This window comes from Chryseobacterium polytrichastri (assembly GCF_900142445.1).
In the GTDB taxonomy this organism is placed as follows: domain Bacteria; phylum Bacteroidota; class Bacteroidia; order Flavobacteriales; family Weeksellaceae; genus Chryseobacterium; species Chryseobacterium polytrichastri.
Map to the genome: position 1 here is coordinate 1 of NZ_FRAV01000002.1, position 115,343 is coordinate 115,343.

The window sequence follows — 115,343 nt, forward strand, 5'->3', positions numbered from 1 at the left end:
ATCCTTCACATCAACTACAAAATTTTTCTTTGTAAAGCTATGAGAAATTTCAAATTGGAGAGAAGAAATAATATCATTCACACTTTTTCTCCTCGATTTAACTGATTGATTCACTGTTAAATATACAAAAAAACAACCAGTAAAACAAACTAAATTAACTGAAAATCAATATATTAAAGCCTTAACTTAATGACATTGGGCTTTAGCCCGTTTTTTTATGACAAAAAATCAATTGGTTTTAACCAAAACCTAATCACATTAATTATATTTGTAAAACATCCATCAAAAATGAAAAAATTATCCTTTCTATTCATACTTTTCATCGGTTTAATTAATGCTCAGAAATTAACTTCCAACGAAATTTCCATTATTAATCAGGGTGATAAAAATTCGGCGTTACCGATTTATCAAACGACTGATGAAAATCAGCATAAAACTTTGTTAAGCCTTTCGACAGAAATTGATGCTAAAGATCCGAACACGGCAACTTTGGTTAAAAGAATGAAAGAATCTTTGCTTTCAACGGATGGTGGAGTAGGAATTGCAGCACCACAAGTTGGAATCAATAGAAAAATCATCTGGGTTCAGCGCTTTGATAAACAAAATGAACCTTTGGAGTATTTTATTAATCCTGTAATTGTTTGGAGATCAGAATTACAAAATCTGGGTCCGGAAGGAGATTTATCCATCCCTGAATTCAGAGACCAATTTTATAGAAGTAAAGTAATTCAATTAGAATATGTTGATTTAAAAGGTCAAAAATATTCAGAAATTGTAGAAGGATTTACGGCAGTTATTTTCCAGCATGAAATCGACCATCTTTTTGGAATTTTAATTTCAGATAAAAAAGAGAAAGAGAAAAATGATGCTTATAAATCAGTTGATGCTTTTAAAAAGAGTGATTCTAAGACGAGGTAATACCTATTTTTTTCTACAATCATTAACCTTTACTGTTGTTAACGAATCAAGCTTTGGATTGCTTCCAAAAAAATTATATTGAACAGAATTTCCATGATTAATATAAAGATCAATATATTTTGTATTGTTTTTTTCAATGAATCCAATCAATGAAACGCTAGGGGTCGGTTTTTTATTCTCAGTAATGTCAACTTGGGGAATTTCAACTTTTTCACCATTTTTATTCATGTAAAAATAATGATGATTAATTCCTCCGTCTTCTTTTGCAAAGAGAATTAAAATTCCATCCTGTGGAAATTGATACGTTTTATTTTTCTCATTGAATTTTTCGCCGCAGTTTTCTTCGTAAATAATTCTTAGCGGACCTGAGTAATTTGTAGGAACTATAAATTCTTTTCTTTTGAGGTATTTATAAATTTCTAATTGAAGAGAATTTACGGGTACATATAAAACTAACGGTAGTATTATACTCAATATCTTATATATAATTTTTATAGGAGAAATAATAACAAAAATACTTCCAATACAATACATTGGGATGGTAAAGAAAAATAAATAAAAATTATATGTACTGAGAATAAAACTTATTATAATTAAAATTATTCCAATGTAAAATTTATTGAATTTCATTCTTTGTTTATGATTTATAGTGTTTAGTTTAAAGTAAGAAATAAATTGAAGAGTTGAGTTTTTGTATTTTGGTTTAGCTTTAGTTTCGGATGATCTTCTTTATTTTAAATTTTTTGTAATCGGGAAATTTATTTTTATTCAATACAAAATCAACCATAATACCTGCTACTCCAAACCTTCTTTCACAATCAGGATCTTTTTTACTCAAACCAAAATTGAAGATAATCGTATCATTTACGATTTTAATATTCATTTTTTCAGCATTAGGAATGTCACATGCCGCACCTTTGAAATAAGTTGTATAAATTAATGTGTCATTTTTTAATTCCCGCCATTTACCGTTGACATCATTTAAACTTTTAAAGTTGTGATAAGATTACTTTCTCACAAAATAGTCAAAATGGTCTGTCTTAGTTTGTGAATATAGTTTATTATAACCTATTAGAATTATAGTATACATTAGTATTGATAAAATGGGTGTACTTCTCATTCTTTAAACATTAAATAAATTTTCAACTAATACTCTTTAATCTGTACACAAGAAACACTTTTAATGTTAATCTTTTTATCCACTTTTTTTAATAATCCGGTTTCAGGGTTTCTTTTAAATACAACCACATCGCCACTTCCTGCATTGGTGGCAATCAGAAATTTTCCTGTGGGATCAAGGCCAAATACTCTCGGGTGTTTTCCTTTGGTAGATTGATAACCAACGGTTTTTAGTTTTCCATCTTGTTGAATAGAAAATATAGCAATATTATTCTCAGATCCACGATTCGAAGCATATAAAAATTTTCCATCAGGGGAAATATGAACATCCGAACTTTCAAAATCATCTTTATATTTTTCAGAATGGGTATTGATTCTTTGCAGATTATTCAGTTTTCCATTTTCGTAAGAATAGGCACTTACTGCTCCGCCCATTTCTTCAATGCAATACGCAAATTTTCCGTTGGGATGAAAAGTAAAATGTCTTGGTCCGCTTCCTAATGTTGTTTTTGTAAAAGGAGTTTCAGCCTCTTGTAACGGTTGATTTTTTTCATTTTCAAATCGATACGTTCTGATTTTATCAGCACCTAAATCTGGTAAAAAGAGGTAATCAAAATTAGGTGAGAAAACGGTGGAGTGGATATGAGAACGATCTTGTCTTCCCTGATCTATACTCCCTTCTGTATATTGAAAGTTTTGAACATAGGGCTGTATCTTTCCGTTTTCTAAAATTGGGTATACGGAAACGCTTCCTTCGGTATAATTTCCATTAACCAGCCATTTGCTATTTTTATGAACGGCTAGATAAACCGGGTTTTCACCACCACTTTTTTGCTTGTTGATAAAGGTGAGTGATTTATTTTCAGGATTAAACTCAAAACTACTGACACTTCCTCCATTCGTGGTTTTACTTTCTGTACAGGCAAAAACATATTTCCCATCTGGCGATAATGTAAGGAAAGACGGATTTAAAATACCTGTAAAAGTGGTTACTTTTGATAAGTTTCCACTCATCATATCTAATTGATAAACATAGATTCCTTCGGTATTTTTATCTCGATTAAATGAACCAAAAAAGGCATAGGTGTTTTGTGAATATAAATGAATGAAAGTACAAATGGTAATAGTGAAAGCAATGAGTTTTTTCAATTTTTTAAGGTTTAGTAATTTTATATTGAGGTGATTAAGGTCTTATTTTTCAATTCTATTTTTTACAATTTCGATCAGTTCTTCTTTGGTGATAAATGTATTCAGGAAATCTTCAAGATTTCCTTCGTTGGTAACTTCTCTAAAATATTCTTCATGATCAGTTCCAAACAAAGTCGGATTTTCAGGATTTGGGTCAGATAAGCAGATATAGTAATGATCCGGGAAGCCATAACTGTAAAATATTTCAATAAAATCGGGTGTTTTATCATGAGTTACTTTTATAATTTCACTCAAATCAATATCTTCATCTATAAATTCTGAATTCCATTCTTCGAAATCTTCAGTTCCATCTTTAAACGGCGTGAAAAGTTTGGGTTGCCAAAATACTTGCCCATAACCTTCATCTTCCAATCGAAAATATGTATCGATTATTTTATCATAGAATGCTTGTTTATCGGTTTTGAAAAGCTCTTCGTTTTCGTTTAAAAATTCTCCAATTCCATAAATGGGTTCTGCATCTTCTGCTGTTTGCCAAGGCGTATCTTCTGTTCTTGGGTAAAGTACCGTATTAAAACGAATAGAAAGGATATCGTCTGATAATGAATTCCCTTTTACGTGGTCTATATTTCCTCCAAGTTGTTTAATTTTTTCTAAAATGTCCTTTTTCATATCATTTTGTAGTAGTAGTTTAATGAAAATATATGGTATTAATTTGAGTGAAAATTCTGTTGAAATCAACGATACATCATGTTTTTTACTGAATCCCAAATTACTGAAAAAAGTAGAATTGGAAAATAGCCATAGCAAAAAAAGTAGAGTAGAAGGAAACTTAAAATTCTCTGAAAAGCTCTTTATTAATGACTTTTATTTATTGATAATGATTTCCATATTTCCTCTATTTCGGGCCATACTTTATCTGAAAAATCGGTATCTGTGTTTGCCAATACTATTTTTCCAATTTTAGTGTGTGGGTTAAAATACATTGCTGTAAAAACTCCTGGATCAGAACCATTATGACCAATTAAATCTTCTTTACTGTTTAAAAATCCATCACGAAATTCAATGAAAATTCCATATTCTTCACTTTTTTTGTCATTTAAAAAGGTATTTTTTTCAAAAAGTTTCTGATAGCTTTCTTTGTTTAATAAGGTTCCATTTCCTCGATAACCTTTGATGAGCTCAGATAAAAATAACCCTAAATCATGGCTTGACGTTAGGAATCCACCATCTGCATAGGTTATGAGAGAATATTCAGCGATCATTTTTTCTTTGTTAGCAAACAATCTGGACCGTTTGGTAAAATCAATTTCTTTTAATGACCAACCGGAGCTATTCATCCGTAATGGTTTTATGATGTTTTCTTTAGTAAAAGAGCGATAATCTTGTCCGGTTGCAGACTCTATAACCAATGCACAGAGCGCAGCAGCTATATTTGAATATTCTCTTTTCTCTCCGGGTTTTACGTCTGAAAATGATTTTTTAGTGTACCATTTTCCATTTTGGGTAAGACTGTTTTGTATAAAATTAGCTAATGAAATATTGGTTTCAGGTTTATTGAAGTAATCATAAACACCTTCGTTATCGGCGTGTTCATTTTTTGTGAGAATATATGATTTTGCATAAATTTCATCAAGGTCAGTAATGGAAGACGTATGATACGCCAAATGTTTGATTAAGATGGGAGTGTTAGGGTAATTTGGATTAACGATTGTAAAAGGCAGATATTTATTGATAGGACCATCTAAATTTAATTTTCCCAATTCTTGAGCTTTAAGCAATGATATTCCTATTAAAGTCTTGGATATTGATGCTATATTCTGAACAGTATGTGAGGTGTAGGGTTGATGATGGTCAATGTCTGCAAATCCAAATCCTTTATCATAAATCAATCCATTTTCATTAACTACAGAAACTGAAAACCCAGTAATTGCATCTTTTTCGTAAGCTAATTTTAAGTTGTTAGTTAGCGTATCATTGATTGTAGTGTTTGTTTTTTTGTTTGTTGTATGAAGTTCTGTTTTCTGTTTGAAAGACAATAAAACTATTGAAAGGATAATAATGGGAAATAGATTTTTCATGTTTTTTTAGTTTGAAAAAAGGCAACTAATTTATTTTGTGGTGGTTGAGTTTAAAATTAAATGAGAAAAAGTTTTAAAAACTAAATGTTTTAAAAGTTTCTCCACGTAATTTTTTAATATTTTGAAATACTATGATTTGATGTTACGGTTTCTTGTTATTTTGTTCAACTTATCAGCTGTAATTATTCTGTTTGTGTTAGAATTAATGGTAAGTTTTATATTTCTTTCAAGGTTTGTTATGTAAATGTTTTTTCCTTTTTTTTCGTATCCGGTTTCGTTTGTTTCAGCTAAAATGGTTAAAATCATTTCTTCAATTTTGTCATTTGAAAGATCGATATTAAGTTTCTTATTTATTCGCCCATAAACGAGGTCAGTATAACAAATCTTATCTGAAATTTCTTTTTTATAATTATTCATATTCATTCATTTTCCGAATTGGATAAGATTTTCAGCTTAAATTTCTAGATTGTAACTCTTTTTGAATGGCCTTTTCCAGGAGTTTATTATTTGCTGAATTTCTAACGATGAAAAATGGTAATACCAAAGGAAAGAAAGTGAAAAATCCAAAACCATGTTTTATGGCACCATACACTACAGCTCCCAGAGTAAATCCAATAATTGTAGCATCAATTATTTTGTTGTTTTTTAATTTTTTTGCTTTCTGTAAAAGTTCTTGATCATTTAATTCTGTAAAGTTTTCAGGGTTCATAGGTTAGCTTTTTTATTAGTTTTCCAGATTTAAAATATTCTATCAACGTGAAAGATATTTCCCTTAAAAATAAATAATTTCATGTAAAAGAGAAAGGAAATACAATATAAATCTTCAACTTGTTTAAACTTTTATTTTAACCGCAAAAGTGACAAAAGATTAACAAATTAGTCACTTTAAGTTGAGCATTAGGCTACAAATAAGAGCACATAAGTTTTTAAAAATCTTTGCCTATTGAGCGGAGTCGAAATATTATTCTTTTGTAGACTTTTGCTTTCTCAATAACCAATCCTTAATAAATCAACGATAGCTTTTGATTCTTTTGCGGTTAAATTTTTAATTAGTTTAAACAGGTTCCTTATTTAAAATGAGTTAGAAAAATAAAAGATTGATTGAGCTTTAATGGATTTGTAGAATTTACGGGATAATTTTAAGATTTATTTAAAACAACCTTTAGATTTAAATAAATAGTTTTACAAACGCAAATATCAACATCAATGAATCATGGAAAATATTTCTGAAATAGTTGCTCATTTTAATTTCACTCAAACGAGAAAATCAAAGCAATATTTACTATCATTTTTCAACCAAAAATCCTTCAACAAGAATCAGACATTGTATGTTCAGCAAAAATTAAAACTATTCTTGGAGAATTTTCAGATTATTGATCCTTTCCAGATTAAAGAAAACAGAGTTTCTGCAATTCAAAGGTTTTTGGATGAAATTGATGTTAGCCAATATAATTACTTAACGAGCCTTACATATCGCGAATATTTTAAAGAAATCAATACTAATATTTCGCTGTTAATCGACTTCTTTTATCATTTTGAATTGCTGTTGAAAAATTTACAAAAGAAAGAGATCTGTTTAGAATATTCTTATGAAATTGAAAAGATGATTACATTCATCAACTCATTATCCATCATTGATTTTTATAATAAAGAACTTGATTTCAAGCAAAGAAAAAATATTCTTCTCAAGATTACACCCAAAATTGAGGCGGGAAGTTTTGACGTATTTTGGGATTTCTTTTACATGTTTGATGTATATTTTAGCATTGCAAAAGGAATTAAGCTGAACAATTTGGTATTTCCTCAATTTAATGTTGAAAATACTTTTACGATTGAGAACTTTTATCATTTAGACTTGAAGAATGCTGTTAAAAATACTTTAGATGTAAAGGATAAAAATACAATTGTTTTTACGGGAGCCAATATGTCGGGAAAATCTACGACTATGAAATCGATCAGTATCATTGTTTTGCTTGCTCATTTAGGAATTGCGGTTCCGGCTGATTACTGTAATATTCCTTTTTATGACAGTATTTTCCTTTATTTTTCTGTTAATGATAACCTGAAAGAAGGGTATAGCCATTTTGCTCAGGAAATCATGAATGTAAAAAGTGTTTTACTAGAATTAAAATCTAAAAATTGTTTCGTAGTATTTGATGAAATATTTAGTGGAACTAACATCAATGATGCAGCGCAAATTACCGTTACTACAGTGAATGGTTTATCTAAATTTAAAAACTCTCTTTTTATTTTTTCCACACATTTAAATCTCATCGAAAATCATTTGACTGAAAATAAAAATGTATTACTGCTGAATTTAGAATGCTTTTTAGAAAATAATGAACTCACATTTACGTATAAGCTGAAAGAAGGCTGGTCGAAACTTGAAATAGGAAAGTTATTATTCGATCAATATGGGCTCAATGAACTTTTAAATACATCAATCGATCCATTAGAATAATGAATTTTTTGTGAACTTTGCTGAGTAGAACGCCTTTGCGAGCTTAAAAATTATCAGAATTATTGGCAGAAAAACTTTGCAAGCCTTTGCGTTTAAAATAAAGATAAATCTTTAAGTAGGTATAACTAAACCTAGTTATAAGCTAAAACAAAGCTGATATAACAAACCATAACTCAATTTTTAATATAAGTTTTTATCAGAAAATTTGACATCCTGAATTTTTGGTAAAGGTTTAATGAAAACTGTTTTTTTTCTTTTATCTAAGGGTTTCTTTGAACCATATACTTCATCAGTTTCTATTTTCAGCCCTGTAATTAAGTTAAATTTAGTTTCTGTAAATACTGTATTTTCGTCAATATACCCTTTGGTTGCATTATTGATTAACTTATTGACATTAATTAATTCAAAATTTCCTTTGTTATATTTGAAATCATACGATATATTTCCTCCTTTAATTTCGGTCCACATGGTTAGAATTCCTTTTTCAATAAAGAAATTGGAAATTTGATATCCATTAAATTTCCCGTGGTTTTCAATAGGATATTGGGGTTCAATTATTTGGGTTGAAGAGACGACTAACGCTAATTTTCCATTGGGTTGAGATAAGAATATTTGTAAACGTAAGGGTCTTGTTTCGTTTATAGTATCCATTTCTACTATGATCTTGTCCATTTTACCATCATTATTTAAGTCGCCATGTTCTTCTCTTATTTGATAATTATAAGAGTCTTTATTTTTAACTTTTTGAGCAGATACATTCATTTGAAATAAGATCAAAATGAATGTAAAGTATAGATAACTATTTTTCATGATTTTAAGTTTTGCTATTTTAAACTAATAATTACTATTTGGAAGAATAGATTACATCAATTCCAATTCTATTTTCAATCCTGTTTAAACTAATTAAAGCATTAAACCACAAAAGGTACAAAAGCTATTATTGAATCATTTAAAGTTCGGTTATTTTTAAAACAAAGCTTGCAAAAGATTAATATTTCGACTCCGCTCAATAGGCAAAGATTTTTAAAAACTGATGTGTTCTTATTTCCAGTTTAATGATCAACTTTAAATATTAATGTATTAATCTTTTGCCTCTTTTGTGGTTAAAATAAAAAGTTTAAAAAAGTTCATCCTTAAAATTAGATAATTTCAATGAAAAGTGAGAAAAAGATAAATAAGTTTATACGAATGTGCAGTAAACAAAAAAATCTGCTTCCAAAGGAAACAGATTTTGAGATATGTGTAAAAGAAATGAATTTAGTTATTGGTAACTGAAAGTTTCACTTCAATATTATTTCTTGTTGCATTAGAATAAGGACAAATTTGATGAGCCTGATCCGTTAATGCCTGAGCTTCTTCAATAGATACTCCCGGAATATTCACATCCAATTCCACGGCTAATCCAAATCCTCCGTTTTCAATTTGTCCGATACTTACCTGAGCCGTTACCGTAGTTTCACCCGTTGTTGCTTTACTTAAACTGATCACTCTGTTCAATGCACTGTCAAAACACGCTGAATATCCGGCTGCAAAAAGCATTTCAGGATTGGCAAAATCATCATTGCCACCTCCTAAGGCTTTGGGCATTCTTACTTCAATATCCAAAACTCCATTTTCACTTTTTACTTGTCCGTTTCTTCCACCTTTAGCGGTAACGCTGGTTGTATATAATGTTTTCATATTTTATTTTTCTATTTTGTTTAATATTCTTTGGATGCTTTCTTTTAGCTGTATCAAATCTTCAGGTTGAACATCAATCTTGCGCTGAATTTTACCCGGGATTTCACATGCTTTTTGCTGCAGTTGTCTTCCAACATCTGTTAGAAAAGCTTCTACAACTCTTTCATCTTCTTTTTTTCTTTTTCTTGTGATAAAGCCTTTTCCTTCCAGTCTTTTAAGAAGTGGGGTAAGGGTACCGCTGTCAAGAAACAGTTTATCTCCGATGTGGCTTACAGTAAGTCCATCATTTTCCCAAAGTACCATCATCACTAGATATTGAGGATAGGTGATGTCGAGTTCATCAAGGAAAGGACGATACAATCCTGTAATCTCTTTTGCAATCACATAGAGCGGAAAGCAAATTTGATTTTCTAATATTGGCGTTTTTGGGGTTTCCATAATAAGATTGAATGAGAAAGCGTTATTAATAATTATTTTTTAATGATGAATTCCTCCATAGGAACACGTACTTTTTTCATGGTAGACAACCAGTCTTTTTCCGCATCTCGGTATCCAAGATATAAAAGGCTTACGCTTTTTAAACCTAATTCTTTAAGGTTAAGAATTTCATCCACTACATCATTACTGAAACCTTCTGCAGGTGTACTGTCGATTTTCAATTCAGCAGCCTGAGCCATTGCTAATCCTAAAGAAATATAAGTTTGGCGAGCGGTGTGTGCAAAATGCTCTGCAGGAGTCTGTGCACCGTAGATTTTTTTCAACATATCAGTGTAACTGTTGAAACGTCCTTGTGGTAAGTCTCTCACATCTGTATGATGATCGTATACTTTATCAATTTTTTCGTTAGAATAACTATCCCAAGCAGCAAATACCAAAACGTGTGAACTGTCTCTCATTACTTCAGGGTTTAATGCACCTTGCACCATTTTTTCTTTCAATTCCTGATTTTCTACGACAACGATACGGAAGGGTTGAAGTCCCGATGAAGTAGGAGCCAATCTAGCAGCTTCTAAAATGGTATATAAATCTTCTTGTGATACTTTTTTTGATGGATCATATGCTTTTACTGCATGTCTCCAGTTTAAATCTTCTATTAATGACATTCTTGTTGTTTTAAATTATGGGACAAATATACGGCAAAATTAAATTGTACGCAATTTAATTACGAGAAATAACATTGTTTAACTTTTTTAACATTTAATTTCATATAAAACAACTAAATTGTTGTTTTATTATTTCGTTTCTTATATCTTTGCCTACGTAAAATATGTTAAGTGTTGAATATGGAAAATAATTGGAGAAAAAAGTTCGCTATTTTATGGACAGGTCAATTTTTCTCATTGATAAGCAGTTCGGCAGTAGGATTCGCCATTATTATCTGGTTGAGTTTAGAAACAGGATCCGCAGAGGTTCTTGCGTATGCTGCGATTGCAGGATTATTGCCTCAAGCTTTGATCGGACCATTTGCCGGAGTATATGTTGATCGCTGGGATAAGAAAAAAACAATGATTGTAGCGGATGGTTTTGTTGCTGTATGTACATTGGTGATGTCTCTCGGTTTTTATTTTGGATATCAAAACTTAGAATTTATTTATATTATACTAGGTCTCCGGTCTGTAGGATCGGCTTTTCATATGCCGGCAATGCAGGCTACGGTTCCTTTATTGGCGCCAAGATCAGAATTGTTTCGGATTGCAGGTATCAACCAGATCATTAAATCTGTTTCTAATATTGCGGGACCGGCGCTAGGAGCATTGGCGATAGGAATGTTATCTATAGGAAATGTATTGCTTCTGGATATTGCAGGAGCGATAATGGCTATCGTTTCTTTGCTCTTTATTCATATTCCATCTCCCGTGAAAGAAACTAAAAACCAGACAAACTTAGTATTGGTTTGGGAAGATATGAAGAAAGGGCTGTATGAAGTGCTTAAAAATAAAGGATTGTCGTTTCTGTTTTTGTATTCTATAATCGCAGGATTTTGTTTGATGCCTATTGGCGTATTATTTCCTTTAATGACGATTGAGCATTTTAAAGGAGGAAAATTTGAAATGAGTATTATCGAAACCGTGTGGGGTGGTGGAATGCTAGTAGGCGGAGCCATATTAGGTATCTGGAAACCCAATATTCATAAGGTAATTATCATTAATATATCTCATGTATTAATTGGAATCGCTTTTGCGTGGGTAGGCTGGCTATCTGCTCAAAGTTTTATATTTTACACCTTACTCACGGGAATTGCAGGTATTGCAGCTTCTTTTTACAGTGCAGGATTTACAGCTTTGGTACAGGAGGAAATACACGAAAGCCTTTTGGGGCGTGTATTTGCCATGTACTTTAGCATAGAGGTATTGCCCACTGTTTTTGGACTCATCTGCACAGGATATTTGGCGGATGCAATAGGCGTAAATGTTACTTTTATCGTGTTAGGATTGGTTATTTTCCTTGTGGGAATTGCTTCTTTTTTAACGCCTTCTTTAATGAATTTAAGAAAAAAGGTTTAAAAAGATGGTGGGATTAAATAAAATTCTGTTTAAACTAATTAAAAATTTAACCGCAAAAGAATCAAAAGCTATCGTTGATTTATTAAGGATTGGTTATTGAGAAAGCAAAAGTGTACAAAAGAATACTATTTCGACTCCGCTCAATATGCAAAGATTTTTTAAAACTTATGTGTTCTTGTTTACAGTTCAAAATTAGCTTCAATAATGTGCAATTCTTTTGACTCTTTTGTGGTTAAAAATAAAAAGTTTAAACAAGTTTTAAGATAATGAGCAATACTAAGATGTAGCAGACTGCATTATTTGATCAATTTTATACATACAGCGTTTTCCGCCTTCAATAATATATTCTACTCTTTTTATATCAAAGTCTGACCCTATAAGTTGTTTGAAATTATTAAGCTCTGAACGACAAAATCCTTGGCATTCTGTTGCAGCAGCACATATAGGACAGTGGTTTTCAATAAGGAAATAAGAGTCGTTTTCTTTTTTCCATTCGGCCATATAACCTTCTTCCGTTCGCTTTTGTACAAGAATATCAAGCTTTTCTTCAAAGGTTGTGGCGAGGTCCATAACCTGTGCATATTTGGTATACAGCTCATTTTCCCGATCGTTAATTAAAAGATCCAATGCGTTTTCTCCCAAGAGTTTTTTTACTGATTTGATGAGTTGTACACTCACCTCCGCATGCGTATCTGGAAATTTAGAGAATCCCTTTTCTGTAAGAGCATAATAAGTGGATGGGCGGCCTACACCTTCACTTTTTACTTCTGCTTTTACCAATCCTTCTGAAGCGAAATTTAACAAACGTTTTCTAACACCTTCTTTAGTGATGCCCAATTCTTCAGCAATGAGTTGTGAGGTAACTTCACCTCTCATTTTTAATAACATTAATATTTTATCTGACGGATTTTTTTTCATTTAGCAACTACAAGTTGTTTTATATAAGTTGTAAAAGTACTAATTCTTTATCATATCTTAAAATCAACCTTTTTAGAATGTTTCATTACCATTCAATATGATGATTTTTACTTTTTATGAAGAGACTGTAAAACAATATTTTTAATTAAAGTTTCAAAATAATAGTATAAATTACTCTCTTCACTCATCTGATTTTCCAGAACAATAACGCTCATATCATAGGCTGGGATGTAAATGTTTAAAGAAGCAAAACCGTCTCCTAATCCTGTATGACCCAAATATTCAATTCCGTTGTCTTTTACAATTCTGATATTATACCCATAGCCCATTTTTTCTTTCCCGAAAACATCATGTTGTGACATGGCCGAAGCACTGGTCATTAATGCATAGGTTTTGGGGTTCAATATTTTACCATTATGAAGGAGGCTGTCCCAGATGGATAGATCTTTAGCAGTCGTAATAACGCCATCTGCAGGTAGGTTTTCATCATTTATGAAAGGATCCTGTACAACGGTAAGTACATTGTCTTTATTGATATGGCCAGATACAAGATTTCTTCTGTTGGTTTTTGAATAGCAAAATGTATTTTTCATTTTAAGTTGCTTGAATAATGCATTGGCCAACTGAGTGTAAGATTTCTTAGAGGTATTTTCGATGATTTTTCCTAGAAGAATATTAGATAAATTTCCATATTTAAAATCAGAACCGGGTTTGAAGAGTAAAGGTTTTTCAGTGTCTACAATTCCATGCGTATGATTCAACAACTGATGAACAGTAACCGAATCTGCCCAAGGCTGAGTTAAATTGGGAAGGTACTTTTTAATAGGTGAATGCAGATTTATCTTGCCTTTTTCAACTTCTTTTAAAACCAAAACGGATGTGATTTGCTTGGTGTTTGACATGATCTCAAATTGGTCATCCATTTGTAAAGGATGTCTCGTTTTTATATTTTCAAAACCATAAGCTTTAGAATATTTATCCTGACCATGTTGAGTGATTAATACAACACCATTGAACGGGCGAGGACTTTTATTTCTTATTAAACTATCTATTCTATTTGCATAGTCAGGTTTATTTTGCCCATAAAGAGCTGTGAAAGATAAAAATGAAAGTGCAAGACACAACAGGTTGATAAGCTTCATGGGGTTGAAAAGTTTTTGGTTTGAAAAATTGTTTTAAAAGAATAAGAGATTACCCAAAGATAAAATTAAAAATCATTTTGAGCTTTCAAAATCTAAGGTTTATTTGTAATTAGCCTAAAGTTTTAGAAATACGAATGTAAATTGATTGTTTGTTTCTGAAATGATAAAACAAGAAACCATCATAAAAAATGATGGTTTACTTTTTCTTTATAAATTTAATTTTTGTTTCTTTTCCAGAAAAATCATTAAATCCTATTGTTATGGTATCTAGATTTTTTCTTTTGGAAATATCATCATAAGTAATACTAAGTTGAGAATCGTGAATTCCACCTTGCTCAGAATAAAAATTAATATACTTAGGATAATCAATAAAATCTTCTGTTGAAAGTTCTTGCTTACCCGTTTTTATATTTTTTAGCTTAATAATAAAAGCGAAAAAATTCTTATTAATTCTTAAGTCATTTTTTGAATTGAACTTAAATGAAGTATAAGCATTTTCTAAATAATATTCAGTTTTGTTTATTTTCACTGTTCTTAAAGAAGGTTCGAATATGTTAATTAGTAAACCTTCCTTCTTTGCCTGATCTAGAGTATCAGGTAAAAAAGTTGTATCTGAACCTACACATGATTGCAGAAGTATGAGGAATAGGCATAAAAATAATTTCTGTAGATGCAATTTTGATTATTTAGAAATTAATTCCGCTTCAAAAACACCTGCAAAATGTTTTCTGATCTTCGCTTTAATATCAATCATTTCTTCTGGTGTTAATTCTCTTTCCAATTCTCTTTTTAAAGAAGTCACTTGTTTGTCTTTGATTCCACAAGGAACAATATATTCGAAATAGCGCATATCGGTATTAATATTCAGGGCAAAACCGTGTAGGGTAACCCAACGTGAAGCTTTTACACCCATTGCACAGATCTTTCTTGCGTAAGGCTTTCCAACATCTAGCCAAACACCGGTTTCGCCAGGAGAACGCTCACCTTTCAAACCATATTCATTGATGGTACGGATGATTACTTCTTCAAGATTTCGCATGTATTTATGAATATCCGTAAAGAAATTTTCAAGGTCTAAAATAGGGTAGCCAACAATTTGTCCGTACCCGTGATAGGTAATATCTCCGCCACGATTCACTTTCACGAAAGTAGCGTCAATTTCTTTTAATTGATCTATTCCCGCCAGCATATTTTCTTCATGTCCACTTTTTCCTAAAGTATACACGTGAGGATGTTCTACCAAAAGAAAATGGTTGGAAGTGGTCGTATGTTGCTCAGCAGGTAAATCGCGGTTTTTTATTTTGGTATCAATAATAGCTTTCATCAGCTTTTCCTGATAGTCCCAAGAAGGTTGATATTCTTTTACGCCAAGATCTTCAAATTCTACTACTTTATTTTGATTTGTATTCATGTGTGGATGTCGATTTTCTTGTAATGATATAGAATCACGATTTCATACCATTTTTATTGACATACAAATTTAGTGAATTTTAATTTTTTACGGAATTAATAAAATCTATGGCTTTTATCTTCCAATCTTTATTTTGTAAAAGAATATTTACAAAGGCAGTTCCGATAATTCCGCCATCAGCTTTTTCCGTAACGTTTTCAAAATCTTGCTTTGATTTTATTCCAAACCCAATCATAACAGGATTTTTCAATGGAAGAGAAGCTAATCTGGAAAGATAATCTTCATTTTTTAATACTGCATTTTCTTTTCCTGTTGTAGAAGACGAACTTACGGCGTATAAAAATCCTGAACTTAATGAATCCAGATATAATATTCTTTCGTCAGAAGTTTCCGGAGTTACCAAAAATGTGAAATTCAGATTGTATTTTTCTAAAATTTTCTGATAATTTTTTTCGAATTCAATAGGCGGAAGATCGGGAATAATTAATCCTGAAACCCCACTTTCTGAACATTCTTTACAGAAGTTTTCAAAACCAAAACTTAAAACCGGATTGATGTATCCCATTAAAATAATAGGAATTCTGATTTCATTTTTAATCGATTTTAACTGTGATAGAAGCTTTTCGATGGTCATTCCATTTTTCAAAGCCATCTCATGAGCTTGCTGAATAACGGGCCCGTCTGCAACAGGATCAGAATAAGGCATCCCGATTTCCATCATATCTGCTCCGGAATCCTGGATGAGTTGTATAATATCTGCAGTATCTTCCAATTGTGGAATTCCTGCGGTAAAGTATATGTTTAGTTTTTTCATATTTTTAAAATGTTTAATAATAATCCCACTCCCTCTTGTGCCAGCATCAATACAAATAAAAGGACAAGAATCAGGAGTATTCGTAAGACTATTTTTTTTCTCTGAAAACTGAAGTTGATTGAAGAACTTTTAATCATAGCAATCAGTTTTTCTTTATTCATAAAAAAGACTATGATGATAAGAATCTGATAGGTTATAGCATTGGCCATAGCTCCTCTGTGAACGTCATAAAAATAGTTTTGTAAAATGATATTGATCAAAATAGTTGATAATACCAGCCCACCAATAATTCTCGTTTTTGGAATCAAAAAAAGTAATGAACCGAGTATTTCAAATAGTCCTAAAATGACAGCATACGTTTTTGAATACGAATAAAATGCCCACATGATATCCATTCCCTGATAAGAAAAAAGAGGTCTTGAATATTCTGAAATTTCTCCAAATTGTGTAAATTTTGCGGCTCCGTAAGTAATCATATAAAATGATACGAAAATCACAAAAGACCATTGTAAAGTATTGAGGAAGTCCTTTTTGATCATTATTTTAAATTCTTCAGATAGGTTTCCATATCCTTATCACCACGACCGCTCAGGCAGATAACAACAATATCATTTTCATTGAATTTCTTTTTGTCTAAAACTGCTAAAGCGTGCGAACTTTCTAAAGCAGGAATGATGCCTTCTAATTTGGTCAGTTCAAAAGCACATTTTAAAGCTTCATCATCATTAATACTGAAAAATTCAGCACGTTTTTCTTTGAATAGATGTGCATGAAAAGGTCCGATTCCCGGATAATCTAATCCAGCAGAAATAGAGTGTGGTTCGATGACCTGTCCGTCTTCCGTTTGCATGACTAAACTTTTGCTTCCATGCAAAACGCCTAAAGTTCCAAGAAATGTTGTTGCTGCTGATTTTCCTGAATCAACTCCTAAACCTCCGGCCTCTGCGGCAATAATTTGTACGTCTTTTTCATTCACAAAGTGATAAAAAGTTCCTGCTGCATTGCTTCCACCACCAACACATGCAATGACGTAATCGGGATTTTGTCTTCCGATTTGTTCGTTAAGTTGCTCTCTGATTTCTTTTGAAATAATACTTTGAAATCTCGCTACCAAATCCGGGAAAGGATGCGGACCGACCACACTTCCAATAACATAATGAGTGGTTACTGAATTGTTGATCCAATCTCTTAATGCTTCGTTTACAGCATCTTTTAATGTTTTTGATCCTGAAGTGGCAGGAATAACTTCTGCACCCAGCATTTTCATTCTGGCAACATTGGGAGCCTGTCTTTGAATATCAACTTCACCCATGTAAACAATACATTCCAAGCCCAATAAAGCACAAGCGGTAGCGGTGGCAACACCATGTTGGCCGGCTCCTGTTTCCGCAATAATTCTGGTTTTACCCAAACGTTTTGCCAATAAAACCTGCCCCAAAGCATTGTTTATTTTATGCGCTCCTGTATGATTAAGATCTTCTCTTTTAAGATAGATCTTTGTATTGTATTTTTTACTTAAATTCTTGGCAAAATAAAGTGGAGTAGCCCGTCCAACATAGTTTTTTAACAGATCTTGATATTCAGTTTGAAAATCTTCTGATTCTATGATTTCGAGGTAATTTTTTTGTAATTCTTCTACATTTGGGTAGAGCATTTCCGGAATAAAAGCACCTCCAAATTCTCCATAATATCCGTGTTCATCGGGGTTTTTATAATTCATTTCTTTCTTCTTTTTTTATTGTAATAAATAAGCGTTGTTTTCAGAACTTAACTGATATAAAAGTTGCTTTTTCTCTTCTGATAGATTAAAAATTAAAATATCATCATCATCGGATGGTATCCATTCGGAGCCACTTTTCTCTTGAATAGATTTAGCTTTGTTATGTAAAATACTGATCTCACATTTATCATAGAAAGGTCTTAACTCTGTCGCACAAAAACCAATACTTTCAAGATTTCTTTCGGTAATATTATCGATACAATACTTGATCAATTTTTTACCATATCCTTTTTTCTTGTGTGCAGAAACCAATCCTACTACTTCTGCAAAATGATAGTGTTGGTTAGCAATTTCTAAAACGAAATCAAAATTAAGGCGCATAAGAGTTAATATTTCTCCTTCTGAATCAAAAAGAATATGAAATTCAGAGTCTTTAAAGAAAGAGCGGAAATAGGTAGAGTCCATAGAGTCCCATTCTGTAACCTCCCAAAGATTCAATATAATTTTTATTTCGTTTTCTGTTAGCTCATTCGGCTTTTTAATTTGATACTTCATCTTTTAAGCGATTAATAAAAGCAATGTTATAATTGTGTTGTTGCTTGGTTATTAGTTTTTTATGGTGTAGTAAATTTATTTTACTAATCAAATCAATTAAAGTGGTTAATTCTAATTTTGAGTTGTACATTGTAATGGCAATCTCCAGATTGTCAATTAAAAAGTAGGAATCAAAATTTTCATATGATAAAAAAATCTTTGCATAAATGTTTCCAAAATCATAAGTAACATTTGATTTTACTCTATTATCTAAAAATTTATCAGAAATAATAACAAGATAATAGCTGTTCCATAAATTGATTTTATCAAAAAAATCTTGTGTATCTTTTTCATCATAAATTTTAATGATGTTGATAAAATCAGTTAATAGTCCACCAAGCTCCCAATGCTCAAAATTATTGTCATTTTTAGATATAAAATTATACAAAGTTTGAACTCTTTTATTTCCAAATTTGGGTGGAAATAGTCTTTTATAGAAATTTTTTCTTATCAAATGTATGTTTATCATCCCGTTTTTTATCTATTTACTTTAAATGATTCTTTTGTGTTTTAATTTTAATATAAAGTTATTAATTTATTTTAAATGAGTCCCTTGGGGGTTTTATTGGTACAAAGCTTTAAATTTTTTAATTTTCTCAACATCTTTAATTCCGGCTTCTAATTCAAATTTTGAATTAATATCTAAAGCAAAGGGTTTTTGATTTAAAATCTCCATATTATGGATGTTCTCTTCTGAAATTCCGCCACTTAAAAAATAAGGAAGGGGGATTTTAAATTTATTCAACAGAGTCCAGTCAAATTGTTTTCCTGTTCCTCCAAATGCATTACTGTCTGTATCGAAAAGCAGATAATTGATTTTAGATTTTAGATTATCAATTTTAAATGCTAAATCTTCGTTTTGGTCTCCGATTCTGAATACTTTAATAATTCCAGTTTCAGGATCCAGTTTTTCTTTTAATTCTGAAATAAAATCTTCACTTTCATCACCGTGAAGCTGTATAAAATTCAGATTTGCTTTTTGGGTTATTTCTAGTATTGTATTAACCTCTTCATTCACAAAAACGCCTACTTTTCCTTGATGGTTAATTTTTGAAATATCTTCTAAACTCAAGTGATTCAGAACATATCTCGGTGATTTTTCATAAAATATAAAACCAAGAAAATCTGTGTTCATGGAAATTAATTCCTGAATTTGATCAAGCTTTGTTAATCCGCAGACTTTTAATAGGGGAGTGTTCATTATTTTATTTACTTGAAATTTTACTACTAAGCAGTTATATTCGATATAAATTCTTCAAACGTATTTGCAGGGTTTTTATTTTTCATAAAATATTCACCCATTAAAAATCCGTCAAATCCTTTTTCTTTTAAATAGTTAAAATCTTCAATACTATAAATTCCACTTTCTGCAACAGATAAAACGTCTCTTGGAAGTAGATTTTTTAAATTGACAGAATGCTGAAGATCCACTTTAAAATCTTTTAAATTTCTATTGTTGATGCCAACCAAATCAATTTTTGAGTTGAAATGATTCAATTCTTCTTCCGTATGAATTTCCAATAAAACTTCCAATCCTAATTCATGAGATAATTCGGTGAATTCCTGAACCTGATTGGGAGAAAGGCAAGAGGCTATCAATAAAATAACATCAGCACCCATGCTTTTTGCTTCATAAAACTGATATTCATCTACCATAAAATCTTTTCGTAAAATAGGAATGTTGATGTGATTTCTTACCTGTAAAATGTCTTCAAAACTTCCGCCAAAAAAATCTTTATCCGTCAAAATTGAAATTCCACTTGCTCCGAATTTTTCATACGCTGAAGTAACCTCTAAAGGGGAAGCCTGATCATTAATGATTCCTTTTGATGGAGATTGTCTTTTAAACTCGGCGATAATTCCGCTTTTATTTTTTACAGATTCTTTTAATGAAAAAGTTTTTCTTCCAAAAAATGGTGAATCTTTCAATTTTTCAATAGAATTTTTTGATTTTGAAACCTTAATCTCTTCTTTTTTTCTTTCTATGATTGTATCTAATATTGTCATTGTATGCATGTTAAAAATAGATTCTTCATTACGCCTTGCTTCGTTCTGAATGATACTGTTAAAAAACTATCCCAATAATAATTCCAAACTTTTCAATGCTTTTCCACTTTCTAAGCTTTCTTTTGCCAATAAAAGACAGTCGTCATAACTTCCGAATTTATGAGTATGATGTAAGGCAACCGAAGCATTAGCCAGAACTACAGAGTTTTGCTGCTTTGTACCTCTTCCTTCCAAAATATCTCTGAAAATTTTAGCAGATTCATGAGTCGTTTCTCCTGCTTTTATGCTTTCATGAGAAATGGAATCAAAGCCTAAGTCTTCAGCAGAATAAATTTCTTCACCTTTTTTGGTGATAATTTTACTGTCGTGAGTCAAACTTATTTCATCGTATCCGTCTAAACTATGAACCAAAATGAAATCTCGCTCATCTTTTTGTAGTAGATATTGATAAATTCTGGCAATTTCAAGATTATAAACGCCAATCATTGAAAATTTTGGCTTTGCAGGATTCACCAAAGGTCCTAAAAGATTAAAGAAGGTTCTTAATCCCAGTGATTTTCTTAGGAGTCCTACAGATTGAAGTGCAGGATGAAAATAAGGAGCATGTAAAAAACAGATGTTGGCTTTCTCCAGATCTTCATTCAATTTATCAGAATTATTTTTAAATTCATACCCTAATTCCTCTAATACATTGGAAGAACCGGTGGTGGTAGAAGCCCCATAGTTTCCATGTTTCGTTACTTTTTGTCCGGCTCCTGCAACTACAAAGCTGGTTAATGTTGATATATTGATGGTATTTTTTCCATCACCTCCTGTGCCTACGATATCTATAGCATCATCAGAATCTATATGTATAGGAACTGCCATTTGTAGAAGAGCTTCTCTAAAGCCTTCCAATTCTTTCAGGGTAATATTTCGCATAAGAAAAATAGTAATGAAAGCAGTAACTTCTGCAGCATTAAATTTATTCTGAGCAATCTCAATCATAATTGCCTTAGCTTCAGATTTGGATAAGGTGTGATGATTAAATAAGTATTCAAGGATTTCTTTCATTTGTGGAGTTTTTATCGTTGAGGGAGATTCTAGTGTTTTCAATGTAAAAGGAAATTTTTAATGATGGCTTCTCCATCGGGGGTTAAAATACTTTCTGGATGGAACTGAACACCGTGTACATCATACGTTTTATGCTGTAGTGCCATGATCATTCCGTCTTTGTCTACTGCGGTAATTTCAAGGTCTTGAGGGAAATTATCCGGATCTACAGCCCAACTGTGATATCTTCCCACTTCTAAACCACTTTCTATATTTCTAAAAAGTTTAGTATCAGTTTTTACTAATTCTGCCGAAGTTGCTACTCCGTGAAAGATTTCGGAAAGGTTAATTAAACTTCCTCCAAAAGCTTCGGCAATGGCTTGCTGACCAAGGCAAACCCCCAGAATACTTTTTGTAGGAGCATATTTTTTAATGACATCTAATAAAATACCTGCTTCCTCAGGAATTCCTGGTCCTGGCGAAAGAATTATTTTATCATATTTATTGATCTCTTCCAAAGTGATTTGGTCATTTCTCACTACATCAACTTCCTGATTCATTACTCTTTCGATGATTTGAACAAGATTGTAGGTAAAGCTATCGTAATTATCAAAAACTAGTATTTTAGTTTGTTCTTCTTTATTGTTATCCATTTTTGGTTTCTTGTGTTGGGGGTTAATTAGAAATTATCAACTAATTTTTCTGCTTTTTCAACTGCTTTTTTCAAGGCGTTCAACTTATTGTTGACCTCTTCCAATTCACTTTGAGGATTCGATTTTGCAACCAATCCGGCACCTGCCTGATAATATAAGGTGTTGTTTTTGCTTAAGAAAGTTCTGATCATAATGGCTTGATTACAATCTCCATTTAATCCGATCATTCCGATGCAACCTCCATAATAACCACGTGAATCTTTTTCATATTGATTGATTAATTGAAGCGCTCTGTGTTTGGGCGCCCCGCTTAATGTTCCTTGTGGGAAGGTGGTAGCCACCATTTCAAATGGATTTGTATTTTCACGCAAATCTGCAGTCACTTCACTTACCATATGGATAACATGAGAGAAAAGCTGAATTTCTTTTAATTTGGTAACCGTTACATTTTTTCCCAATTTTCCAAGATCATTTCTTGCTAAATCTACCAACATGGTATGTTCTGCATTTTCTTTGGCATCTGCTTTTAATTCTTCAATCGACTGAAGATCAGTTTCAAAATGCCCTGTTCTTTTAAATGTACCGGCAATTGGGTGAATGATGGCTTTGTTATTTTTGATAATTAATTGACTTTCAGGGCTTGATCCGAATAATTTATAATTTCCATAATCGAAGAAGAATAAATAAGGAGAAGGGTTGATGTTTCTCAACGCACGATATACATTGAATTCATCACCTTGAAATTTCTGTTCGAATCTTCTGCTCAACACCAATTGGAAAACATCTCCTCTCATGCAGTGTTTCTGCGCTGTGTTTACGAGATCAAGATATTCTTCATTTGTAATATTAGAGGTCTCCTGCCCGTTTTTCTTGAAAGGGTAGACTACCGAATTTTGATTTTTAAGAATGTTTTCTAGTAAATAAAGTTCAGATTTTAGTCCTTCAATTTGATTTTCAATAATGTGCATTTCATCATTATAATGATTAATAGCAATCACATATTGATACAATCTGTAACGAAGAATCGGGATCTCAACTTCTGGGCTTTGCGGCTTAAAACTTACATTTTCAAAAAACTGAACAGCTTCAAAACTTGTGTATCCAAAAAGACTTTGAGCAGTTTGCTCAATAGAATCATTTGTTTCTTCGCATTCAAAACTTTTAGTGAAATCTTCAAAAATATCGGCTACTTTATGATCTATAATAAATTGTTTTATAGGGTCTTCTCCCGGAAGTTTTATTTCAAACTCATTCAGGTTTTTAATTTCAATTCCTGCGACAGCGTTGATGGCTATAAAGGAGAAATTATTATCAATATTTTTAGAATCTGAACTTTCCAAAAGAATCGTATCTCTGAACTTATCACGGATCTGTAGGTAGATATTCATCGGAGTTTGTAGATCTCCCAATGTTTTTTTAGAAACGGTTTTTATTTTTATTTTTTTGCTAAACATTTGCAGTTTTATTTTTTTTTGAATTGATTGTAAATAAAAAAAGACTTCAACGAAAATCGTCAAAGTCTATATATTGTTGTATATTATTTCTGCTGTTGATCTAGCAACATGATAATAACTTCAGACCCGACGAAGAGTTTGAAAGCCACCACCAAATATTGTTGCTCATATTAAACATGTGACAAATTTAGATAATTTTTTTAATATAAAAATGAAAAAAAAGAGAAAATAAAAAAACTTAAAATTGTTAGAGTTATTTCAGCTGGTTTAATTATTTCTTTAATTCTTCCGTTTTGATTCTGTGATTTTTGCTATTATTAGGTTTTGTATGATTTTATGAAGATAAAATATATTCATTGATGAATTCTTTATTTGTTTTTATCTGCTTCATATTTAATCTTTGCTTTTAATTTTTCTGTGATATTTTCCATTTAAAGAAAGCTTCCTTAAGAAATATCTTTAAAGTAGAGATTTGTCATGAGTTTAAAAGTTTATTTTTTATATTTTTGCTTCAAATTAGAAAACAATGAAAAAAGTATTAGCAATTGCATTTATCGGAGGTTTATTGGTTGTAAACTGTTCAAAAAAAGCAGACCATTCTTTACAAGACAGTAACACGATGTTAGAAGAGCCAACAGCAACAACTGTAGCTGCTGATTCTACAGCGAAACCGGCTGCTGCACCAGCTGCAACTCCTACAGCAACACCTGCTCCTGAAGCTGCTAAAACAGATTCTACAGCGAAGAAATAATGAAGAAACTATTTTTAACAGGATGTGTAAGTTTACTTATTCTTTCCTGCTCTAAAAAAGAAACTCCAGTGGATGCCACGTCTTCTGAGACAACTGCTGTTTCGGAGCCTGCAAAAACTAATCTTTCTGGTGATCAAATCATAGAAACATTAGATTGCTCTGGGTGCCACAGTGTTAATGAAAGAATGATAGGACCTTCTTATAAGGAAATAGCAGATAAATATTCTGAAAAAGATATTGAGTTGCTTGCTTCAAAAATTATAGAAGGCGGAAGTGGAGTTTGGGGAGGCGTTCCAATGTCGCCCCATCCTCAGGTATCTAAAGAAGATGCCAAGAAAATGGTAGAATATATTTTAAGTCAGAAAAAATAAATATGACTACTGAAAAACTCAGTCTGCACGCAAGAAATCTACATCGTAATCCCTATGATTTTGATCAACTTATTTCTTGCGTGCCGGAACTGAAGCAGTATGTTTTCCTTAATGCTTATCAAACGGTAACCATTAATTTCAGCCTTCCAAAGGCGGTTAAACTACTCAATAAAGCTTTATTGTTGCATTTTTATAAGGTTCAGAATTGGGATATTCCTGATTCTAATCTTTGTCCGCCAATTCCTGGAAGGGCAGATTATGTACATTATATTGCCGATTTATTATCTGAAGAAAAAAAAGAGATCCCTACAGGAGTTTCTGTAAACGGTTTAGATATTGGGACTGGTGCCAATCTTGTATATCCTCTCATTGCCCACAGTTCTTATGGATGGAAAATGTTGGGAACGGATATCAACAAAGATTCTTTGGAAAATGCCCAGAGGGTTTTAAATAGTAATCCCGATTTATCATCTGTTATTCAATTAAAACAACAGCCTGACACACAATTTATCTTCAAAAATATTCTAGGTTCAAAAGATAAATTTATGTTTTCCATGTGCAATCCGCCATTTCATGATTCCGAGGAATCTGCAATGAAAGGAAATCTTAGGAAAACAAAAAACCTTAATAAATCGAAGGGTAAGAAACCTTTACTTAATTTTGGTGGGCAACAATCTGAATTATGGTGTGAAGGCGGTGAACTCGCTTTTATCTCAAAAATGATTGCGGAAAGTGCGTTGTATTCTCAACAAATTCTCTGGTTTACCTGCTTGGTTTCTAAAAAAGAAAATCTACATAAGCTAACGATGTTTTTAAAGAAGGCTAAAGTTGTAGATTTTAAAACCATTGATATGGCCCAAGGGCAAAAAATAAGCAGAATGCTGGCTTGGACATTTATTCCTAAGCAGAATCGGAAAGACTGGTTTTAAGGCTGGTAATTATTCAATTTTACTACGTAAGTAGATGATAGTCTTTGCTAATAATTTCGCTGCGCAGCAAATTCACAATTCATAATTGACCATTATGTTTATAATTTTCTAAAAAATTCATTGACCATCAATTCAAAAATCACTAATTTTGCACGTTATTTTAAATAGATACAATGCAATTATCAGAACAAGAAATCATTAGACGAGAAAAGCTTACGAAGCTTGGTGAAATGGGGATTAATGCTTTCCCTGCGGATGAATATACAATCACAGACACTACTGAGTCTATAAAACAGGATTTCTCTGAGAATAAACAGGTGAAGATTGCTGGTAGATTGATGTCCCGTAGGATTCAAGGGAAGGCTTCTTTTGCTGAATTGCAGGATTCTACAGGTAAAATTCAGGTATATTTCAACAGAGACGAAATCTGTACAGGAGAAGATAAAACTTTATATAACGAAGTCTACAAACACCTTTTAGATATCGGTGATATTATCGGTATTGAAGGAGATTTGTTTACGACACAAGTTGGAGAGAAGACAATTTTGGTGAAGAACTTTACCCTTCTTACCAAAGCGCTACGTCCACTTCCTCAGGCTAAAACTGATGAAAATGGAGTAGTGCACGATGCATTCAATGATGCTGAATTAAGATACAGACAACGTTATGTAGATTTAATAGTGAATCCTAGCGTAAAGGAAACTTTCGTGAAGAGAACCAAAATGTACACAGCAATGCGTCAGTTTTTCAATGATGCAGGTTATATGGAAGTTGAAACTCCGGTTTTACAAGCTATTCCCGGTGGTGCAGCGGCAAGACCTTTCATTACACATCACAATGCGTTAGATATTCCTTTATATATGAGAATTGCGAATGAATTATATCTGAAAAGATTAATCGTTGGTGGTTTTGATGGAGTGTATGAATTCTCTAAAAACTTCAGAAATGAAGGAATGGACAGAACACACAATCCAGAATTTACGGTAATGGAAATCTATGTAGCCTATAAAGACTATTATTGGATGATGGACTTCACCGAAAGAATGATAGAACATTGCGCAATAGCTGTGAATGGAACTACAAAAGCAAAATTTGGTGATCAGGAAATTGATTTCAAAGCACCTTATGCAAGAGTTTCAATGACGGAAGCTATTCAAAGATATACAGGTTTTGATATTACAGGAAAGACGGAGCAGGAATTGTTCGACTTTGCAAAATCTATCGGAATTGAGGTAAACGAGACAATGGGTAAAGGGAAATTAATTGATGAGATCTTTGGTGAGAAATGCGAAGGAAACTTCATTCAGCCAACTTTCATTACAGATTACCCTGTAGAGATGTCACCTTTAACCAAAAAACATAGAAGCCAGGAAGGATTAACCGAGCGTTTTGAATTAATGGTTTGTGGTAAAGAAATTGCCAACGCATATTCAGAATTAAATGACCCGATTGACCAAAGAGAGCGTTTTGAAGAGCAATTGAAATTGGCAGCAAAAGGAGATGATGAAGCAGGTCAGTTTATCGACGAAGACTTCTTAAGAGCGTTAGAATATGGTATGCCGCCAACTTCAGGAATGGGAATTGGAATGGATAGATTAATTATGTTCTTAACCAATAATGCATCTATTCAGGAAGTATTATTCTTCCCTCAAATGAAACCTGAAAAAGCAGTAGTTCAAATTGAATTAGGAGAAGATGAAAATGCTATCCTAGACATTTTAAAAACTCAGGAAGAGCCGTTTTCTTTAGCTGAAGTGAAAGAAAAAAGCAAGCTTTCCGGTAAAAAATGGGACAAAGCTTCAAAGACTTTAACTAAAAATAATTTGGTGAAAGTAGAAAAGATTGACGAAAATGTTTTCATGAAACTAGTTTAAGTTTTAAACTTATAAATACTAAAAAGCGAACTGTAAAAAGTTCGCTTTTGTTTTTTGAGAATATTTTATTTTATTGAAGAAAAGCAAGGAACAACATCGCGTATAAAATAAGGTTCCTGATTGACCCAAAACATATACTTAACTTTCAGAAAATCTTTTGCAAATGCACTAAGCATCGGGACAATATTTTTATTTTTCTGCACAATTTTAGTATTTCCAGTTTCCCCGATATAGTTTCCATCTTGAACAGCAATACCCAGCGGAACCGTAAATTTTCCTTCATGCATTAGCTTTAATGCATGATTCAGTTGCGCTTTTTTTTGAACCATTAAATCGGGACCGCCAAGCCCAACACCAATTTCTTGTCCGTATTTATAAATGGATCGAAGGTATCCTTTGTCTTCCCAAGGAAGCCACTCTCCTGAAATAAAATTGGCATATTGCATTGTGGTAGATTTTGGGAAAGCTTTTTTCATGGAAAGCATATTTGCTTTTATTGATTTTACATATACTTCTGGAGTAAGATTTTTAACAGTTCCTATTGCTGTTTCCTGAAGATTAATACCTTCAATTTTACCATCAAACTCTTTTCCTAATGCTTCAAGAAATGCAGCGTAACGTTCCTGAACTTTAGGGTTCCAACGTTTTGCTACCCATCCTACAGCTTTGCCTTCTTCGAAAAACTCTGCAGCCCCACCGTCATATTCATCAGTTAAAAGATATTTGGGGGTAGCATTGTAATTTGGATCAAATGTGGCATCTTGAAGTTGGATAAAAAGTTTTTTTCCCTTTGAACGGAGGTACTCGTAGTCTTCTTTCACTTCGGAAAAGTCGTATTTACCTTTTTCGGGCTCAAGTTGTCTCCATGAGTACATAATTTGGGCACCTTTGAATTGAGGCATTTTTAAAAAAGGATGATCTTTTATCAGCTCTCTATCTCTCGAAAAATAAACGAAATTTTGTATTCCGTTATCTTTTACAGGACAAGTCGCATTTTCGTATTTTTTATAAGCATTAGCATATTTTTTAGCTGGGTTTTCATATTGAGAATATAAATTTGAAGTCGAAAAAATGGTAATGACAATGAAATACAGCATACTTAAAGATTTGTTTAAAGCCTTAAGTCTTGAAAATTGGAGCAAATAATGTTTCATATAAATTTTAGTTTAGTTGTTAAAAAATTTAATAAAAATAAAAGTTTAGCTAGGGATTTAAAATAAAGAAACGGAACTAATGTAAATTTTATTTTTAAAGTAGAGGGTTTTAACGTCTGTTAACTTTATTTATATGTTATTAATAATAAACATAAGTTGAAATTACTTTAAATGAAAAACCTCATCAATATGGATGAGGTTTGCTTATGATATTTATTTTCTCAATTTACTGAATGAATACATCAGATAAAATAAAAACGGCAATATAAACAATGAGCCCAGCATCAATGCCCAGCCCAAGGCTGAGATGGTTTTAGGTGCAGCTACATGATATAATAAAGAAAGATGATGTCCGTTTCCTAATAGGATAATATTCGGATTATGCTGATAGGTTGCCGCAACCAAAATCATAATAATTTGAAACCCAGCTAACGCTCTTACAGGAAGTAGTTTTCTGCTGTTCATAGCACGTAAGATCAATCCTAAAGCAACGGTTGCAAAAAAGATGGCCATAATTCCTAAAGGTTTTGAGAAAACCCAAGTTACCAACGGAATGTCTGAAAGGTAGGCGGTTAAGAATACCAGTGCTCCGGTAATAACTACAAAGATCATCGTCTGTTTTGATTTTTTGATCATTAAGCCTAACTCCAATCTATCTGTGGTTTCTCTTAATGCGAAAACGGAAGCCAGATATGCGCATAATGAAATGGTAAAAAAGCCTACTGCCACTCCAAACCAATTAAGCCAGCTGAAGATATATAAATCTAAAAATGTTGTAGCATCAGGATTAATAGATCCGGAAACTGTTGCCGCAGCAATTAATCCCAAGAAGAAAGGGGTTAAAAAGCTCGCATAATAAAAAATATGAGTATATAAAACCTGCCATTTATCCTGTACCGCATCATAATGTCTGAAAGTAAAAGCTGTTCCTCTTGCAATAATTCCTAAAAGAAGTAACACTAAAGGAATATGAAGGTAGGTAGAAAGGGTAGTGTAAATTTCAGGAAAGCCAACGAAAAGAATTACAATAGCAATGATCAACCACATATGATTGGCTTCCCAAACAGGTGCAATAGATTCATACATGATTTCTTTTGTTTTATGACGGGCTCTTTTTTTGGTGAAAAGTTCAACAATTCCTGCTCCGAAATCAGCACCACCTAAAATTACATACAGGCAAATGGATAGCCAAAGAAAGCCGATTACAACGTAGATCATGATTTGTTATTTTTATCGTTAAACTTAGCATCGGTAGGGTCATACAATTTCGGAACCATGTGAATCTGTCTTCTCAACAGGAAGATGATAATTAATGATAAAGATACAAAGATGGCTGTAAAGAAGTAAAATGAATACTGAATTCCAGGCATTGGGGTTACTGCATCAACCGTTCTCATGATTCCGTAAATGATCCAGGGCTGCCTTCCTACCTCCGTGACTGTCCAGCCTGCTTCCAATGCAATGTATCCGAATGGAGTTGCAAAGAAAAAGGTTTTTAATAACCAGTTTTTAGTCAGCCATTCTTTTTTGAAGAATACGGCATATAAATAAACCATACCAATACAAATCATCACGACTCCGAAAAAGATCATGATCTGAAAAGCATAATGAACAACAGCAACTGGAGGCCATTCATCTCTTGGGAAATCTTTCAGACCTTTTACTTCCGAATTAAAATCATTGCTTACCAAAAAGCTCAATACTTTTGGGATTTTTAACGCATACTTTACTTCACCCTTTTCTTCATCAGGAATTCCTCCTAACACAAATGCTGCGCCTTTTTCAGTTTCAAAATGCGCTTCCATGGCGGCTAATTTAATAGGCTGTCTTTCTGCAACAGATTTCGCAGCAACATCACCTGTTAAAGGAGCACCAAAAGCACCGATCAATGCAAAACCTGCTGCAATTTTAAAAGCTTTGGTATGAAATTCTACATTTTTCTTTTGCATGATTAAATAAGCATGCACTCCTGCTACAACAAAGCCTGTTGCACAAAATGCTGCAACCGTCATGTGGAGCGCTTGCGGAAACCAGGCATCATTAAACATCGCTTTTATAGGATCTATGTTTACATATTGCCCATTGATGTAATCGAATCCTGAAGGAGAATTCATCCAGGCGTTGGCGGCAACCACAAGAATTCCTGAAGCCAAGCCACTCAAGCCTACTAAAAATCCGCAAAACCAGTGAAACCATTTGTTGAATTTATCCCAGCCATACAGGAAAAACCCGATAGCAATGGCTTCGATAAAAAAGGCAGTTCCTTCTAGAGAAAAAGGCATTCCGAAAATGGGTCCCGCATGCTTCATAAATCCGGGCCATAGAAGTCCTAACTCAAAAGAAAGCATTGTTCCTGAAACAGCTCCGGTAGCAAATAAGATAGCAACCCCTTTGCTCCATGCTTTTGTGAGCCCTTTATAGACTTCATTATTGGTTTTTAAATATTTCCAGTGGGCAAAAGCCATTAAAAAAGGCATTACCATACCTACACAGGCAAAAATAATGTGGAAGCCAAGAGATATGGCCATTTGGGCACGAGCTGCAAGGAAGTCGTCCATAAGTATCAATTTTTGAGTAAATAAATTTACGTATAAATTATTGATGTTTGATATGATTTAAAACAGTTGAGGTTAAGGAAATACATTATAACTTTGATTTTTTAAATTAAAATTTCGCGAAATAAACGCTTTAAAATTCAATGTTTTTTGACACTTTTTAACTTTGATAAATCGAAAAAAATCACGATATTTGTAGGTCTTTGCATATAGCAAGATTTTAACATTTAATATGAGTCAAAAACAATATACAGCTAGTAGTATCCAAGCCTTAGAAGGGATGGAACACGTTCGATTAAGACCATCTATGTACATTGGAGATGTAGGAGTAAGAGGTCTTCATCATTTGGTTTATGAAGTAGTAGATAACTCTATTGATGAGGCTTTAGCAGGACACTGTGATACTATTAAAGTAACAATTCATGATGGAGAAAGTATCTCCGTAAAAGATAACGGTAGAGGTATTCCTGTAGATTTTCACGAAAAAGAACAAAAATCTGCTCTAGAGGTTGTAATGACTAAAATTGGAGCCGGAGGAAAATTTGATAAAGATTCTTACAAAGTATCCGGAGGTCTTCATGGAGTTGGGGTTTCTTGTGTGAATGCACTTTCAACTTTATTAGTAGCTACGGTAAGCCGTGATGGAAAATTATATCAACAAAAATATTCAGAAGGTAAAGCATTAGCAGATGTTGCTGAAATAGGAACTACGGATGAGAGAGGAACTGAGGTTTTCTTCCAGCCGGATGGAACTATTTTCCAGGAAACTGTTTACAACTATGATACTCTTGCTACAAGATTAAGAGAATTGGCTTTTCTTAATAAAGGAATTACCATTACGCTTATTGATGAAAGAGAACCTAACGAAGACGGATCATTTCCTTCGGAGATTTTCCATTCTGAAGGTGGATTAAAAGAATTCGTTGAATATATAGATGGAAACCGTGAGTCTATTATGGAGCACGTAATTTTCATGGAAGCAGAAAGAGATGATATTCCTGTAGAAGTTGCAATGCGTTACAATACTTCATTTAGCGAAAACCTTCACTCTTATGTAAATAATATCAACACGCATGAAGGAGGTACTCACTTAGCAGGTTTCAGACGTGCTTTAACGAGAACTTTGAAGAAGTATGCTGATGATTTGGGAATTCCTGCTAAAGAAAAAGTAGAGATTACAGGAGATGACTTCCGTGAAGGATTAACAGCCGTGATTTCTGTAAAAGTAATGGAACCTCAGTTTGAAGGACAGACGAAAACGAAATTAGGAAACTCAGAAGTTTCTGGTGCAGTTGATAAAATTGTAGGGGAAATGCTTTCTAACTTCTTAGAAGAAAACCCTAACGAAGCTAAAATTATCGTTCAGAAAGTTGTTTTAGCTGCAAAAGCTAGACAGGCAGCGAAGAAAGCTCGTGAAATGGTTCAGAGAAAATCGCCAATGGGTGGTTCTGGTCTTCCAGGAAAATTATCTGACTGTTCATCTAAAGACCCCGCAGAATCTGAACTGTTCCTAGTGGAGGGAGATTCAGCAGGTGGAACGGCAAAACAAGGCCGTGACAGACATTTTCAGGCTATCTTGCCTTTGAGAGGTAAGATTTTGAATGTGGAAAAATCAATGCTTCATAAAGTATATGATAACGAAGAGATCAAGAATATTTATACAGCTCTTGGTGTTTCTGTAGGTACTGAGGAAGATAGTAAGGCGTTAAATATAGCAAAATTAAGATACCACAAAGTGGTAATTATGACCGATGCTGATATTGACGGTTCTCACATCTCTACTTTGATTCTTACGTTCTTCTTTAGATTTATGAAGGAGCTTATTGAGAACGGATATATTTATATCGCTCAACCGCCTTTGTATTTGTTGAAAAGAGGAAACAAGAAAGTATATGCTTATAACGAAAAAGAACGTGAAGAGTTTACTTTAGAAATGTCTCCGGATGGTAAAGGGGTAGAAGTTCAACGTTATAAAGGTCTTGGAGAGATGAATCCTGAACAACTTTGGGAAACAACGCTAAACCCTGAACACAGAATCTTGAAGCAGGTAACAATTGATAACGCGGTAGAAGCAGATAGTGTATTCTCAATGTTAATGGGGGATGAAGTTCCACCAAGAAGAGAATTTATTGAAAAGAATGCAAAATATGCTAAAATTGATGTATAAAATATAATACATAAAATGTAAAAAGAAAGCTCCGTAAGGAGCTTTCTTTTTTGTTAAAATATCTATAAAAGTGTTAAAATGATGAAGATATATGCGTTGAATGAAAAAAAAACTTAATTTTATCGGCTAGTAAATACACATACAAATGAGAAAAATTTTTATTCTCGCGTACATCGCGGGGTTATCTACTTGGGCGAACGCCCAGATTGGTATCAACACCTCAACCCCACAAGCATCATTAGATGTTACTGGTAAACCTACCACTACTTCAAGTTTAGACGGTATTATTCCTCCAAGGATGACGGGTGCTCAATTGAGAGCAAAGACTTATACTGCGGCTCAAACAGGTGCCCATGTATATGTTACTGCGGCAGATACTGCTCCTGCAGGGCAAACTGTAAATGTGCAAAGTGCAGGTAATTATTATTTTGACGGAACGGTGTGGAAGTATTTAGCAGGTACTGCTAATACATTACCTAATGGTACAGGAACTGTTATTATGATTAACGGAGTATTACAGGTTGCTCAGGAGATGTCTTTGAGAATGCAACAAGACTGGACGGTACCTATTGTTGCATCATCTGGTACTCCAACGGCAATAGGAAATATAACGAATAAATTGATAGATAATTATAATGGCTTTACAGGAACCACAACCACCAATTCATTTAAGGTAACGAATGATGGTACTTATTTGGTAGGAATGAATTTTCCATTGCAAAACCAAAATGGTAATGTATTATCGGGCAATTTTTATTATGGCGTATATAATGTAACAGATGCTAGATGGGCTGCTTTTACTATTTATACTGTGGATGCTATGAATAATGGAGATGTAAAGGATATTAGTTACAATGCTGCTGTCGATTTATTGGCATCTAAAACATATGCCTTCTATGTTTATCAGAATCAAAATAATTATAATGGTAGTAATGGTGCACTCTTAAAAATAAGAGGATTGGCAGCATCAGGAGGAAGTAATTTGGAGATTGGGTATTATTCTGTGAAGCGTTTGAAATAAAATTCATCAAAATATACATGTAAAGACTTCAGTAATGAGGTCTTTTTTTTATTCATAATTTAATAGAAAAGTTGAATTTATTTTACATATATGTTAAAAATTAATATATTTACATAGTTAAAATACTATAGAATGAAAAAAATATTTATACTCGCGCATATCGCGGGGATGTTCTCCTTAGCGGGTGCACAGATTGGTATTAACACCTCTGTACCACAAGCTTCATTAGATGTTACAGGTAAGCCTGCTACTACTTCAAGTTTAGATGGTATTATCCCTCCAAGAATTACAGGAGCTCAGTTGAGAGCAAAAACCTATACGGCTGCTCAAACCGGAGCGCATGTATATGTTACAGCAGCTGACACTGCCCCGGCAGGACAAACTGTGAATGTTCAAAGTGCCGGAAATTACTATTTTGACGGAACAGTATGGAAGTTTATAGCAGGAACAAGCAATACATTACCCAATGGTACAGGAACGGTTATTATGATTAACGGGGTGCTACAGGTTGCTCAGGAAATGTCTTTAAGAATGCAACAAGATTGGATTGTACCTATAGCCAGTCCGGCACCCATTGCAGCCATTGGAAATATTACCAATAAATTAATTGATAATTATAATGGCTATACGGGAACGGCAACAGCAAATTCGTTTAAAGTAACGAGCGATGGTACGTATCTTATTGGGATGAACTTTCCTATACAAAATCAAAATGGCAATGTATTAAGTGGAAATTTTTATTATGGTTTATATAATGATACGGATAGTGCTTGGGCAGCCTTCACGATCTATACCGTGGATAATATGAATAATGGAGATGTAAAAGATATTAGTTACAGTGCTGCCATAGATTTATTGGCATCTAAAACATATTCATTTCGCGTGCAACAAAACCAAAATGGATTTAATGGGAGTAATGGTGCCCTCTTAAAAATAAGAGGATTAGCAACATCAGGAGGGAGTAATTTAGAAATTGGGTATTATTCTGTAAAACGGTTGAAATAAAATTAATCAAAATACACATATCAAGGCCTCAGTAATGAGGTCTTTTTTTATGACTATAAATTAATTTTAACACTTATTAAGATTTCATTACTTTTGCATAATTTTAGTAACCATGATGAAAATCTTCTGTATTGGAGCTTGTTCAATAGCTTCTTTATATTATGCGCAAATATATCCGGCTTCGGCAATACCGGAAAACTTAAAGAAAAATGCCAATGTTGTGATCAGAAAAGATATTACAACAATCCAGATTAATAAAATTGATGATATAAAATATCAGTATAGCAAAGTGGCAACGGTTCTTTCTAAAGATGGGGATGAGAAAGCGGTTGCCTTTATTCCTTATGAAAAGGGTGATCAGATTTCGGATGTGAAAGTTATTATTTATGATGGATCCGGAAAGAAAATTAAATCCTATTCAAAGTCTGATTTTGGTGATTTTGCGAATAATTCTCAAGGTGTTTTTTATTCCAATAGTCGATTTTTAAGTTTAGCATATACTCCAGTTCAATATCCATATACCGTTGAGTTTTCTTATCAGATTTCAGATGAGAATACCGTTTTTATTCCGGACTTTATGCCTTTTTCAACAATCAATACTTCGGTTGAAGAAAAAGAGGTTAAGATCATTAATAAATCGGGTATCGATCTTAGAACAAAGATTTACCCTTCAAAATATAATTATACATCAGTAATAGAAAACAATAACGGAACAGAGAAAACATATACCTATAAAAATGTTTCAGCAATTGATGAGATTAATTTGCTGCCTCAGCCTGAAAAAATACTTCCGAAAGTAAGTTTTGCATTGTCAAAGTTTAATCTGGAAGGAAAACAAGGGAATCTTACCACTTGGTCAGATTTCGGTTCCTGGTATTACAACAGTATTCTACAACCTGTTTCTGTATCTACACCAACCATAAAAGCTGAAGTGGCAAGCCTTAACCTGCAAGGTTCTACAGAAGAGAAAGTGAAAAAGCTCTATCAGTATATGCAGGCAAAAACAAGGTATATATTTGTAGCATTGGGTATTGGAGGTTGGCAGCCCATGCTTCCCGATGAGGTACATAAAAAAGGATATGGAGATTGTAAAGGTTTAACGAATTATATGAAAACTCTTCTTGATGAGGCGGGTATTCCGTCATATTATTCCGTCATTAATTCTAGTTCTTCTGATATTTCTTTCGATCCTGATTTTCCTAAAATGGGTGGTAATCATGCAATTTTAATGGTTCCTACAGAAAAAGGAAATATCTGGCTTGAAAATACATCTCAACAGACTGCATTTAATCATTTAAGTTATAGTACAACAGACAGAAATGTACTTTCCATCAAAAAGAATGGAATAGAGCTGATTAATACTCCGGCATCTTCGGCTGATAAAAACAGAGAAAAGCAGATGTTGAAAGTAAAGGTTAATGAAGACAATAGCCTAACGGGAGAAGGGGATTTTGCTTATACAGGAAGTCAGTATGACTTTACTTTGGGCTTTGCCAATTTATCTCCAAAAGAAAAGAATGAAGCGGTAAAGACCCGATTAAGCGCATTGAATTTCGAGAAAATTGAAATGAAAAATTTCGTGAATGATCGTGACAATGGTGTTGCAACCTATAATCTGGATTTTAAAGCAAATAATTATTCTAAAAATGCAGGAAGCAGTATGATATTCAGGGCAGTACCAATATTTTCTAATGCTGTTTATAAAACAGAAGAAAACAGAGAGCTTCCTTTTGAGATAGGACAGTCTTTTGAAGATGAATATGAAATTAATTTTACGATTCCTGTTAATTTCAAAATAGATGAGATTCCTAATGATGCAATTATTAATTCTGAGTTTGGAACGTATACATTAAGTTTTGTAAAAAATGGGACGCAACTGAAGGTGAATAGAAAGATTCGTGTCAACAAAGGTATTTATCCAAAAGAAAAGTACAACGACTATATCAGCTTCAGAAAAAAAACAATAAACAACGATAACTCAAAAATTCTAATTACTAAGATCTAAGCATGAAAAAAATAGTGTTAATGGCTTTTTGTACAATAAATTTAATTTTTATTGATGCTCAAAAGCATGAATTTCTAAATCCCCCAAAGTTTAATGATACAGATTTATCTAAACAAAAATCTGCTTTGGATGAAAATGCTCCCGCTGAAATTTTATATAAATCTCAACATTTTATGGTTGATACTTATACGGGGCTTCTTACTAAGAAGGCTTTTTACAGGGTAAAGATCTATGATAAAGATAAGGCAGAAGATTGGCTGAACCTTGAAATTCCTCTTTATAAAAACGGAAGCAGTGAGGAAAAACTCAATAAAATAAAAGCGTTTACTTATAATTTAGAGAATGGAGTGGTAGTTCCCACTAAAGTTGAAAAAAGTTCAAAGTATAAAAGCAAGGAAAGCAAATATCTTTCCATAACCAAATTTGCATTCCCAAATGTGAAAAATGGATCTGTTATTGAGTATCAGTATGAGGTTTCCTCCCCGTTCTTATTTGCCATTCCTGAAATAATTATAGAAGGAGATACGCCTTCATTATATACAGAATATGTTTTGGAGAATCCTCTGAATATTGCTTATAACATTAATTATACAGGTTCATTGAATCCTACGTATAGAGTGGTAGAGGAACAAAGTATGTATGGAACACAATATAAAACCTATAGATTTGGATATGAGAAGCTCAAAGGTTTTAAAACTGAAAAGTTTGTTAAAAACGATAGAAACTACAGAACGAAGGTTAGTGCAGAATTAAATTCTACAAATTTTAAAGAGCTAAAACTCTATTCATCTTCTTGGGAGCAGATAAAAGACAGATTGTACGAGAATGAAGATTTTGGAGGAGAATTAAAAAAATCAAAGCTGGCAAAAGAAAATATGCCGGCAGGAATTGCAGACTTTAAAACGGATGTAGAAAAAGCAGATGCTATTTTTAAACACATACAAAAGACTTTCACATGGAATAATGATAGAGGAATTTATACAGAAGATGGGATAAAAAAGCTGTTGGAAACCAAAACAGGAAATGCTGCTGAGATTAACCTTTTCTTGGTCATGATGCTTCGTGAAGCTGGCCTTAAGGCAGATCCTGTTCTTATTTCGACGGTAAATAAAGGGTTAATCAATTTGATTTCTCCTAATGTTTCTAATATGAATTTCGTAATAGTGGCTATTGAAACAAAAGATGGTTTACACATTTATGATGCTACTTCCAAGCAGTCTTCTATGGATCAGTTGCCGCCAAGAGATTGGAATCAGTATGGAATTTTATTATCTAAAGATAAGGTAAAGCAGATGCAAATGGTGAATGCGAAGCCTAGTTTCACTTACCTTACAGTCAATGCCAAAATTAATGAAGATGGAAGTATTTCAGGAACATATTCTGATAAAGATACTGGAACCTTCGCCATGTTTGTAAAAGAAAATTACGATGATAATAATGAAAAATACAAAAAGCAGTACAAAGAAAATTATGCGATAGATTTTACAGGTATTGATTCTAAAGTATTGGAAAATGGAGATTTTGAAAGTACGATGAAGTTCTCTTCGGATAATTTAATAGACAGGGTAGGAAAGAAGATGATTATTAATCCGATGTTGTTTTTAAATAAAAATTCAAATGAGTTTGACCAAACAGAACAAAGAAAATATACAATTGATTTTATCTCGCCTTACACAAAAGTGAAAAAGATTGTGTTAGAGATTCCTGAAGGATATACGATTGAAGAGCTTCCAAAAAGTAAAAAAATTGTAACGGATGATAAAGAAATTTCCTATAATTATGCAGTTGAGCAAAAAGGAAATACACTTGAAATTACCTCAACAACAACAGTAGGAAGTGCAGATTATCCTAAAGAATATTATCCTGCATTTAAGCAAATTTGGGGAGTGGCCTCAAAAAGTGAAAATCAGGTAATAAGTCTAATAAAAAAATAAGATTTTTAAATAATTGCATAGCTATTTATAAAATGAATGGTTTTTGTGATGAATAGAGAAATGATCAATATATCATACCTGTTAAGGTAGAAAAATCTACTAAAATGAAATAACCTAAAAAGCTTCCTGTCTTGGAAGCTTTTTTGTTTTTGGAACATTTTTTGACCTACGTATATAAACACATTAATATGAAAAAAGCAGTCATTATGTTGGCTGTCTCCTTTTTTATCATGTTATATACATGCAGGGAAGTCGGCATAAAAAACAAACACTTACAGTCTGATATTCCTGTGAACTTCATCACCGATTCAGTAATAGAAGAAGATTTAGCAAATATTTTTGACTCGCTAACGGTAAAATATTCTTCACAATTATTGGTGTTCCCAAGCATAAAAGATAAAACCCTCCTTCAAAATATATATGATAAGAAAAATATTACAGATTTTACAAAAGAAGGGCTGGCAAAATATTTAGAAGCTCAAAAAAGAGAATTGTATTCAAAGCTTAAAAAAACAACTAAACTCACTCATTTAAAACATCTTCAGAAATGGGAAAAAACTTCTCAGATGAATATTAAATTTAATGAGAATCAATATCTACATATTCAATATTATGAAAGTATGTTTATAGGAGGAGTATATAATTATTACAACTATACTGAAAGAGTTTTTGATTTAAATGGTAATAAAGAATTAAAATTACAGGATATTACCTCTATGTCAAAAGACAGACTTTCGGAAATACTTAATAAGAACATTGATAAAACAACAATGATGCAGCAGATGAAAAAATATGATGTGTTGGAATATAATACGTTATTAACAAAAAAAGTTCCTATGACCACTAATTTTTATTTTGATGAAAACAATCTTTATTTCCATTATAATACAGATGAAATTGCAGAGGGATATTCTATTGGTGATATCATTATTCCTATTTCATGGAATGAGTTGGGGAGCACGCTAAATCTTAAATTTAAGAAAAGAATGAAAATTAAATAATCTGGCAAAATAGTTAAGATTCATTAAATTTCTAATTCAAATTAAATACTCTTAAAATACTTTAGAATAACAAAGCAATTTTTTACTTTTGTAGCAATGGAAAAAGTAGCTTTTATCATCAATCCTTTCTCGGCCAAAAAAAACTATCAGCCATTTCTTAATGAACTGATAAAAAAGGTTGGAACCCCGTTGTACTATATTTCAGAATCTATTCAGGGAACAGATGATTTTATCCGTGACCATTTTGATAATGTGGATATATTTGTAGCGATAGGAGGTGACGGAACAATTTCTACGGTAGCAAAAAATCTCATCAGTACAGAAAAAATTTTAGCAATTTTCCCTGCAGGTTCTGGAAATGGATTTTCTAATGAAACAAAGTTCAGTAAAAACTTAGATGAACTTCTAGCAAAAATCAACGCTAAAAAATCCAGAAAAATAGATACATTTACGGTAAATGATAGGCTTTCTATTAATGTTTCAGGAACAGGATTTGACGGAAAAGTAGTGAAAGAGTTTGAAAAAACAGATCGTGGATTCAAAAACTATATCAAAGTTTCCCTTAAAACGTTCTTTAATTATAAGCCAATTAAGGTAAAATTCACGGATGAAAAATATCAACAATATAACGGGAGATATTTAATGTTGAATATTGCCAATACACGCCAATTTGGTAACAACGCTTATATTGCTCCAAACGCAAGTAAAAGTGATGGTTTGGTAGATATGGTGTTGGTAAAAAAGTTTCCATTGACTTATTCTGCACTCTTTGCCTACCGAATGTTCACCAAGAAACTGAAAGATGATGATTATGTAACTTATCTTCCAGTTTCCGAAATAGAATTTAAAGTAAATACCAAGAACTGGCATTTGGATGGCGAATTCAACAAAATAAAATCACCTATTCACGTTAAAGTTCAGCCTTCTAGCTTGAATATTTTGGTATAAGTCATTGCGAGAAGCGAAGCGACGAAGCAATCTCAAATACGATTTTTAATATAAAGTTTGTCATCCCGTAGGAATCTACACACGAATCTTTCCAGACTATTTTCTAAAACTATGCTTAGATCCTTTTAGGAAGACAAAGTATGTGTTGAGTTTTTATGACGATAATTTAAATCCAGACAAACACTCTAGCCCCGATTGCAACGACATCCTTTTTCTGAATTGGCCTTGAAAAAAGCGTTGGCGAAAAAGATATAGTGGAAAGCGGGATTAAGCTCCTAAAAAATTTAAAAATCAAACCTCTAATTTTTTCTCAATCTCATTCGGATGATCCAAACAGTATTGTAGCTGGTCTTTATCTAATTGTTTTTCCCAATTGGCAACAACTACTGTAGCAACTGAATTTCCAATTACATTCGTCAAAGCGCGGCACTCACTCATGAATTTATCAATTCCAAGAATCAAAGTCATTCCCGCAATCGGAATTTCCGGAACCACGGCCAATGTTGCTGCTAACGTTACAAATCCGGCTCCAGTAACTCCGGCCGCTCCTTTTGAGCTTAGCATAGCAACCAGAAGTAACATCAATTGTTTCTCAATTGAAAGATCAATATTTAAAGCTTGTGCGATGAATAAGGAAGCCAATGTCATATAAATGTTGGTTCCGTCAAGATTAAAAGAATAACCGGTGGGAACTACCAACCCTACAATAGCTCTTGAACATCCTGCCTTTTCAAGCTTTTCCATAATTCCAGGAAGTGCAGATTCTGAAGAGCTTGTTCCTAGAACCAAAAGAAGTTCTTCTTTCAGGTAATACATCAATTTAAAAATACTGAAACCATTATACCAAGCTACAGCACCTAAAATCAAAACAACGAAAAGGGCAGAAGTAATATAAAAGGTTCCGACTAAGAATATTAAGTTTAAAACAGAATGAAGTCCATATTTTCCAATCGTAAAAGCCATTGCTCCAAAAGCTCCGATTGGGGCTAATTTCATGAGCATGTGCACAATTTTAAAGATGGGAGTGGAAAGATCCTGTAAAAAATCTGTGATTCTCTGACTCTTGTCTTTAGTTAACACCAACGCAATTCCCATTAAAACGGCAACTAGAAGAACTTGCAAAATGTTTTCCCCAACTAACGGACTAAATAAAGTTTCAGGAATAATATTCATGATAAAACCTGTTAAGGTCGTTTCATGGGCTTTCTGTTGATATTGTGAAACGTCACCGGATAGAGTAGCCGGATCAATATTTAAACCATGCCCCGGTTGTAAAATATTTCCTACAATTAAACCAATAATTAATGCTAATGTGGAAAAAGTAAAGAAATAGAGCATTGCTTTTACTGCAATTCTTCCTACTTTTTTTAAGTCGGTCATGTGGGCAATTCCCAAAGTAAGTGTGATGAAAATTACTGGAGCAATGATCATCTTTACTAATTTGATGAAACCATCTCCTAATGGCTTCATTTTTTCTCCCAATTCGGGGTAAAATCTGCCTAAAAGAATACCTGCGATTATTGCAATAATTACTTGAAAATAAAGTTGTTGATAGATTTTTTTTGCTTTCAAAAGGAAATGTTTATGATTTTAAAGGTGGAAAATTAAGAAAATTAAATTTTAGATATGACAAAAGTCATAAAAAGTTTCGGCGGGGCTGTAAGCCCCGCCGAAACTTTTTTATCGTACAAATGATATTTTTAGATAAACATCAATGTAAGAAATAGGTAATTATTCCACTGCAACAGAATCGTCGCCACGCCCATCGGCAACAGCATGAATGGTATTAGTATCATCAATGACGATCATTTCTGTTTTTCCGATATATTTTACTTTTTCAAAAACGTAATTTTTTGCTTTTAGTTCTGAAATCGTTGATTCAGGGAAATTATTTTCTACTGAAACAGTCTCAGGAAGCCATTGATGGTGGAATTTGGGTGCGTTGACAGAAATATTGGCATCCAATTTAAAATCCACAACATCTACGATTGATTGATAAACAGATGTAGGAATTGTAGTTCCTCCCGGAGTTCCAACCACCATATATGGTTTTCCGTTTTTCAGAATAATCGTTGGCGTCATGGAAGAAAGCATCCTTTTATTGGGCTGGATAGAATTGGCTTCTCCACCTACAGCTCCAAACATATTCGGAACTCCTGGTTTTACGGAGAAATCATCCATTTCATTATTTAAAAAGAAGCCAGCTCCTGTTACCAATACCTTACTTCCATAATAACCGTTAAGAGTGGTGGTTACTGATGCAGCATTTCCGTCTTTATCAATAACTGAGATATGAGTGGTTTCTGTTGATTCTTTGGGCTGTTTAATGATTTTCCCAACTTCGGAACTTGGAGTAGCTTTATCGAAACTGAAACTTTTCCATCTGCTTTTTAAATACTCATCAGAGATCAAATAAGACGTTTTATCCTGAATGAAATCCGGATCACCCATGTATTCTGCTCTGTCGGCATAAGCTCTTCTTTCTGCTTCTACCATGATCTGTACAGCAGGAGTAGAGTTCTGTTGATATTTTTCTAAGTTCTCAAAAGCAGCCATTCTTAACATTTGGGCTAAAAGCAGACCACCACTTGAAGGCAATGGCATGGTAACAACATTACTTCCTTTATAATCGAATTCTAATGCTTTTCTTTCTGCAACTTTATAATTTTTTAAATCTTCTAACGTGATAATCCCGTTTCCTTTTTTCATTTCAGCAACCAAAAGATCGGCTGTTTTTCCTTCATAGAATCCTTTTGCCCCTAATTTCTGAATGAGCTTTAAAGTTTCTGCCAATTCTTTCTGAATCAAAAGATCTCCTGCTTTCCAAGGAGTGTTTTTTACGAAAAGGATGCTTGATTTATTATGTTTTTGAAAGTGTTCTCTTTGTGAGTTCAACATATCTGCTTCCTTGTTTGTAATTGCAAAACCTTTTTCAGCCAAATCAATAGCAGGTTGGATGATTTTGTCCATAGGAAGTTTACAGTATTTTAAAGTGGCAAAAAATCCGGCGATACTTCCCGGGATGCCTACTGCCAGTCTTCCATTTTGAGATAGATCTGTGTTGGCCTTACCGTTTTTATCAAGATACATATCTCTTGAAGCTTTTTTGGGAGCGGTTTCACGATAGTCAATAGTGAATTTTTCACCATTATTTTTTACGCCTACTAAGAACCCGCCGCCGCCAATATTTCCGGCTTGAGGGTAAACCACAGCTAAAGCATATTGAGTTGCTGTGACAGCATCATAAGCATTTCCTCCCATTTTGAGAACTTGTGCTCCTGCTTCACTTGCGAGAGGATGTGCTGAAACTACAACACCTTTATTTTTTACTTTAACTTCTTTTACAATATTGAAATTGGTGTATTGTGCTGAAATCGAATGAGAAAACAGGATAATCGAAATAATAAGCTTTTTCATTTTTAAAAATTATAATCGAATTTACAATTTTGTTTTATAATAGGGTCTAAAATTTCTATTTTTGCTTCTGATCCTCATAATAAAAAAGAAAAATGGAATCGTATACGGAAAGAATACTAATTACGGGTGCTTTAGGACAGATCGGCACCGAACTTACGAATAGACTTGTCGAGATTCACGGTGCAGAAAATGTAGTAGCTTCTGGACTAGACAGATGGCAAAAAGGCATTACTGCTGCAGGTCATTATGAAAGAATGGACGTTACCAATACCCAACTGGTAAAGCAGGTTATCAAAGATTATGATATTACAACAGTTTATCATTTGGCTTCACTTTTATCGGGAACTTCTGAGAAACAGCCGATTTTTGCTTGGAAATTAAATCTTGAACCCCTTCTTCAGTTTTGTGAAATGGCAAAAGAAGGTCTTCTTAAAAAGATATTCTGGCCAAGTTCTATTGCTGTTTTTGGGAAAGGGATTCCTAAAGAAAACGTAGCACAAGATGTTGTTTTGAATCCAACTACAGTATATGGGATTTCTAAAATGGCAGGTGAAAAATGGTGTGAATATTATTTCGATAAATATGGAGTAGACGTAAGAAGTATTAGATATCCGGGATTAATCTCATGGAAAACTCCTGCAGGTGGAGGGACTACAGATTACGCTGTTGAGATTTTTTATGAAGCGATTGAGGAAGGAAAATATACAAGTTTTATTTCTGAAAATACAGGAATGCCGATGTTGTATATGGACGATGCAATTAATGCAACATTGAAATTAATGGAAGCTCCAAAAGAAAGTTTAACGATTCGTTCATCTTATAATTTGGGTGGAATGTCTTTTACTCCAAAAGAATTGGCAGAAGAAATTAAGAAAGAAATCCCAAGTTTTGAGATCGATTATAAACCGGATTTCAGACAAGCAATTGCAGATTCTTGGCCGGCATCAATTGATGATTCTATTGCTAAAAAAGACTGGGGATTAACCTATGATTTTGGAATTTCTGAAATGTCTAAAGATATGATCAAGAATCTTAAGGTGAAATTAGGTAAAGATTAATTATCTAAAGTTAAACTTTAATTAAAATATATTTTAACATCTGATTATTAATTAAATATAATTGTTATCTAAAATTTAGTTTACATGGTATTGTTCACTTTTAATATTGTAAATATTGAAGCTAAGACCAAAAATGATCTTCAGATTACAGATGAAGAGCGATTAGGAATTACAGAAAATAATACAAAAGCTATTCTTAGAATTTTAGATATTCATGATGTAAAAGCTAGTTTTTTTGTGGAAATTTCCATTGCTGAAAAACTTAAAAATCTAATAAAAGCAATTTCATCCCACGGGCATGAAATTGCTTTTTATAATAAAAACTCTACTCTTCAGGAAATTGAGGAAGCTAAAAAAAATACGCAAGATCTTCTCGAAAAACAGATCCGTGGAATTCGTCAAAAAGATTGTAAGCTCCCTCGGGAGAATTTAAAATTGTTGGAATTTAATTATGTTTCCAATATTGACAATGCTAATATTCTTTTTCCTTTTAAACGGTTAAAAAGAAATACAGAGATTACAGAAGAGGATGGGTTAAGTATTATTCCGGAAAGTATTTCACCTTACTTTCAGTTGCCGTATAATGATTTTATGTTTCAGATCTTACCCATGAAGTATTACAAGAATATGGTTTTTGAAACATTGAAAAATGATGACTTTGTTTTGATCTATCTTAACTCTTGGCAGTTCACCGATTTCAAAAAATATCAGTTTAATATTCCTTTCTACAGAAGTCTATTTTCGGGCAGAAAAATGGAGGACAAATTAGACGCCCTCCTTACTTGGATCAACGAGAATGACATGGCCACTTCCCGTATGAAAGATTATATTTTTTAAACCTTTTTCTTTTCCCACTGATTTCACTGATTTGCACAGATAGTTGTGTTTTGATTTGTGAAAATTGTTTTAAAATTTACCTCTCGCAGATTTTGTAGATAACGCAGATATTAGTGTTATTCGTGTTTAAAAATTAAGCCAATTCAAAAAGCGTAATTTCCGGTAAAACTCTAACTCTTCCGAGGTAGCCTAATACTCCAAAGTCTCTGTTTACGTAAAATGTTTTTCTTTGCGTTTAAAATTTCCCTCTCGCAGATTTTGCAGATAACGCAGATGTTGGTGTTATTCGTGCAAAAAATTAGTGTTATTAGTGTTTAAAAATTAAGCCAATTCAAAAAGCTTAATTTCCGGTAAAACCCCAACTCTTCCAGAGTAACCTAATACTCCAAAGCCTCTGTTTATGTAAAATGTTTTTCTTTGCGTTTAAAATTTACCTCTCGCAGATTTTGCAGATAACGCAGATACTTGTGTTATTCGTGCAAAAAATTAGTGTTATTCGTGTTTAAAAATTAAGCCAATTCAAAAAGCGTAATTTCCGGTAAAACCCCAACTCTTCCAGGGTAACCTAATACTCCAAATCCTCTGTTTACGTAAAGCATTTTTCCTTCACTTTCGTATAGATCAGCCCATTTTGGGTAACGGTACTGAACAGGCGACCATTTTATATTCTTTAAATCCAAACCGAACTGCATTCCGTGTGTGTGACCAGAAAGGGTCAAATGAACATCTATCGGATGCTTTTTAACCACGTAGTCAAAATGAGTAGGGTCATGGCTCATTAATATTTTTGTCGCTGATTCTGGAACTCCTTTTAGGGCGTCATCTAGCTTTCCAAATTGTGGGAAAGGTTTTAAGCCCCAGTTATCAACGCCCAGAATATAAATTTTCTCACCGTTTTTCTCGATTACTCTATGTTCGTTTCTAAGCATATCGAAACCGGCTTGTTTTTCATAATCAATTAAAGTGTCAAGATTCTTTTTCTTAGCATCTAATGAAGTCCATGTTACGTAATCTGCGTAATCGTGATTTCCAAGTACGGCAAACTTTCCATCCTTTGCTTTAATCTTTGAAAATAAGGGAATAAATGGCTTGAACTCATCTGCAATATTATTCACCATATCTCCTGTGAATAAAACTAAATCTGGATTTTGCTCATTGATTAAATCAATAGCGTGTTCCAATTTACTTGGGTCAGAAAAGCTTCCACTATGAACATCAGAGATTTGTACGATCTTATAGCCTTTAAAGCTTTTCGGAAGATTAGTAAAATTTATTCTCACTCTTCTTACTTTGTGACGGTATTTCCCGAATGTAATTCCATCAATAAACAATGCCGAGAGTATGCCTCCCAAGCCAAGTCCCATGATGCTTAAAAACTTTCTTCTTTCAGGGAAAAAGTTTTCCGTCGGTCGGGTCAACCCAATTAAATAACCTCCTGTTCTAAAAATATCATCAATTAATAAAAATAGAACGATGAAAATTTTAGGCAGAATAAAGATTAAAAATAGCGAGATCATTATTTGAGCCCTCACCGTACTTCTGTCTGATCTTTGAAAGTGAGAGACTTCGTAAGCGAAGAATCCGTAAACAGCCAAAGATACAACCCAATATCCTGTTTTTATCCAGGAATTGTCTGTTAATGTTCTTATTGCCTGATAGATGTATACTTCTAAAAACAAAAAGATAGCAGCGATGAATAAAAAATTTTTTTGCATAATAATGTTTAAAAAAAGCACAAAGAATACCTTCCCTGTGCTTTTTATATTTTAAAATTAAATATTTTTAAGGAAATCTATACACGATAGCATTGATGTTCATTCCGGCACCAACCGAAGCCATAACAATGTTACCTTTATCTTTAAACGATTGACCCTCCATTTTTCCTTTAATTATTAAATCAAATAATGTAGGAATTGTTGCAACAGAAGAATTTCCTAACTTCTGAATAGTCATAGGAGAGATTGCATGATTGTACTCTTTCACATTATAAAGCCTGTGAATTCTTTCAATCATTGCGTAATCCATTTTAGCATTTGCCTGGTGAATTAATATTTTATCTACATCTTCAATAGAAAGTCCGGCATCATCAATTGTTTCTTTTACAGCAACAGGAACGTTTTTAAGAGCGTACTCATAAATTTTTCTTCCCAGCATTCTGATATAAAATTTATCTTGATCTGCTTCTTTATTAAGAGAGCATCCACTTACCAAATATTCCAGTTCAGGACCATTATCACAAATTGTATTGTGGGCAATGATTCCTACATTTTCTTCCTCAGTAGCTGTAACTACAACTGCTCCGGCTCCGTCTGCAAAAATCATCTTATTTCTGTCGTAATCATCTGTGACACGACTTAAGATTTCACTACCAACTACAAGGATTGTTTTGGCAACGTTAGCTTTAATTAAATTATTAGCTAGGATCATTGCTTCAACCCATCCAGGGCATCCAAAGATCATGTCATAGGTAATGCACTTTCTGTTTTTGATACCTAAATGATTTTTAACTCTTGCCGCCATCGTGGGCATAAAGTTGACAAGGCCAGCCGTGCTTACCTCACCAAAATTACTTGCGTAAATGATATAATCTATTTCTTCAGGATTTACTTTCGCATCTTCAATTGCAATTTTAGATGCTTCATAGCCAATTCGAGAGTTAGAATTGTCATCTTCAATATATCTGCGTTCCTCAATCTCTGTAATTTCTACAAATTTTGAGATAATTTCTTCTGTAGGCTTTTCTATTTTTTCACCTTCATCTGTATAAAACTCAGAATCCATAAAATAGTCGCTAGTAATAACTCTATTAGGAATATAAGATCCAGAACCAATAATGATCGTATTCGGCATTCGTTTAAATGATTTTTTTTAAAGATGCAAAGTTAATAATTAATATTAATAAGAAAGAATTAAAAATATTATTAAATTTGCAAAAATTGTACTTTACAATCTATGAAAAATAATCCATCTTTAAAAGGTTTAGCTATTGCTGTTGTGGTGTTTATGATGGCCTTTGGGATTTACTTCTTCTTTTTAGCTAAGAAAAATTATTACTTAGTAGATAACCCTACGCCCAATACTTATTATTATAAGATCAATAACGGTTCTGAAGGAATTATTTCTGCAGGGCAGTTTGTGCATGTAGATCTGAAACAGGGTAAAAATGCTATTAAAGTTTTTGACCAGAATAAGAAATTACTCTATGATTCTGCGTTTGAAGTAAATAAAATCCGTGGGCTTTTGAATATTGCTCATGAAGATTATTATATTAATCGTCAATATTATGGATACAATCTTAAAAAAGATTCATTACTTTTGGCGCTTGATAAGACCGTTATAGACGGGAAGCAGTATTTTGGAGCGCCCAAACGCTTCAATAAGCTTTATACAGAAGATTTTTACTACAATGTAGATGAAGATTATGATAAAATGATCAAAAACATCCAACAAGTAGAATCAAGATCAAAGATCTTCAGAAAACAAGATTTCCTTAATTATTATAAAGAATATTACAAGTTTTGACAAACGATATCAACAAAGTGACGCCCTACAATTCTGAGGCTACAAAGAAGAGCCAGGTAGAGGATATGTTCGACAATATTGCACCAAAATATGACCTTTTAAATCATGTTTTGTCCATGAAAATTGATGTTTTGTGGAGAAATACATTGGTGAATATGATGAAAAAAGATAACCCGCAAGAAGTGCTGGATGTGGCTACTGGAACGGGAGATCTGGCTATTACAATTGAAAAAGGAACCAATGCAAAAATAATTGGTTTGGATTTATCGCAACAAATGTTAAATGTTGGCGTTAATAAAATAAAAAAACTTAATTTAGACGGCAAAATTTCCATGCAAAAGGGAGATGCAGAAAATTTACCTTTCGAGGACAATAGATTCGATGCTGTTTCCGTTGCATTTGGAGTAAGGAATTTTGAAAACCTAACCAAAGGGTTAGCAGAGTTAAGAAGGGTAGTTAAGGATAACAAGAGTGTTTATATACTGGAGTTTTCAAAGGTTGAGGGTTTTTTAGCACCATTTTATATGTTTTATTTCAAAAATGTATTGCCTGCCATCGGCAGATTGGTTTCTAAAGATAATAGGGCATACACATACCTTCCGGATTCTGTGAATGCTTTTCCTTTCGGGGAAAAGATGAGACAAATTCTTTTAGATACAGGATTTAAAAAAGTTGAATATAAAAAACTAAGTTTAGGTATAGCCACAATTTATAAAGCAACAAAGTAACCTATGAATAAATTTCTATTAAAAGCACTGGTTTTAGCCTCAGTAAATATTGCCGTTTTTGCAGACGCGCAATTTAGAACCCGAAACAGAATGGATAAGCTGGAAGATTTTGACCAGCAAACATTTAGTTGGGGTTTTTATTTGAATGGCAATAAGCTGGATTACCGTATTGTCTTGAATCCAAGATATGGTATGGAAGGTAATCAGAATCTTGTTACATCTAAAGAAAGTTATAGTTTCGGTGCCGGTCTTATCGGGAAATGGAGACTTAATGATTATTTGGATCTAAGAATGGAACCAGGCTTACAATTTGCTCAGAGGCAATTAACTTTCAACACCCAGTCAAATGACCAATATGCTGCGGGAACTTTGACAAATGCTCCTTTTATTCCAGTTCCTTTGAATGAAAAAGATAAAGTAAGGGATATCAAGTCTACCTTGGTAGATATTCCAGTGATGTTAGAGTTTCACGGACAAAGATGGTATAACTCGAGACCTTATATTGCTGGTGGGGTGAATTATATTGTGAACTTACAGTCTAATTCTAGTTCTACGGATGACAATATGCAACAGATATTCAGATCTACAACACATAATTTTGCTTGGTCTGTAGAAATGGGTATTCAACTTTACTTCAATAAATTTAAATTGACACCAGGAATCAGAGGTACATTTATCATGAACAACGAAATTGTTGCGGATAATGCGACTACACCTCCTTATTGGACGGCAGCAATGTCTACTCTACAATCAAGAGCTGTGTTTTTTGTATTGAAATTTGAATAAGAAATAAGCTTTAAAATATAAAGGAGGTGTATTACACCTCCTTTTTTGTTGGAAAATCAAAATATAGAGAGTTTTATTTTTGTTACTGTTATTATTTTTTTATTTTTGCTAATAGTTAGAATATAGAAACCTGAAATGCTTCAAGATTTAGAAAACAATTTTTCAGAATTAGAGAAAAAGATTTTGAATTTACAAAAGAATCAACAAAGTCTTAATGAAAAGTTATTAGAATTAAATAAAGAGCATGAAGAACTGAAGAAGAAATACGACGAGGAAAGAAAGAAAAATCAGGTATTAGCAGAAGAACAAAAAAATATAAAACTTTATTCAGCAATATCAGGAAACCCTGAACACAATAGGTTGATGAAAAATCATATCAACAGATTGGTAAAAGAAGTGGATTTCTGTATTGCTCAGCTTCAAAATAGTGGATTATAATGGATGTAAGAAGAATTACCATCAATATTGCTGGAAGAGTATATCCACTAAATGTGCCCGCAGCAGAGGAAGAGACTTTGCGTAAAGTTGGGAAGCAAATTGAGAATATGATTAAAGATTTTGAACAAAACTTCGATGTAAGAGATAAACAAGATGCTTTGGCCATGTGTGCCCTTAAACTGGGAACAAATGCAGAAGTGGTATCTCTGAACTACGAAAAAAATATAAATTCTACCAATGAAAGATTAGTTAAGATTAATCAATCGTTGGATGAAATTGGGAAATAGATTTTTTTTTCCAGAAAACCTGCCTACAATAATTCTAACACATTAAAGGTAAACTCAACGCTAAAAAATTACCGAACAAACATCCATTGAATGGCGTGCCGGTTATCCGGATTACAGACAGTGGAGATCAGTTCAAATCGTGTTGATTAGGAGTTTACTCTATATCATTGAATTATTGTAGGCTTTTTATTTTAATATTATTATAGACAATTAAAACTCAATATATATGACAACAGCCATTATAGTCGGCGTTATTTGTTTAGTAATCGGTGCAGTTCTGGGGATGCTTTCCTCTAAGAGCTCATTGAATACTAAAGCAAAATTTATTATAGATGATGCACAGAAAAATGCTGAAAACCTTATAGAAAAAGCTAATGTACAAGCTGAATCCATAAAAAAAGAAAAGAATCTTCAAGCTAAAGAAAAATTCCTTGAATTAAAATCTCAACATGATGCAGATATCCAATCGAGAGAGAAGAAAATGCAGGATTCTGAAAAGAGAGTTAAAGACAAAGAAAATAAGCTGAATGACGAGCTTAGCAAAGCGGGAAAACTTGAAAAAGATTTGGACAGACAAATTGCTGATTATGCTAAGAAAACAGAAAATTTAGATAGAAAACAACAGGAATTAGACATCGTAACTTCTAAGAAAGTTGAAACTCTTGAAAAAATATCTAATTATACGGCAGAAGAAGCTAAAGCTGAATTGGTAGAATCAATGAAAGCTGAAGCTAAAACAAGAGCTCAGGCTCATGTTCAGAGCATCATGGAAGAAGCTCAGTTGAATGCTAAAGGGGAAGCTAGAAAAATCGTTATTCAAACGATCCAAAGAATCGGAACAGAGCAGGCTATCGAAAATTCAGTATCGGTATTTAATATTGAATCTGATGAAGTAAAAGGTAGAATTATCGGTAGAGAAGGTAGAAATATCCGTGCTTTAGAAGCGGTAACGGGTGTTGAGATCATCGTTGATGATACTCCTGAAGCTATTCTTCTTTCATGTTTTGACCCGGTAAGAAGAGAAATCGCAAGATTATCACTTCACAGATTGGTAACAGATGGAAGAATCCACCCTGCAAGAATTGAAGAGGTAGTTGAAAAAACGAGAAAACAAATTGAAGAGGAGATCATTGAAGTTGGTAAAAGAACAATCATTGATTTGGGAATTCACGGTTTACACCCAGAATTGATTAAAATCGTTGGTAGAATGAAATACCGTTCTTCTTACGGACAAAACTTATTACAGCACTCAAGAGAGGTAGCAAATATCGCTGCAACAATGGCGGCTGAATTAGGATTAAATGTAAAATTAGCTAAAAGAGCAGGTCTATTACACGATATCGGTAAAGTTCCTGAGCAGGAGTCTGAACTTCCTCATGCTTTACTAGGTATGCAATGGGCTGAAAAATATGGTGAAAATGCAGAGGTTATCAATGCTATTGGTGCTCACCACGACGAGGTAGAAATGACTTCATTGTTATCTCCGATCATTCAGGTTGCGGATGCAATTTCAGGAGCAAGACCGGGAGCTAGAAGACAGGTGTTAGAATCTTATATCCAAAGATTAAAAGACCTTGAAGCTGCTGCATTAAGCTTTGAAGGAGTATCTAGTGCATACGCAATTCAGGCAGGTAGAGAGTTGAGAGTAATGGTAGAAAGTGGTAGAGTAAATGACGAAACTGCTTCTCAGTTATCTTACGATATTTCTGAAAAAATCCAGAATGAATTGACGTATCCAGGACAAGTAAAAGTAACAGTAATCAGAGAAACGAGAGCTGTAAATATTGCAAGATAATAATCAATCAAAGATATTTTATAAAAACCTTTCAAGAAATTGAAAGGTTTTTTATTTTTATCAAAATTTAAAAATGCAAGAACTGTCATTATCTTCAAAACTGAAGTACATTTTTTCTATTCCCGTGATCATTGCCGCCCTTGGGTATTTCGTAGACATTTATGATCTGCTTTTATTTGGGATTGTAAGAATTCCCAGCTTAAAAGCATTAGGTCTGAATCCTGATGTAGACGGCACTTTTATTCTCAACTGTCAAATGATAGGATTGTTGATAGGAGGAATTTTCTGGGGTATTTTTGGTGATAAAAAAGGGAGGCTTTCTGTATTGTTTGGATCTATTTTGGTATATTCTTTAGCCAATATTGCCTGTGGGTTTTTACCCCATTTTCCAAAAGAGCATTTAGTCTATTCTTATGCAGGATTAAGATTTATTGCAGGAATTGGGCTAGCCGGAGAACTAGGAGCAGGAATTACACTGGTTTCTGAAAGTTTACCAAAGAATTTAAGAGCAATAGGAACTTCTGTTGTGGCAGGTTTTGGGTTAATGGGAGCTGTGGTGGCTCAATTAACAGTAGAATTAGCAGGAGGTTGGAATATTTCTTATATCATTGGAGGTGTTTTGGGAATCATGTTGCTATTTTTAAGAATAAGTGTTTCGGAATCTGGTATTTATAAAAATATTGAAACGAAATCGCTTTCCAAGGGAAACTTCTTATCCTTCTTTACCAATAAAGACCGTCTCATAAGATATTTAAAATGTATTGCGGTGGGATTGCCCACTTGGTATTGCATTGGAATTTTGGCGGTATTAGCAAACCAATTTGCCCCTGAATTTGGAATTAAAGACCTAAATCCCGGAAAAGCAATAATGTGGGCGTATGTAGGTATTTCTGTCGGTGACTTAATGAGCGGGTTTATCTCCCACGCATTAAAATCCCGGAAAATGGCTATTTTCTATATGCTTATGTTTACGTTGGTTGGAGTAGTAATCATGCTTTTCGGAAATACAAATACAGAAACGAAATATTATATGTTCTGCGTGTGGCTCGGATTAGGAACAGGATATTGGGCAATGTTTGTAACGTTAGCGGCTGAACAATTCGGTACTAACATCCGAAATACGGCAACAACTACCGTTCCCAATATGGTAAGAGGTTTGGTTCCGGTAATGATCTTGGCTTTTGATCTTCTAAAAAACAATTTTTCCGTAATTATGAGTGCTGCAGTGGTTGGAGTGGTGGTATTTGGGCTTGCCTTTTATTCTTCTTACACCATTTCTGAAACCCATGATAAAGATTTAGACTTTACAGAATAAGAGTTAATGTGAATGAATACGCAATGTATGTTTGATTTCATTGTGTTACTTGTATTATAAATACTGAATTATCTTGCAATTAAATAATAATTATGTTGTGGATACTATTTATTTGTTTAACTTTGGAATCGTTCAATTAAAAAATACTTTAAACTAAAAATCAGAAATCACATGTTAAACCAAGTTTTAAAAAATGCTAAAAAGCTACAAAAAGGAGATCTTAAAAACATCGTAGGAGGTATTAGTAAACCTAATTTATCTCTATGCGGATGCAGCTGCTCTGGAGCAGTAACAGGTCCTGAGTATTGTTCTCAGTATTTTGGATGCCCTCAAGTTTACACTTGCGGACAAGATCTAACATAGAAACATTTCCACATTTAATATGCAGAACCCTTTTGGTATATCCAAAAGGGTTTTGTTCTTTTTAACTTCTTTTCCTTCATGAAAGAGAAAGAAATAATGTCGCTAATAGCTGAACTATACTTAAAATTCTTCAAGTAGAATATTATATTTTTTATATCTTGGAATATCAATGATAGACCAATCTAAATGTCCGCGTATGAGTTTGCTTATTGCTGTAATATATTTTTTCACCATTATTGCATCCTCTTTCTCAAAATGTAAGTAAGCATTTTCATACTCAATAAATTTCTTTAATTGTTCATTATGAAAATCTAAGACCTTATACATTGCTTCTTTTACTGTTATATTTTCATGTTTATTGTAGACAATTACCAAATTATGAAAATCTTGTAATTGTAATTCTCTTTCTGCAGAAAAGAAATCATTTATAGAGTACATAATCTGAGATGCTGTATGTTCTATTTCCTTTATCATTACATTATTTCTAATAGAATCTGGTAAAAAGTATTCATCACTAAACTCCATAAGATTTAATGTCCAATAAACTCCTGCAGAATGGTTACGCATCTTAATGTATTCATCAATATTGGGAACGTTATTTGCCTCTCTGTTTTTTGCTTCCCATAAAAGGGCATGTAAATAATCATGCATGTTTTTTTTAAAATGCTGTTGCCATGATAAAGGACTTGATTTTTTTAAATCAAGCCATATATTTTGAAAAGGTAAAATTATTGATGAAAGCTCATTATTGTCATTATTTATAGTTTGATCTTCTAAAATATTTGTAAAGACGGATATAATTTGTTTAACAGTTTTAACTCCATTTTTTTCACAATAATCATCAATAATATAGATGCAAATTGCAAGTTGACAACAAATCGTAACTAATTCTACTTTAGCATTTGGAAGAGCTCTTCCTAAAAGATGTCCAACTTTAATAACATTAAGATATTCAGCTTTTGCCAATCCATGTGAAATTGCCCATTGTTGAGAGTTAATCTCTATTTTTTCAACTTGGGGATGAATAATTGAAGGGTAAGGGTAAATGTTTTTTAATTCCATGATTTTTAGTTTTGTATTATAAAAATAATAAAAAAAAATAATCATTATGTTGTGATTTTTTATGATGTAACTCGATGATATTGATACTTAAATCGAGTAGGAGAATGTAAATTTTGAATTTAGGATAAACCAAAATTCAAAATTTCATCAATTAACAAGACAAGACTCTTTTGGATATTTAATTCATGATATATAATAAACTTCCAATACTTATGGTGATCCATAGAATCAATGCGACAGCTAAAGGTTTTAAACCAATTGTTTTCAGGGTCTGTAAAGAAAGGGTAGAACCGATTAAAAATAAAGTTACATTTAATCCGGATTTCGCAGCAACAGTAACTACAGAACTGAAATTATCGAAGAAAGGGAAATAGGTATTCAGAAGTATAGCAAAAATAAACCATCCAATAAACCATGGAATTTTAATTTTTGAACCTTTACTTTTAAAAATAAACATTGTAATGATGGATACAGGTATGATCCATAATGCTCGGGCTAGCTTTACCGTAGTTGCTATTTTTAATGCCTCATCTCCATATTTACTTGCTGCCCCTACAACAGAGCTGGTGTCATGGATTCCGACCGCGCACCATAATCCAAATTGCTCTTGGGTAAGGTGCAAAATATGTCCAATAAAAGGATAAACAAACAGGGCAACTGAATTCAGTGTAAACACAATCGCAAGAGCCAGCGATATTTGTTTTGTAGTGGGTTTTATAATAGGAGAGGTTGCTGCAATGGCACTTCCTCCACAGATTGCAGTTCCTACAGAAAGCAGATAAGAAAGTTGCTTATCAAGTTTGAATACTTTTCCTAAAAAGTAACCTAAAGTCATCACTGTGAAAATACTGATGACCGTTAAAGTAAATCCTGTTTTTCCGGCTTGTAGAGCTTCATTTAATTTTAAACCAAAACCTAATCCTACAATAGAAATTTGTAATAAGAGGTGGATGTATTGATGGACTTTTTTTTCAAAAGGATTGCCTATAAAAATGACTAAAAGAATTCCTAATGCCAATGCAATGGGAGAAGAAACAAATGGAGTAAGACATAGAATGATTATTCCTATAAAAATTATTTTCTGTGAAGTTTCATTTTGGATGAAAGTTTTCATATTGTAAAGCGTTGAAATCATAGTTCAAAATTCTACAATTTATTATTACGATATGCATTGTATTTTGTTATGATGAATAACTTTTAGTTATAATTAATTAAAACTTTTTAATGTTTCGAAGTTGGTTAATCACAAAGGCGCAATTTCTTTTTATAACAATGTGTTTTAAGGCGCAAGGATTTTATCTACGATAAAATTGATTGGCTTATATCATATAACCCAGCATACGCTTTGTCATCCGGAGGAATCTATATATCGCTATTGGAGTCTCTGTGATTTTCCAATAAAATATTCTTTTCTAATTTCCTATTTTACTCGAAAACTTTTTTACATAAATTCAAACAGGTTCATAACTCATGAATTTTAAAAACAATTGAATCAATTCAGATTGTTCCCCTTTGGGAAGAATGTAATGAAAGTTTCTTTCAATACTGAAATTTTTGATATCAATGATTGTTAAGATATTGTTTTTAAGCTCGTTTAAAACAGTGCTGATTGATAAAAAGGCCATGCAATCGGAATGTAAAAGATAATTTTTGATGCTTTCGCTGCTTCCCAATTGCATTACGATATTCAATTCATCAATATGGATTCCTTTTTCTTTTAACCGATTCTGAATAAACTCCTGAGTTCCAGAACCTTGTTCGCGGAAAATTAAACCTAAATTGTAAAGGTCTTTTAGATTCAGTGTTTTGTTAGCTAAAGGATGATGGACTTTAGTAACCAATACAATTTCATCGGCTTTAAAGGTGGTATATTCGAAAAAAGAAGACTGAGATTCTCCTTCAATGATGCCCAGATCTATTTTACCCTCTTTTAAAAGAGAAGAAATTATTTCAGTATTTTGAGTGAGCAACTCTATTTTGATATCTTTATAATAAGAATTGAATTTTGCCAAAATTTCAGGTAAAATATATTGAGCGATCGTTGTGCTGGCTCCAATAATCAGTTTTCCTTTATGTTCTTGATTCACTTGGCTGATCTCAAATTCAAGATCACGATAAAGATTTCTTATTTTTTCAGCATATTCATACAATATTTTTCCACTTTGAGTAAGCTGAATAGTCGTTCCTTTTCGGTCGAATAATTTCGTGTTGAGTTGATTTTCTGTTTCTTTGATATGTTTGGTAACCGCAGGTTGGGAAATGTTAAGTTCCTCCGAAGCTCTTGTGAAACTAAGCCTGGAAGCGACGGTATGAAAAACTTTTAATCGATAATCGAACATATTGGGTATTTAAGAAAAGAAAAATAAGTTTCTGGAGTAAGATTAATTTTTAATTCTCTTATTTCCTTTGTTTTTACAGATATTACAAAGGAAATAGGAGAGTGTGAGGCTTAAAATTATGATGAAATTATAAAAATGGTTTCATTTCATCTTCTATCTGAGTTCTCAGATCCATCAGACGTTTTGCGTATTGTTCTTGTTGTTTTTCAGCTTCGGTACTAGGGATCCATTTAGGAACAGGAAGTTTTTTACCATTTTCATCTACCGCCACAAAAACAATGATGCAGTGGGTTTTTTTATCAAAAGTAGGCTGTTTCAGATTTCTTGAAAACACATTAATTGAAATATGCATACTCGAAGAACCTGTATAAATAACCTGTGCTTCTACTTTTACAATTTCTCCAATTTTAATAGGTTCATAGAAACGGATTCCGCCTACATACACCGTTACGGAATAATTTCCACTCCAGGTAGTTGCGCACGCATATCCTGCTTGATCAATCCATTTCATAACACTTCCTCCATGAACATTTCCTCCATAATTAACATCTGAAGGTTCAGAAATAAACTGAAAAGTAATCGGTTTGTTCTCCATTCTTATAAAATTTTCATAAAGGTATTTAATAATTCTTAGAATGGCGGATTAAATCATACTTTTGGAGGTTAGAACTTTGATGAAGGTTTTATGTAATTAAAAATAACTTAAAAAAATAAATGAAAAAAGTATTTTATCTTAATACGTGCGACACTTGCAGAAAAATATTGGCCCAATTTAATCTTAAAGAGTGGGAGCTTCGTGAAATAAAAAAAGAGCCTATTACAAAAGAAGAATTGGAAGCAATGGCGAAGTTGGCGGGTTCATACGAAGAGTTATTCAGTAAAAAATCTACTCAGATCAAATTGAGAGAATTAGATTTAAAAACTTTGGGTGAAGATGATTTTAAAGAACTTCTGCTTGATCATTATACGTTTTTGAGACGCCCCGTTTTTCTTACTGACAACAAAATTTTTATTGGAAATGATAAAAAGAATATAGGGGAATTGAGAGATTTCTTTAATTCAAATTAGAAATAGAAACAGATTTTCCAAAATATCGTTGTAGAATGATAGAATTTCCGACAGTTTGAGTCTTAAGAAAAAGTAGATTTTTTAAATTCAAATGAACGATATATATTAAAATCTGTTACAGGAGTATAAAAACAAAAACCGCAGAATTTTCTGCGGTTTTTGTTTTAAGTATATCTTTTAAAAATTATACAAAAGGAGCTTTCACCACTTTTGCAGGGATATTTTTATTTCTTACCTGAATAAAGATCTCAGAACCTAGTTTGAAATGAGGTTTATCAACATAAGCTAATCCTAAACCAATTTTTTTCATTGGAGACTGAGTCCCTGAAGTTACTTTTCCAATCACATTTCCTTCAGCATCTACAACAGGATAGTCATGTCTTGGAACTCCTTTATCCTGAAGTTCAAAAGCAACTAATTTTCTTGTAACACCTTCTTCTTTCTGTTTTGCGAAAATATCTTTAGAAACAAAATCTTTATCGAATTTTGTAATCCATCCTAATCCAGCTTCAATTGGAGAAGTAGTATCATCGATATCCATTCCGTAAAGACAGAATCCTTTTTCTAGTCTTAAGGTATCTCTGGCAGCTAATCCACAAGGAATAATTCCTTCAGGTTGTCCTGCTTTAATGATCTCATCCCACAATTTTTCTGCATTGTCATTTTGGAAATAAATCTCAAAACCTCCGCTTCCAGTATATCCTGTGTTAGAAATAATAACATCGTTTACTCCTGCAACAGAACCAACTGTGAAATTATAATAAGGAATGTCAGAAAGATTTGCATCAGTCAGTTTTTGAAGGATTTCAGTAGCTTTTGGTCCTTGAACTGCCAACAAAGACATATCATCAGAAGCATTTGTTAATACAGCATCAAATTTGTTGTATTTTACAATGTGATTCCAGTCTTTTTCAATGTTTGAAGCATTTACAACCACGAAATACTTTTCATCCTCCATCTTGTAAACAATAAGGTCGTCTACAATTCCTCCAGTTTCGTTAGGAAGACAAGTGTATTGAGCTTTTCCGTTTTCCAAAGCATCTACATTATTGGTGGTAACCAATTGTAAAAGATCTTTAGCGCCTGGACCTTCAACGAAAAATTGTCCCATGTGAGATACGTCGAATAATCCTGCTTTTTCTCTTACTGCAAAATGCTCTTCTGTAACTCCGGAATATTGTACAGGCATTTCAAAACCTGCGAAAGGTACTATTTTCGCTCCTAAAGAAGCGTGTTTATCGTACAAGGCTGTTTTCTTCATATTTATTTCTATTTCTTTATTTTAAAGCTATTAAAAGTTTCATTGAAAAGGGTCATATAATTTCCATTCCAGTATTTTTGACCGCAGTTGATGGAAATAAGATAAAGATCTTTATCTTTTTGGAATACTTTGGTGATCCAGAATAATTTATCTTTCTCATCAAAATATTCGTATAAATATTCTGTATATCCCTTTTTCCCGTTTTTGCTTTTTATCGTGTTTTCTTCGCCACTTGATTTGTAAAGAGCAAGGATGAATTTTTTTGTTTCTGTTTTTGGAAGGTTTAAATCATGATATTCTGAGATGGTGATTGCACCAATTTCATTGGTAGGAAAAATATTAACAATATCACTTTCATTCATCGCTTTCCAACCATCGGGATAAGTGATGGAATAGTTGGAGTTCTCATACATTTGTTGTTTTTGAGCAAACGAAAGAAACCCCAACAAAAATGTTGTTATGAGTATTGCTTTTTTCATCTCTTAAAAATGGTATTGGTATTCTTTCAGAATGATTTTGAACCACTCGGTAAAGTTTTCAGGATGGTTGGCTATTTCCTTATTGAGATCTGATATAGAAATATATCTTACTTCTTCCACCTCATTTTTGTTTAGATCAAAATCGGCTTCATAATTTCCCACGAAAACATGGTCTAATTCATGTTCCCAAAGTCCGCCGCCAACATCAGCCCTATAAATAAAATTGAATTTTTCTGAAAGTTCAGTGTCTATTCCAAGTTCTTCTTTAACTCTTCTTTTGGCCCCATCGAGGTAGGTTTCCCCATTTCTGGGATGTGAACAAACAGCATTGGTCCATTGGTTAGGAGAGTGGTATTTTTCTGATGCTCTTTTCTGTAAAAGCATTTCCCCTTTAGTATTGAATAAAAAAACGGAAAATGCACGATGTAGCAAGCCATTAATATGAGCCTGCTGCTTTTCCATTAAGCCTAAAACTTCATCCGCCGGATTAACTAAAACTACGAATTCTTCCATTGATACAAATGTAAGTTTAATAAATGTATTTTGGAAATTTTTGGTAAAACATCATATCACTTTTTGGTGATGATATGATCATTATTTTTGATTGGCGCTCACCGATAATATAGATTTGACTAATGGTGAACAATTATTTTTTTAAGGCTTTTCCAATCCTGATGTATAAAACTGAAATAGTGAAAAAGAATATTGTGACAAACAAAGAGTTAATCAAAACCTTTGGTAAACCTAAAGTACTAACATCTACAAATGGATAAGGATAGAACCCTGAAAAAGTTCCTCTCGCCAGTATGACAACCAGATATAGTATAGGAAATAGAGCCCATTTCGGAATCTGACTGTATTTTACACTTTTTTTATTTTCAAATAGATACCAGAAAATAATCGTAAGTATAGGCATTACGCTGTGTAGCAATTCATCAACAACTCTTTGTAAGCCGGTGGGTTGCCAGGTTCCTCGCAGAATGACTTGATAAATGAAGCCTACAATGGTAATATAGACTGTGAGAGCCGTCAGGATACCTGGTTTTTCATCTTTACTTTTTTGTTTTTTGAAAACGATACTAGTAAAATATAGGGTAATAATGAAATTGACAAGTATAGTGAAATACGTGAAAAACCTGAGATTAGCTTCAATTAAAGAAGTTGTTCTATTTTCTATATGCAAATAATACTGTGCTATTAAAGCAAACCAACCAATAAGAGCAAAAATAAGAGCAATATTTTTTTTCATGATTTGTAATTAGTGATATAAATATAAAATAAAAAAGTCAATTTGCAAGCTTTGTAAAATGACTGTTATGCAGTTGAGATGTTCTTATTAAGTATCTTTTAAAAATAATTTCTATTATATTTCTTGTAGCATCATCTATAAACTAATGATGTGTTTAATATGAAATTTTAACGTATTGTGAGGCAGAATACTTTGATACTCATTATAAAAATAACAATATAAATGTTTGTTTTATTTCGTTAATAACGATATAAATAGCTTAAATTTAATATAAACCAAGTTTAATGCTCCTGTTTGATGTAAAAGTCGTAACTTCGCGATTCAAATTTTTAATGATGGAATTAGACTATATTGAGCACCTAAGTCCTATACTTAAGGACGGCGTAAAGAACTATTTAATAGACATTGACGGAACAATTACGGACGATGTACCTAATGAAGAACCTGAAAGAATGGTTACCTGTGAACCATATCCTGATGCCTTAGCGACAGTGAATAAATGGTACGACGAAGGTCACCAGATCTGCTTCTTCACTTCAAGAACAGAAAATCTAAAGCAAATTACGATTGATTGGTTGGATAAACATGGATTTAAATATCACAGTGTTTTATGTGGAAAACCAAGAGGAGGGAATTATCATTGGATAGACAATCACTTGGTAAGAGCAACAAGATACAAAGGGAAGTTTACAGATCTTGTAGAAAAACAAGTGACCATTGAAGTTTTTAAAGATTAAAATTATAATTCAGGGGTTTAAAGATTAAACGATTAAAGTGGGTGATACTGCATGATTTTTTAATGTTTAAATCCTTTAATTTTTTAAATACACACTATTTATGAAAGTTTTAGCAAACGATGGGTTGGATCAATCTGGGATTGATGCATTAACTGAAAAGGGGTTTGAAGTAATCACAGCAAAAGTTCCGCAGGAGTTGTTGGTAGATTATATCAACGAGCACAAGATTCGTACTTTATTGGTGCGCAGTGCAACACAGGTAAGAAAAGATATTATTGATAATTGTCCGTCGCTTGGGATCATCGGAAGAGGTGGAGTAGGAATGGATAATATTGATGTAGATTATGCAAGAGAAAAAGGAATTCATGTAATCAATACACCTTCTGCTTCTTCAGAATCGGTTGCTGAGTTGGTTTTCGCTCATCTATTTTCAGGATCAAGATTTTTACAGGACTCTAACAGAAAGATGCCTGTAGTAGGAGATACAGAATTTGCAGGTCTTAAGAAAGCCTATGCAGCTGGAATTGAATTAAGAGGAAAAACCATCGGAATTGTTGGGATGGGAAGAATCGGACAGGAGGTTGCAAGAATTGCTTTAGGTCTTGGAATGAGAGTAATTGCTGCTGATAGTAATGTAGGTAAAGCAAGCATTAAAGTGAAGTTCTATAACAATCAGTTTATTAATGTAGATATTGAAACTGAACCTTTACAGGAAGTTTTAAAACACTCAGACTTTATTACGCTTCACGTTCCGGCTCAGAAAGAAGGATACATGATTGGGAAGAATGAATTTGAGATTATGAAAGACGGTGTTGCTATTGTGAACTGTTCAAGAGGTGGAGTTATTGATGAGTCTGCTTTAATTGAAGCTTTGGATTCAGGGAAAGTAAGGTTTGCAGGTCTTGATGTTTTCATCAACGAGCCTACTCCTTCTAAGGATATCCTTACGCATTCTAAAATCTCTTTGACGCCACATACAGGGGCATCTACTTTAGAAGCTCAGGATAGAATTGGCCTTTCTTTGGCAGAACAAATTGCAAGTATTTTACAGATTCATTAATATCTGGTCATCATAAAAGAATAAAACACCTCCATAAGAGGTGTTTTTGTTTTAAGTAAGAATGGTGATTTATTAATACATTTTTTACATTCAAAATAACTGATTGTAATTTTAATATATGAAATCTAAATCTTCTTATATATTATTTTTGCTTCTCAAAAGATCTCTGATTTCCGCTAATAATTTTTGATCATCAGTTGGTCCTGCAGGAGCTGGCTCTTCTTTCTTGCTAATTTTATTAATTCCTTTTATCATCACGAATAAAACGAAAGCAATACATAAGAAATTGATTACCGCTGCTAAAAAGTTACCATACGTAACCCCATTCCAAACCAGTCCTTTAATGTTCTCTGCACCAGCAGCTTTTAGAGCCGGATTTAATAGAAGAGGTGTGATTACATCTTCTACAAATGATGAAACAATTTTACCAAATGCAGCACCAATAATTACCCCTACTGCTAAATCTACCACATTGCCTTTAACCGCAAATTCTTTAAATTCTTTAATAAATCCCATAATTTAATTCTTTTTAATGTTGTGTATCACAAATATAATTTAAATAAATGAATATTTGTCATTAATAATAGACACATAAATCGATATTTTGTGATTAATTAATCATAGATATAGGGTGTTGGAATAAAAATTAAAGAGGGTAAAAAGGAAGTATTGTGAATGTTGAAATAAACAGATTATAAAAAAAACTTCACTTTTTAATCTAAATATTATTTGATATTATATTATTTTTTCAGTAATTTTTAGGTTTGTTTTACCAAAAAAGATCTAAGGTTAAGACTATAGTCTAAAATTGTAACAACTAATATAATATGAAAATTTTCACAGCACAACAAATAAGAGAATGTGATCAGTACACGATAGAGCATGAACCTATTTCTTCGATTCAGTTAATGGAAAGAGCAGCAGAGGCCTTTGTATATTGGATTTCAGAAAACTGTAATAATCATAGAAATTTTGCCATTTTTTGTGGTCCTGGAAATAATGGTGGAGATGGCTTTGCAATTGCAAGAATGCTGTGCCTGAAAGGTTTTGATGTAGATGTTTTTGTAGATTCTAAAGCTAAATTTTCTGATGATGCCAATGTAAATTTTAAAGAATTAAAAGGCATTTCTGAAGTTGTGATTAAGAGTTTTAAAGATGTTGATCAGTACCGTTTTGATAGTAGAACGATTATTATTGATGCTCTCTTCGGAACTGGTTTATCAAGAGAGTTGAAAGGCGATTATAAAGAATTAATTGATCATCTAAACACAAAAAGCAATATTAAGATTTCGGTTGATATTCCTTCCGGATTATTTACAGATTCAATTTCTGAGGAAAAAGTAAATGTTTTTAAAGCAGATTACACATTAAGTTTTCAGTTTTGGAAAAAAAGCTTCTTACATCCCGAAACAGGCATATACACCGGAAAAGTTATTGTTCTAGATATTGATCTGAGTGAAGAATATATTTCAGATACTGAAACATCAGATTTTGTTATTGATGATAAAATAGTAGAACGTATTTTTAAACCCAGAAATGAATTTTCTCATAAAGGAACTTATGGAAAAGTTACGATAGCTGGCGGAAGTTATGGGAAAATTGGTGCTGCAGTGCTGGCTACTAAATCAGCTTTAAAAATGGGTACGGGATTAACGTTTAGTTTAGCGCCAAAATGTGGATATGAAATTCTTCAAACTTCTTGCCCCGAGGCGATGTTTATAGAAGGTGGTGAAAATCATGTTAATCAGTTTGATATTGATGAAACCTCTGTGGTTGGTATAGGTCCAGGTTTAGGACAAAATCCTGAAACAGAAAAGTCATTATTACAATTTTTAAAAAAGTATTCAAAACCATTGATATTAGATGCAGATGCATTAAATATCATTTCTAAAGATAAAAAGGGGCTAGAACTAATTCCCAAAAGATCAATCATAACGCCACACCCAAAAGAATTTGAAAGATTATTTGGTGTGACAAAAGATTCTTTTGATAGAGCAGAATGGGCTCGTAAAAAAGCTCATGAACTTCAAATTTATATCATATTAAAAGATCATCATACGCAAATTATTACTCCTGACGGAAATGTCTTTTATAATATCACAGGAAATGCAGGTTTGGCAAAAGGGGGAAGTGGTGATGTATTGACAGGTATCTTATCTTCTTTATTAGCTCAAGGATATTCCGAGGAAGATGCCGCCGTTTTTGGAGTTTGGTTTCATGGAAAAGCAGCAGAATTTGCAGCGGAAAAACACTCTAAAGAAGCCATGCTTCCAACAGATGTAATCAACGAATTCGGAAATGTTTTTGAAGAACTTAATAAAAAAGCTGAAATAAAACTTTAGTAAAAAAGATTAAAATTAAAAGGCAAATTCACATGATGCGAATTTGCCTTTTTTAAATATTGTAAAGTAAGCTTATTCTGGTTTCCCGTTTTCAGCTTCTGTGATTTTGAATTTCTTAGAATAAATCATAATGACAAATCCTGCGATCATAAAAGGAATAGAAAGTACTTGTCCGGTATTTAAACCTGCAAATTGAATGAATTCGTCTCCTTGAGGCATCTTTAAAAATTCTACAAAGAATCTGATTGCCCAAAGAATGATAAAGAACAATCCGAACAACCATCCTTGCTGATATTTTTTGTTTGTTTTTTTATACAGAACCCATAATAGGACGAATAGGCAAACATAACCGAATGCTTCAAACAACTGGGTAGGATAACGTGGAACGGTTGCGCCGTACTCACTGCTTTGTTGAGGGAAAAATATAGCGAATGGTGAACTAGGATCCACTGGTTTTCCTACAATTTCAGAGTTGAAAAAGTTACCCATTCTTACAAAGGCTCCTCCTAAAGCAACTACAATTCCTATTCTGTCATATACCCAGAACGGGTTTTTCTTGATGATTTTAAACGAATAATAAAGCGTTGTGAAGATCAAAGCAATCGTAGCTCCGTGACTTGCCAATCCTGAAAATCCGGTAAATTTAAATCCGTTTTTAGTGCTTATCGGTAAAAATACACTCCAAAAATCTTCTTTGAATAATTCCGGTTGATAGAAAATAACGTGCCCTAATCTTGCTCCCAAAATGGTTCCTATTAAAGTCCAGGTGAAAAGAGGCTCCAAATATTTTATGTTAACATTATCAATCTTGAATATTTTAGCCATTAAAACATAGCCTAATCCAAAAGCAAAAATGAACATTAAGCTATAAAAATGCAAAGTAATTGGTCCTAACTGAATTCCTTTTGAAGGATCCCAAATCTTAAACGGAGTTTCCAATTCTACCTTATCAGTCTCAGCAATTGGCTTGCTGGATTTTACGGCATATTTAAAGGTGTCGATATTTTCCTGAGTAACTCCTGTTGTAATTAATTTAAAGTTCTTGTCAAAAAACTGATATTGATTGTCTTTGAATCTTGCCAACGTTTGAGCGCTGAAATTATAATAGCTAGGCTCAAAGTTGGATTCGTTTAGAATTACCAAAATATTATTGTCTATTTTTTTATCGGCAAATCCGCCCAGATCAGTGGCTTCAGTAGTTGCATAAATTTTTACAGGAAGTTCCGTTGAATTTACTTTCAAAGTTCCGTCTGATAAACTTGCCTGGTAATCCTGTGCGAAAAAACACTGGGTAATAAAGGCAAATGCGACAAGGTAAATTCTGAAAAAAATATTACTCATTTCTATTTTTTTAGTAGTTTGTATATTGATTTTACTTTTTTGGAGGAACAGGATCATAGCCGCTTCCTCCCCAAGGATGACATTTTGAAATTCTTTTCACTCCGAGCCAAAATCCTTTAAAAATACCGTGAACTTGCAAAGACTCTACCATATAATGGGAACAAGTAGGTTCGTAACGACAATTTTTGGGAAGTAAAGGCGAGATAAACCATTGGTAAAATTTTATTAAAACTACCAAAGGAAAAGTGATTATTTTATTGAATCTAAGTTTCAAAACAATGCAAAAGTAGGGTAAAAAAATTAAAATAGTTTAAATTTGTTATAAGTTTCAGAGCGTAAATAGATGTTTCGTCGGATAAATTTCGGCGTTCATCGATTTTGTATATTTACAGATTCAAAATCGTAATTTTTATACAGACTTTGTCATCTTTAACATTGAAAAAAATCACTTTAAATCAAATCTAGCATCTTGAATCAAAATATTCCATTAGCTGAAAAATTAAGACCGAAAACCTTAGATGAAGTTCTTGGGCAGGAGCACCTTACCGGAGAAAAAGGAACAATAAGGAAAATGCTGGAGAATGATGCTTTAAATTCTCTTATTTTTTGGGGACCTCCGGGAACAGGGAAAACAACTTTAGCGGAAATTATTTCTGAGAAATCAGGAAGGAATTTCTATAAACTATCCGCAGTTTCTTCTGGAGTAAAAGATGTGCGTGATATCATTGATGAAGCTAAAAGTCAAAATCTGTTTTCAGGGAAATCTCCTATTTTATTTATTGATGAGATCCACCGTTTTAATAAATCTCAGCAGGATTCTCTTCTTCATGCAGTTGAAAAAGGCTGGATCGTATTAATTGGTGCTACTACAGAAAATCCAAGCTTCGAAGTGGTTTCGGCATTGCTCTCAAGAAGTCAGGTGTATGTTCTGAAGGCATTGAGTTATGAAAAATTGGAAGAGCTTGTTGATATTTCTTCTGAAAGATTTAACAAAGATGAAAATACAGATTTTACGATCTTAGAAAAAGAAGCTTTAATTCAATATTCTGGAGGTGATGCAAGGAAATTGATCAATTCTGTGGAATTGGTTCTTAATCAGTATAAAAATTCTGACACCAAAGAAATCATTAATTCAGATGTTCTTGAAGTTTTGCAGGAAACAATGGCGCTGTATGATAAAAATGGAGAGCAGCATTATGATATTATTTCGGCGTTCATTAAATCGATGCGCGGGAGTGATCCCAATGGAGCTGTTTATTGGTTAGCAAGAATGATTTCGGGAGGAGAAGATATTAAATTCATTGCGAGAAGGATGCTTATTTTAGCTGCTGAAGATATTGGCTTGGCCAACCCGACTGCTCTGATGATTGCTAATAATTGTTTTCAAGCAGTGAATGTCATTGGAAATCCAGAAGCGAGAATCATATTAAGTGAAACAGCTATTTATCTCGCAGTATCTCCAAAAAGTAATTCTGCTTATATGGCAATTAATGAAGCGCTGGCTCTCGTAAAGCAAACGGGAAATCTGCCTGTTCCTTTACATCTTAGAAATGCGCCCACAAAACTGATGAAAGAGATGGATTATGGAAAAGAATATAAATATGCCCATTCTTACGAAGGAAATTTTGTAGATCAGGATTTTCTCCCACAAGAAATTAAGAATACTAAATTATACGAGCCAGGAAATAATGCCACCGAAAAGAAAATTTATGACGAGCTTAAGAAAAAATGGAGCACTAAATACTAAAAGCAAAAAAGGATACTCACTGAGTATCCTTTATATATTATAATTGAGAAGAATTATTTTACTTTACTTGTATAGGTTACAACTTTTCTTCCATTATTTTCCTGTACTTCTACATTGTTTAAAATCTCTGCATAAATCTTTGTTTCAGGATTTTTGAATTCGTACCCATCAATGAAAACAGGAGCATCTTTATCAACACCGTACATTTGATTAATTTGAGCAACTGTAAGTCTGTCTTGTCCTTCGTATCCTTTTTTGAACTTATATTCTGTAAGTCCGTTATCTGCTAAATAAGCATATTTTTTAAGATTTTGAGGCAGGGTAGCTTTCGTTTTAAGAACACCCTTACCTTGAAGTATGTCACCTTTAGTAGTGAACATATCTACGGTACCAACAACATCATTGGCAACGGCAAATTGTGTAGATGTATTTTTTTGAGCAAATAAACTTGCTGAAGCAAATAGTAATAAAGAGTAGAATAATTTTTTCATAGTCTATGGAATCTATAACTGTTAAAAACTTGATAAATATAGTTATTTTTTATAGAATGTGAATGGAATTTTAATTTAAATTAAAATTTAACGATAAATAATATGTTTTATTGAGATTCTAAGTTTTCATTTTCAACTTTTTTATCAACCATATTTTTAATGATATTTTTTAATCTCTGGAACATAAATGAGCTCAATAATAAGATAATACCTAACAGAATAAAAGCAATGATTCTTGAAATATTATCCATTTGCCATATATCGTAGGCATAAAGTTTTAAAATCATTAACCCAAGAAGTACAAAGCCAACTTTGCTTAGTTCTGTAATATTTTTCTTTAAACCGGAATAAATAAAAAGACTTGCAAGAATAGCCCAAATGATAGGTAAGTATAAAATACTAAAGTGCTTTTGTAATTTCCATGCTGTAGAGAGATTAGTGGCGTTTCCTAAAATATATAAATGATACAATTCACTGCTGATCACAATAACGAAGGTAATGGAAGCTAACCAATAAGAAATTTTTGTTTTGAAGAAATCAGATTCGGGTAAGATTTTCCAAAGAGTATAGACAAAAGGAATCCAATAGAGTAGATGTACGATATAAAAATTGCTATTAATATTCTTTAGTAAAATAGAGTTGACAAGTTCTGATGCTGAAAAAGTAACATTAAGGATCAATAAAAAAAAGAAAATAGATATTAATACGGTTTCCAGATCTTTATTAATATCTAATTTTTTACGGAATAACAAGATTACAAAAAGATAATACAAACTAAATAAGATTCCAATGCTGAAAATAAAAGAAGAAGGCCTCTCAGAAATATGATAAATGATTTCTAATAGCAAGGCAAAATAAATGACTCCAAAACTTAAAATTTTGAATGTATTTTCAAAGAAGCTATTGTCTTGTTTTTGTGTTTCTGGAAGCTTTTTTAGTAAAATCAAATTCGTAAGAGTAGTAATTACCGTTACCGAACTTGTTAAGAATACCGGGTTGAAAATAATTGCTAAATTCTTGACAGTATAATATTCTGCCCAAGTGATCATTTGTGTTATAATAACGAGAGGGAATAAGACATAAAAACAGATCTTGAAAATATTAAGATTTGTTTTCTTCCAGATAAATAATAATAAAGTGGCTTCAATAGCCCAAACCGTAGTGATTAAATGGGTTTTAAATTGCAAAGCAACGGCAATGGTAACAAGACTTATCGTAATTCCTGTAAAAACTGAATAGTTGGTTGTAAATTCTTTTTTATTGTATTCTTTGAAAAGCAATAAGCTATTTACAAAAGCAAAAATAAGCGGAAATATAATGATAGGTTCATATTGTAATTCATTAAAAATATAAACTAAACCAATGATGCTTGAGAAATTAATCAACACAAGCATTAAAATGTCAAAAGTAGAAAGTATGCTTTTTCTTACATAGCTCTGTAATGCGAATGCATAGAAAATAATGTAAGCGATTATGTAAAAATAAATGCTTAAAAGTTGTGTTTTTTCTATCGTCCAATAAGAGAGATAAACAGTTGTGAAAATAAAGGAGATCCAACCGACACTTTTCCATTGCTTCAAAAATGCTATTGTGAGCATTCCAACGTTTAAAACCATGATGTAAGTGAATAGGAAAAGATAGTTACTTTCTCCGGTACTGATCATTAATGGTGCTAAAAAGCCGCCAAATAATGAGAAGATAATTAATATTTCACTCTTATAATAATAGGAGAGTAAAATGGAAATTAAGGTAATAAAGCATGTGATGGCAAAAGCTATGTTTTGACTGAATAGTTGATATTCTCTAAAGGCAATGGTTGTTGTGAAGTATAAAATTGAAATTCCACCTCCTGTAATGATAGAAGAAAACACCGAATAGTTTTTCTTTAAAAAATGGCCAATCAACATAATCCCGGCTCCGATTAAGAATCCAACTCCGGCTCTTGCAGTTTCACCAATCCAGTTTTTATCGATTGCGTATTTAACGAAATATCCAATTCCTAAAACCAACGTGAAAATTCCAATAATCGTTAATGCATTCTGCTTTAAGAAATCAAAAATTGGAGTGGTCCAATCTTTTTGTGGAGGTAAAAGAACTTCTTCAGAAATATTTTGTTCTTCAGTACTTTGTTTAATTTCCTGAATGTTTTCATCTAAAACTGCGGATGCTTCAGGAATTGTTTGTTCTTGTTTTGCCTCTGTGACTGGGATATTTTTAAAGGCATTTTTTTTAAGCTCGCCAATTTCATCCTCAAGATGATTTATTTTTTTGTTGAGTTTATAATAGATTAAAAAGAAAAATATAAGTAATATAATTGAGAAGGAATTTTCCATTGATATGTTTTATGTATCAAATATAGATAAATGTAGGAGAAGGTCATCAATAATTAACCCATCAACAAATTAGATGATGGGCTAAATTATTTGAGTAATGAAAATAGAAAGCTATTTAATTTGATACTTTGTAAATATAAAAAGATCCAATACTGGATCCGAGTACTCCTGCATCAATAACTGAGGTTCCTGTAAGTCCGAATGATATTTTATCTCCGGTTTGCAATGGATACAGTGAGTTAATAGAACTGTCCGAAATGGTTAAACTTAAAACAAGCGGAACCGAAATACCGCTGAAAGTACAGTTGTCAATAAGAGTAGCTACAGCGGCTCTTGTTCTGAGGATACCTATACCGGTGCCGGTGGTAAGCAAGGAAGCTTGAAGGCCAGAGCCATAGCGGAAAGAAAATCCAATTGCATATGTGCCACTAGAAGGAACTGTATAAGTATGATCTGTATCAGTAAAAAGTGCTGGAGTTCCAACAGTTCCATCTGCTTGTAAAAAAGTTACAACCTGAAATCCAGAAGGAAATATTCCTAAACTTAATAAAGTTATACCTGTCGTTTTTTTTGCTGCAAATACAGATGCGTTTACTGATGAACTAATAAACGCTTGTGGAGTAATCTCAGCAATTTGAAAATCTCCACCAGTACCTTGGTTTGATAACAGAAGTTGGTAACCAGTGAGAGAGGTTGCCGTTGGAATACTTCTAATTTTCATTGTTCCATTTACATCCAGCATTGCAGTTGGAGTGGATGTTCCGATCCCGACTTGCGAAAATGCAGAAATGGTGATAAGGGATAAAATTGCACTACAAATTTTAGTTTTCATGTCAAAATAATTTAATTATTGATGGTTAATTCAGTTAGTTTTCTATTTGTAGTGAAGCAAAAACTATGCCTGCTGTTTAGTATTTATTTAACATAAATTAAGATGTGGTATTATAATTTTAATTTTAACATAATTAATAATTAAAATTATGATACACATTGGGTTATATATGTGAATTTGATAAGTTGAAAGAGTTGTTTTTAATTGACGAGTTCTATTTTAATAAATCACTGTTTAGTTATGTATCGTATAAAAAAAATGATACTCCCTTGGAATAAGGCAGTATCATTGATTTAATTTATCTTTTTAAAGTGAATTAATTGGATATTTTGTAGACATAAAAAGAAGTAGCACTTGTACTCAATGAACTTGCTCCCAAAGCACCGCTATTGGTAAGTCCAAAATATAGTTTATCACCAGCATTTAAATTGTGGATAGAATTGATGTTTGCCTCCGATATGGTAAGTGCTAGAAGTCCTAAATTAATTCCGTTAAAATTTCTTGTTTCCAACACTGAAAAATTACCATTTGTATTTTTCAGAATTCCAATTCCCGGACCGCCGGTTAATAAAGATGCCTGTATTCCGGATCCATAGCGGAAATAAAATCCTACAGCATACACTCCGGTTTCAGGTACAATATAGGAATTATCAGAATTCGATAATAAAGTAGGAGTACCTACTGTGGTGTCTGCCTGTACAAAATTGACTTGTTTCCATGTGGAAAATAGAGTGAGACTTAATAAAGAAATACCGGATGTCTTTTTTGCCGAGAAGACGGTAGGGTTCGTTTTTATGCTGGTAAATATTGAACCAGGGTCAATCTGTGATACTTCCGAATTATTTTGGTTAAGTACCATAATCTCGTAACCGGAAAGAGTCGTTGTTTTAGGAACTTGCCTAATCATTGTATTTCCGTTTACGTCTAGTGTAGATTTGGGATCTGATGTTTTTATCCCAACCTGAGCAAATATAGCCATTGAAAAGATGATAAAAATCGCATTTGTAAGTTTGTTCTTCATAATATAAATTATATATTGATGTATTTATACAATATTTGTACCTTATAAATGATATTTAGATAAGTTTAACGTGTGTTATTTTGTGAAAATCGCAATGAGTAAGGTGTGATCAATTTACCTATACTTTTATTTTTTTCTTATAATTTAAATTAAAATCGAAAATATTAAATTTAGTATGGTTGTTTTGGTTTATTTTTTCTTATTGTTTTTAGTGAAATGATAATGACTAAATATTAAAATATAAGAGTTTAAAACTGTTCTAAAATTTTGATAATGTTAACTAATTTTATGATAAATATTTAAATTTTTTTATGCAATCTCTAAGTATAAAAATAAATAGTGTCTCAAATTGGGACACTATCTAATAAATTTTAGGGTAAGAATTTTAGTTTTAGCTTTTTAAAAGAAACTCTTTATAATTTCCAAGAAAATCTACTTCAGCGTGTATAGATTTTAATTCTTCTAAAGCATTTTCATGTAATATAGCATCCCATTTTCCTACTACATTAATAAAGAAGAAATAATTCCCAAGACCTGTTTTTAGTGTTCTGGATTCAATCTTGCTTAAATTCATTTTTCTCCATGCGAAAACAGATAAGACCTGATGAAGGCCTCCCGCGTGATCTTCAGGTAACGTAATCAGTAATCCTGATTTTTCACCCAAAACATCTAGCACTTCATTATTATATATATTGTGTTGTTTTGATATAACAATAAATCGGGTATGGTTTTGCTCAAAATCCTGAATATTACGATTGATAATTTTCAGACCATATAAATTAGCCGCAAACTGATTGGCAACTGCCGCTCTTTTAAGTTCAGGATGTTCCGAAATATATTTTGCTGCTGCAGCAGTTGATGAAAAATCCTGTTTTTGAACGTTTTTATAGGTAGTATCTAAAAAATGGAAACTCTGAGCCAATGCCTGTGGATGAGAATAGATCTTCTCAATTTCATTAGCATCATTATCTGGATGAATCATCAGGTGGTGGGCGATAGGCATTACCGCTTCGGCCTCTATCTTTATAGATGAGGTTTTGTATAGATAATCCAACGTCATTGAAACGGTGCCTTCTATTGAATTTTCTAAAGGAACCACAGCTTTATCTACTTCGCCTTTTTCAACGGCTTCAAAACAGTCTAAAATATTAGTCTGTGGCAAAAGTTCTTCATTGGGGAATAATTGGGCAGTGGCAAGTTGAGTGAAACTTGCGTGAGGACCCAAAAATGCGATCTTCATCATAATTGTTTATATATTATATTCTTTTTTGTACTGAATTGAAGTTCAAATATGGTAATAATAATTTAAAACCAATGCCTGTTATCTTAAATTTTGAACTCTAAATTTTAAGATTTCCAATGGTCTTCAATTAGCTTCATTAGAATATCAGGACACTTGATGATTTTGTTCATTTTTGCATCCAAAAAAAATAAAGTTGTTGAAGCTTCTGTAATTTTAATATGCTCCGAATTGTAAATTTCATACTCAAATTCAATTTTTACCCCCGGAATTTTTTTTATGAAAGTATGAATTTCTAATTCTTGGTCATACAATGCGGGCTTCAAATACTTGATTTTATACTCTGAAACCGGTAGCCAAATTCCCTGATTCTCAATCTCATCATATGACATTCCGATGCTTCGAAAAAGCTCAACTCTTCCAATTTCAAAGTATTCTGCATAGTTGCCATAATAGACGTATTTCATGGGGTCTGTCTCTCCGTAACGTACTCGTATTGAGTGTGTTGTGTGTATCATTTTTGTTGCTTAAATATACATACAAATATATTTTTAAATAATCAATACCTCCAAAATTTTTTTATGAAAATAAAAAATTGGAACTTTGTCTTCCTCCTAAAAAGAGACTAACAAAGAATTAATCGGGGCATAAAAATGAACGAAAATTTAATGATGATATGGCAGAGGTGCCTTCAGTTTATGCGAGATAATCTCAATGCTGCTGAAGACAGTTCTGATCTAAAAAAGCTTGAAAAATCTTTCGACTTACTATTTGACAAGGTTCAGCCAGTTTCTTTGGTTGACAACAACCTTACGTTGATGGTTCCGAGTGATTTTTACAAGGAATATATTGAGGATAATTACCTATCCCTTCTTTCTGCTGCCCTAAAGAAAAATATTGGTAAAGGAGTTAAATTATGGTATTCTGTAATGGAAAATAAGCCTTTTGGTTTAGAAAAACCTGTTACAATGAATATGAAAGGGAAAAGTGTTCCTACTCCGAAAGTTCAAGAAACAATGCCTCAAGGCTTTTCATCTAATATCGTTAATCCTTTTGTACTTCCGGGAATCAAAAAAGTAAATATTGATTCTAACCTAAAAGCTGATTTCTCATTTGATAATTATATAGAAGGAGAAAGCAATAAATTTGCTGCTACTGTAGCAAGATCTATCGCCAAAAGACCTGGTGCAACAGCTTTCAATCCTTTGTTCTTATATGGAGGTTATGGAGTGGGGAAAACCCACTTAGGACAGGCAGTTGGTCTGGAAGTAAAAAGCCAGTTTCCTGATAAAGTGGTTCTTTATTTGTCTTCTGAAAAATTCATTCAACAGTTTATTTCAGCAGCAAAAGCGCATAAGCAAACTGAGTTTGCTAATTTTTACCAAATGGTAGATGTTCTGATTATCGACGATATTCAGTTCCTTTCCGGAAAATCTGCTACACAGGATAGTTTCTTCCACATTTTTGATTATTTGCATCAAAACGGAAAACAAATCATCCTTACATCAGATAAGGCTCCTGTAGATATTATGGATATCCAAGACAGAATTGTTTCTCGTTTTAAATGGGGACTTTCTGCAGAAATAAAATCTCCGGATTTACAAACTCGTAGACAAATTATTGTAGACAAATTAAGTAGAGACGGAATCGTTTTAACAGATGATATACTAGATTTCCTAGCTACTGAAACTAAAACGAACGTAAGAGAATTAATTGGAGTTATTAACTCTGTAATTGCTTACTCTACTGTTTATAAGAGAGATATGAGTCTTGAATTGTTAAAAGAGACCATAAGTAAAATTGCTGCAACTCAGAAAAAAATCATTAATATTCCTTACATTCAGGAAGTTGTTTGTGATTATTTCGGAATTAAAAAAGAACAGCTTTTATCCAAGACAAGAAAAAGAGAAATCGCACTTCCAAGACAATTGGCAATGTACTTCTCAAAAGAATTAACAAATTCTACATTCACTAAAATTGGTATGGAAATGGGCGGAAAAGACCATTCAACAGTAATGTATGCCTGTGACACGATCAAGGATGTTTCTAAGATCGACAAAGAAGTGAAAAAATACGTAAAAGAACTTGGAGAAAGAATCAAACACTAAGATCATTACTTAAAGATAACGAAGATGAAGAATAATATTATTCTTCATTTTTTGTTTAGTTTTGTCAGAAGAAAAATGACAACTTTTTATAATTTACATTTTAAACTTTAGATTTAATGATATGAAAATATTGATGGTCTGTTTAGGAAATATATGCAGAAGCCCTTTAGCAGAAGGTATTATGAAGGTAAAGCTTCCTGAAAGTTTTTTTGTTGATTCTGCGGGAACCATTTCTATGCATGAAGGAAAACATCCCGATTCAAGATCCATCAAAATTGCAACTAATCACGGAATCGATATTTCAAAACAAAGATCCAGACCGATTGTAAAATCAGATTTTGAAACTTTTGATAAAATCTATTGTATGGATATCAATGTATATCAAGAAGTTATTTCCAGAACTAATAATGAAAAATATCGTCAGAAAGTTTCTTTGTTTTTGGAAGCCGCCGGAAATCACAAAAATACAGAAGTTCCGGATCCTTATTGGGGAGATCTGAATGATTTTGAAGAGGTCTTCCAGCTGTTGGAAGAAGGTTGTAATACAATCGCTCAACAGCTCACACATAATGTATAATTCATAACGCTACATAAAATGCTTTTTTTACTACCAGCTTATTTATCTGAAAACACTTCTATTAATCATTTTTCGCCTGTTTTGAAAGACTATATCATGCAGACGGACTATTTCTTCGTCGAGAATGAAAAGACCGCAAGAAAGGTGGTTAAATTCTTTGCTCCCGAGAAAAAACAATCGGATCTGAAACTGTTTTTATTAGATAAGTACACCGAAAATAAAGATATCAAAGAAGCTCAGGAATTGATGTTGAAAGGACAGGATTTTGGACTGCTTTCCGAAGCCGGACTTCCTTGTATCGCCGACCCTGGAAACCTGATCGTAAAATGGTGTCACGAAAAAAACATTCGTGTTGTCCCAATTTCAGGGCCTTCATCTATTATTTTAGCTTTGATTTCCAGTGGTTTTAACGGACAGGAATTTAGCTTTAATGGATATTTACCGATTGAAAAAGGCGAAAAGAAAAAGCAGATTGTTCAGCTGGAAGGCTTGGTTCAAAGAACAGGATATTCACAGATTTTTATGGAAACTCCTTATCGAAATAATGCCCTTTTTGAAGATCTAACTAAATTTCTTTCACCCAATACAAAGCTTTGTATCGCTGCCAATATCAACGATCCTGAACATGAATTTATCAAAACAAAAACGATAAAAGAATGGCAAAAACAAAAACCTGAACTGCATAAAGTTCCGGCTGTTTTTGTTTTAGGTAAATAGTCTTGTTAAGGTCATTGCGAACCGTAGGTGAAGCAATCTCAATTTTACAATAATATGAATGAGATTGCTTCGTTGCTTCGCTCCTCGCAATGACGAAAAAACTTATTTTGTTTTTCTTCTTGATCTCCATTTTCTCCATAAAAAGACAATCAGAGGAATCAATAAAAAGAAAGGCCAAAAGGATATTATTCCCAATATAAAACTCACAAAACTGTTCCAGCCTTCTGTAATAGAATCTCCAAAACGGCTTCCAAAACCAATTTTCGAAGTAGCCGAACTTCTTACTTTTTCTTTATATAAACTTAAATTCAGGGTGCTGTAATTTACTCGATCATCGATGAAACGAAGTCTGCCTTCTGAAACATCAATTTCATCTTCTAATTCTCGGATATTTTCCTGAATTTCAAGAATGTCCTTAGTTGTGGCTGCACTTTTAAGCATATCTCTATACTTTTCAAGGTAGATTTTCTTATTTGCTAATTTTATAGAAACATCTGTATATTCTTCAGTAACATCATTGGATGAAATGTTTTTAGATAAAACGGAGCCTATTCCATCAGAAAATGAATTGATTAACGCATCAAAATTCTTGTGTGGAACACGAATGACTAAATTTAAATTTTCATCGGTATCTGTATTTCGGAATTCTTCTTTTTGAATGTAAGCTTGATTTTTTTTCAAAATTTCAGAGGTCTGAAGTTGTGCTTTTTTAATATCTCCCACCTGAAGCCTCATATCTCCATTTTTGATGATTTTCTTTGAAATCGTATCTCCGTTTTTGACAGCTCCGTTTTCTGTTTTATTGGATGTTGAAGCGACTGTTGCTGCTGAGCTATTAGGAATTTCTTCTTTCGGCGATGAGGGAGGTGGCGGAAGATATTTATCAGAAGGTTTTTCCTCAAGGACTTCCATTAAGTCAGCTTTAACTTGGATGGGTTCCTGTTTTTTACAATGAATGAGGAGAAGGAAAAATAATGGTAGAAGTAATTTTCTCATGGATAAGTTTTGCTGAATCTTATCAAAAACTATGCTTAAAATGAGAGTTTGATTTCTAATTTTCAATAAATCATGAATATTAATGTAAAAGCTTTATTAATTCTAATTAATACCGTTTTTAAAGGGATAGAATTCAAATTATTTTATATTTTTATTGAATGAAAAAGAGTCTTTTAGCATTTGTGTTTTCTCCATTTTTGATGTATGCTCAGGAAGTTCCTACATTAACAGATGAAATGGCGATGAAATTAGCCGATAAACCTATTCATTGCATCAATCAGGAATATCCGAATAAAACGGCACATATCATTAATAATGAGAAGGAGGTTCCTCTTACTCCTAAAGATCTGCATCCTAGTTTTTATGGTTGCTTTGACTGGCATAGCTCCGTTCACGGACATTGGATGTTGGTAAGGTTATTAAAAACAAAGCCCAATTTGGCGAATGCAAAAGAGATTGAAAAGATTCTTGATCAATCGTTTCAAAAAGAAAATCTTCAGACAGAAGCTGATTATTTTACCAAATATCAGTTAACCACAACATTTGAAAGAACATATGGATGGGCTTGGGTGCTAAAGCTTGATGAAGAATTAGCAACTTGGGACCATCCTAAAGCTAAAATTTGGCATCAGAATTTGAAACCTTTAACGGAGAAAATTTTAAATTCATGGAAAGCGTATTTACCTAAGCAAACCTACCCAAACAGAACCGGAGTTCATCCCAATACTGCTTTTGCAATGGCTTTCGCACTCGATTGGGCCAGAGCAAATCAAAACAAAGAATTTGAAAATCAATTGGTAGAAAAGGCAAAATACTTCTTTTTAAAGGATGAAAAAACGCCTGCTTACTTAGAGCCTGATGGTTCAGATTTCTTTTCGCCAAGTTTAGAAATTGCAGATTTAATGAGAAGGGTTCTTCCTCAAAAGGAATTTGTAAAATGGCTAAATACTTTCTATGAAAAACGAAGTATAGAGAATATTGAGAAAATTCCTGTCGTAAGTGATTTGTCTGATTATCAGACTGTTCATTTGGTTGGTTTGTCTTTCACAAAAGCATGGTGTATGAAAGGAATTGCTAAATCTCTCCCAGATAATCATCCATTGAAAAAAGAATTCCAAAAAACGGCTACTGTATTTTTAAACAACGGACTTCCATTGTTATTCCAAGGGAATTATGGAGGTGATCATTGGTTGGCAAGTTTTGCAGTGTATGCGTTGGAAGATTAATATCTGATTCCTAATTTTTTTAAAATATAACTTAAAAGCCAAATTGGTCCTATCAAAAGAAACTGTAAATCTTTGAGGAAAGACGGTTTTTTACCTTCAATCTTATGTCCCACAAACTGTAAAATCCAAGTAATCACGAAAACACTTAGATAAACAATCCATGAACGGTTACCAAAATGAATGTTGATGTCAAAGGTAAAATGCTCCATTAAAAGCATGGCAATAGCCATAATAAGACTCACCAATAAAGAAAGTCTTATGTAGAATGCTGTCACCAAAACTACTGCTATAATACTCACAATACTGATGCATCCGTAGTAAGGGGCACAGAAATGAGGAGACGGTATGAGGGAGATAAAACCTAAGATCGTCCAAAAGATTAAGGGCACGCAGATCCAGTGAATCAGTTTGTTAGTCATATTTCTATGGCTTTCGGCATACTCTGCAAAGAATAGATCAATCTTTCTCATAATAGGGAGTTTGGAAAATACTAAATTAATAAAATTTTGTAATCGCAAAGCATATTGCTTACATTTGTGTTATGTCTGTCTTAGAAAAGTTTGGAGTAGAGATTTTTACACAAAAAAATATTTTCGAAAGGATCTCTGCCGATAAGCCTTTTCGTCCGGATAACCCTGCTTTTATTTTTATTAAAACGGGTACCATAAAGCTCAAACAGCATTTTCGTGATTTGGAGCTTTCTGAGAATATGTTTATGGTCACTGATCCGCAAACAATTTACGAAATGGTTTCTGTGAGTGATGATTTTCAATCCAGAATGGTTTCTTATAAAAGAGAATTTATTTCTGCGTTATCATTGAAATTCAATAGATTAATTACCTATCGTTATTTTCGTCAACAGATGAACATTGGCGTTCCTTTTCACCAGGACGAAATGGATGTTGTTTGGAAAAGCGTGAACTTTCTGAAATATATTTTGGATTCACCCACTGAGATGACGTACAAAAAAGAAATTGTAGAACATTTGTTCTCCGTTTTTTGTTATCAAATGGCAGGAATTATTTCTAATGAAGATAATAATTCAATGAGCCAGATGTCCAGACAGGAAGAAATTGTTTTTAATTTCCTGACAGATCTTGCAGAACATCATCTTACAGAGCGAACGGTTGAGTTCTACGCCGAGCGGCAGTCGATTACAACGAGACATCTTTCTTCGGTGGTGAAGACAATAACAGGGAAGTCGGCAAGCCAGATCATTGCAGTAATTGTGATGAATGAAGCCAAAGTGCTTTTAAACTCCTCAAAAAAGCCTGTTTCAGAGATTTCATCCATCTTGGGATTTAGTGACCAGTACTCATTTTCTCACTTTTTTAAGAAGCATTTGGAGGTAAGTCCAAGCCAATATCGAAATCAGTTCGAAAGCTAGAATCTTACATTTGAACATCTTTTTCCAATTCTCAAGCATTTCATTGAGCTTCTTTACACGCTAACTTTGTACTCGTAAAACAAGGTAAAATGGTAAAGAATATAAAAACAGCACTATCACTCGTGATAGCACTATTTCCTGCGCTGTTTTTTTCACAAGAAATTAAACAGCTGACAGCGAATGAAGTCGCCGAACTGGCACTACAAAATCATCAGCAATTAAAGGTTTCGGCTCAGAATATTGACATTGCGAAACAAAATACGAATGTTACAAAACTGCAAAAGCTGCCTACAATTACGGCTTCTACAAGTCAGTTTTATTTAGGGAACGTGTTGGCAATCGACAAAGATTTTTCAAATTCAACCAATATTCCGATGCCTCATTATGGAAGTTCTTACGCGGTACAGGCGACTCAACTGATCTTTAAAGGTGGATTGGTGAATAGGTCTATTGAAATGGCCGGACTTCGTGAGCAATTATCAGAATTGGATCTGGAGAAAAATAAGCAGGATGTCAAACTTTTGGTGATCTCTAATTATTTGGATGTTTATAAAATTTTAAACCAAGAATCGGTTTTTCAAAATAACAAAAAGCTGGCTCAGGAACGTTTGAAAAACATTCAAAAATTCTATCAGCAAGGAATGGTTACCCGAAATGAAGTGATTCGTGGAGAATTGGCTATCAAAAACTTAGATCAGGGAATTTTAACGCTAGCGAATAACAAGAAAATACTTAATTATAATTTAAGTATTGCATTGGGTTTGCCATCTGATACTGAGATTATTCCGATTGAAAGTTTATCTAACAAAGAATCGGGAATTGGGATGGATTATTATTTTGATTTAGCCCATAACAGCAATCCGCAAATGAAATCTGCGAAGACGAATATGGATGTTGCCGATAAAAATATTGAGATCATTAAAACCGATAAAATGCCAACGTTAGCAGGGTTTGGAGGGTATACTTTACAAAGACCGATTACTACGAGAAATCCTGTCTTGGATATGTATTCAGGAGGTTGGCAAACAGGAATTTCTTTGAGTTATAATATTGATAATCTGTATAAAACGAAAGAAAGAGTGAAGCTTGGAGAGCTGCAAAAAAATCAGGCTAATGATGCCATGACGTTGGTTCAGCAAAATATAGATATGGGAGTGAATGCTGCATATGTTAAATATCAGGAATCTATTCTGCAAGCCGGAATTTTGGATGAAGCTAAACAGTTAGCTGAAGAAAACTACAAAATTACGGAGGCTAAATATCTGAATCAATTGGCTGTACAGGCTGAAATGATCGATGCTCAAAATCAAAAACTACAATCTGAACTGGATTTTGCGAATGCAGAGATCAATGTATTGTATCAATATTACAATCTTTTGAAATCTACAGGAACGCTTTAATTTTTTAAACTGAAAATCAAACAATGGAAAACAAGGAACAAAATACTCAAAATATAGCACCACAAACAGTTCAGGCTCCTGAAAAACCGAGTGTTGCTCAAAAGAAGAAAGAAAATAAAAAGAATAAGATAAGAGCGATTATTTCAAACACGATCGTTTTTTTACTGATCGGTTTCGGACTGTTCTGGTTGGTTCGTGAATATTTTCATATCGGAGATAAAACGTATACAGAAGCTGCTCAGGTAGAGGAATTTATTAACCCAATTAATACGAGAGTTTCGGCATATATCAAAGAAATAAAATTCATTGAACATCAACAGGTGAAAAAAGGAGATACATTGGCTGTTTTGGATGATCGTGAGATTGTAACTCAATTAGGACAGGCGGAAGCAGCATATCAAAATGCGTTGGCACAACGTTCGGCGACTTCTTCTTCAGTAAACACTGTTTCCAATAACGTAAGTGTTATGGAATCTAATATTGCCGGAGCAAAAGCAAGACTTTGGAATGCTGAGCAAAATTTAAACAGATATAAAAACCTGTTGGCTTCTGAAGCGGTAACAAGACAGCAATACGACCAGGTAAAAACGGAATATGATGCGCAAAAAGCGGCGTATGAAACGTTTGTTAATCAGAAGCAATCTGCCAATCTTTCAACTACGGAAGTAAGGAGCAAATTAGGAATCAATGATGCGGAGATCAAAAGAACGAAATCGGCTTTGGATATGGCTAAGATCAATCTTTCTTATACCGTAATTACGGCACCTTACGATGGTGTAATGGGAAGAAGAACGATTTCAGAAGGGCAGTTAATTCAACCCGGTCAGCAAGTTGCAACGATTGTTTTGAACGGTCAAAAATGGGTAACCGCCAACTTCTTAGAAAGTCAAATGCCTAATATCAAAATCGGAGAGAAAATGATGATGACTGCAGATGCTTTGGGCGGACAACAATTTGAAGGAATTGTTACGGCAGTTTCAGCAGCAACAGGATCAAGATATTCAAGTGTGCCGACGGATAATTCTACCGGAAACTTTATTAAAGTTCAGCAAAGAATCCCCGTAAGAATTGAGTTTACGAATTCTAATAAAAAAGAAGATATTGCTCAGCTGAGTGCAGGAATGAATATGAATATCAGTATTAATAAATAGTCAGTTGTGAATCGTTAATAGGTCAATTTGGATATGAAAATTCACAATTGATGTATTGCAATTTACAATCAAAATAATTAATTATCAACATGTATAACAAAGGACTATATCACGATTGGGTACCAAAACCCATACAGCTTTTGCTGATTGTATTGCTGCTTGCCGTAGTGATGCCATTGGGTGGAGTATTCACGGGAAATATCAGTTATCTGGTGAGCGGTACCGGTGCTATGACCGAATATTTCATGTGGGCCAATTATGCGACAACCATTGGTATGGGAGCATGTATGCCGATTGTTATGAGATTCAAAATGAGGTTTAAAGTTCGTGATAAAATGATTGTTTTATTGGTTCTTTTGGGTTTGTTAAGTTATCTGAATGCTACGACAATTGATCCGATGATCTTTATTTTTACCTCATTAATTATCGGATTTCTAAAAATGATGGTTACGATAGAATTGTTCTTACCATTAATGGCGATGATCGGTAACAGAGGAATGTTTTATGGTGCATTTTACACCTTCGTTTTAGTGATGAACCAAGTGGCAGCGTATTATGCGGTGGAAGTTTCTATTCAATATAATTGGCAGCAATTCTATATTTTAATATCGGTTTTCTGTTTTATTTTGGCGCTTTTGCATTGGATCTTTATGCACGATAAATATTTTGCTTTAAAAATTCCGTTGCATTATATTGATTGGTTGAGCATTTTACTTTTCGTTTCAACATTCATGTTCTCAGCGTATGTTTTCTCTTTTGGGAAGCAACAGGATTGGTTGAATTCAAGTAAAATAATCAACGCAAGTATCGCTGCTTTTGTAAGTTTTGCGTCGTTGGTATTGAGACAATTAACCTTAAAGAGACCTTACTTAGCTTTCACCATATTTTCAAAAAATAATGTTCAGCACGGATTATTTATGTTGCTGTGTCTGGGAATGTTTTTAGGAACAACTTCTATTCAGAATACATTTGCCGTAGGAGTGTTAGGATATGACCAATTGACGAACGCAAGATTAAATTTATTAATGATTCCAGGATTGGTTTTAGCAGGTGTAACAGCCATATTTTGGTTTAAAAAAGAAATACCGTTGAAGATGTTTATTTTTTCAGGCTTTTCAGCAATGATGGGCTATGCGATTATCATGTACTTTTCGATGGTCTTAGAATTTTCTTATGATGGTTGGTATTTACCGATGTTTCTGAAAGGATATGGAATGGGTTCACTGTTCATCTCAGTCTGGTTTTATACACTGGATAAATTAGCATTGGATGATATGCTAGCCGCCATTGGATTGGTATTGGTTTGGAGAACATTTTTTGCTGTTGGTTTTTTCTCAGCAATATATTCTTGGTTTCAATATCATTTTCAGATTGTTGCGGTTGGTGACTTAGCGGTTTATATGGATGGAATGACGATAAGTCCACAAAATGTAGCCGCCAATATGAAAGCCATTCAATTGAATGCAATTATTGCGGCCAGTAAAAAATTATTCGGATATATTATTCTTGCTGGTTTTGGAATATTGGCTTACGTTATAACCCATCATTTTGGAAGAGAACAATTTACGTATGTCCGATTTGTAAGAATGCTGAGTGGAAAATCGGTGATCGCTAGAAGAAGATTAAGAGAACGAAAAAGATTACTTGAAGATATAAAAGACGCAGCCGGGCCTGCGATGTAAAGATACCTTGTTTTTCACTTGTAGAACTCCATTTTATTGTAAAGTGGGGTTCTACTTTTTTTAGGAAAAGGCAATGATTAAATGCTTTTGTTTGAGCTTTTATTTTGTAGAGTTGGTTTTTCGCAAAGGCGCAAAATTTTAAAAAAATATTGTTGTAAGGCGCAAGGATTTTATCTTCGATAAAATTGATTATGTTATAATTAGCCATATGTTTTGTTATTCCTTAGGAGTCTAAATGATTAATTTTCATTGGGATATATAACTTTCTCAGAAATGCCCGAAATATATTATAATCGGATATAAAAATGAAAATCTTTGCGCCTTAGCGATATTCCAAAAGAAATCCATGAAGAAGGAAGAATCAAATGTCGATGCCGAAATATGAAAAAATTCATGCTATGTTATTTTTATTGATTCTAAATAATAGTTAAATTTGGAAATATTTATAAAACTTTTAATTAGAAGAATGAAAAAGCAGTATGTAGTAATAGCTTTATTGATTTCGGGAACTGTATTTTCCCAGGCAACACAAGATTCACTCAACTCTAAAAGCATTGAAGATGTAGTAATTGTAGCGTCAAGAAAACCTACCAAGATCTCTGAAATTCCCGGAACAGTTTGGGTGGTACAGAAAGAGAAAATTCAACAGCAGGCAAAAAGTGGAGTTCCGATTAAAGAGATGCTGGCGATTTTAATTCCAAGTATGGATATTGGTCCACAAGGAAGAACGAATTACGGACAAAACATGAGAGGACGTTCTGCATTGGTGATGATTGATGGGGTTTCTTTAAACAGTATTCGTTCAATCAGTCGTCAGTTGGATGCAATTGATCCTTTTAATATCGAAAGAATTGAGGTGCTTTCAGGAGCAAGTGCAATTTATGGTGGAAATGCAACAGGTGGAATCATTAATATTATTACTAAAACGCCATCCAAAAACGGAATCAGTGGAGAAACTGAATTAGGCGCTCGTACAGGTTTTATGGGAAGTGATGACCATGATTTCCGTGTAGCGCAGTCTATTTCAGGAAAAGGAGAGAAGTTTTTCGGAAGATTAGGAATTGCCTATCAACAAAATGGTGGGGTATACGGAGCCGATGAAAAGCAACTTTTAACCGATATTACGCAAACCGATCTTCAATATAATCAGACCATTGATATCTTGGCAACCGGAGGATATAAGTTTAATAACAAACATAAAATTACCGCTTCTCTTCAATATTATAATTCTAAATTTAATGGGGACAGAAGTCTTTATTTAGGTGAAAATTTAAGCGCTTTTACCACTAAAAATGCGAGTTTATTGGGAATGAGAGATGGTTTTTCTTCTGATAAAAATGTAGGAACCGAACGTTATATGGGAACGGTAACCTATAATGGAAATGATATTTTAGGAGGTCAGGATCTGTATGTTCAATTTGCTACCCGTGGTGAAAAATTAGGATTTTATCCTTTTCCGGGAAGTGTGAAAATTCCTGCAACCACTTCTTATATGTCGTCTTCTCAACAAGATACTTATTATTCAGGATTAAAAGCGTTGCTTTCTAAATCTTGGAAAGGTCTCAATGTAACGTATGGAGTAGATGTTGATCTTGAGAAATTCGAAGGCACACAATCTGTTTATGATATTGCCAAAACAATGTCTAGCGGAGGGTTGGTGAATGAAACAAAATACAGCTTAGGAAGATATCCGACCAATCATTCTCAAAGTTATGCAGGATATGTTCAGGCGAAATATAACATTCTTCCAAAACTACAATTGAACGGAGGAGTTCGTTACCAAAACATCAATGTAAAAGTAGATGATTTTGTAGGATCCCAGCAGCAGACACAAGTGGCAATGGGTTATGGGAAATCGGCTTCTGCGATTCCCGGAGGTAGCAGTTCATATAATGTGACACTTGCAAATGCCGGATTGTTGTATAAATTCAATGAGCAGCATCAGGTTTGGGGAACTTTCTCTCAAGGGGTAAGTTTAGCGGATCCTTCAAAATATTATGGAATCGGGAATTATAATTTGAATACCGTAACCGGAAACTGGGATGTTGTTTCAAGTATCAACGTACAGCAGCAACCTTTGCAGGCGATAAAAACCAATCAGTTTGAAGTAGGCTACCGTATCAATAAAGGTGGGTTAAGAGGTCAGATTGCAGGATTTTTAAGTAATTCTGATAAGTCGATTGCAGTTGATAAAACCACTTTCCAGATTCTTGTGAATGATCTGAAACTAAGAAATATGGGAATTGAAGCCGAAATTTCCTATACCCTAAACAATGGCGTTTACTTCGGAGCCAGCGGATTGTTGATCAAATCAGAAGTTGACAATAAAGGAGAATGGATAAAGCAGGAGATTTACAATGCTTCCCCTTCAAAATTGGTGACCTACATCGGGTATAATGTTAAAAGCTGGTCATTCAGATTCCAGTCGCTTCAAAACTTCAAGTTAAGGGATAATATCAATAATGAAATTGACGGATATAATACCTCAGATCTAATGGTAGGCTACCGATTCAATTGGGGTAAATTTAATTTAGGGATTCAAAACGTGTTTAATACAGATTATCAAACCATCTGGAGCAAGCGTTCTCAGGTGTTGTACTCTTCTTACGGACTTCCTGAATTGTTTAATTATAAAGGAAGAGGAAGAACATTTAACCTTTCATACACATTTGATTTTTAATTATTTGAATTAAGATTGTCTTAATTTAAATCTAATATATCACACATCCGGCTTCTTTACTTTCATAGAGAAGTCGGTTTATTAATTTTTAAAAAAACTTTCAGTTATGGCTACAAATTCAATAGGGCAGATTGTTGCTGAGGTAACAAGAAAAGAATATATCACAGAACATTATATCAGAGTGTATTTATATTCTACAGATATTCTACAGTTTAAAAATACAACCATTGGAGATAACAATAAAATTGCAGTTCCTCCAAAAGGATTGAATGAGATTCATTTCCCGACGTTAGATGAAAACCATCAATGGATTCATCCGTCAAAAGAAGTAGCACCAAGCGTAAGAACATATACGCATCGTGGAATTGATCTCGAGAAAAATGAAATCTTTATTGATTTTGTAGACCACGGCGATGGCGGACCAGCCTCAAGATGGGTGAGAGAAGCAGAAGTAGGTTCTAAATTAGGTGTGATGATGCGCGCTGAAGGAAAAGAGCTCTATCCTCAGGCAGATTGGTACTTTTTAATTGGCGACGGAACAGCAATTCCTGTATTGAGCGCCATTTTGGAAACGCTTCCGGAGACTGCAAAAGGAGTGTGTATCATTGAAGTTCATGGAAAAGGAGACGAACAAGTGCTGGAAACAAAAGCAGATATTACATTTATCTGGGTTCACAATCCGGAACCTCATGTGAAAAGTGAGTTGGCCCAAGTGGTTAAAACCATTAAAATTTCTGAAACCTCAAAATTCGGATATGTGGCGGCAGAATTTTCAAGTGTAAAAGAAATTCGTTCTTATTTGAGAAAAGAAAAAAGCTGGACACAACAGGAATTATACGCCTATTCTTACTGGAAAGCCGGAGTCGCAGAAAATGAATCTCAGGCGGATAGGCAGAAGGAAAAAGAGATTGTGGAATAATAGATATTCTAGACTTATATATATTAAAAGAACCTCAGATATGATTTTCTGAGGTTCTTTATTTTTCTGAAATATTTAAACTTTTTATTTTAACCACAAAAGGAACAAAAGATTAACACATTATTTATTTAAGTTGATTATAAACTGTAAATAAGAACACATAAGTTTTAAAAAAATCTTTGATTTTTACTCTTTTGCAACCTTTTGTTTTCAAAAAATAATTAAACTTTAATAGTACACTAAAAGCTTTTGCTTCTTTTGTGGTTAATTTCCAATTTAGATTAAGCCTACTTCTAATTTCTCAAAAACTGTCCAATTCCTGTAGAATCGAACGTGAAAGTATTTTGATTTTCAGCTTTGTCTAATTTTTTACTGATGGTTAAGGCCCATAAAACTAATTCTTTGCAGAAGTTTTGATCTTCGATACTTAATTCTGAAGTATTTTCTTCAACAACTTCTACCAAAGGCTTGATGTTGTTGAGTTTGCTGTAGAATTCTTCATCAGTATCGGTGTAATTAAGTTCAAGGTGGTTCTTATTAAACCATTTAATTAAATCGGTGTACGGATTTTTTATTCCGTCTTTTTCCAGTTTAGAGATACGGGGGAAAATGTTTTCAAATTGTATCATGACCGCTTTGTCAATCAGTATTTTCGCTACATAATCTGCACCTTCCTGTTCACCCTCATATACCAATTCAATTTTTCCTGTTATTGATGGAATAATCGATAAGAAATCAAGCAAACGAACCGTAGTTTTTTCTGCATCTGATTCGATTAATCTTAATTTGGCTGCAGCGACTAAATTTTCCATTGCACTGATGGTAAGTCTTGCACTTACGCCACTTTTCGCATCAACATATTCGCTGTCACGGGCTACAAAAGCAACCTGCTCTAAAAGATCTTTTGCTAAATTAGGAATCTGTATCTGTGATTTATCTTGAGTTGAAATGGCAGCTTCCTGTTCCGTAATTTGTCGGGCCAAAGCAATTGTTTTGGGATAGTGGGTGAAAATTTGTGATCCAATTCTGTCTTTCAATGGCGTAACAATACTTCCACGATTTGTATAATCTTCCGGATTTGCTGTAAATACAAACTGAATATCAAGAGGCATTCTCAACTGAAATCCACGAATCTGAATATCACCTTCCTGCAAAATATTAAACAAAGAAACCTGAATTCTTGCCTGTAAATCTGGTAATTCATTCAATACAAATATAGAACGGTTAGCACGAGGAATCATTCCATAATGTAAAACACGTTCGTCGGAATAGGGGAGTTTTAACGTCGCTGCTTTAATAGGATCGATATCACCAATTAAATCTGCAACGTTTACATCAGGAGTTGCTAGTTTCTCAAAGAAACGATTGGAGCGGTGTACCCATGAAATAGGAGTTGCATCACCATGTTCGGCGATAAGATCTCTTGCATATTTTGAGATAGGCTGAAACGGACTATCATTGATTTCAGAACCTTTTACGATCGGCATATATTCATCAAGAAGGCTTACCATACTTCTTGCAATTCTTGTTTTTGCCTGTCCACGCAATCCTAATAAATTAATGTGATGCCCTGCAAGAATCGCTTTTTTCAATTGTGGAACCACCGAATCTTCATAACCCCAAAGTCCTTTAAATACGGGCTCTTTGGCTTTAATCTTTGCAATTAAATTGGCCTGAATTTCTTCATTAATAGTTTTATCTTGGTATCCTGATTTTTTTAATTCTTTGAATGTAATATCGTTTTTCATTTTCTTTTTTATTATTTCTAATGAATGGATGGGGGAAGGTTGATGTTTACTATTTGTTGTTTGTTCCCGTACCCCGGGTTGTACCCGAGGCTATTATTGTTGAACCACTTCGTGGTTCATTGTGTTAATTTCGGGCTTTAAATTTCCCATATCCAGCCTTTATTTAAATTCTCTTTATTCTGTTTTTTTCGTAATCTTCAAAAATCATTTCTCCCAAACCGGATAAACCTGTTAAGAATGCTTTCCCTTGATTTTGAGCTGTAAATGCATTCACAAACTGACGAAGATAAGGATCCTGTGCAATCATGAAAGTGGTGATTGGGATTTTAAGTTTTCTTGCCTCTGCTGCTTTGTTGAGACATTGGTTGACGATTCTTTGATCTAAGCCTACACTATTCATGTAAAATTCTCCTGTGGGAAGCTTGATACAACTTGGTTTTCCATCGGTGATCATAAAGATCTGCTTATTGGTATTTCTTTTTCTGCGAAGAATATCCATTGCCAATTCCAAGCCTGCAACAGTGTTGGTATGATAGGGACCGACTTGTAAGTAGGGAAGGTCTTTGATTTTGATGGGCCACGCTTCGTTTCCAAAAACAATAATATCAATAGAATCTTTGGGGTATTTTCGTTTGATGAGTTCCACCAATGCCATCGCTACTTTTTTGGCCGGTGTGATACGATCTTCACCATATAAGATCATCGAGTGACTGATGTCGATCATCAAAACGGTACTCATTTGCGCTTTATGCTTGGTTTCCTCTACGATAAGGTCGTCTTCTGTAAGACGTAAATCTGAAATTCCGTTATTGATCTGAGCGTTTTTTAAGCTTTCAGTCATATTCACCGCAGAAAGATCATCTCCATATTGGAAATTACGGTTTTCACCATCCCGTTCATCACCAACGCCTGTTTTTGTGGTGCGATGATTTCCTACACCACTTTTTTTGAGCTTCCCAAAAATTTGATCTAAGGCATATTCACGTAAAGCAGCTTCCAATTTGGCGGTTAGGATGTTTTTTCCTTTTCCTGAACCTGAGTTGCCGTCTTTAGAATCTTCTTCCTCCTTAATGTATCCGCGTTTTTTTAAGTCGGCTTCAAAATCTTCAAGAGAATATTCATCATTGAAAATGTTGTATTCTTTATCCAACATATCAAGCCATTCAAAAGCTTCTTCAATATCCCCGGAAGTATGCGTCAGTAAATCTTTGAAAACATCAAATACCCGATCAAAATGCGATATGTCTTCCGGAATGTGTTTACTGAAAGTATATCCTTTTTGAAAATTAAAATCTTTATTTGTCATAAGATGTTGATGCTGTTTAAAAGATACAAGTTATGGAAATATTTTTGCAAGAGGAGGGTGGGGAAAATAGAAAATACTAATGATGGTGATAAGAATGAGAGTATAACATTCATAAAATATTCCATGAACTACACTCAAAGAATAAGACTATATTTGATGGCTATACAAGGAAAAATTAAATAATGAAAATTGGTTTAACTTCTGATACTCCAAGTGCCAAGTGGTGTTGGGTAAGTGAAATAGGAGATGAGCTCTATGCTTTTGAGCAGGATGTCCTTTTAAAATATACGGATAAGCTTAACTTTGAATTATGGGTGTGTTTTCGTTGTCTTCCTAAAGCCTATGAATGGAAACCAAAAAGAAGATTTTATAAGGATGAGAATGCACTGGGAATGGATCTGTTAATTGAAGAAGAAACAATCCGTCCTTTTGTAGATGGCAGATATCATCCGTTATCCAAAGATGAACAACGGCTCATCATGGGCGAAATTTTTTATAATTTTTTGATAGAAACGTTCAAAAGGTATAAAAATAAAGTTCCTGGAATTGCTGAATATGGTGAGGAATTGATTAAAGATACCCATATATGGGCTATTAAAAATAAATGGCTTGAGCTTTAAACTATTCAATGGTCTGATGAGATGAGAGATGTATCATATAACAGTAATGAAAATTTTAATTAATTATATTTGTAAACAATAAACATATCAATGATGAAAAAAATAGTATTTCTGGCTTCCGCTGTTCTGATATTAAATTCTTGTGTAGTATCTACTGCTGCAAAAGTGGTAAAAGGAGCTGTAAATGTAAGCTACAAAGCTGTAAAAGGAACCGTTAACGGAATCAGCTGGGCTGTTCGTAAAGCCAACGGGAAAATTGATGAAGACCGTCTGGACGGCACTTGGAAAGTAGTAGGAGTGTACCGTGGTTCTTTTGAAGACTTCACTAAAGATCAAAATCCTGAAAGTTCATTTACATCAGAATGTACAGATAGTTTCGATCAGATTATTTTTAAGGCTAAAAAATCTAAATTTCAACCCGTTCATTGCAGTTCTGAGAAAGAAGATTGGGTAAAATATTCTTTAGAATTCGGGAAAAATCCGATCACGAAAGAAAAGGAAAATTATATAGAATATAATTCCAATAATTATATCTCTGTGATTGATGTTAATAATAAAACGATGGTTCTGGAAGGAAATTTAATGCCTAAATTGGCATTTTCTGGTGCTAAATTATATCTTTTAGAAAAGGTTAAATAAGTTTTATTTTACCTGCAAAAGGTAAAAAAGCCCTCAAAGTAAAAGGTTGTCTTTTATTTTTCCCGCGTAAAACCCTTATATTTGCCTCATTAAAATAAGGCATGAAAGATTTAATGGGTAGAGCGATCTGGGATTATTTTCACAATGAAAATCCTGAAGATCTGCAGACTGAAACTTCAATTTCTGAACTGGATGAACTTCCTGTAGAATATCTTTTCAGAGATTTTGAAGAGATGAATGAAATTGAACAAAAAGCGTTGGAATTATCTCAAGGAAAAGTTTTGGATATTGGAGCAGGAGCAGGTTCGCACGCATTGTATCTTCAAAATGAAAGAAATCTTGAGGTGCTGGCTTTAGATGTTTCTCCCAAATCTGTTGAGGTTTGTCAGTTAAGAGGGATCAAAAATGCAGTGTGTGAAAACATGCTTGATTTTTCAGGTCAGACTTTTGACACCATCTTATTATTGATGAATGGAACCGGAATTTTTGAAAGCCTATTGACCATTGACAAGTACCTTCAAAAATTACATTCATTAGTGAATGAAAACGGACAAATCCTTATCGACAGCACTGATATTTTATATATGTTTGACCGCGATGATGATGGTGGAGTTTTAATTCCGGCGACAGGATATTATGGAGAGTTAGATTATATCGTTCATTACAAAGGGGAATCAGAAGAGCCTATAAAATGGTTGTATCTTGATTTTAATACCTTGCAAAACGCTGCCGAAAACAATGGTTTCAACATTGAAAAAGTGATGCAGGATGAAGATGCTTATTTAGCAAAATTGACTAAAAAATAGTCATTGCGAGAAACGAAGTGACGAAGCAATCTCAACTTAAAAACTATGTTTAAACTTAACTTTTTTTAAACTCTTAATAGAAGCTTAATGGTTAAGAAATTTGAAACATTAAGATTTATTTAAGTTGTAAAGATTATTAAGAGATTGCTTCGTCGTTTCACTCCTCGCAATGAAAGATAAAAATAAGAAAGACGCATAAATCTATGCGTCTTTCTTTATTTAAAATATTGAAGATTATCCCGTTCCAACATTAGAAATTTAATATTGGATATATATTATAATTTAGTAAATCTCAATAAAAAATAACTTGAAAATAATCCCTGATAATTGATGAAAATTAATATGAGCATAGCAATTGCAAGAATTACAGGGAAAATGAATGATTGAGCTCTGTATTCAAGTCTTTTAGGCATCATGAGAACCCATATTATAATTAAAATTAATGGACCTAAAATTAAAGGAAGAATTTCGGGACTATATCTCGAAGAGTTTGAAAACCCATTTTCCATTAAAAATTTGTAAGTAAAATATTGAAAAGGAATATAGATAATTCCGAACAAAAAGGTAAAGATTGCTGAAGCGTATTTTTTTAGTTTTATAAAATTTAGGCTTAACAAAAAAGCACTATAAAACGTTCCCAAAAACATACTTGAACTCAAGAGTAATGCTCTTGAATACAATCTAACAGCAGATGAATCTGTTGTAATATGATCTTTCCAATCTTCAATCTCTTCGTTCTTTTTTACTTCTTCAGCCTCTTTTTTATTTTGAATGATATTCTGAATACGTACTTTTTCTTCATTTGTAAAATCCCGACCTTTTTCGTGAAGAACTTCAAAAGCCATTTGAACAGCTTCGGGAGTAAAACGGTTGCCTTCTTTTACATATTTTTCTAATTCGCTAGTGGTGAGTTTTCGTAAGACGTTTCTGTTGACCATAATGATAATAAAAAATGGGCATGAAATGCCCATTTTATGTATAGTTTACATTAGAAATTATCCAATCTCAATACCGTTTTCAACATGAGAATCATCTGGAGTTACGAAAGATAACTTACCGTCTGGTTTTGTTGTTAATAGCAACATTCCCTGAGATTCAATTCCTCTGATTTTTCTTGGAGCAAGGTTTAATAAAATCATAACCTGCTTTCCGATAATTTCTTCCGGAGTGAAACTTTCTGCAATCCCTGAAACTACTGTTCTTACGTCAACACCAGTATCAACAGTCAATTTTAATAATTTATCAGCTTTCTCAACTTTTTCAGCTTCAATAATAGTAGCTGTTCTTAAATCGATTTTCGTGAAATCATCAAAAGTTATTTCCTCTTTCATAGGATTTGCGTTAGGGTTTGTTTTTTTATTGTTTTGTTTTGTATCCTCTAATTTTTGAATCTGAGCTTCGATTACATCGTCCTCGATTTTATTAAATAAAAGAGGTGCTTCTTCAATTTTATGACCAATTTCAATATGAATTTCAGAGTTTTGTATATCGCTCCAATTTTTCTTTTCAATATTAAAATATCCAAATAATTTATCGGCAGTAAATGGCATAAATGGTTCGCATAATTGAGCTGTTACCGCTGCAATTTGTGCTCCAACAAACATTGCTTGACCTGCAACATTAATATCATCTTTTATTGTTTTCCATGGTTCAGCATTTTGAAGATATAAGTTACCGTAATCTACTAAGGCCATAAATGCATTTAATGCATTTCTAAACTCATACTTCTCTAAATAATTTTGTACATCATTTACTGCAGTATTTATAGCATTCCTACTTTCATCATCTAAAATACCATTAGGCACTTTACCTTCAAAATTTTTATTTGTAAAAGAAATAACTCTATTAATGAAGTTTCCGAATTTATTTACTAATTCTGAATTATTTTTAGTCTGGAAATCTTTCCAAGTAAAATTATTATCCTTTGTTTCAGGAGCAGAAGAAAGTAAGGCATATCTTAATACATCTTGCTGTCCAGGGAAATCCTGAACATATTCATGTGCCCAAACTGCCCAGTTTCTTGAGGTTGAAATTTTATCGTTTTCAAGATTCAGGAATTCAAAAGCCGGAACATTGGTTGGCATGATATAATCTCCGTGAGCCTTCATCATCGCAGGAAAAATAATACAGTGGAATACAATATTATCTTTTCCGATAAAGTGAACTAAATCACTGTTTTCGCTTTGCCAGTAATCTTTCCAGTCTTTTCCGTTTTTCGCAGCCCATTCTTTAGTGAAAGAAATATATCCAATAGGAGCATCAAACCAAACATATAGTACTTTTCCGTCCGCATTTGGAAGTGGAACAGGAACTCCCCAGTTTAGATCTCTGGTCATTGCACGCGGTTTTAACCCATCGTTTAACCAAGACTTAACCTGTCCGTAAACGTTAGGTTTCCAATCGTCTTTATGACCTTCAATAATCCATTCATTAAGGAAATCTTCATATTCGTTTAATGGAAGATACCAGTTTTTCGTTTCTTTAAGAATCGGAACATTTCCGCTTAACATTGATTTTGGATTGATCAATTCTGATGGAGAAAGGGTAGAACCACATTTCTCGCACTGATCTCCATACGCATTTTCGTTTCCACAATTAGGGCAAGTTCCAACGATATATCGGTCAGCTAAAAATTCATTAGCCTGCTCATCAAAATACTGCTCAGAAACTTCTTCTGTAAATTTCCCTTTTTCGTAAAGAACTTTAAAGAAATCCTGACTCGTGTCATGATGATTTTTAGAAGTTGTTCTGGAATATTCATCAAAAGAGATCCCAAGATCTGAGAACGATTTTTTGATGATCTCGTGGTATTTGTCTACAATATCTTGTGGAGTAACTCCTTCTTTTTTTGCTCTGATGGTGATAGGAATTCCGTGCTCATCTGAACCACAGATAAACGCTACATCTTTTCCTGATCTTCTCTGAAATCTTGCGTAAACATCCGCAGGAATATAAACACCTGCCAAATGTCCTATATGAACCGGTCCGTTTGCATAAGGCAAAGCTGCCGTAATCATCTTTCTGTTTGACATTTATAGTAAAATTTTATCTGCAAAGATAAGAATTATCTCCCGAAAACTGTTGTTGGTCTACATTTAAAGTTAAAGTTTTACCATGAGATGATGCGTATTATTTTAATGCTCATTACGTTGGTGTGTAGTAAAAACAGATTTTGTTGAGCTTCCTATCAATTTACAAAATCATTTGAAAGGTTTCACCCAAAATGATCATTTTAAAATAAATAGCTTAAGAGTCTCTAAATAACATAATAATTAAAAAGGAAATAATGAAGTAACAAATGAAAGGGTATATAATGTATTTTCTATTTTGCTTTTTAAAAAATGTTATTACTGCATCTACCAATAAACCTATGAATATAAGAGGTATTCCAACAAACATTGTTGGTAACATCTTCGGATTACCTAAGCAAGATCTATGATTCTCAATAAAAATTTGACCATAGGCGCAAAACCCAAATAAAATAATTGAAATAATAAAAATTCTTTATTGTAATAATTTGTTATATCTAAATTTTTATCTTTTATTTCTTGTGGAGAATATTCGAAATTTATAGAAATATCTATTGTTTCTGTATTCTCATTAATCAATTTAATTTTCTTCAAATGAGTCTCAACAAATTCTTGCGTTTGTAAAGTTTGATTATGATGGGATGAAGAACTCCATAACGATTTTAATAAGAAAAGATAGAGGATAGATGAGATCATAAAAAATAGTAGGGATATTCCTATTTTTCTTTTAAAATTCCATTTAGTTATGCTAATTAACAGAATGATAAGGATTACAAAAATGATGAAATATATGTTCATAGTACATTGAGATAATTATCAATATTTTATTTTTTTCAAATAGAAAATATGTCCATTAAAACATTTTCCATTAGGCTTACATCCATATTTGGCAAGGGTGTCTATTTTATATCCTTCTTTTGTAACAATTAGATGTCCACATTCTGAAAATGAAAATTAACCTTCTTGATTTGTGTTTGTTTTATTAACTGAATTTCTTAAATCTTGGATTTGCGCATTCTGTATGGGCGTTTTATTTTCCAGATCATATATGTACCCGTATTGTTTAGAACAAGTGCTAAAGCTAAATAGGAGAATTGAAAAGCAAATTATTTTCACTTGGATTTAATGTGTAGATTTTAATTTTATTGTGTCAACTTTTTTTGTTCCTGTTGTGAAGCCATGCCTAGTTCCGTCTACTAATTTATAATTTGAATAGCCTAGCTTTGAAAACTCTAGTAAATATTCTCTCGATCGACCTTCTAAAGATATTACATTATATCCCTCCTTGATCATAGTAAAGGTATATTTACCTGAGTCATCTGTTTTGGTTTTCTCTTCACGACTTTCACCGGAATATTTTACGATGACATTTGGAATCGCTTTATTACTAATAGAATCTAAAACATAGCCACTTATATGAGGTCTCATAACTGCTTTTCTACAAGAGATATCGAGGCTTACAATAATAATTATAAATGCTGATTTTTTAATCGTGCTCTCATTTTTATTGATTGATAGTAATGTATCATTATTAAATATCAACAAATAAAAGCTTGATTTATAATGATTCTACAATATGCTAGAATTTCTTTAAAAATATTGAATCCCTTTTGTAAGTGTCATTTGTGCTACCATAAATTTCGATAGTATCAGTTATGTATCCTTCTTTTTTCAAAAAAATTAAAATTGCTAGATTACGAGATTCCAATCCAAGGCTTAATTGAGTTAATTTATCTACTTTAAAGTAGCCTTTTGTAGAAGTTTTAGTTAGAATAACATTTTTACCATCTAATAATTGAGTTATTTCTACATTGTTGATTGGTGCTTTGGTACTAAAATCATATACATAACATTCCATACTTATTCTTTGTGTATCTTTTGCACATGATAAAATAGTAAACGTTAATAGAAAGAGTAATTTTTTCATCGTAATCCAATTTTTGATAATGATAATGTATCATTATTTAATATTAACAAACAAAGTATCTTTCTTGCCTTCAAGAAATGAATAATTAACTTTTTAACCATGTTGTGTCCATATTGTTTTCAATGTATCAATTGGTTTATTGTGACTTTCCCCGATATATGGAATAGTCTAAAGTAGAGGGGTTTATATTTTCTGACTATTATTGATGAATTCATCTGGTATTAAATTCCATTTCATAAATAAACTTTACAGATTATTTATTTAAAAAATAGAATCTCTATCTTTCTTTTTTAACATGTATATAATATCTCCTTTAAATAATTCTTTTTGCCTTTCTCCATTTTGAATTTGGATAGAAGAGATAGTATCTGTGTGATATAAATCTTTTTGAAAAACTAAAGTAGAAGAAATGTTATTGTTTTTTTGTATTTTAAAATGTCCTTTTTTATCTGTAATAGTTTTAAAATCAGTGGATAAATCTAAAATTTGCACTCCTAATATTGGCTTTTTAGTAATACCATCATATATATATCCTTCGTAATGTTTTGATTTACAGCCCGTAAATAATATTATAATAAATAACAGTAATAATTTCATGATATTTCAATTTTTGTTAACCATAATAAGCTTAATACATCTTTTTCAGCTGCTATACTTCTTAGGAAATAATTAGGTTGTTTATGTTCATCTCCTAAAACATTACTATTGTAATAGGGCATTAAATCGATTTCGCCATTCATTGGTAATTCCGGAGCATCATTTTTTGTATGCTGGTCAAATGAATAAACTTCAGAACTTCCTTTGTGTCCATAAGAATATTCGGTTCCACCATAAGATTTTAATCTTTCATGTCCTAATTCATTAGCAGATGTATCTTTGAAATTTAAATCTGCTATGTCACTTTTTCGATAATGCCAACCTTTAGTTATATCATTTTTTGAATCTGGATAATATGTATAGCCAACTTTATAATATAATTCTCTATGCAATTCCCAGTTATAGGAACGATTAACGTTTATAAAATAAATTGGATTTGATGCTATCATTCCTTTTTCATCTTGAATATATTCTACTCATATATAAAGTATCATGATTTTCCCCCACAAATCTATATTTTATTTTTTCACCATTCTGTGACCATACAGTAACAACAGTATCTGTTTTGTAGTTTTTGAGAATAAAAATAAGATCTCCTAGGGATTCAGTATCATTGTTGATTTTAAAAAAGCCGTTTTTATCACTTGATGTTGATTTATAATTAGTTTTAAAGTTTTCTTTTATATATACTTGACTGAGAGGTTTATTTGAAGTTTTATCATATATATATCCACTATAAAAATCTGATGATTTAGAACAGCTTAGAAATAATAAAATAATTGATATAAAGACTATTTTTCTCATTTTATACTAATTTTAGTTAACCAAATTAATCCTAGAACATCCTTTTCTGATACTACAATTCTCTTCCTTTCACTATAATCTAACCAATCTGTATAATAAGGCATTAGATCAATTTCACCCGTTTTTGGATAAGGAATTGCATTTGAATTTTCATATTGAAAAACGGGATTTACTGTTTCCTTGTGACCATAAGAATAAATTGTTCCACCGTATTTTTTTATTATTTCATGGCCTATTTCATGTGCAGAAGTCTCTTTAAACTCAATATCTTCATTAGATTCATCTCTATATCTCCAATTATTTTTTTTATAAAACTCATACCATTCTAATGAATAAATATAACCGATATTGTAACATATAGCTTGTCTTGAAAAAATGTTTCCCCCAATCGTTAAAGGATCTTTTATAGATCCGGGGTTACCAGATCGCATCCAATTCCCATTTGTATTATATACCAATTCTATTGTTCCTATTGTATTCTTATTGCTTTGTATAGAATTTAAATAAAATTCATAAGATTCTCTAATGATTTTTAAATCTTTTGCAACAGCATGATTTTGATTTCTTCCCCAATGATAATTTAATCCTTCTATTGAAAGTTTTTCTAAGTCCTTATAAGTTCGTGTTCTATATTTTATTGGTTCCTTTCCCCATTTTGAAATTACTTTTTTAGGTACCTTTTCCCAATCATATTTAATCTCATATTCCTTAGCAGGGTATGTAGATGATACCGGACCAACATGTTGACCAAGCCCTTCTTCTCCACCATCTTTTAAGTTTACACGTAAAGTTGTATCTATTCTTTTATTTTTTTTATCAATCTTTACATCTACCCAATTTACCTCGCTATAATTTGTCGTAAATTCTACTTCTTTGGTTTTTTCTTTGCCATTTTTTTTAGCAACAATCACGGCTTTTAGTTTCTTATTATCAAACTTAGTACTGTCATAGATTTCATTATTATCAAAACCGTCCCAAAAGATTACATACGAGCCTATTTTTGTATAATCGCCCGACATAATATTATAAGGATCAAAAACGCTTTTCCAATCCCATGCTTTTTTGGGTTGTAGAGGATCGTTTTTGGGCTTCTTTTTCATCAGATCTTGTGCTAATAAGGGTATCTGTCTTGATGGAACTACTACTTCAGGTAAATTTTTCACAGCATACAATGTACTGCCATCTTCATTTAAAATTTTAAAATCTAATGAGTCTATATTGCCTAACATGAGTGAATAGTCGAAAACAAAATGAGCATTTTCATAATTACCTTTAAAATCTAAGATACCAAAAGGAACAACAGTAGAGTAGGCTTTGTCTCTTTTTAGTGAAAGCTTGATTTCAAAGTCATCATTTACCTCACTACCTTTTCTCTCAAAGTTATTATAAATTATTCCATTTTCATTTCCTTTTTCTCGAATTTCACCAGCGGCATTGGAAACAATATGTCCCTCAGTAGACATATTGTGGTCTCCATGAGTAATTTTTACATATTTTCCTTTTACAATTCTTATTCTGGACATGGCTAATGGTTTTTACTTTTTTCTCCGCTATTATTTTTTACTTCCAATTGAGCATTTTTATTAATGCTTTTATTAGAACTTAGTTCCATATCTTCATGAGATATTTCATTTCTATCCTGCTTTGTCTCACTATGTACCTCACCTTCTATCATTTCTGTAAGCTTTCCGGTGATAAAAATATTGGCATCTCCAATAACAGAAGTTGTTTTGATGGCACCTACGCTTTCTGCATGGTTCATTCCGATATTGTCAGATTTGTTCATGCCTACCGTAGTATTCATATTTTCAGAAGCATTGATATTGATGTTTTTTGCGGTAATAGTAATGGTTTCCGGAGCGGTGATATTAATGTTTTTTCCAACGGTGTCCAGATGGATCTCGTTTCCGCTCTTGTCAGAGATAATAATACTTTCGTCTTCTGTAAAGACTACTTTATGTCCACTTCTTGTCTGAATCGACTTTACTTTATTATCGATTCCTCCCCCTAAACCTGTCCCTCCATGGAACATTCCACCCATCACAAAAGGTCTGTCGGGATGTCCGTGTTGGAAATTAACCACCACTTGATTATCCAATTAATAGTTGTATATAAAATACTTAAATAATGTTATTTTGTTAAAAGTTTTTGTTAATTTTAACTATGTCTTTTCTCTTTCTAACTCTTTTTACTCATACATATTATCATTTACATACAAGTGATTCTGAACTTGATATTACTATTTTTTTCTTTGGATTTATCTTAGTGTCACTTTATATTCTTTATCTTATCATCATTAAAATTTCAGAAGTTACAAAAGCCAAAGACCGTGAAAAAATAAATGAGAAAAGGATACAACTTTTGCTAAAATCTGGAATGAAAATGGAAATTGATCTAATCGATTCTGTAGTAAGTATTTTAGAAAGAAAAGATATAGGAGAAAGTGAACTTTCTTCAACGATTAATATTTTTATCCCTGTAAATTTATTGAAAGAAGCTTTTACTTATCAAACAAAAGCACTAACAACTACAGTAAAATTAAAATATCAGATTGAAAATAAAAAATATTTTAAAGAAATTACTTTACCTTACTCACAAGAGACTGTCATCATATATTTTAAATTACAAAAAACAACTAATATTTATTATGATAGAAGTGACCCAAAGAACTCTGTTATTGATTTAAATTTCATCAAGTAAATTATTTTTTTTCATCATAATAAAAATTAATTTTCCTTTTTTCACAAATAGATTTTACTTCTTTGTAATTTTTTAACTTTAATCTCCTTGCATTAATTGTTTCTAATTTTGGGATACTTAAAATCTCAATGGGTATTTCTGTTATTTTAGTTCCTGAAATATTAATCCATTCAAGATTAGACATGTTATTTAAACAATTTGGTAAATCAGAAATAGGAGTATTTTCTAAAGTAAAATATTTTATCTTTTGTAATTTACAAATATTAAGAGGTAAGCTATTGATAAAAGTATGATCCAAATTAATACTTTCTAAATTTGAAAGATAACTTATTTTATTATCTATTGAAATAATAGGATTATTACTTAAATCAAGATAAGTTAAATTTTTAAGAGTATAAAAAGAATCTGGTAAACTATTAACACTGTTATTTGAAATATTAAATTCGACTAATTTTGACAATTTACCTATACTATTCGGAATGTTGCTTACTTTTTTCTTTTCATTAACTATTTGAAATATTCTCATCTTTTCAAAACTTCCAATCCAATTGGGAATACTTGAAGTTTCATTCATTAATATCAGATCAAGATTCTTTAGACGTAAATATGTAAGAGAATCCCTTTTTATCCATAAAGAATCTAGTACCATCCTGTTAGTATTTTCAACAGGGAATTGTCTCAAAATCTCTTCTTTTTTATCATAGGGTATATTATTATATTTTTGACAAGAATATAATAATGGAATGAATACTAGAAATTTTATTATAATTCTCATATTTTTAAATCTTTTATATATAAAGCATAATATAATGATTAACTGTTGAACGATTGTATTTATCCTTTTCTTCAATACTTTGAACCAATATAGAATTTTCAACATTACCCTTACTTAAATCTGTCATATAATTCTCAAAATCTAGCGATTTTTTATTATATTCAAATATTTCTTTTTTTAATAATTTATTTAGAAGTTGTTCTGAAATATCAATTAAACTAAATCCTAATTTATAATCTTTATTAAGCGGTGAATCTACTGCTCGCTTAACTGAATTTCGTCCTTCGTTAATTGCTATTTGCAATTGTTTATTCCAATTTTCAATAATAAATTCATCATTCTCAGCCTTCATTTTATTAACCTCCATTGTCACAAAAGGCGGAATAATAGATGGTGTTGGAATTTCATGATCAGCAACACCTCTCAATAAAGCTGTCATATCAGAAAGGACTCCAAAGATACCTGCGATTTCCCCAACAGTTTTTATCGTTCCAGCTAATCCTCTTTGTGATTGTGCTTCAAGCTGATTTATACCTTTTGAAGTTTCTCCAGGGATTCCTGTACCTCTATTTACACCAACTTTTATTTTATCTTTAAAATTTTTATCAATTTGAGAAATATCTAATTCATAGTATCTTGATGTGGTACCTTTTCTTCCTGTATTGAAAATTAATTCACCTTTTTCCAGTTTTCTTATCGCAATTTTGTATGCTTGTTTTTCAAAAGAAGTCATTTCTTTTTTTATATCACCTGTATATGGTTTTGATAAAGTATTAATTTTATTTGAATGTAATCCATTTTTTATTGCCGTTTTAAAAGTATTAACATACCAAGGACTTCCATCTTCTGTGGAATAGATTGCTGGTAATAAATGCTCATTTGAAGCATGTACAAAAATAATAGGCTCAACAATTGGTTTGGGTTTTACTTTTAGATAATTCCATGTTTCCCAAGGAAGTTCTGCAATTTCGGGTAGGTTGTTTTCATCAATATATCTGCATCGAAAAAAAAGTTCTAAATCTCTTCCTTCGTCATTGCTAATCATTTTGGATAAACTGTCTTCATCTAATAGTAAATTGACTACTATTTCGGAATTTTCATCTAACTCCCAATCTGTTAAAACTACATTTCCATTCGATGTATTACTTACAAGGTTAATAGTTTCATATTCTTTAGTATTTTTATGACCCACAAGTTCTTTATTCATAAAACTTACTATATACATAAGAAGATCAAAATCATCCCATTCCCTTAGTTCAAGATTTACTTTTTTACCTTTAGGAGATTTGATGTTCTTCATTTTCAAATGAAACTTTATTCTATCTCCAATTTGAGCTTCCTTTATTTCTTGTCCATCTTCATTAGTCCACCAACCTTTTTCAAAATATTTGTAAGAAGTAGGTGCTTCCTTAGGATCTCCAAAATTGGTTCCTTCATCTGCAGTAAAATGGCTTTCTTGTCCCGCATATACTGAAAATTGATTAGTATAAACTGTCCAACTTTCACATTCTATGTTATTTGACCCGCCTATAATTCGGGTAATTTTTCCTCCTGCCATATTTAATGCATATTAGATTTTTCACCACTATTATTATCAAAGCTTCCCTTCGTATGAATATCATTTCTCTTTTCTGAAACAATCTTCTTTTTCTCAGATTGATCAGTTACTTCTTTCGCTTTTGATTTTCTTTCTCCTTGTGCAATCTCCATAATATTTTTTGCAAGCAAAGAATAATCACCTCCGGCATTCTGTAACATCATTCCAATTGCACTACTTGTGTGATTAGCCCCAGCTATTTCCGAGATATTTTGCCCTGCGCTTGAGGTAATATTTTGTCCTGCATTAATCGTTACATTCTCTCCCGCATTAAACGTCATATTTTTTGGAGCAGTCAGGATAATATTACCCTGTCCATCCATCAAATATGTATTTCCGCTTGGGTCAATAATATTCACGCTGCCTTCATCATCATTCAAGAGAATTTTGATTCCGCTTTTGGTTTGTATGGATCTTAGATGATTATTTACACCACCCCTAAACCTGTCCCTCCATGAAACATTCCCCCCATCACAAAAGGTCTGTCGGGATGTCCGTGTTGGAAATTAACCATTACCTGATCTTCAACTTCTGAGATAAAAAAATCTATACTAAGTAGAAAAGATTTTATTACATTTTTGAAGAATTAGAATGATTTTCTATTTTTTCTAAAGGTGATCAATAAGGAGGATATAGTTAAAAAAGTCATTGCTCCTCCTGATATCAAAATGTAATTTCCAAAAAGATTTCCTGACTTTTTTATTTCCTCTAACGAAAAAGGAATTCCTGATAAAAATTCTTCAAAAGATAAATACATGAAATTTAGTAATATAAAAATGATGATATTACTTATTACCAAATATGTCATGTTTTTTTCATGAATATTAACGTAAATTAAATGAAATAAAACAATACTTAAAATAAAAGGAGTGCAGAAGAAAGCCTCATTACCAATAATAAAGAAAGAAAAAAATAATAAATTACTTATAAGTAGTAAGACAGTTTTAATTTTTTGGATATTAAATAACCAAACTGAATTTGCTAACAGAAATAATAATAATATTTTTATTAAATTATAAATTATTATTTCCCTACAATCATTAAAGTCAAAGCAATAATCATCTAAAAAAGCATTGTAATACAGTACAATAAAATATATCATTGTAATTAAAACTCCCAGTGTAATTTGTATTAAAAAGTTTTTTTTCATTCTTTAAATGTGTATTTTAAAAGTTTTTGCGGAGGTCCTTTAGGAGTGTCTCCAGCTTTAACATCTCTATATGCTCCTTGTGGTTGCCATGGATACTTTTTATCATCAAGAAAAATTTCTTTGCTTTTATAATCTCTAAATTCATCATCATATTTTATCCTTTCTTTAGGAAATATTTTTTCATCAAAATCTGCCATGTTTAATAATCTTCTATCTGCCCAATTACCCCAAGTTTCTTCATAATTTGAACGCCTTGCATATCCGTAAATATCAATTTTTAAATAATTTGCTAGATTTTGAGCCAAACTATTTCCATCGCCCCAAAGCAATTCTACGTCAGTTGAATCTTCTTCATTTATACCTGTTCTACACGCAAAACTATAAATACTTGCATCATTAAAAACTTTCTGACTTATTAATTTATAATTTTTTAAATTTAATTCATTTGCTTGAGCAGTTTCATTAGATGCAATTTTATTTTGTTCTTTATAAAGGTCCCAATCTAACAAAAAAGTTATTTTACTAGGGAGTCCGTGTGAATAAATATAGATATTTTTAACTTTATAAATATTTCCATACACATCAGGCTTTGTCCTATAATCATTACCTTTGGTTTTATATCCAGTGTTAATATAGTTGAATAACTCTGAAATATTATGTATGCTAAGTATTTTAATATCTTTCTTATAGTTTTTTAAAGATTTTTCAAATTCAATTATCATATTAGAAGAATAGCCTTGTTTGAAATAAATAACAGTTTGTACACTTGATATTTTGACACGTCTAATAGCTTGCGCCATGAACATTAATTTATTTTGTATTTTTTTATCATGAACCTCTGCACCAACAACTACAATATTTTCATTATATATCATAGTATGATTAATACTAGGTCTTCCGGGTTTATAATCACCAATACTATTTCCTGTTTCCATTTGAAAATATTTTTTTAGGGGTACTTAATACAAGCTTTCCATTTATAGCTTCGACCCATTTCGATTCTGTAGTTTCTTCAATCTTTTTTCCACAAACAACAGATTCTTTATTTGTTGTTTTTATAATCATGTTCTTGGAAGTCTTTATAATTGCCATAACTAAAAAAGATTTGATTTTTCACCACTATTCCATTCAATTGTTTTAGCACTTTGCATTACTATATTTTCTTGGGTTGTACTGATATCTATAGAATTAGAAAATGTTTCAGATTTTTTTGATTGTCTTAATATTGTTTCATCTACAATTTCTGTCCGATTATCAGACATTTCTATTCGGTCACCTTTTGCGGTTTCTACAATATCATTACCTGCAGAAATTGTAATGTCATTTCCAACGGTTATACTTTTGTTATTTCCAACAGTCATATTCATACTCTCACTAACATTAATGTTCATATTTTTACAATTCAAGGTCATTGTTTCCGGAGCGGTGATATTAATGTTTTTTCCAACGGTGTCCAGATGGATCTCATTTCCGCTCTTGTCAGAGATAATAATACTTTCGTCTTCTGTAAAGACTACTTTATGTCCACTTCTTGTCTGAATCGACTTTACTTTATTATCGATTCCTCCCCCTAAACCTGTCCCTCCATGAAACATTCCACCCATCACAAAAGGTCTGTCGGGGTGTCCGTGTTGGAAATTAACCATCACTTGATCACCTACTTCAGGAATCGCAACATATCCACGGTTTTGATTAATTTGATCTGTTCCTCCTGCATCCGGACTCATGACTCTGATGAAATCGGTGGTGTCATTGATTTGCCAGTCGAATCTTACACTTACTCTTCCTTGCCCATTAGGATCAGTATTTGAAATGACGGTTGCAATTTCCGACTGAGCGATAGGTGATATAAAACCTGGGGTAGGCATGAAGCCTGTTCCTTCTGCAATTCCTTCAAAAGTTCCTATATAATATCCACGGGCATCTACTTCATGAGTCGTTTCTGTGATCATAAGCGTTGTGAGATGACGTGTTTTATTAGAGTCCTGTTCCCGCATGGAAATATTGGCTACACAACCCGGATGTAGGAAAGGTTCTGTAGTAGAACCTGATGTTACAAATACATCTACCGCTTTACTTCCCGAAGCACTTTTCTGGGAATATTCTACGTCAAGGTGGGTTGTTGCTTTTATGGGGGCAACTCTTAAAGAAGGTGTTTTATATATCTTATCATTATTTTCATACGCTGTTCTGGCTAGATCTCCTAAATGTTTTATAGGTGTGGCTCCTGAACTAAGTTTTTCATTCTTGCTGCTGTTATAACCGTAAAATTGAGGCTTCGTGTGGGCTACATTCAACTCAACTTTAACTTCTGTTACATTGCTCCCATAAGTTAATTCTATGGGCGTATTAGGTTGGGAGAGTTTTCCGAAATGCAGAACAGAACCGTCGTAGAAGAATTGTTCTCCATAAGCCTCAGCCATTCTTGCCAAATAATTGTAATGGGTTTCGTCGTACTGACTGCTGTATAAAATTTGTGAGCTGTCATTGGTATTGATGTTCACATCATAAAATTGCGTATCAATTCCTTGCTTAATGACTTCATTGGCAATAATACCCATGTTCACTGATTGAGCACCCCCGAAACTTTGTGTATGGGGTGCGCCATCTAATAATATAGTGGGGCTGTATCCTTTAAGAACGATATCTCCTAAGCTGGTTTTCTCCTGGCTAAATGCTACTGAGCTAATAACACCCACAAAAGATCTATCGGGGCTCTTATCTACGCCTTTGTATTTGAAAGTAGCGGTTAAGCGTTTTCCTAATAATTTATGAGCATCTTCCAAATGATAACTTTGGCGCTCCTCTAAACTGTCATGCGCTAAAATGATTTCAAATTCATGATGCTTGACAGCACTTTGCGTTAATTTAAAATGTTTGAAATGTTTAATGGTTTTTCCGTCGGCAAGTACTTCCAGTTCTACCATTCTGTTGATTCCGGAAATTTTATTTTCCGAAATGCTTTTCGCATTGTTATCAGGCGTAAACGAAGGTGTTCTAAGTTTTGAATACTCCTCATTAGAAGGAATTTCATTTTTATTATTTTTCATATTGGTGTTTTTTGTGTTGTGTAATATAATTTTTACTATTTCATAAAATAAATAGAGTATTAAAATGAGATGAGGTAAAAAAAGGCCATCATAAATGATAGCCTTTCTATATAATGATTACGCTTAAGAACTTGGCCAAAGACCTTCGTAAGCAGAATTTCCATAGTTAATCTGTTCTGCACTTATTATAAAACTAATCAGCATACTGTTTTGATCTACTGCATCAAAGTCTACTTCATGCTGGATTACATAGCCGTTCTCCCAGCTCAAAGTAATTAATGTTCCTTCTTCATGAGATTTGTTAAAAGTAACTTCTCCGGAAGTTGGTTTGTATTTACCATTAAGCAAACTTTCCAGGATATCAGATTTTTCTGTAGCTTCGATTGTTAGTTTAATAATTGCGTTTGATGGGTCTGATGCTACACGTCCTGAAACGTCTGTAGATCTAGCGACACTGTAATTAAGTTTTAATAACTTTTGACCCTCGCTTCCGTTGAATTTTAAAATTCCTCTTGAATTTTTTTCCGCCATAATTTCTAATCTTTAAATTGTTAATATTGTGTTTTTCAATGCATTGTTGTAACAAATATAGAAGTCTTATTTTAATTGGAAAAACTTTTTCAGGACTTTTTTATATTTTGTAGTAGTTCTACGACTGACAAGTGTTAGGTAGGGAAAGGATCGTTTTTGAGCAATAATTGGTGGGGAAATCTTCTTGATTTCGAGGAAAAGGTAAATATAAGTAGGGCTTTGAGGATAGTATGATATCATCATTCAAGTCTTTTTATAATTGAGAGATTAGATGAAGTTAAAACTCAATAGCGATTATAAAAATTACGTTGGATAGTTTACTGTTATTCAAAATAATATGCTGTGAAATGATTTGAAAAGCGAATTTTTATAAGCTCTTTTGTATAGAAATACCAAAAATATCAAAATTAAAAGCCCGTGATGTTGAATTTATAGAGCGAAAGGTTGCTTTACCGAGACACTTTCATTATTTTTAAAACTTATAATTAGTCATTATGAAGAAAATTACAATGGGAGCAGTTCTGTTTTCTATGATGTTTGGAGGTTTGCATGCACAATCTTTACAATCGCCTGATGGTAAATTTGAAATGAATTTTCAATTAAAGGAAGGTATTCCTTATTACAATCTCAAATATAATGGAGCAGTTGTAGTAGAAGATTCTAAATTAGGCTTAAGGTTATTTAAAGACAATTCTATACAATTTGCTTCAGAAATTACAAAGAGTGAAGATACAAAGTTTGATCTGAATAATGGTTTCACAAAGACAGATGAAAAAAGAAATTCTAAAGATGAAACCTGGCAACCTGTACTTGGAGAAAAGAAGAACTATATCAATCATTATAACGAATTGGCATTAACGCTTCACCAAGCTTCTTCAGAAAGAAATATTGTGGTAAAATTCAGGTTGTTTAATGATGGATTAGGATTTAGATATGAATTTCCGCAGCAGAAAAACCTAAACTATTTTGTTATCAGAGAAGAAGATACCGAATTTGATTTTCCTACAGACATGAAAGCTTGGTGGATGGTTGCCGATTACGACTCTCAGGAATATCGATATCAGGAAACAAAAATTTCTGAAATTCCGGGAAGATGGGATAAGGCTTTTGATGCGAACGCTTCTCAGGCTTTGGTTAAAAATGCCGTTCAGTCTCCATTAATGCTTAAAAAAGAAGGAAAGAATCCATTATATGTAAATGTGGCAGAAGCGGCAGTATTAGATTATCCGGCTTCCCATTTGGAAGTGGATGCTCAGGATTTTAAATTTAAAACGCATCTTACACCAGATAGGCAAGGTGCAAAAGGATATATTCAGACGCCGTCTGTGACGCCTTGGAGAACAATCATTGTTTCGCCAAAAGCGGAAGAAGTGATGGATTCAAAAATGATCTTTAATCTGAACGAACCAACAAAATATACCGATACCTCTTACATTCATCCTACAAAATACATGGGTGTTTGGTGGGAAATGATCATCGGGAAATCTCAGTGGGCGTATTCTACCGCAGAAAATGTTCATTTAGATACAACTGATTTTTCGAAGTTAACGCCCAACGGAAAACATGCAGCAAATAATACGAAAGTTAAAGAATACATTGATTTTGCGGCAGAAAATGGCTTTCAGGGATTATTGATCGAAGGTTGGAATATCGGTTGGGAAGATTGGTTCGGACATTCCAAAGAATATGTTTTTGATTTTATTACACCTTATCCTGATTTTGATATTAAAATGTTGAATGAATATGCTCATTCTAAAGGGATAAAATTGATTATGCATCACGAAACTTCGGGTTCTGCAACGAACTATGAAAGATGGTCTGACAAAGCATTTCAATTAATGAATAAATATGGATATGATGCCGTGAAAACAGGATATGTTGGCGATATTATTCCAAGAGGTGAACATCATTATTCTCAATGGACAATCAATCATTTTTATAGAATTGCGGAGAAGGCCAATGAATATAAGATTATGGTCAACTCTCACGAATCAGTGCGTCCTACAGGAGAAAGCCGTACATATCCGAACTATGTTTCTGCTGAAGCAGCTCGTGGAACAGAATATGAAGCATTCGCAGGAAATAATCCGGACCATCAGACGATTCTTCCTTTTACAAGATGGATGGGCGGTTCTATGGATTACACCCCAGGTATTTTCCAAACAAAACTAGATTATTATTTCCCTGGAGATAAACGTTTTGTAAAGACAACATTGGCGAAACAATTGGCGTTGTATGTTACGATGTACATGCCGCTTCAAATGGCTGCCGATTTACCTGAAAACTATAAAAAGCACATGGATGCTTTCCAGTTTATTAAAGATGTAGCAGCAGATTGGGATGATACAAAAATTTTATCTGCAGAACCTGGTGATTATGTGATCACGGCAAGAAAGGCAAAAGGAACAGAAGATTGGTTTGTAGGAGGAATTACCGATGAAAATAAGCGAGATTATACCGTAGATTTTTCCTTCTTAAATAAAGGTGAAAAGTATGAAGCTACGATCTATGAAGATGGAAAAGATGCCGATTATATTAATAATCCTCAAAGTTATAACATCTATAAAAAGCAAATTACGAGTAAATCTAAGATTAATTTTAAAATGGTGAGAAGTGGTGGTTTTGCTGTTTCTGTGAAGCCTGTGAAGTAATTGAAAATACAATAATTAGATTTTTTTTAACGAATAATTTTAATCATATCGAG

The 115,343-nt window shown here is 32.8% G+C and carries 115 protein-coding genes; 44 read left to right on the forward strand and 71 right to left on the reverse strand.

Annotated elements, in window-relative coordinates:
• Positions 1–288: 288 nt before the first annotated feature.
• A complete protein-coding gene (locus tag BUB80_RS01255; RefSeq protein ID WP_073290183.1) occupies positions 289–918 on the forward strand; it encodes a peptide deformylase in 630 nt (209 codons plus the stop codon).
• A gap of 3 nt (positions 919–921) precedes the next feature.
• On the opposite strand, the gene BUB80_RS01260 is transcribed toward BUB80_RS01255, so the two are convergent.
• The 7 genes from BUB80_RS01260 to BUB80_RS01285 form a co-directional block, all read right to left on the reverse strand.
• Positions 922–1,392 (reverse strand): DUF6843 domain-containing protein, encoded by a 471-nt coding sequence (locus tag BUB80_RS01260; RefSeq protein WP_139262471.1) that lies wholly within the window; start codon positions 1,390–1,392, stop codon positions 922–924.
• Between the two features lie 235 nt (positions 1,393–1,627).
• On the reverse strand, positions 1,628–1,801 hold the full coding sequence (locus BUB80_RS23525; RefSeq protein WP_175549553.1) for a hypothetical protein: 174 nt from the start codon (positions 1,799–1,801) through the stop codon (positions 1,628–1,630).
• A gap of 263 nt (positions 1,802–2,064) precedes the next feature.
• A complete protein-coding gene (locus BUB80_RS01265; RefSeq protein ID WP_073290186.1) occupies positions 2,065–3,186 on the reverse strand; it encodes a lactonase family protein in 1,122 nt (373 codons plus the stop codon).
• 42 nt (positions 3,187–3,228) lie between these two features.
• Positions 3,229–3,855, reverse strand: a complete 627-nt coding sequence (locus BUB80_RS01270) for a hypothetical protein (RefSeq protein ID WP_073290188.1) — start codon at positions 3,853–3,855, stop codon at positions 3,229–3,231.
• 185 nt (positions 3,856–4,040) lie between these two features.
• Positions 4,041–5,264, reverse strand: coding sequence for a serine hydrolase domain-containing protein (locus BUB80_RS01275; protein ID WP_073290189.1), 1,224 nt, complete (start codon positions 5,262–5,264; stop codon positions 4,041–4,043).
• Positions 5,265–5,393: 129 nt separating this feature from the next.
• Positions 5,394–5,681 carry a DUF3781 domain-containing protein gene (locus BUB80_RS01280; protein ID WP_073290517.1) on the reverse strand — a complete coding sequence of 96 codons (288 nt, stop codon included), beginning with the start codon at positions 5,679–5,681 and terminating at the stop codon, positions 5,394–5,396.
• Positions 5,682–5,712: 31 nt separating this feature from the next.
• Positions 5,713–5,973 (reverse strand): hypothetical protein, encoded by a 261-nt coding sequence (locus BUB80_RS01285; protein ID WP_073290191.1) that lies wholly within the window; start codon positions 5,971–5,973, stop codon positions 5,713–5,715.
• Positions 5,974–6,477: 504 nt separating this feature from the next.
• Between BUB80_RS01285 and BUB80_RS01290 the strand changes: the two genes are divergently transcribed.
• On the forward strand, positions 6,478–7,725 hold the full coding sequence (locus tag BUB80_RS01290; RefSeq protein ID WP_073290193.1) for a MutS-related protein: 1,248 nt from the start codon (positions 6,478–6,480) through the stop codon (positions 7,723–7,725).
• Positions 7,726–7,905: 180 nt separating this feature from the next.
• Here BUB80_RS01290 and BUB80_RS01295 read toward each other — a convergent pair whose 3' ends face one another.
• The 4 genes from BUB80_RS01295 to BUB80_RS01310 all read right to left on the reverse strand — a co-directional run bounded on the left by BUB80_RS01295 (position 7,906) and on the right by BUB80_RS01310 (position 10,508).
• Positions 7,906–8,535: a hypothetical protein gene (locus BUB80_RS01295; protein ID WP_139262473.1), complete on the reverse strand. Its 630-nt coding sequence runs from the start codon at positions 8,533–8,535 to the stop codon at positions 7,906–7,908.
• Between the two features lie 447 nt (positions 8,536–8,982).
• Positions 8,983–9,405, reverse strand: coding sequence for an organic hydroperoxide resistance protein (locus BUB80_RS01300; RefSeq protein ID WP_073290197.1), 423 nt, complete (start codon positions 9,403–9,405; stop codon positions 8,983–8,985).
• 3 nt (positions 9,406–9,408) lie between these two features.
• Positions 9,409–9,843, reverse strand: a complete 435-nt coding sequence (locus BUB80_RS01305) for a MarR family winged helix-turn-helix transcriptional regulator (RefSeq protein ID WP_054510667.1) — start codon at positions 9,841–9,843, stop codon at positions 9,409–9,411.
• Between the two features lie 32 nt (positions 9,844–9,875).
• The gene (locus tag BUB80_RS01310; RefSeq protein WP_073290199.1) at positions 9,876–10,508 is read right to left on the reverse strand and encodes an NAD(P)H-dependent oxidoreductase; all 633 of its coding nucleotides are present in this window, start codon (positions 10,506–10,508) and stop codon (positions 9,876–9,878) included.
• A 180-nt stretch (positions 10,509–10,688) separates the two neighbouring features.
• On the opposite strand from BUB80_RS01310, the gene BUB80_RS01315 reads away from it, so the two are divergent.
• Positions 10,689–11,909: an MFS transporter gene (locus BUB80_RS01315; RefSeq protein WP_073290201.1), complete on the forward strand. Its 1,221-nt coding sequence runs from the start codon at positions 10,689–10,691 to the stop codon at positions 11,907–11,909.
• Between the two features lie 276 nt (positions 11,910–12,185).
• On the opposite strand, the gene BUB80_RS01320 is transcribed toward BUB80_RS01315, so the two are convergent.
• The 14 genes from BUB80_RS01320 to BUB80_RS01385 form a co-directional block, all read right to left on the reverse strand.
• Positions 12,186–12,827, reverse strand: a complete 642-nt coding sequence (locus BUB80_RS01320) for a helix-turn-helix transcriptional regulator (RefSeq protein ID WP_073290202.1) — start codon at positions 12,825–12,827, stop codon at positions 12,186–12,188.
• A 107-nt stretch (positions 12,828–12,934) separates the two neighbouring features.
• Positions 12,935–13,969 (reverse strand): serine hydrolase domain-containing protein, encoded by a 1,035-nt coding sequence (locus tag BUB80_RS01325; protein ID WP_073290204.1) that lies wholly within the window; start codon positions 13,967–13,969, stop codon positions 12,935–12,937.
• Positions 13,970–14,165: 196 nt separating this feature from the next.
• Positions 14,166–14,498 (reverse strand): hypothetical protein, encoded by a 333-nt coding sequence (locus BUB80_RS01330; protein ID WP_139262475.1) that lies wholly within the window; start codon positions 14,496–14,498, stop codon positions 14,166–14,168.
• A 153-nt stretch (positions 14,499–14,651) separates the two neighbouring features.
• The gene (lipB, locus tag BUB80_RS01335) at positions 14,652–15,380 is read right to left on the reverse strand and encodes a lipoyl(octanoyl) transferase LipB (RefSeq protein ID WP_073290208.1); all 729 of its coding nucleotides are present in this window, start codon (positions 15,378–15,380) and stop codon (positions 14,652–14,654) included.
• A 79-nt stretch (positions 15,381–15,459) separates the two neighbouring features.
• Complete coding sequence (gene trpA, locus BUB80_RS01340) at positions 15,460–16,194, reverse strand: tryptophan synthase subunit alpha (RefSeq protein WP_073290210.1); 735 nt, start codon at positions 16,192–16,194, stop codon at positions 15,460–15,462.
• Positions 16,191–16,733, reverse strand: a complete 543-nt coding sequence (locus BUB80_RS01345; protein ID WP_073290211.1) for a hypothetical protein — start codon at positions 16,731–16,733, stop codon at positions 16,191–16,193. The genes trpA and BUB80_RS01345 overlap by 4 nt, the downstream gene beginning before the upstream one ends.
• Positions 16,733–17,914 carry a tryptophan synthase subunit beta gene (gene trpB, locus BUB80_RS01350; protein WP_073290213.1) on the reverse strand — a complete coding sequence of 394 codons (1,182 nt, stop codon included), beginning with the start codon at positions 17,912–17,914 and terminating at the stop codon, positions 16,733–16,735. Before trpB ends, BUB80_RS01345 begins: the two co-directional genes overlap by 1 nt.
• A gap of 15 nt (positions 17,915–17,929) precedes the next feature.
• Positions 17,930–18,469 (reverse strand): GNAT family N-acetyltransferase, encoded by a 540-nt coding sequence (locus BUB80_RS01355; protein ID WP_073290215.1) that lies wholly within the window; start codon positions 18,467–18,469, stop codon positions 17,930–17,932.
• Positions 18,453–18,977: a hypothetical protein gene (locus BUB80_RS01360; protein ID WP_073290217.1), complete on the reverse strand. Its 525-nt coding sequence runs from the start codon at positions 18,975–18,977 to the stop codon at positions 18,453–18,455. Before BUB80_RS01360 ends, BUB80_RS01355 begins: the two co-directional genes overlap by 17 nt.
• Before the next feature lie 93 nt (positions 18,978–19,070).
• A complete protein-coding gene (locus BUB80_RS01365; protein WP_073290219.1) occupies positions 19,071–19,709 on the reverse strand; it encodes a phosphoribosylanthranilate isomerase in 639 nt (212 codons plus the stop codon).
• A gap of 26 nt (positions 19,710–19,735) precedes the next feature.
• Positions 19,736–20,515, reverse strand: coding sequence for an indole-3-glycerol phosphate synthase TrpC (gene trpC, locus BUB80_RS01370; protein WP_073290220.1), 780 nt, complete (start codon positions 20,513–20,515; stop codon positions 19,736–19,738).
• A gap of 66 nt (positions 20,516–20,581) precedes the next feature.
• On the reverse strand, positions 20,582–21,568 hold the full coding sequence (gene trpD, locus BUB80_RS01375) for an anthranilate phosphoribosyltransferase (RefSeq protein WP_073290519.1): 987 nt from the start codon (positions 21,566–21,568) through the stop codon (positions 20,582–20,584).
• A 38-nt stretch (positions 21,569–21,606) separates the two neighbouring features.
• Positions 21,607–22,200, reverse strand: coding sequence for an anthranilate synthase component II (locus tag BUB80_RS01380; protein WP_073290222.1), 594 nt, complete (start codon positions 22,198–22,200; stop codon positions 21,607–21,609).
• Between the two features lie 26 nt (positions 22,201–22,226).
• Positions 22,227–23,654, reverse strand: a complete 1,428-nt coding sequence (locus tag BUB80_RS01385) for an anthranilate synthase component I family protein (RefSeq protein WP_073290224.1) — start codon at positions 23,652–23,654, stop codon at positions 22,227–22,229.
• A 526-nt stretch (positions 23,655–24,180) separates the two neighbouring features.
• Between BUB80_RS01385 and BUB80_RS01390 the strand changes: the two genes are divergently transcribed.
• From BUB80_RS01390 to lysS, 4 genes are all read left to right on the forward strand, one after another.
• A complete protein-coding gene (locus BUB80_RS01390; protein WP_073290226.1) occupies positions 24,181–24,405 on the forward strand; it encodes a hypothetical protein in 225 nt (74 codons plus the stop codon).
• Positions 24,405–24,776, forward strand: a complete 372-nt coding sequence (locus BUB80_RS01395) for a c-type cytochrome (protein WP_073290228.1) — start codon at positions 24,405–24,407, stop codon at positions 24,774–24,776. The genes BUB80_RS01390 and BUB80_RS01395 overlap by 1 nt, the downstream gene beginning before the upstream one ends.
• A gap of 2 nt (positions 24,777–24,778) precedes the next feature.
• Entirely contained in the window at positions 24,779–25,705 is a 927-nt protein-coding gene (rlmF, locus tag BUB80_RS01400; RefSeq protein WP_073290230.1) for a 23S rRNA (adenine(1618)-N(6))-methyltransferase RlmF, read from the forward strand.
• 173 nt (positions 25,706–25,878) lie between these two features.
• Positions 25,879–27,579, forward strand: coding sequence for a lysine--tRNA ligase (gene lysS, locus BUB80_RS01405; protein WP_073290232.1), 1,701 nt, complete (start codon positions 25,879–25,881; stop codon positions 27,577–27,579).
• Between the two features lie 65 nt (positions 27,580–27,644).
• Here lysS and BUB80_RS01410 read toward each other — a convergent pair whose 3' ends face one another.
• The 3 genes from BUB80_RS01410 to BUB80_RS01420 form a co-directional block, all read right to left on the reverse strand.
• Positions 27,645–28,676: a hypothetical protein gene (locus BUB80_RS01410; RefSeq protein ID WP_073290521.1), complete on the reverse strand. Its 1,032-nt coding sequence runs from the start codon at positions 28,674–28,676 to the stop codon at positions 27,645–27,647.
• A 270-nt stretch (positions 28,677–28,946) separates the two neighbouring features.
• The gene (locus BUB80_RS01415; protein WP_073290233.1) at positions 28,947–29,951 is read right to left on the reverse strand and encodes a cytochrome d ubiquinol oxidase subunit II; all 1,005 of its coding nucleotides are present in this window, start codon (positions 29,949–29,951) and stop codon (positions 28,947–28,949) included.
• The gene (locus tag BUB80_RS01420) at positions 29,948–31,291 is read right to left on the reverse strand and encodes a cytochrome ubiquinol oxidase subunit I (RefSeq protein ID WP_073290235.1); all 1,344 of its coding nucleotides are present in this window, start codon (positions 31,289–31,291) and stop codon (positions 29,948–29,950) included. The genes BUB80_RS01415 and BUB80_RS01420 overlap by 4 nt, the downstream gene beginning before the upstream one ends.
• Before the next feature lie 229 nt (positions 31,292–31,520).
• On the opposite strand from BUB80_RS01420, the gene gyrB reads away from it, so the two are divergent.
• The 7 genes from gyrB (at position 31,521) to BUB80_RS01455 (ending at position 41,369) form a co-directional block, all read left to right on the forward strand.
• Positions 31,521–33,455 carry a DNA topoisomerase (ATP-hydrolyzing) subunit B gene (gene gyrB, locus BUB80_RS01425; protein WP_073290237.1) on the forward strand — a complete coding sequence of 645 codons (1,935 nt, stop codon included), beginning with the start codon at positions 31,521–31,523 and terminating at the stop codon, positions 33,453–33,455.
• A gap of 145 nt (positions 33,456–33,600) precedes the next feature.
• On the forward strand, positions 33,601–34,476 hold the full coding sequence (locus tag BUB80_RS01430) for a hypothetical protein (RefSeq protein WP_073290238.1): 876 nt from the start codon (positions 33,601–33,603) through the stop codon (positions 34,474–34,476).
• A gap of 132 nt (positions 34,477–34,608) precedes the next feature.
• A complete protein-coding gene (locus BUB80_RS01435; RefSeq protein ID WP_139262477.1) occupies positions 34,609–35,481 on the forward strand; it encodes a hypothetical protein in 873 nt (290 codons plus the stop codon).
• Positions 35,482–35,593: 112 nt separating this feature from the next.
• Complete coding sequence (locus BUB80_RS01440; RefSeq protein WP_073290241.1) at positions 35,594–37,486, forward strand: DUF3857 domain-containing protein; 1,893 nt, start codon at positions 35,594–35,596, stop codon at positions 37,484–37,486.
• A 2-nt stretch (positions 37,487–37,488) separates the two neighbouring features.
• Positions 37,489–39,420 (forward strand): transglutaminase domain-containing protein, encoded by a 1,932-nt coding sequence (locus BUB80_RS01445; RefSeq protein WP_073290242.1) that lies wholly within the window; start codon positions 37,489–37,491, stop codon positions 39,418–39,420.
• A 188-nt stretch (positions 39,421–39,608) separates the two neighbouring features.
• Complete coding sequence (locus tag BUB80_RS01450) at positions 39,609–40,421, forward strand: RsiV family protein (RefSeq protein WP_073290244.1); 813 nt, start codon at positions 39,609–39,611, stop codon at positions 40,419–40,421.
• Positions 40,422–40,517: 96 nt separating this feature from the next.
• Positions 40,518–41,369: a diacylglycerol/lipid kinase family protein gene (locus tag BUB80_RS01455; protein WP_073290246.1), complete on the forward strand. Its 852-nt coding sequence runs from the start codon at positions 40,518–40,520 to the stop codon at positions 41,367–41,369.
• Between the two features lie 291 nt (positions 41,370–41,660).
• On the opposite strand, the gene BUB80_RS01460 is transcribed toward BUB80_RS01455, so the two are convergent.
• Both BUB80_RS01460 and ggt read right to left on the reverse strand, forming a co-directional pair.
• Positions 41,661–42,941: a dicarboxylate/amino acid:cation symporter gene (locus BUB80_RS01460; protein WP_073290247.1), complete on the reverse strand. Its 1,281-nt coding sequence runs from the start codon at positions 42,939–42,941 to the stop codon at positions 41,661–41,663.
• 159 nt (positions 42,942–43,100) lie between these two features.
• On the reverse strand, positions 43,101–44,786 hold the full coding sequence (ggt, locus tag BUB80_RS01465) for a gamma-glutamyltransferase (protein WP_073290249.1): 1,686 nt from the start codon (positions 44,784–44,786) through the stop codon (positions 43,101–43,103).
• A 92-nt stretch (positions 44,787–44,878) separates the two neighbouring features.
• Here ggt and BUB80_RS01470 point away from each other — a divergent pair, with 92 nt between their 5' ends.
• Positions 44,879–45,844 (forward strand): NAD-dependent epimerase/dehydratase family protein, encoded by a 966-nt coding sequence (locus BUB80_RS01470; RefSeq protein WP_073290250.1) that lies wholly within the window; start codon positions 44,879–44,881, stop codon positions 45,842–45,844.
• An 84-nt stretch (positions 45,845–45,928) separates the two neighbouring features.
• A complete protein-coding gene (locus BUB80_RS01475) occupies positions 45,929–46,681 on the forward strand; it encodes a polysaccharide deacetylase family protein (protein ID WP_073290252.1) in 753 nt (250 codons plus the stop codon).
• A 509-nt stretch (positions 46,682–47,190) separates the two neighbouring features.
• Here BUB80_RS01475 and BUB80_RS01480 read toward each other — a convergent pair.
• Entirely contained in the window at positions 47,191–48,396 is a 1,206-nt protein-coding gene (locus tag BUB80_RS01480; RefSeq protein ID WP_073290254.1) for a metallophosphoesterase, read from the reverse strand.
• Between the two features lie 67 nt (positions 48,397–48,463).
• Positions 48,464–49,531 (reverse strand): 3-oxoacyl-ACP synthase III family protein, encoded by a 1,068-nt coding sequence (locus BUB80_RS01485; RefSeq protein ID WP_073290255.1) that lies wholly within the window; start codon positions 49,529–49,531, stop codon positions 48,464–48,466.
• A gap of 102 nt (positions 49,532–49,633) precedes the next feature.
• On the opposite strand from BUB80_RS01485, the gene BUB80_RS01490 reads away from it, so the two are divergent.
• From BUB80_RS01490 to BUB80_RS01525, 8 genes are all read left to right on the forward strand, one after another.
• Complete coding sequence (locus BUB80_RS01490; protein WP_073290257.1) at positions 49,634–50,203, forward strand: hypothetical protein; 570 nt, start codon at positions 49,634–49,636, stop codon at positions 50,201–50,203.
• Positions 50,200–50,931: a bifunctional demethylmenaquinone methyltransferase/2-methoxy-6-polyprenyl-1,4-benzoquinol methylase UbiE gene (gene ubiE, locus BUB80_RS01495; RefSeq protein WP_073290258.1), complete on the forward strand. Its 732-nt coding sequence runs from the start codon at positions 50,200–50,202 to the stop codon at positions 50,929–50,931. Before BUB80_RS01490 ends, ubiE begins: the two co-directional genes overlap by 4 nt.
• Before the next feature lie 3 nt (positions 50,932–50,934).
• Entirely contained in the window at positions 50,935–51,717 is a 783-nt protein-coding gene (gene porT, locus BUB80_RS01500) for a type IX secretion/gliding motility protein PorT/SprT (protein WP_073290260.1), read from the forward strand.
• A gap of 135 nt (positions 51,718–51,852) precedes the next feature.
• Entirely contained in the window at positions 51,853–52,155 is a 303-nt protein-coding gene (locus BUB80_RS01505) for a hypothetical protein (protein WP_073290262.1), read from the forward strand.
• On the forward strand, positions 52,155–52,442 hold the full coding sequence (locus tag BUB80_RS01510) for a cell division protein ZapA (RefSeq protein ID WP_073290264.1): 288 nt from the start codon (positions 52,155–52,157) through the stop codon (positions 52,440–52,442). The genes BUB80_RS01505 and BUB80_RS01510 overlap by 1 nt, the downstream gene beginning before the upstream one ends.
• Before the next feature lie 226 nt (positions 52,443–52,668).
• Complete coding sequence (gene rny, locus BUB80_RS01515) at positions 52,669–54,237, forward strand: ribonuclease Y (RefSeq protein ID WP_073290265.1); 1,569 nt, start codon at positions 52,669–52,671, stop codon at positions 54,235–54,237.
• A gap of 73 nt (positions 54,238–54,310) precedes the next feature.
• Positions 54,311–55,552 carry an MFS transporter gene (locus BUB80_RS01520; RefSeq protein WP_073290267.1) on the forward strand — a complete coding sequence of 414 codons (1,242 nt, stop codon included), beginning with the start codon at positions 54,311–54,313 and terminating at the stop codon, positions 55,550–55,552.
• Between the two features lie 171 nt (positions 55,553–55,723).
• Positions 55,724–55,915, forward strand: coding sequence for a hypothetical protein (locus BUB80_RS01525; protein WP_054510711.1), 192 nt, complete (start codon positions 55,724–55,726; stop codon positions 55,913–55,915).
• Between the two features lie 120 nt (positions 55,916–56,035).
• Here the strand turns inward: BUB80_RS01525 and BUB80_RS01530 are convergent, their stop codons facing one another.
• The 4 genes from BUB80_RS01530 to BUB80_RS01545 form a co-directional block, all read right to left on the reverse strand.
• The gene (locus BUB80_RS01530) at positions 56,036–56,977 is read right to left on the reverse strand and encodes a terpene synthase family protein (RefSeq protein ID WP_073290269.1); all 942 of its coding nucleotides are present in this window, start codon (positions 56,975–56,977) and stop codon (positions 56,036–56,038) included.
• Between the two features lie 178 nt (positions 56,978–57,155).
• Positions 57,156–58,091, reverse strand: coding sequence for a YeiH family protein (locus BUB80_RS01535; protein WP_073290523.1), 936 nt, complete (start codon positions 58,089–58,091; stop codon positions 57,156–57,158).
• Between the two features lie 337 nt (positions 58,092–58,428).
• Complete coding sequence (locus BUB80_RS01540) at positions 58,429–59,316, reverse strand: LysR family transcriptional regulator (RefSeq protein ID WP_073290271.1); 888 nt, start codon at positions 59,314–59,316, stop codon at positions 58,429–58,431.
• Between the two features lie 127 nt (positions 59,317–59,443).
• Positions 59,444–59,911 (reverse strand): acyl-CoA thioesterase, encoded by a 468-nt coding sequence (locus BUB80_RS01545; RefSeq protein ID WP_073290273.1) that lies wholly within the window; start codon positions 59,909–59,911, stop codon positions 59,444–59,446.
• 119 nt (positions 59,912–60,030) lie between these two features.
• On the opposite strand from BUB80_RS01545, the gene BUB80_RS01550 reads away from it, so the two are divergent.
• Positions 60,031–60,384, forward strand: a complete 354-nt coding sequence (locus tag BUB80_RS01550) for an arsenate reductase family protein (RefSeq protein ID WP_073290275.1) — start codon at positions 60,031–60,033, stop codon at positions 60,382–60,384.
• 184 nt (positions 60,385–60,568) lie between these two features.
• On the opposite strand, the gene gcvT is transcribed toward BUB80_RS01550, so the two are convergent.
• The 4 genes from gcvT to BUB80_RS01570 all read right to left on the reverse strand — a co-directional run bounded on the left by gcvT (position 60,569) and on the right by BUB80_RS01570 (position 63,373).
• Entirely contained in the window at positions 60,569–61,645 is a 1,077-nt protein-coding gene (gcvT, locus tag BUB80_RS01555) for a glycine cleavage system aminomethyltransferase GcvT (RefSeq protein WP_073290277.1), read from the reverse strand.
• Positions 61,646–61,653: 8 nt separating this feature from the next.
• Positions 61,654–62,124 (reverse strand): hypothetical protein, encoded by a 471-nt coding sequence (locus tag BUB80_RS01560; RefSeq protein WP_073290279.1) that lies wholly within the window; start codon positions 62,122–62,124, stop codon positions 61,654–61,656.
• A gap of 3 nt (positions 62,125–62,127) precedes the next feature.
• A complete protein-coding gene (gene idi / locus BUB80_RS01565; RefSeq protein ID WP_073290280.1) occupies positions 62,128–62,637 on the reverse strand; it encodes an isopentenyl-diphosphate Delta-isomerase in 510 nt (169 codons plus the stop codon).
• Between the two features lie 133 nt (positions 62,638–62,770).
• On the reverse strand, positions 62,771–63,373 hold the full coding sequence (locus BUB80_RS01570; RefSeq protein WP_073290282.1) for a Pr6Pr family membrane protein: 603 nt from the start codon (positions 63,371–63,373) through the stop codon (positions 62,771–62,773).
• A 335-nt stretch (positions 63,374–63,708) separates the two neighbouring features.
• Between BUB80_RS01570 and BUB80_RS01575 the strand changes: the two genes are divergently transcribed.
• A complete protein-coding gene (locus tag BUB80_RS01575; protein ID WP_073290525.1) occupies positions 63,709–64,110 on the forward strand; it encodes an LNS2 domain-containing protein in 402 nt (133 codons plus the stop codon).
• Positions 64,111–64,210: 100 nt separating this feature from the next.
• Complete coding sequence (locus BUB80_RS01580; protein WP_073290284.1) at positions 64,211–65,170, forward strand: D-2-hydroxyacid dehydrogenase; 960 nt, start codon at positions 64,211–64,213, stop codon at positions 65,168–65,170.
• A 135-nt stretch (positions 65,171–65,305) separates the two neighbouring features.
• On the opposite strand, the gene mscL is transcribed toward BUB80_RS01580, so the two are convergent.
• Positions 65,306–65,686: a large conductance mechanosensitive channel protein MscL gene (mscL, locus tag BUB80_RS01585; RefSeq protein ID WP_073290286.1), complete on the reverse strand. Its 381-nt coding sequence runs from the start codon at positions 65,684–65,686 to the stop codon at positions 65,306–65,308.
• 311 nt (positions 65,687–65,997) lie between these two features.
• On the opposite strand from mscL, the gene BUB80_RS01590 reads away from it, so the two are divergent.
• Positions 65,998–67,512, forward strand: coding sequence for an NAD(P)H-hydrate dehydratase (locus BUB80_RS01590; RefSeq protein WP_073290287.1), 1,515 nt, complete (start codon positions 65,998–66,000; stop codon positions 67,510–67,512).
• A gap of 72 nt (positions 67,513–67,584) precedes the next feature.
• Here BUB80_RS01590 and lgt read toward each other — a convergent pair whose 3' ends face one another.
• Entirely contained in the window at positions 67,585–68,451 is an 867-nt protein-coding gene (lgt, locus tag BUB80_RS01595) for a prolipoprotein diacylglyceryl transferase (protein WP_073290527.1), read from the reverse strand.
• Between the two features lie 433 nt (positions 68,452–68,884).
• Entirely contained in the window at positions 68,885–69,127 is a 243-nt protein-coding gene (gene yidD / locus BUB80_RS01600) for a membrane protein insertion efficiency factor YidD (protein ID WP_073290289.1), read from the reverse strand.
• A 195-nt stretch (positions 69,128–69,322) separates the two neighbouring features.
• Here yidD and BUB80_RS01605 point away from each other — a divergent pair, with 195 nt between their 5' ends.
• Entirely contained in the window at positions 69,323–70,600 is a 1,278-nt protein-coding gene (locus BUB80_RS01605) for a replication-associated recombination protein A (protein WP_073290291.1), read from the forward strand.
• A gap of 53 nt (positions 70,601–70,653) precedes the next feature.
• On the opposite strand, the gene BUB80_RS01610 is transcribed toward BUB80_RS01605, so the two are convergent.
• From BUB80_RS01610 to BUB80_RS01635, 6 genes are all read right to left on the reverse strand, one after another.
• Positions 70,654–71,091, reverse strand: coding sequence for a hypothetical protein (locus BUB80_RS01610; RefSeq protein WP_073290293.1), 438 nt, complete (start codon positions 71,089–71,091; stop codon positions 70,654–70,656).
• Between the two features lie 107 nt (positions 71,092–71,198).
• The gene (locus tag BUB80_RS01615) at positions 71,199–73,424 is read right to left on the reverse strand and encodes a DUF2339 domain-containing protein (RefSeq protein WP_073290295.1); all 2,226 of its coding nucleotides are present in this window, start codon (positions 73,422–73,424) and stop codon (positions 71,199–71,201) included.
• A gap of 115 nt (positions 73,425–73,539) precedes the next feature.
• A complete protein-coding gene (locus tag BUB80_RS01620; protein ID WP_073290297.1) occupies positions 73,540–74,256 on the reverse strand; it encodes a hypothetical protein in 717 nt (238 codons plus the stop codon).
• Positions 74,257–74,572: 316 nt separating this feature from the next.
• Positions 74,573–75,277 (reverse strand): hypothetical protein, encoded by a 705-nt coding sequence (locus tag BUB80_RS01625; protein ID WP_073290299.1) that lies wholly within the window; start codon positions 75,275–75,277, stop codon positions 74,573–74,575.
• A gap of 391 nt (positions 75,278–75,668) precedes the next feature.
• Positions 75,669–76,517: a prephenate dehydratase gene (gene pheA / locus BUB80_RS01630; protein WP_073290529.1), complete on the reverse strand. Its 849-nt coding sequence runs from the start codon at positions 76,515–76,517 to the stop codon at positions 75,669–75,671.
• A gap of 107 nt (positions 76,518–76,624) precedes the next feature.
• Positions 76,625–77,035 carry an acyl-CoA thioesterase gene (locus BUB80_RS01635; RefSeq protein ID WP_073290301.1) on the reverse strand — a complete coding sequence of 137 codons (411 nt, stop codon included), beginning with the start codon at positions 77,033–77,035 and terminating at the stop codon, positions 76,625–76,627.
• 135 nt (positions 77,036–77,170) lie between these two features.
• Between BUB80_RS01635 and dnaA the strand changes: the two genes are divergently transcribed.
• The 3 genes from dnaA (at position 77,171) to BUB80_RS01650 (ending at position 79,919) form a co-directional block, all read left to right on the forward strand.
• Complete coding sequence (gene dnaA / locus BUB80_RS01640; protein ID WP_054510733.1) at positions 77,171–78,625, forward strand: chromosomal replication initiator protein DnaA; 1,455 nt, start codon at positions 77,171–77,173, stop codon at positions 78,623–78,625.
• A 121-nt stretch (positions 78,626–78,746) separates the two neighbouring features.
• Positions 78,747–79,202: a low molecular weight protein-tyrosine-phosphatase gene (locus BUB80_RS01645; protein ID WP_073290303.1), complete on the forward strand. Its 456-nt coding sequence runs from the start codon at positions 78,747–78,749 to the stop codon at positions 79,200–79,202.
• Positions 79,203–79,220: 18 nt separating this feature from the next.
• Positions 79,221–79,919 carry an SAM-dependent methyltransferase gene (locus tag BUB80_RS01650; RefSeq protein WP_073290305.1) on the forward strand — a complete coding sequence of 233 codons (699 nt, stop codon included), beginning with the start codon at positions 79,221–79,223 and terminating at the stop codon, positions 79,917–79,919.
• 102 nt (positions 79,920–80,021) lie between these two features.
• On the opposite strand, the gene BUB80_RS01655 is transcribed toward BUB80_RS01650, so the two are convergent.
• Positions 80,022–80,915 carry a DUF4349 domain-containing protein gene (locus BUB80_RS01655; RefSeq protein ID WP_073290306.1) on the reverse strand — a complete coding sequence of 298 codons (894 nt, stop codon included), beginning with the start codon at positions 80,913–80,915 and terminating at the stop codon, positions 80,022–80,024.
• 158 nt (positions 80,916–81,073) lie between these two features.
• Between BUB80_RS01655 and BUB80_RS01660 the strand changes: the two genes are divergently transcribed.
• On the forward strand, positions 81,074–82,141 hold the full coding sequence (locus BUB80_RS01660; protein ID WP_073290308.1) for a DUF2891 domain-containing protein: 1,068 nt from the start codon (positions 81,074–81,076) through the stop codon (positions 82,139–82,141).
• Here the strand turns inward: BUB80_RS01660 and BUB80_RS01665 are convergent.
• A complete protein-coding gene (locus tag BUB80_RS01665; protein ID WP_073290310.1) occupies positions 82,138–82,611 on the reverse strand; it encodes an Mpo1 family 2-hydroxy fatty acid dioxygenase in 474 nt (157 codons plus the stop codon). The genes BUB80_RS01660 and BUB80_RS01665 overlap by 4 nt on opposite strands.
• A 71-nt stretch (positions 82,612–82,682) precedes the next feature.
• Between BUB80_RS01665 and BUB80_RS01670 the strand changes: the two genes are divergently transcribed.
• The 6 genes from BUB80_RS01670 (at position 82,683) to BUB80_RS01695 (ending at position 91,360) form a co-directional block, all read left to right on the forward strand.
• Positions 82,683–83,528 carry a helix-turn-helix domain-containing protein gene (locus tag BUB80_RS01670; RefSeq protein WP_073290312.1) on the forward strand — a complete coding sequence of 282 codons (846 nt, stop codon included), beginning with the start codon at positions 82,683–82,685 and terminating at the stop codon, positions 83,526–83,528.
• A gap of 89 nt (positions 83,529–83,617) precedes the next feature.
• The gene (locus tag BUB80_RS01675) at positions 83,618–84,928 is read left to right on the forward strand and encodes a TolC family protein (protein ID WP_073290314.1); all 1,311 of its coding nucleotides are present in this window, start codon (positions 83,618–83,620) and stop codon (positions 84,926–84,928) included.
• 23 nt (positions 84,929–84,951) lie between these two features.
• Entirely contained in the window at positions 84,952–86,079 is a 1,128-nt protein-coding gene (locus tag BUB80_RS01680) for an HlyD family secretion protein (RefSeq protein WP_073290316.1), read from the forward strand.
• A gap of 89 nt (positions 86,080–86,168) precedes the next feature.
• Complete coding sequence (locus BUB80_RS01685; protein WP_073290318.1) at positions 86,169–87,761, forward strand: MFS transporter; 1,593 nt, start codon at positions 86,169–86,171, stop codon at positions 87,759–87,761.
• 466 nt (positions 87,762–88,227) lie between these two features.
• On the forward strand, positions 88,228–90,441 hold the full coding sequence (locus tag BUB80_RS01690; RefSeq protein ID WP_073290319.1) for a TonB-dependent receptor: 2,214 nt from the start codon (positions 88,228–88,230) through the stop codon (positions 90,439–90,441).
• Positions 90,442–90,547: 106 nt separating this feature from the next.
• The gene (locus BUB80_RS01695; RefSeq protein ID WP_073290321.1) at positions 90,548–91,360 is read left to right on the forward strand and encodes a siderophore-interacting protein; all 813 of its coding nucleotides are present in this window, start codon (positions 90,548–90,550) and stop codon (positions 91,358–91,360) included.
• Positions 91,361–91,653: 293 nt separating this feature from the next.
• On the opposite strand, the gene BUB80_RS01700 is transcribed toward BUB80_RS01695, so the two are convergent.
• Complete coding sequence (locus BUB80_RS01700; protein WP_073290322.1) at positions 91,654–93,108, reverse strand: sigma 54-interacting transcriptional regulator; 1,455 nt, start codon at positions 93,106–93,108, stop codon at positions 91,654–91,656.
• 163 nt (positions 93,109–93,271) lie between these two features.
• Positions 93,272–94,414 carry a vWA domain-containing protein gene (locus BUB80_RS01705; protein ID WP_073290324.1) on the reverse strand — a complete coding sequence of 381 codons (1,143 nt, stop codon included), beginning with the start codon at positions 94,412–94,414 and terminating at the stop codon, positions 93,272–93,274.
• Between the two features lie 182 nt (positions 94,415–94,596).
• Between BUB80_RS01705 and BUB80_RS01715 the strand changes: the two genes are divergently transcribed.
• The 3 genes from BUB80_RS01715 to BUB80_RS01725 all read left to right on the forward strand — a co-directional run bounded on the left by BUB80_RS01715 (position 94,597) and on the right by BUB80_RS01725 (position 96,479).
• The gene (locus BUB80_RS01715; RefSeq protein ID WP_073290328.1) at positions 94,597–95,034 is read left to right on the forward strand and encodes a hypothetical protein; all 438 of its coding nucleotides are present in this window, start codon (positions 94,597–94,599) and stop codon (positions 95,032–95,034) included.
• 93 nt (positions 95,035–95,127) lie between these two features.
• Positions 95,128–95,673, forward strand: coding sequence for a hypothetical protein (locus BUB80_RS01720; RefSeq protein ID WP_073290531.1), 546 nt, complete (start codon positions 95,128–95,130; stop codon positions 95,671–95,673).
• Positions 95,674–95,774: 101 nt separating this feature from the next.
• Positions 95,775–96,479, forward strand: coding sequence for a class I SAM-dependent methyltransferase (locus tag BUB80_RS01725; protein ID WP_073290330.1), 705 nt, complete (start codon positions 95,775–95,777; stop codon positions 96,477–96,479).
• 275 nt (positions 96,480–96,754) lie between these two features.
• On the opposite strand, the gene BUB80_RS01730 is transcribed toward BUB80_RS01725, so the two are convergent.
• The 9 genes from BUB80_RS01730 to BUB80_RS01775 form a co-directional block, all read right to left on the reverse strand.
• Positions 96,755–97,450: a hypothetical protein gene (locus BUB80_RS01730; protein ID WP_139262481.1), complete on the reverse strand. Its 696-nt coding sequence runs from the start codon at positions 97,448–97,450 to the stop codon at positions 96,755–96,757.
• 24 nt (positions 97,451–97,474) lie between these two features.
• Entirely contained in the window at positions 97,475–99,511 is a 2,037-nt protein-coding gene (gene metG / locus BUB80_RS01735; RefSeq protein ID WP_073290334.1) for a methionine--tRNA ligase, read from the reverse strand.
• Between the two features lie 1,119 nt (positions 99,512–100,630).
• Positions 100,631–100,936, reverse strand: coding sequence for a carboxypeptidase-like regulatory domain-containing protein (locus BUB80_RS01745; protein ID WP_139262483.1), 306 nt, complete (start codon positions 100,934–100,936; stop codon positions 100,631–100,633).
• 151 nt (positions 100,937–101,087) lie between these two features.
• On the reverse strand, positions 101,088–101,435 hold the full coding sequence (locus BUB80_RS01750) for a hypothetical protein (protein ID WP_073290340.1): 348 nt from the start codon (positions 101,433–101,435) through the stop codon (positions 101,088–101,090).
• 261 nt (positions 101,436–101,696) lie between these two features.
• A complete protein-coding gene (locus BUB80_RS01755; RefSeq protein WP_073290342.1) occupies positions 101,697–102,032 on the reverse strand; it encodes a carboxypeptidase-like regulatory domain-containing protein in 336 nt (111 codons plus the stop codon).
• A complete protein-coding gene (locus tag BUB80_RS01760) occupies positions 102,029–102,481 on the reverse strand; it encodes a hypothetical protein (protein ID WP_073290344.1) in 453 nt (150 codons plus the stop codon). Before BUB80_RS01760 ends, BUB80_RS01755 begins: the two co-directional genes overlap by 4 nt.
• 7 nt (positions 102,482–102,488) lie before the next feature.
• The gene (locus tag BUB80_RS01765; RefSeq protein ID WP_073290346.1) at positions 102,489–102,836 is read right to left on the reverse strand and encodes a peptidase associated/transthyretin-like domain-containing protein; all 348 of its coding nucleotides are present in this window, start codon (positions 102,834–102,836) and stop codon (positions 102,489–102,491) included.
• Positions 102,833–104,359 (reverse strand): hypothetical protein, encoded by a 1,527-nt coding sequence (locus BUB80_RS01770; RefSeq protein WP_073290348.1) that lies wholly within the window; start codon positions 104,357–104,359, stop codon positions 102,833–102,835. The genes BUB80_RS01765 and BUB80_RS01770 overlap by 4 nt, the downstream gene beginning before the upstream one ends.
• Before the next feature lie 2 nt (positions 104,360–104,361).
• Positions 104,362–104,934 carry a hypothetical protein gene (locus tag BUB80_RS01775; protein ID WP_073290350.1) on the reverse strand — a complete coding sequence of 191 codons (573 nt, stop codon included), beginning with the start codon at positions 104,932–104,934 and terminating at the stop codon, positions 104,362–104,364.
• 65 nt (positions 104,935–104,999) lie between these two features.
• Here BUB80_RS01775 and BUB80_RS01780 point away from each other — a divergent pair, with 65 nt between their 5' ends.
• Complete coding sequence (locus BUB80_RS01780; protein ID WP_073290352.1) at positions 105,000–105,536, forward strand: hypothetical protein; 537 nt, start codon at positions 105,000–105,002, stop codon at positions 105,534–105,536.
• A gap of 1 nt (position 105,537) precedes the next feature.
• Here BUB80_RS01780 and BUB80_RS01785 read toward each other — a convergent pair whose 3' ends face one another.
• From BUB80_RS01785 to tssD, 9 genes are all read right to left on the reverse strand, one after another.
• Positions 105,538–106,311, reverse strand: a complete 774-nt coding sequence (locus BUB80_RS01785; RefSeq protein WP_175549554.1) for a leucine-rich repeat domain-containing protein — start codon at positions 106,309–106,311, stop codon at positions 105,538–105,540.
• A gap of 13 nt (positions 106,312–106,324) precedes the next feature.
• Positions 106,325–107,869: a hypothetical protein gene (locus tag BUB80_RS01790; protein ID WP_073290356.1), complete on the reverse strand. Its 1,545-nt coding sequence runs from the start codon at positions 107,867–107,869 to the stop codon at positions 106,325–106,327.
• Positions 107,870–107,871: 2 nt separating this feature from the next.
• Positions 107,872–108,288 carry a hypothetical protein gene (locus BUB80_RS23785; RefSeq protein WP_073290358.1) on the reverse strand — a complete coding sequence of 139 codons (417 nt, stop codon included), beginning with the start codon at positions 108,286–108,288 and terminating at the stop codon, positions 107,872–107,874.
• 47 nt (positions 108,289–108,335) lie between these two features.
• Complete coding sequence (locus tag BUB80_RS24045; protein ID WP_394334052.1) at positions 108,336–108,479, reverse strand: phage baseplate assembly protein V; 144 nt, start codon at positions 108,477–108,479, stop codon at positions 108,336–108,338.
• Between the two features lie 15 nt (positions 108,480–108,494).
• Positions 108,495–109,058 (reverse strand): hypothetical protein, encoded by a 564-nt coding sequence (locus BUB80_RS01800; protein ID WP_073290360.1) that lies wholly within the window; start codon positions 109,056–109,058, stop codon positions 108,495–108,497.
• Positions 109,055–109,993: a hypothetical protein gene (locus tag BUB80_RS01805; RefSeq protein ID WP_073290361.1), complete on the reverse strand. Its 939-nt coding sequence runs from the start codon at positions 109,991–109,993 to the stop codon at positions 109,055–109,057. Before BUB80_RS01805 ends, BUB80_RS01800 begins: the two co-directional genes overlap by 4 nt.
• Positions 109,977–110,150 (reverse strand): hypothetical protein, encoded by a 174-nt coding sequence (locus BUB80_RS23530; RefSeq protein WP_175549555.1) that lies wholly within the window; start codon positions 110,148–110,150, stop codon positions 109,977–109,979. The genes BUB80_RS01805 and BUB80_RS23530 overlap by 17 nt, the downstream gene beginning before the upstream one ends.
• A 2-nt stretch (positions 110,151–110,152) precedes the next feature.
• Entirely contained in the window at positions 110,153–112,108 is a 1,956-nt protein-coding gene (locus BUB80_RS01810; RefSeq protein ID WP_073290363.1) for a type VI secretion system Vgr family protein, read from the reverse strand.
• A 123-nt stretch (positions 112,109–112,231) separates the two neighbouring features.
• Positions 112,232–112,639 (reverse strand): type VI secretion system tube protein TssD, encoded by a 408-nt coding sequence (tssD, locus tag BUB80_RS01815; protein WP_073290365.1) that lies wholly within the window; start codon positions 112,637–112,639, stop codon positions 112,232–112,234.
• A gap of 494 nt (positions 112,640–113,133) precedes the next feature.
• Here tssD and BUB80_RS01820 point away from each other — a divergent pair, with 494 nt between their 5' ends.
• The gene (locus tag BUB80_RS01820; RefSeq protein ID WP_073290367.1) at positions 113,134–115,290 is read left to right on the forward strand and encodes a glycoside hydrolase family 97 protein; all 2,157 of its coding nucleotides are present in this window, start codon (positions 113,134–113,136) and stop codon (positions 115,288–115,290) included.
• Positions 115,291–115,343 lie beyond the last annotated feature (53 nt).

Coding starts and splice junctions, on each gene's coding strand:
- BUB80_RS01455 (WP_073290246.1), top strand. CDS start 40,518: ATGGAAAAAGTAGCTTTTATCATCAATCCTTTCTCGGCCAAAAAAAAC.
- BUB80_RS01670 (WP_073290312.1), top strand. CDS start 82,683: ATGTCTGTCTTAGAAAAGTTTGGAGTAGAGATTTTTACACAAAAAAAT.
- BUB80_RS23525 (WP_175549553.1), bottom strand. CDS start 1,801: ATGAATATTAAAATCGTAAATGATACGATTATCTTCAATTTTGGTTTG.
- BUB80_RS01535 (WP_073290523.1), bottom strand. CDS start 58,091: ATGAAAACTTTCATCCAAAATGAAACTTCACAGAAAATAATTTTTATA.
- BUB80_RS01650 (WP_073290305.1), top strand. CDS start 79,221: ATGCTTTTTTTACTACCAGCTTATTTATCTGAAAACACTTCTATTAAT.
- trpD (WP_073290519.1), bottom strand. CDS start 21,568: ATGAAAGAAATCCTTGAATACTTATTTAATCATCACACCTTATCCAAA.
- BUB80_RS01715 (WP_073290328.1), top strand. CDS start 94,597: ATGAAAATTGGTTTAACTTCTGATACTCCAAGTGCCAAGTGGTGTTGG.
- BUB80_RS01480 (WP_073290254.1), bottom strand. CDS start 48,396: ATGCAAAAAAATTTTTTATTCATCGCTGCTATCTTTTTGTTTTTAGAA.
- BUB80_RS01820 (WP_073290367.1), top strand. CDS start 113,134: ATGAAGAAAATTACAATGGGAGCAGTTCTGTTTTCTATGATGTTTGGA.
- BUB80_RS01255 (WP_073290183.1), top strand. CDS start 289: ATGAAAAAATTATCCTTTCTATTCATACTTTTCATCGGTTTAATTAAT.
- BUB80_RS01285 (WP_073290191.1), bottom strand. CDS start 5,973: ATGAACCCTGAAAACTTTACAGAATTAAATGATCAAGAACTTTTACAG.
- BUB80_RS01780 (WP_073290352.1), top strand. CDS start 105,000: ATGTCTTTTCTCTTTCTAACTCTTTTTACTCATACATATTATCATTTA.
- BUB80_RS01450 (WP_073290244.1), top strand. CDS start 39,609: ATGAAAAAAGCAGTCATTATGTTGGCTGTCTCCTTTTTTATCATGTTA.
- pheA (WP_073290529.1), bottom strand. CDS start 76,517: ATGAAGATCGCATTTTTGGGTCCTCACGCAAGTTTCACTCAACTTGCC.
- idi (WP_073290280.1), bottom strand. CDS start 62,637: ATGGAAGAATTCGTAGTTTTAGTTAATCCGGCGGATGAAGTTTTAGGC.
- BUB80_RS01305 (WP_054510667.1), bottom strand. CDS start 9,843: ATGGAAACCCCAAAAACGCCAATATTAGAAAATCAAATTTGCTTTCCG.
- BUB80_RS01530 (WP_073290269.1), bottom strand. CDS start 56,977: ATGGAATTAAAAAACATTTACCCTTACCCTTCAATTATTCATCCCCAA.
- gcvT (WP_073290277.1), bottom strand. CDS start 61,645: ATGAAGAAAACAGCCTTGTACGATAAACACGCTTCTTTAGGAGCGAAA.
- BUB80_RS01545 (WP_073290273.1), bottom strand. CDS start 59,911: ATGGAGAACAAACCGATTACTTTTCAGTTTATTTCTGAACCTTCAGAT.
- BUB80_RS01410 (WP_073290521.1), bottom strand. CDS start 28,676: ATGCTGTATTTCATTGTCATTACCATTTTTTCGACTTCAAATTTATAT.
- BUB80_RS01750 (WP_073290340.1), bottom strand. CDS start 101,435: ATGAAAAAATTACTCTTTCTATTAACGTTTACTATTTTATCATGTGCA.
- BUB80_RS01540 (WP_073290271.1), bottom strand. CDS start 59,316: ATGTTCGATTATCGATTAAAAGTTTTTCATACCGTCGCTTCCAGGCTT.
- trpC (WP_073290220.1), bottom strand. CDS start 20,515: ATGACAATATTAGATACAATCATAGAAAGAAAAAAAGAAGAGATTAAG.
- BUB80_RS01315 (WP_073290201.1), top strand. CDS start 10,689: ATGGAAAATAATTGGAGAAAAAAGTTCGCTATTTTATGGACAGGTCAA.
- BUB80_RS01620 (WP_073290297.1), bottom strand. CDS start 74,256: ATGAAAACTAAAATTTGTAGTGCAATTTTATCCCTTATCACCATTTCT.
- BUB80_RS01665 (WP_073290310.1), bottom strand. CDS start 82,611: ATGAGAAAGATTGATCTATTCTTTGCAGAGTATGCCGAAAGCCATAGA.
- BUB80_RS01280 (WP_073290517.1), bottom strand. CDS start 5,681: ATGAATAATTATAAAAAAGAAATTTCAGATAAGATTTGTTATACTGAC.
- BUB80_RS01300 (WP_073290197.1), bottom strand. CDS start 9,405: ATGAAAACATTATATACAACCAGCGTTACCGCTAAAGGTGGAAGAAAC.
- BUB80_RS01785 (WP_175549554.1), bottom strand. CDS start 106,311: ATGAGAATTATAATAAAATTTCTAGTATTCATTCCATTATTATATTCT.
- BUB80_RS01610 (WP_073290293.1), bottom strand. CDS start 71,091: ATGAAAAAATTATTCTACTCTTTATTACTATTTGCTTCAGCAAGTTTA.
- BUB80_RS01810 (WP_073290363.1), bottom strand. CDS start 112,108: ATGAAAAATAATAAAAATGAAATTCCTTCTAATGAGGAGTATTCAAAA.
- BUB80_RS01745 (WP_139262483.1), bottom strand. CDS start 100,936: ATGAGACCTCATATAAGTGGCTATGTTTTAGATTCTATTAGTAATAAA.
- BUB80_RS01765 (WP_073290346.1), bottom strand. CDS start 102,836: ATGAGAAAAATAGTCTTTATATCAATTATTTTATTATTTCTAAGCTGT.
- BUB80_RS01550 (WP_073290275.1), top strand. CDS start 60,031: ATGAAAAAAGTATTTTATCTTAATACGTGCGACACTTGCAGAAAAATA.
- BUB80_RS01415 (WP_073290233.1), bottom strand. CDS start 29,951: ATGATCTACGTTGTAATCGGCTTTCTTTGGCTATCCATTTGCCTGTAT.
- BUB80_RS01380 (WP_073290222.1), bottom strand. CDS start 22,200: ATGGATAACAATAAAGAAGAACAAACTAAAATACTAGTTTTTGATAAT.
- BUB80_RS01705 (WP_073290324.1), bottom strand. CDS start 94,414: ATGACAAATAAAGATTTTAATTTTCAAAAAGGATATACTTTCAGTAAA.
- lipB (WP_073290208.1), bottom strand. CDS start 15,380: ATGAATACAAATCAAAATAAAGTAGTAGAATTTGAAGATCTTGGCGTA.
- BUB80_RS01385 (WP_073290224.1), bottom strand. CDS start 23,654: ATGTTTAGCAAAAAAATAAAAATAAAAACCGTTTCTAAAAAAACATTG.
- BUB80_RS01275 (WP_073290189.1), bottom strand. CDS start 5,264: ATGAAAAATCTATTTCCCATTATTATCCTTTCAATAGTTTTATTGTCT.
- BUB80_RS01635 (WP_073290301.1), bottom strand. CDS start 77,035: ATGATACACACAACACACTCAATACGAGTACGTTACGGAGAGACAGAC.
- rny (WP_073290265.1), top strand. CDS start 52,669: ATGACAACAGCCATTATAGTCGGCGTTATTTGTTTAGTAATCGGTGCA.
- rlmF (WP_073290230.1), top strand. CDS start 24,779: ATGACTACTGAAAAACTCAGTCTGCACGCAAGAAATCTACATCGTAAT.
- gyrB (WP_073290237.1), top strand. CDS start 31,521: ATGAGTCAAAAACAATATACAGCTAGTAGTATCCAAGCCTTAGAAGGG.
- BUB80_RS01395 (WP_073290228.1), top strand. CDS start 24,405: ATGAAGAAACTATTTTTAACAGGATGTGTAAGTTTACTTATTCTTTCC.
- dnaA (WP_054510733.1), top strand. CDS start 77,171: ATGAACGAAAATTTAATGATGATATGGCAGAGGTGCCTTCAGTTTATG.
- BUB80_RS01730 (WP_139262481.1), bottom strand. CDS start 97,450: ATGGGCATTTCATGCCCATTTTTTATTATCATTATGGTCAACAGAAAC.
- BUB80_RS01655 (WP_073290306.1), bottom strand. CDS start 80,915: ATGAGAAAATTACTTCTACCATTATTTTTCCTTCTCCTCATTCATTGT.
- BUB80_RS01470 (WP_073290250.1), top strand. CDS start 44,879: ATGGAATCGTATACGGAAAGAATACTAATTACGGGTGCTTTAGGACAG.
- BUB80_RS01310 (WP_073290199.1), bottom strand. CDS start 10,508: ATGTCATTAATAGAAGATTTAAACTGGAGACATGCAGTAAAAGCATAT.
- BUB80_RS01760 (WP_073290344.1), bottom strand. CDS start 102,481: ATGATAGCATCAAATCCAATTTATTTTATAAACGTTAATCGTTCCTAT.
- BUB80_RS01755 (WP_073290342.1), bottom strand. CDS start 102,032: ATGAAATTATTACTGTTATTTATTATAATATTATTTACGGGCTGTAAA.
- BUB80_RS01325 (WP_073290204.1), bottom strand. CDS start 13,969: ATGAAGCTTATCAACCTGTTGTGTCTTGCACTTTCATTTTTATCTTTC.
- BUB80_RS01645 (WP_073290303.1), top strand. CDS start 78,747: ATGAAAATATTGATGGTCTGTTTAGGAAATATATGCAGAAGCCCTTTA.
- BUB80_RS01695 (WP_073290321.1), top strand. CDS start 90,548: ATGGCTACAAATTCAATAGGGCAGATTGTTGCTGAGGTAACAAGAAAA.
- BUB80_RS01290 (WP_073290193.1), top strand. CDS start 6,478: ATGGAAAATATTTCTGAAATAGTTGCTCATTTTAATTTCACTCAAACG.
- BUB80_RS01345 (WP_073290211.1), bottom strand. CDS start 16,733: ATGATCAAAAAGGACTTCCTCAATACTTTACAATGGTCTTTTGTGATT.
- trpB (WP_073290213.1), bottom strand. CDS start 17,914: ATGAATTATAAAAACCCCGATGAACACGGATATTATGGAGAATTTGGA.
- BUB80_RS01570 (WP_073290282.1), bottom strand. CDS start 63,373: ATGAAAAAAAATATTGCTCTTATTTTTGCTCTTATTGGTTGGTTTGCT.
- BUB80_RS01420 (WP_073290235.1), bottom strand. CDS start 31,291: ATGGACGACTTCCTTGCAGCTCGTGCCCAAATGGCCATATCTCTTGGC.
- BUB80_RS01355 (WP_073290215.1), bottom strand. CDS start 18,469: ATGAAGTATCAAATTAAAAAGCCGAATGAGCTAACAGAAAACGAAATA.
- BUB80_RS01525 (WP_054510711.1), top strand. CDS start 55,724: ATGTTAAACCAAGTTTTAAAAAATGCTAAAAAGCTACAAAAAGGAGAT.
- BUB80_RS01720 (WP_073290531.1), top strand. CDS start 95,128: ATGAAAAAAATAGTATTTCTGGCTTCCGCTGTTCTGATATTAAATTCT.
- BUB80_RS01675 (WP_073290314.1), top strand. CDS start 83,618: ATGGTAAAGAATATAAAAACAGCACTATCACTCGTGATAGCACTATTT.
- BUB80_RS01805 (WP_073290361.1), bottom strand. CDS start 109,993: ATGGAAACAGGAAATAGTATTGGTGATTATAAACCCGGAAGACCTAGT.
- BUB80_RS01435 (WP_139262477.1), top strand. CDS start 34,609: ATGAAAAAAATATTTATACTCGCGCATATCGCGGGGATGTTCTCCTTA.
- BUB80_RS01625 (WP_073290299.1), bottom strand. CDS start 75,277: ATGAAGAACAAACTTACAAATGCGATTTTTATCATCTTTTCAATGGCT.
- metG (WP_073290334.1), bottom strand. CDS start 99,511: ATGTCAAACAGAAAGATGATTACGGCAGCTTTGCCTTATGCAAACGGA.
- BUB80_RS01270 (WP_073290188.1), bottom strand. CDS start 3,855: ATGAAAAAGGACATTTTAGAAAAAATTAAACAACTTGGAGGAAATATA.
- BUB80_RS01615 (WP_073290295.1), bottom strand. CDS start 73,424: ATGGAAAATTCCTTCTCAATTATATTACTTATATTTTTCTTTTTAATC.
- BUB80_RS01510 (WP_073290264.1), top strand. CDS start 52,155: ATGGATGTAAGAAGAATTACCATCAATATTGCTGGAAGAGTATATCCA.
- BUB80_RS01445 (WP_073290242.1), top strand. CDS start 37,489: ATGAAAAAAATAGTGTTAATGGCTTTTTGTACAATAAATTTAATTTTT.
- BUB80_RS01390 (WP_073290226.1), top strand. CDS start 24,181: ATGAAAAAAGTATTAGCAATTGCATTTATCGGAGGTTTATTGGTTGTA.
- BUB80_RS23530 (WP_175549555.1), bottom strand. CDS start 110,150: ATGGCAATTATAAAGACTTCCAAGAACATGATTATAAAAACAACAAAT.
- BUB80_RS01475 (WP_073290252.1), top strand. CDS start 45,929: ATGGTATTGTTCACTTTTAATATTGTAAATATTGAAGCTAAGACCAAA.
- BUB80_RS01690 (WP_073290319.1), top strand. CDS start 88,228: ATGAAAAAGCAGTATGTAGTAATAGCTTTATTGATTTCGGGAACTGTA.
- BUB80_RS01680 (WP_073290316.1), top strand. CDS start 84,952: ATGGAAAACAAGGAACAAAATACTCAAAATATAGCACCACAAACAGTT.
- BUB80_RS01430 (WP_073290238.1), top strand. CDS start 33,601: ATGAGAAAAATTTTTATTCTCGCGTACATCGCGGGGTTATCTACTTGG.
- BUB80_RS01660 (WP_073290308.1), top strand. CDS start 81,074: ATGAAAAAGAGTCTTTTAGCATTTGTGTTTTCTCCATTTTTGATGTAT.
- BUB80_RS01360 (WP_073290217.1), bottom strand. CDS start 18,977: ATGATAAACATACATTTGATAAGAAAAAATTTCTATAAAAGACTATTT.
- BUB80_RS01790 (WP_073290356.1), bottom strand. CDS start 107,869: ATGGCAGGAGGAAAAATTACCCGAATTATAGGCGGGTCAAATAACATA.
- BUB80_RS01725 (WP_073290330.1), top strand. CDS start 95,775: ATGAAAGATTTAATGGGTAGAGCGATCTGGGATTATTTTCACAATGAA.
- BUB80_RS01770 (WP_073290348.1), bottom strand. CDS start 104,359: ATGTCCAGAATAAGAATTGTAAAAGGAAAATATGTAAAAATTACTCAT.
- BUB80_RS01320 (WP_073290202.1), bottom strand. CDS start 12,827: ATGAAAAAAAATCCGTCAGATAAAATATTAATGTTATTAAAAATGAGA.
- BUB80_RS01560 (WP_073290279.1), bottom strand. CDS start 62,124: ATGAAAAAAGCAATACTCATAACAACATTTTTGTTGGGGTTTCTTTCG.
- BUB80_RS01685 (WP_073290318.1), top strand. CDS start 86,169: ATGTATAACAAAGGACTATATCACGATTGGGTACCAAAACCCATACAG.
- BUB80_RS01580 (WP_073290284.1), top strand. CDS start 64,211: ATGAAAGTTTTAGCAAACGATGGGTTGGATCAATCTGGGATTGATGCA.
- tssD (WP_073290365.1), bottom strand. CDS start 112,639: ATGGCGGAAAAAAATTCAAGAGGAATTTTAAAATTCAACGGAAGCGAG.
- ggt (WP_073290249.1), bottom strand. CDS start 44,786: ATGAAAAAGCTTATTATTTCGATTATCCTGTTTTCTCATTCGATTTCA.
- BUB80_RS01365 (WP_073290219.1), bottom strand. CDS start 19,709: ATGAACACTCCCCTATTAAAAGTCTGCGGATTAACAAAGCTTGATCAA.
- BUB80_RS01440 (WP_073290241.1), top strand. CDS start 35,594: ATGATGAAAATCTTCTGTATTGGAGCTTGTTCAATAGCTTCTTTATAT.
- BUB80_RS01575 (WP_073290525.1), top strand. CDS start 63,709: ATGGAATTAGACTATATTGAGCACCTAAGTCCTATACTTAAGGACGGC.
- BUB80_RS01700 (WP_073290322.1), bottom strand. CDS start 93,108: ATGAAAAACGATATTACATTCAAAGAATTAAAAAAATCAGGATACCAA.
- BUB80_RS01520 (WP_073290267.1), top strand. CDS start 54,311: ATGCAAGAACTGTCATTATCTTCAAAACTGAAGTACATTTTTTCTATT.
- BUB80_RS01590 (WP_073290287.1), top strand. CDS start 65,998: ATGAAAATTTTCACAGCACAACAAATAAGAGAATGTGATCAGTACACG.
- trpA (WP_073290210.1), bottom strand. CDS start 16,194: ATGAAAAAACTAAACATATACTTTACCGCAGGAATTCCACAATTGGAA.
- BUB80_RS01485 (WP_073290255.1), bottom strand. CDS start 49,531: ATGCCGAATACGATCATTATTGGTTCTGGATCTTATATTCCTAATAGA.
- lysS (WP_073290232.1), top strand. CDS start 25,879: ATGCAATTATCAGAACAAGAAATCATTAGACGAGAAAAGCTTACGAAG.
- porT (WP_073290260.1), top strand. CDS start 50,935: ATGAATAAATTTCTATTAAAAGCACTGGTTTTAGCCTCAGTAAATATT.
- mscL (WP_073290286.1), bottom strand. CDS start 65,686: ATGGGATTTATTAAAGAATTTAAAGAATTTGCGGTTAAAGGCAATGTG.
- BUB80_RS01490 (WP_073290257.1), top strand. CDS start 49,634: ATGAAAAATAATCCATCTTTAAAAGGTTTAGCTATTGCTGTTGTGGTG.
- BUB80_RS01295 (WP_139262473.1), bottom strand. CDS start 8,535: ATGAAAAATAGTTATCTATACTTTACATTCATTTTGATCTTATTTCAA.
- BUB80_RS01505 (WP_073290262.1), top strand. CDS start 51,853: ATGCTTCAAGATTTAGAAAACAATTTTTCAGAATTAGAGAAAAAGATT.
- BUB80_RS01800 (WP_073290360.1), bottom strand. CDS start 109,058: ATGAAAAAAAACTTTTTAATACAAATTACACTGGGAGTTTTAATTACA.